114 protein-coding genes, 1 tRNA gene and 3 pseudogenes (1 of these 118 cut by a window edge) are annotated in these 111,676 nt (G+C 61.0%); 41 read left to right on the plus strand and 77 right to left on the minus strand.

Translation table 11 applies throughout. From position 1 onward, the window contains the following. Window positions 1-198 precede the first annotated feature (198 nt). Both BW989_RS06160 and BW989_RS06165 read left to right on the plus strand, forming a co-directional pair. Window positions 199-585 (plus strand): VOC family protein, encoded by a 387-nt coding sequence (locus BW989_RS06160; RefSeq protein WP_242651345.1) that lies wholly within the window; start codon window positions 199-201, stop codon window positions 583-585. An 87-nt stretch (window positions 586-672) separates the two neighbouring features. Continuing rightward, the gene (locus tag BW989_RS06165) at window positions 673-942 is read left to right on the plus strand and encodes a hypothetical protein (RefSeq protein WP_076586534.1); all 270 of its coding nucleotides are present in this window, start codon (window positions 673-675) and stop codon (window positions 940-942) included. Window positions 943-964: 22 nt separating this feature from the next. Here the strand turns inward: BW989_RS06165 and BW989_RS06170 are convergent, their stop codons facing one another. The 8 genes from BW989_RS06170 to ffh all read right to left on the minus strand — a co-directional run bounded on the left by BW989_RS06170 (window position 965) and on the right by ffh (window position 7,232). Next, on the minus strand, window positions 965-1,369 hold the full coding sequence (locus tag BW989_RS06170) for an RNA-binding S4 domain-containing protein (protein ID WP_076586535.1): 405 nt from the start codon (window positions 1,367-1,369) through the stop codon (window positions 965-967). 77 nt (window positions 1,370-1,446) lie between these two features. Further along, window positions 1,447-1,860 carry a 50S ribosomal protein L19 gene (rplS, locus tag BW989_RS06175; protein ID WP_076586537.1) on the minus strand — a complete coding sequence of 138 codons (414 nt, stop codon included), beginning with the start codon at window positions 1,858-1,860 and terminating at the stop codon, window positions 1,447-1,449. 113 nt (window positions 1,861-1,973) lie between these two features. Then, window positions 1,974-2,711, minus strand: coding sequence for a tRNA (guanosine(37)-N1)-methyltransferase TrmD (gene trmD, locus BW989_RS06180; RefSeq protein ID WP_076586538.1), 738 nt, complete (start codon window positions 2,709-2,711; stop codon window positions 1,974-1,976). A gap of 9 nt (window positions 2,712-2,720) precedes the next feature. Then, window positions 2,721-3,245, minus strand: coding sequence for a ribosome maturation factor RimM (gene rimM / locus BW989_RS06185; RefSeq protein WP_076586540.1), 525 nt, complete (start codon window positions 3,243-3,245; stop codon window positions 2,721-2,723). A 45-nt stretch (window positions 3,246-3,290) separates the two neighbouring features. Further along, a complete protein-coding gene (rpsP, locus tag BW989_RS06190) occupies window positions 3,291-3,548 on the minus strand; it encodes a 30S ribosomal protein S16 (RefSeq protein WP_076586542.1) in 258 nt (85 codons plus the stop codon). An 83-nt stretch (window positions 3,549-3,631) separates the two neighbouring features. Further along, window positions 3,632-4,699 (minus strand): M48 family metallopeptidase, encoded by a 1,068-nt coding sequence (locus BW989_RS06195; protein WP_076586543.1) that lies wholly within the window; start codon window positions 4,697-4,699, stop codon window positions 3,632-3,634. Then, window positions 4,665-5,765, minus strand: a complete 1,101-nt coding sequence (locus tag BW989_RS06200; protein WP_083688331.1) for a YjgN family protein — start codon at window positions 5,763-5,765, stop codon at window positions 4,665-4,667. Before BW989_RS06200 ends, BW989_RS06195 begins: the two co-directional genes overlap by 35 nt. Before the next feature lie 96 nt (window positions 5,766-5,861). Next, complete coding sequence (gene ffh / locus BW989_RS06205) at window positions 5,862-7,232, minus strand: signal recognition particle protein (RefSeq protein WP_076586545.1); 1,371 nt, start codon at window positions 7,230-7,232, stop codon at window positions 5,862-5,864. Window positions 7,233-7,310: 78 nt separating this feature from the next. Here ffh and BW989_RS06210 point away from each other — a divergent pair, with 78 nt between their 5' ends. The 6 genes and pseudogenes from BW989_RS06210 (at window position 7,311) to BW989_RS06230 (ending at window position 12,980) form a co-directional block, all read left to right on the plus strand. Next, entirely contained in the window at window positions 7,311-8,099 is a 789-nt protein-coding gene (locus BW989_RS06210; protein WP_076586547.1) for a cytochrome C assembly family protein, read from the plus strand. 85 nt (window positions 8,100-8,184) lie between these two features. Further along, on the plus strand, window positions 8,185-8,652 hold the full coding sequence (locus tag BW989_RS06215; protein WP_076586549.1) for a MarR family winged helix-turn-helix transcriptional regulator: 468 nt from the start codon (window positions 8,185-8,187) through the stop codon (window positions 8,650-8,652). Between the two features lie 4 nt (window positions 8,653-8,656). After that, window positions 8,657-8,875 (plus strand): hypothetical protein, encoded by a 219-nt coding sequence (locus BW989_RS12795; RefSeq protein WP_242651347.1) that lies wholly within the window; start codon window positions 8,657-8,659, stop codon window positions 8,873-8,875. Continuing rightward, on the plus strand, window positions 8,872-10,113 hold the full coding sequence (locus BW989_RS06220; protein WP_242651350.1) for an efflux transporter outer membrane subunit: 1,242 nt from the start codon (window positions 8,872-8,874) through the stop codon (window positions 10,111-10,113). The genes BW989_RS12795 and BW989_RS06220 overlap by 4 nt, the downstream gene beginning before the upstream one ends. 56 nt (window positions 10,114-10,169) lie before the next feature. Next, window positions 10,170-11,381 (plus strand): annotated as a pseudogene (locus BW989_RS06225) (multidrug transporter). A gap of 3 nt (window positions 11,382-11,384) precedes the next feature. Continuing rightward, window positions 11,385-12,980, plus strand: a complete 1,596-nt coding sequence (locus tag BW989_RS06230; protein WP_076586551.1) for a DHA2 family efflux MFS transporter permease subunit — start codon at window positions 11,385-11,387, stop codon at window positions 12,978-12,980. On the opposite strand, the gene BW989_RS06235 is transcribed toward BW989_RS06230, so the two are convergent. The 3 genes from BW989_RS06235 to BW989_RS06245 all read right to left on the minus strand — a co-directional run bounded on the left by BW989_RS06235 (window position 12,981) and on the right by BW989_RS06245 (window position 15,942). Next, window positions 12,981-13,550 (minus strand): hypothetical protein, encoded by a 570-nt coding sequence (locus tag BW989_RS06235; protein WP_076586553.1) that lies wholly within the window; start codon window positions 13,548-13,550, stop codon window positions 12,981-12,983. Window positions 13,551-13,558: 8 nt separating this feature from the next. Continuing rightward, a complete protein-coding gene (gene radA / locus BW989_RS06240; RefSeq protein ID WP_076586555.1) occupies window positions 13,559-14,947 on the minus strand; it encodes a DNA repair protein RadA in 1,389 nt (462 codons plus the stop codon). 89 nt (window positions 14,948-15,036) lie between these two features. Further along, window positions 15,037-15,942 carry a LysR family transcriptional regulator gene (locus BW989_RS06245; protein ID WP_076586557.1) on the minus strand — a complete coding sequence of 302 codons (906 nt, stop codon included), beginning with the start codon at window positions 15,940-15,942 and terminating at the stop codon, window positions 15,037-15,039. A gap of 97 nt (window positions 15,943-16,039) precedes the next feature. On the opposite strand from BW989_RS06245, the gene BW989_RS06250 reads away from it, so the two are divergent. From BW989_RS06250 to BW989_RS06260, 4 genes are all read left to right on the plus strand, one after another. After that, window positions 16,040-17,242, plus strand: a complete 1,203-nt coding sequence (locus BW989_RS06250) for an MFS transporter (RefSeq protein WP_076586559.1) — start codon at window positions 16,040-16,042, stop codon at window positions 17,240-17,242. A gap of 181 nt (window positions 17,243-17,423) precedes the next feature. After that, complete coding sequence (locus BW989_RS06255) at window positions 17,424-18,131, plus strand: AraC family transcriptional regulator (protein ID WP_165688567.1); 708 nt, start codon at window positions 17,424-17,426, stop codon at window positions 18,129-18,131. Next, on the plus strand, window positions 18,106-18,300 hold the full coding sequence (locus BW989_RS12960; protein WP_425476651.1) for a GyrI-like domain-containing protein: 195 nt from the start codon (window positions 18,106-18,108) through the stop codon (window positions 18,298-18,300). Before BW989_RS06255 ends, BW989_RS12960 begins: the two co-directional genes overlap by 26 nt. Then, the gene (locus BW989_RS06260) at window positions 18,297-18,809 is read left to right on the plus strand and encodes a VOC family protein (protein WP_207551630.1); all 513 of its coding nucleotides are present in this window, start codon (window positions 18,297-18,299) and stop codon (window positions 18,807-18,809) included. The genes BW989_RS12960 and BW989_RS06260 overlap by 4 nt, the downstream gene beginning before the upstream one ends. Before the next feature lie 181 nt (window positions 18,810-18,990). Here the strand turns inward: BW989_RS06260 and BW989_RS06265 are convergent. From BW989_RS06265 to murJ, 6 genes are all read right to left on the minus strand, one after another. Beyond that, window positions 18,991-19,066: transfer RNA gene (locus tag BW989_RS06265), tRNA-Thr, on the minus strand. A gap of 36 nt (window positions 19,067-19,102) precedes the next feature. Continuing rightward, window positions 19,103-20,056 carry a 4-hydroxy-3-methylbut-2-enyl diphosphate reductase gene (gene ispH / locus BW989_RS06270; RefSeq protein ID WP_076586561.1) on the minus strand — a complete coding sequence of 318 codons (954 nt, stop codon included), beginning with the start codon at window positions 20,054-20,056 and terminating at the stop codon, window positions 19,103-19,105. A 9-nt stretch (window positions 20,057-20,065) separates the two neighbouring features. After that, the gene (lspA, locus tag BW989_RS06275) at window positions 20,066-20,569 is read right to left on the minus strand and encodes a signal peptidase II (RefSeq protein ID WP_076586563.1); all 504 of its coding nucleotides are present in this window, start codon (window positions 20,567-20,569) and stop codon (window positions 20,066-20,068) included. Continuing rightward, entirely contained in the window at window positions 20,569-23,346 is a 2,778-nt protein-coding gene (gene ileS, locus BW989_RS06280; protein ID WP_242651388.1) for an isoleucine--tRNA ligase, read from the minus strand. The genes lspA and ileS overlap by 1 nt, the downstream gene beginning before the upstream one ends. Window positions 23,347-23,421: 75 nt before the next feature. After that, window positions 23,422-24,372, minus strand: coding sequence for a bifunctional riboflavin kinase/FAD synthetase (locus BW989_RS06285; RefSeq protein WP_076586567.1), 951 nt, complete (start codon window positions 24,370-24,372; stop codon window positions 23,422-23,424). Window positions 24,373-24,408: 36 nt separating this feature from the next. Beyond that, window positions 24,409-26,028 (minus strand): murein biosynthesis integral membrane protein MurJ, encoded by a 1,620-nt coding sequence (gene murJ / locus BW989_RS06290; protein ID WP_242651353.1) that lies wholly within the window; start codon window positions 26,026-26,028, stop codon window positions 24,409-24,411. A 129-nt stretch (window positions 26,029-26,157) separates the two neighbouring features. On the opposite strand from murJ, the gene rpsT reads away from it, so the two are divergent. After that, window positions 26,158-26,427, plus strand: a complete 270-nt coding sequence (gene rpsT, locus BW989_RS06295) for a 30S ribosomal protein S20 (RefSeq protein WP_076586569.1) — start codon at window positions 26,158-26,160, stop codon at window positions 26,425-26,427. Between the two features lie 192 nt (window positions 26,428-26,619). Here the strand turns inward: rpsT and obgE are convergent, their stop codons facing one another. From obgE to rplU, 3 genes are all read right to left on the minus strand, one after another. Next, window positions 26,620-27,660 (minus strand): GTPase ObgE, encoded by a 1,041-nt coding sequence (obgE, locus tag BW989_RS06300; RefSeq protein WP_076586570.1) that lies wholly within the window; start codon window positions 27,658-27,660, stop codon window positions 26,620-26,622. Between the two features lie 111 nt (window positions 27,661-27,771). Beyond that, a complete protein-coding gene (gene rpmA / locus BW989_RS06305) occupies window positions 27,772-28,029 on the minus strand; it encodes a 50S ribosomal protein L27 (protein ID WP_076586572.1) in 258 nt (85 codons plus the stop codon). Between the two features lie 17 nt (window positions 28,030-28,046). After that, entirely contained in the window at window positions 28,047-28,364 is a 318-nt protein-coding gene (gene rplU / locus BW989_RS06310; RefSeq protein ID WP_076587190.1) for a 50S ribosomal protein L21, read from the minus strand. Window positions 28,365-28,536: 172 nt separating this feature from the next. Here rplU and BW989_RS06315 point away from each other — a divergent pair, with 172 nt between their 5' ends. The 7 genes and pseudogenes from BW989_RS06315 (at window position 28,537) to BW989_RS06345 (ending at window position 39,217) form a co-directional block, all read left to right on the plus strand. After that, window positions 28,537-30,057, plus strand: a complete 1,521-nt coding sequence (locus tag BW989_RS06315; RefSeq protein WP_083688333.1) for an OmpA family protein — start codon at window positions 28,537-28,539, stop codon at window positions 30,055-30,057. A gap of 176 nt (window positions 30,058-30,233) precedes the next feature. Next, window positions 30,234-33,089 (plus strand): annotated as a pseudogene (gene uvrA / locus BW989_RS06320) (excinuclease ABC subunit UvrA); the annotation flags it as partial. A 20-nt stretch (window positions 33,090-33,109) separates the two neighbouring features. Continuing rightward, window positions 33,110-33,535 (plus strand): acyl-CoA thioesterase, encoded by a 426-nt coding sequence (locus BW989_RS06325; protein ID WP_076586578.1) that lies wholly within the window; start codon window positions 33,110-33,112, stop codon window positions 33,533-33,535. 82 nt (window positions 33,536-33,617) lie between these two features. Continuing rightward, a complete protein-coding gene (locus BW989_RS06330; protein ID WP_242651355.1) occupies window positions 33,618-35,834 on the plus strand; it encodes a M1 family metallopeptidase in 2,217 nt (738 codons plus the stop codon). Window positions 35,835-35,836: 2 nt separating this feature from the next. Further along, entirely contained in the window at window positions 35,837-36,802 is a 966-nt protein-coding gene (locus BW989_RS06335) for a hypothetical protein (protein ID WP_129582853.1), read from the plus strand. 30 nt (window positions 36,803-36,832) lie between these two features. Then, window positions 36,833-38,650: a DUF885 domain-containing protein gene (locus tag BW989_RS06340; protein WP_076586582.1), complete on the plus strand. Its 1,818-nt coding sequence runs from the start codon at window positions 36,833-36,835 to the stop codon at window positions 38,648-38,650. Window positions 38,651-38,674: 24 nt separating this feature from the next. After that, window positions 38,675-39,217, plus strand: coding sequence for a response regulator (locus BW989_RS06345; protein WP_076586585.1), 543 nt, complete (start codon window positions 38,675-38,677; stop codon window positions 39,215-39,217). Window positions 39,218-39,226: 9 nt separating this feature from the next. On the opposite strand, the gene BW989_RS06350 is transcribed toward BW989_RS06345, so the two are convergent. Genes BW989_RS06350 through BW989_RS06360 form a run of 3 tightly spaced genes read right to left on the minus strand, consistent with a single transcriptional unit; the run spans window position 39,227 to window position 44,569 of the window. Further along, entirely contained in the window at window positions 39,227-40,456 is a 1,230-nt protein-coding gene (locus tag BW989_RS06350) for an HD-GYP domain-containing protein (protein WP_076586587.1), read from the minus strand. A 22-nt stretch (window positions 40,457-40,478) separates the two neighbouring features. Continuing rightward, the gene (locus BW989_RS06355; protein ID WP_076586589.1) at window positions 40,479-42,104 is read right to left on the minus strand and encodes a serine hydrolase; all 1,626 of its coding nucleotides are present in this window, start codon (window positions 42,102-42,104) and stop codon (window positions 40,479-40,481) included. 59 nt (window positions 42,105-42,163) lie between these two features. Then, complete coding sequence (locus BW989_RS06360) at window positions 42,164-44,569, minus strand: putative bifunctional diguanylate cyclase/phosphodiesterase (RefSeq protein WP_076586590.1); 2,406 nt, start codon at window positions 44,567-44,569, stop codon at window positions 42,164-42,166. A 148-nt stretch (window positions 44,570-44,717) separates the two neighbouring features. On the opposite strand from BW989_RS06360, the gene BW989_RS06365 reads away from it, so the two are divergent. Both BW989_RS06365 and BW989_RS06370 read left to right on the plus strand, forming a co-directional pair. After that, on the plus strand, window positions 44,718-45,272 hold the full coding sequence (locus tag BW989_RS06365; RefSeq protein WP_242651357.1) for an ArsR/SmtB family transcription factor: 555 nt from the start codon (window positions 44,718-44,720) through the stop codon (window positions 45,270-45,272). Then, a complete protein-coding gene (locus BW989_RS06370) occupies window positions 45,269-45,814 on the plus strand; it encodes an SRPBCC family protein (RefSeq protein ID WP_076586592.1) in 546 nt (181 codons plus the stop codon). Before BW989_RS06365 ends, BW989_RS06370 begins: the two co-directional genes overlap by 4 nt. A gap of 54 nt (window positions 45,815-45,868) precedes the next feature. Here the strand turns inward: BW989_RS06370 and hutU are convergent, their stop codons facing one another. Together hutU and BW989_RS06380 are read right to left on the minus strand one after the other, a co-directional pair. Next, entirely contained in the window at window positions 45,869-47,539 is a 1,671-nt protein-coding gene (hutU, locus tag BW989_RS06375; RefSeq protein ID WP_076587196.1) for a urocanate hydratase, read from the minus strand. Window positions 47,540-47,640: 101 nt separating this feature from the next. Further along, on the minus strand, window positions 47,641-47,982 hold the full coding sequence (locus BW989_RS06380; protein WP_129582854.1) for a hypothetical protein: 342 nt from the start codon (window positions 47,980-47,982) through the stop codon (window positions 47,641-47,643). A 130-nt stretch (window positions 47,983-48,112) separates the two neighbouring features. Here BW989_RS06380 and BW989_RS06385 point away from each other — a divergent pair, with 130 nt between their 5' ends. The 3 genes from BW989_RS06385 to BW989_RS06395 all read left to right on the plus strand — a co-directional run bounded on the left by BW989_RS06385 (window position 48,113) and on the right by BW989_RS06395 (window position 51,377). Further along, a complete protein-coding gene (locus tag BW989_RS06385) occupies window positions 48,113-49,342 on the plus strand; it encodes an alkaline phosphatase family protein (protein WP_129582855.1) in 1,230 nt (409 codons plus the stop codon). A 65-nt stretch (window positions 49,343-49,407) separates the two neighbouring features. Further along, window positions 49,408-50,877, plus strand: coding sequence for a DNA-3-methyladenine glycosylase 2 family protein (locus BW989_RS06390; RefSeq protein WP_076586597.1), 1,470 nt, complete (start codon window positions 49,408-49,410; stop codon window positions 50,875-50,877). Between the two features lie 5 nt (window positions 50,878-50,882). Beyond that, window positions 50,883-51,377, plus strand: a complete 495-nt coding sequence (locus BW989_RS06395) for a methylated-DNA--[protein]-cysteine S-methyltransferase (protein WP_076587198.1) — start codon at window positions 50,883-50,885, stop codon at window positions 51,375-51,377. Between the two features lie 6 nt (window positions 51,378-51,383). Here the strand turns inward: BW989_RS06395 and BW989_RS06400 are convergent, their stop codons facing one another. Beyond that, window positions 51,384-52,637 (minus strand): formimidoylglutamate deiminase, encoded by a 1,254-nt coding sequence (locus BW989_RS06400; RefSeq protein WP_076586599.1) that lies wholly within the window; start codon window positions 52,635-52,637, stop codon window positions 51,384-51,386. A gap of 20 nt (window positions 52,638-52,657) precedes the next feature. On the opposite strand from BW989_RS06400, the gene hutI reads away from it, so the two are divergent. Both hutI and BW989_RS06410 read left to right on the plus strand, forming a co-directional pair. Then, window positions 52,658-53,866 (plus strand): imidazolonepropionase, encoded by a 1,209-nt coding sequence (hutI, locus tag BW989_RS06405; protein WP_083688401.1) that lies wholly within the window; start codon window positions 52,658-52,660, stop codon window positions 53,864-53,866. A 9-nt stretch (window positions 53,867-53,875) separates the two neighbouring features. Further along, window positions 53,876-55,069: a dipeptidase gene (locus BW989_RS06410; RefSeq protein WP_076586603.1), complete on the plus strand. Its 1,194-nt coding sequence runs from the start codon at window positions 53,876-53,878 to the stop codon at window positions 55,067-55,069. Between the two features lie 76 nt (window positions 55,070-55,145). On the opposite strand, the gene BW989_RS06415 is transcribed toward BW989_RS06410, so the two are convergent. Then, complete coding sequence (locus tag BW989_RS06415; RefSeq protein WP_278245861.1) at window positions 55,146-55,334, minus strand: 30S ribosomal protein THX; 189 nt, start codon at window positions 55,332-55,334, stop codon at window positions 55,146-55,148. Window positions 55,335-55,389: 55 nt separating this feature from the next. Beyond that, window positions 55,390-55,806, minus strand: coding sequence for a MerC domain-containing protein (locus tag BW989_RS06420; RefSeq protein ID WP_076587200.1), 417 nt, complete (start codon window positions 55,804-55,806; stop codon window positions 55,390-55,392). A 78-nt stretch (window positions 55,807-55,884) separates the two neighbouring features. Here BW989_RS06420 and BW989_RS06425 point away from each other — a divergent pair, with 78 nt between their 5' ends. The 3 genes and pseudogenes from BW989_RS06425 (at window position 55,885) to BW989_RS12905 (ending at window position 60,078) form a co-directional block, all read left to right on the plus strand. Next, entirely contained in the window at window positions 55,885-58,128 is a 2,244-nt protein-coding gene (locus BW989_RS06425; protein ID WP_242651359.1) for a TonB-dependent receptor, read from the plus strand. 283 nt (window positions 58,129-58,411) lie between these two features. After that, window positions 58,412-58,849 carry a MarR family winged helix-turn-helix transcriptional regulator gene (locus BW989_RS06430; protein ID WP_076586607.1) on the plus strand — a complete coding sequence of 146 codons (438 nt, stop codon included), beginning with the start codon at window positions 58,412-58,414 and terminating at the stop codon, window positions 58,847-58,849. Beyond that, window positions 58,846-60,078, plus strand: a pseudogene (locus tag BW989_RS12905) (MFS transporter). Before BW989_RS06430 ends, BW989_RS12905 begins: the two are co-directional and overlap by 4 nt. A 4-nt stretch (window positions 60,079-60,082) precedes the next feature. Here BW989_RS12905 and BW989_RS06440 read toward each other — a convergent pair. Both BW989_RS06440 and gltX read right to left on the minus strand, forming a co-directional pair. After that, on the minus strand, window positions 60,083-60,574 hold the full coding sequence (locus BW989_RS06440) for a transcriptional repressor (RefSeq protein WP_076586609.1): 492 nt from the start codon (window positions 60,572-60,574) through the stop codon (window positions 60,083-60,085). Window positions 60,575-60,605: 31 nt separating this feature from the next. Then, the gene (gene gltX, locus BW989_RS06445) at window positions 60,606-62,009 is read right to left on the minus strand and encodes a glutamate--tRNA ligase (protein WP_076586611.1); all 1,404 of its coding nucleotides are present in this window, start codon (window positions 62,007-62,009) and stop codon (window positions 60,606-60,608) included. A 74-nt stretch (window positions 62,010-62,083) separates the two neighbouring features. Here gltX and BW989_RS06450 point away from each other — a divergent pair, with 74 nt between their 5' ends. Beyond that, complete coding sequence (locus BW989_RS06450) at window positions 62,084-62,809, plus strand: UDP-2,3-diacylglucosamine diphosphatase (RefSeq protein WP_076586613.1); 726 nt, start codon at window positions 62,084-62,086, stop codon at window positions 62,807-62,809. On the opposite strand, the gene BW989_RS06455 is transcribed toward BW989_RS06450, so the two are convergent. The 8 genes from BW989_RS06455 to BW989_RS06490 all read right to left on the minus strand — a co-directional run bounded on the left by BW989_RS06455 (window position 62,786) and on the right by BW989_RS06490 (window position 73,252). Beyond that, window positions 62,786-63,277 (minus strand): COG3650 family protein, encoded by a 492-nt coding sequence (locus BW989_RS06455; RefSeq protein WP_076586615.1) that lies wholly within the window; start codon window positions 63,275-63,277, stop codon window positions 62,786-62,788. The two genes, BW989_RS06450 and BW989_RS06455, sit on opposite strands and share 24 nt — an antisense overlap. A 59-nt stretch (window positions 63,278-63,336) precedes the next feature. Further along, a complete protein-coding gene (locus BW989_RS06460) occupies window positions 63,337-64,170 on the minus strand; it encodes a ferritin-like domain-containing protein (RefSeq protein ID WP_076586617.1) in 834 nt (277 codons plus the stop codon). Between the two features lie 13 nt (window positions 64,171-64,183). Then, a complete protein-coding gene (purF, locus tag BW989_RS06465; RefSeq protein WP_076586619.1) occupies window positions 64,184-65,650 on the minus strand; it encodes an amidophosphoribosyltransferase in 1,467 nt (488 codons plus the stop codon). 58 nt (window positions 65,651-65,708) lie between these two features. After that, window positions 65,709-66,734 carry an SPOR domain-containing protein gene (locus BW989_RS06470; protein ID WP_076586621.1) on the minus strand — a complete coding sequence of 342 codons (1,026 nt, stop codon included), beginning with the start codon at window positions 66,732-66,734 and terminating at the stop codon, window positions 65,709-65,711. A 31-nt stretch (window positions 66,735-66,765) separates the two neighbouring features. Next, on the minus strand, window positions 66,766-68,061 hold the full coding sequence (gene folC, locus BW989_RS06475) for a bifunctional tetrahydrofolate synthase/dihydrofolate synthase (RefSeq protein WP_076586623.1): 1,296 nt from the start codon (window positions 68,059-68,061) through the stop codon (window positions 66,766-66,768). A gap of 2 nt (window positions 68,062-68,063) precedes the next feature. Continuing rightward, window positions 68,064-68,708 carry a histidine phosphatase family protein gene (locus BW989_RS06480; RefSeq protein WP_076586625.1) on the minus strand — a complete coding sequence of 215 codons (645 nt, stop codon included), beginning with the start codon at window positions 68,706-68,708 and terminating at the stop codon, window positions 68,064-68,066. A gap of 104 nt (window positions 68,709-68,812) precedes the next feature. After that, window positions 68,813-70,981, minus strand: a complete 2,169-nt coding sequence (locus BW989_RS06485) for a S46 family peptidase (RefSeq protein WP_076586627.1) — start codon at window positions 70,979-70,981, stop codon at window positions 68,813-68,815. A gap of 102 nt (window positions 70,982-71,083) precedes the next feature. Further along, window positions 71,084-73,252, minus strand: coding sequence for a S46 family peptidase (locus BW989_RS06490; protein WP_076586630.1), 2,169 nt, complete (start codon window positions 73,250-73,252; stop codon window positions 71,084-71,086). A gap of 130 nt (window positions 73,253-73,382) precedes the next feature. Here BW989_RS06490 and tdh point away from each other — a divergent pair, with 130 nt between their 5' ends. Together tdh and kbl are read left to right on the plus strand one after the other, a co-directional pair. Beyond that, window positions 73,383-74,405, plus strand: coding sequence for an L-threonine 3-dehydrogenase (gene tdh, locus BW989_RS06495; protein WP_076587205.1), 1,023 nt, complete (start codon window positions 73,383-73,385; stop codon window positions 74,403-74,405). Between the two features lie 145 nt (window positions 74,406-74,550). Continuing rightward, window positions 74,551-75,744 carry a glycine C-acetyltransferase gene (gene kbl / locus BW989_RS06500; RefSeq protein WP_242651365.1) on the plus strand — a complete coding sequence of 398 codons (1,194 nt, stop codon included), beginning with the start codon at window positions 74,551-74,553 and terminating at the stop codon, window positions 75,742-75,744. Here the strand turns inward: kbl and BW989_RS06505 are convergent, their stop codons facing one another. From BW989_RS06505 to BW989_RS06515, 3 genes are all read right to left on the minus strand, one after another. Then, on the minus strand, window positions 75,745-76,470 hold the full coding sequence (locus BW989_RS06505; RefSeq protein ID WP_083688339.1) for a pseudouridine synthase: 726 nt from the start codon (window positions 76,468-76,470) through the stop codon (window positions 75,745-75,747). It abuts the gene before it with no gap. Window positions 76,471-76,498: 28 nt separating this feature from the next. After that, the gene (locus BW989_RS06510) at window positions 76,499-77,014 is read right to left on the minus strand and encodes a hypothetical protein (protein ID WP_425476652.1); all 516 of its coding nucleotides are present in this window, start codon (window positions 77,012-77,014) and stop codon (window positions 76,499-76,501) included. 168 nt (window positions 77,015-77,182) lie between these two features. Then, complete coding sequence (locus tag BW989_RS06515; protein ID WP_076587211.1) at window positions 77,183-78,292, minus strand: OmpA family protein; 1,110 nt, start codon at window positions 78,290-78,292, stop codon at window positions 77,183-77,185. Between the two features lie 591 nt (window positions 78,293-78,883). On the opposite strand from BW989_RS06515, the gene BW989_RS06520 reads away from it, so the two are divergent. Next, on the plus strand, window positions 78,884-79,342 hold the full coding sequence (locus BW989_RS06520) for a cell wall hydrolase (protein ID WP_076586634.1): 459 nt from the start codon (window positions 78,884-78,886) through the stop codon (window positions 79,340-79,342). A gap of 89 nt (window positions 79,343-79,431) precedes the next feature. Continuing rightward, window positions 79,432-80,046 carry a glutathione S-transferase family protein gene (locus tag BW989_RS06525; protein ID WP_076587212.1) on the plus strand — a complete coding sequence of 205 codons (615 nt, stop codon included), beginning with the start codon at window positions 79,432-79,434 and terminating at the stop codon, window positions 80,044-80,046. Between the two features lie 101 nt (window positions 80,047-80,147). Here the strand turns inward: BW989_RS06525 and prpF are convergent, their stop codons facing one another. The 7 genes from prpF to BW989_RS06560 form a co-directional block, all read right to left on the minus strand. Next, window positions 80,148-81,341 (minus strand): 2-methylaconitate cis-trans isomerase PrpF, encoded by a 1,194-nt coding sequence (gene prpF / locus BW989_RS06530; RefSeq protein WP_076587214.1) that lies wholly within the window; start codon window positions 81,339-81,341, stop codon window positions 80,148-80,150. Window positions 81,342-81,372: 31 nt separating this feature from the next. Continuing rightward, window positions 81,373-81,954 carry a 2'-5' RNA ligase family protein gene (locus BW989_RS06535; protein ID WP_076586636.1) on the minus strand — a complete coding sequence of 194 codons (582 nt, stop codon included), beginning with the start codon at window positions 81,952-81,954 and terminating at the stop codon, window positions 81,373-81,375. 5 nt (window positions 81,955-81,959) lie between these two features. After that, on the minus strand, window positions 81,960-84,569 hold the full coding sequence (acnD, locus tag BW989_RS06540; protein WP_076587216.1) for a Fe/S-dependent 2-methylisocitrate dehydratase AcnD: 2,610 nt from the start codon (window positions 84,567-84,569) through the stop codon (window positions 81,960-81,962). Window positions 84,570-84,609: 40 nt separating this feature from the next. Continuing rightward, on the minus strand, window positions 84,610-85,089 hold the full coding sequence (locus BW989_RS06545) for a potassium channel family protein (protein WP_083688342.1): 480 nt from the start codon (window positions 85,087-85,089) through the stop codon (window positions 84,610-84,612). Window positions 85,090-85,097: 8 nt separating this feature from the next. Continuing rightward, entirely contained in the window at window positions 85,098-86,249 is a 1,152-nt protein-coding gene (gene prpC / locus BW989_RS06550) for a bifunctional 2-methylcitrate synthase/citrate synthase (RefSeq protein WP_076587220.1), read from the minus strand. A 13-nt stretch (window positions 86,250-86,262) separates the two neighbouring features. Next, entirely contained in the window at window positions 86,263-87,147 is an 885-nt protein-coding gene (gene prpB, locus BW989_RS06555) for a methylisocitrate lyase (RefSeq protein ID WP_076586638.1), read from the minus strand. A 66-nt stretch (window positions 87,148-87,213) separates the two neighbouring features. Further along, window positions 87,214-87,873 carry an RluA family pseudouridine synthase gene (locus BW989_RS06560; RefSeq protein ID WP_076586640.1) on the minus strand — a complete coding sequence of 220 codons (660 nt, stop codon included), beginning with the start codon at window positions 87,871-87,873 and terminating at the stop codon, window positions 87,214-87,216. A gap of 205 nt (window positions 87,874-88,078) precedes the next feature. Here BW989_RS06560 and BW989_RS06565 point away from each other — a divergent pair, with 205 nt between their 5' ends. Continuing rightward, window positions 88,079-89,377, plus strand: coding sequence for a M14 family zinc carboxypeptidase (locus tag BW989_RS06565; protein ID WP_165688569.1), 1,299 nt, complete (start codon window positions 88,079-88,081; stop codon window positions 89,375-89,377). A 78-nt stretch (window positions 89,378-89,455) separates the two neighbouring features. Here the strand turns inward: BW989_RS06565 and BW989_RS06570 are convergent, their stop codons facing one another. From BW989_RS06570 to BW989_RS06590, 5 genes are all read right to left on the minus strand, one after another. Further along, window positions 89,456-90,439 carry a malate dehydrogenase gene (locus tag BW989_RS06570; protein WP_076586644.1) on the minus strand — a complete coding sequence of 328 codons (984 nt, stop codon included), beginning with the start codon at window positions 90,437-90,439 and terminating at the stop codon, window positions 89,456-89,458. A 36-nt stretch (window positions 90,440-90,475) separates the two neighbouring features. After that, the gene (locus BW989_RS06575) at window positions 90,476-91,675 is read right to left on the minus strand and encodes an aminotransferase class I/II-fold pyridoxal phosphate-dependent enzyme (RefSeq protein ID WP_076586646.1); all 1,200 of its coding nucleotides are present in this window, start codon (window positions 91,673-91,675) and stop codon (window positions 90,476-90,478) included. A gap of 205 nt (window positions 91,676-91,880) precedes the next feature. Next, window positions 91,881-92,609, minus strand: coding sequence for a cytochrome c biogenesis CcdA family protein (locus BW989_RS06580; protein WP_076586648.1), 729 nt, complete (start codon window positions 92,607-92,609; stop codon window positions 91,881-91,883). Next, window positions 92,606-93,052, minus strand: coding sequence for a thioredoxin family protein (locus tag BW989_RS06585; RefSeq protein WP_207551631.1), 447 nt, complete (start codon window positions 93,050-93,052; stop codon window positions 92,606-92,608). Before BW989_RS06585 ends, BW989_RS06580 begins: the two co-directional genes overlap by 4 nt. Window positions 93,053-93,131: 79 nt before the next feature. Beyond that, window positions 93,132-93,677 (minus strand): carboxymuconolactone decarboxylase family protein, encoded by a 546-nt coding sequence (locus tag BW989_RS06590; protein ID WP_076586650.1) that lies wholly within the window; start codon window positions 93,675-93,677, stop codon window positions 93,132-93,134. A gap of 96 nt (window positions 93,678-93,773) precedes the next feature. On the opposite strand from BW989_RS06590, the gene BW989_RS06595 reads away from it, so the two are divergent. Continuing rightward, window positions 93,774-94,604 (plus strand): AraC family transcriptional regulator, encoded by an 831-nt coding sequence (locus BW989_RS06595; RefSeq protein ID WP_076586652.1) that lies wholly within the window; start codon window positions 93,774-93,776, stop codon window positions 94,602-94,604. Between the two features lie 45 nt (window positions 94,605-94,649). Here the strand turns inward: BW989_RS06595 and BW989_RS06600 are convergent, their stop codons facing one another. Then, window positions 94,650-95,144: a peptidylprolyl isomerase gene (locus BW989_RS06600; RefSeq protein WP_076586654.1), complete on the minus strand. Its 495-nt coding sequence runs from the start codon at window positions 95,142-95,144 to the stop codon at window positions 94,650-94,652. Between the two features lie 23 nt (window positions 95,145-95,167). Further along, window positions 95,168-95,395, minus strand: coding sequence for a hypothetical protein (locus BW989_RS12405; protein WP_129582856.1), 228 nt, complete (start codon window positions 95,393-95,395; stop codon window positions 95,168-95,170). 88 nt (window positions 95,396-95,483) lie between these two features. Between BW989_RS12405 and typA the strand changes: the two genes are divergently transcribed. The 3 genes from typA (at window position 95,484) to BW989_RS06615 (ending at window position 99,488) form a co-directional block, all read left to right on the plus strand. Then, window positions 95,484-97,328 (plus strand): translational GTPase TypA, encoded by a 1,845-nt coding sequence (gene typA / locus BW989_RS06605; RefSeq protein WP_076586656.1) that lies wholly within the window; start codon window positions 95,484-95,486, stop codon window positions 97,326-97,328. 38 nt (window positions 97,329-97,366) lie between these two features. Beyond that, window positions 97,367-97,858 (plus strand): DUF2127 domain-containing protein, encoded by a 492-nt coding sequence (locus BW989_RS06610; RefSeq protein WP_076586658.1) that lies wholly within the window; start codon window positions 97,367-97,369, stop codon window positions 97,856-97,858. Window positions 97,859-97,952: 94 nt separating this feature from the next. Further along, window positions 97,953-99,488 carry an amidase gene (locus BW989_RS06615; protein WP_076587224.1) on the plus strand — a complete coding sequence of 512 codons (1,536 nt, stop codon included), beginning with the start codon at window positions 97,953-97,955 and terminating at the stop codon, window positions 99,486-99,488. A 4-nt stretch (window positions 99,489-99,492) separates the two neighbouring features. Here BW989_RS06615 and BW989_RS06620 read toward each other — a convergent pair whose 3' ends face one another. The 3 genes from BW989_RS06620 to rplQ form a co-directional block, all read right to left on the minus strand. Then, on the minus strand, window positions 99,493-100,887 hold the full coding sequence (locus BW989_RS06620; RefSeq protein ID WP_076586660.1) for a class II 3-deoxy-7-phosphoheptulonate synthase: 1,395 nt from the start codon (window positions 100,885-100,887) through the stop codon (window positions 99,493-99,495). Continuing rightward, window positions 100,884-101,390 (minus strand): disulfide bond formation protein B, encoded by a 507-nt coding sequence (locus BW989_RS06625; protein ID WP_076586662.1) that lies wholly within the window; start codon window positions 101,388-101,390, stop codon window positions 100,884-100,886. The genes BW989_RS06620 and BW989_RS06625 overlap by 4 nt, the downstream gene beginning before the upstream one ends. Before the next feature lie 169 nt (window positions 101,391-101,559). Next, window positions 101,560-101,937: a 50S ribosomal protein L17 gene (rplQ, locus tag BW989_RS06630; protein ID WP_076586664.1), complete on the minus strand. Its 378-nt coding sequence runs from the start codon at window positions 101,935-101,937 to the stop codon at window positions 101,560-101,562. 14 nt (window positions 101,938-101,951) lie between these two features. Between rplQ and BW989_RS12880 the strand changes: the two genes are divergently transcribed. After that, complete coding sequence (locus BW989_RS12880) at window positions 101,952-102,083, plus strand: hypothetical protein (RefSeq protein ID WP_278245858.1); 132 nt, start codon at window positions 101,952-101,954, stop codon at window positions 102,081-102,083. A gap of 16 nt (window positions 102,084-102,099) precedes the next feature. On the opposite strand, the gene BW989_RS06635 is transcribed toward BW989_RS12880, so the two are convergent. From BW989_RS06635 to rpsC, 19 genes are all read right to left on the minus strand, one after another. After that, window positions 102,100-103,098, minus strand: a complete 999-nt coding sequence (locus tag BW989_RS06635) for a DNA-directed RNA polymerase subunit alpha (protein ID WP_076586665.1) — start codon at window positions 103,096-103,098, stop codon at window positions 102,100-102,102. 57 nt (window positions 103,099-103,155) lie between these two features. Continuing rightward, window positions 103,156-103,785: a 30S ribosomal protein S4 gene (gene rpsD / locus BW989_RS06640; RefSeq protein WP_076586667.1), complete on the minus strand. Its 630-nt coding sequence runs from the start codon at window positions 103,783-103,785 to the stop codon at window positions 103,156-103,158. Between the two features lie 13 nt (window positions 103,786-103,798). Further along, window positions 103,799-104,191, minus strand: a complete 393-nt coding sequence (gene rpsK / locus BW989_RS06645) for a 30S ribosomal protein S11 (RefSeq protein ID WP_028839572.1) — start codon at window positions 104,189-104,191, stop codon at window positions 103,799-103,801. 9 nt (window positions 104,192-104,200) lie between these two features. Further along, window positions 104,201-104,557, minus strand: a complete 357-nt coding sequence (rpsM, locus tag BW989_RS06650; protein ID WP_076586669.1) for a 30S ribosomal protein S13 — start codon at window positions 104,555-104,557, stop codon at window positions 104,201-104,203. A 364-nt stretch (window positions 104,558-104,921) separates the two neighbouring features. Then, the gene (gene secY / locus BW989_RS06655) at window positions 104,922-106,274 is read right to left on the minus strand and encodes a preprotein translocase subunit SecY (RefSeq protein WP_076586670.1); all 1,353 of its coding nucleotides are present in this window, start codon (window positions 106,272-106,274) and stop codon (window positions 104,922-104,924) included. A gap of 6 nt (window positions 106,275-106,280) precedes the next feature. Then, entirely contained in the window at window positions 106,281-106,718 is a 438-nt protein-coding gene (rplO, locus tag BW989_RS06660) for a 50S ribosomal protein L15 (protein ID WP_076586672.1), read from the minus strand. Between the two features lie 4 nt (window positions 106,719-106,722). Further along, a complete protein-coding gene (gene rpmD / locus BW989_RS06665) occupies window positions 106,723-106,920 on the minus strand; it encodes a 50S ribosomal protein L30 (protein WP_076586673.1) in 198 nt (65 codons plus the stop codon). Next, complete coding sequence (gene rpsE / locus BW989_RS06670; RefSeq protein WP_076586675.1) at window positions 106,907-107,455, minus strand: 30S ribosomal protein S5; 549 nt, start codon at window positions 107,453-107,455, stop codon at window positions 106,907-106,909. The genes rpmD and rpsE overlap by 14 nt, the downstream gene beginning before the upstream one ends. A 103-nt stretch (window positions 107,456-107,558) precedes the next feature. Next, entirely contained in the window at window positions 107,559-107,912 is a 354-nt protein-coding gene (gene rplR, locus BW989_RS06675) for a 50S ribosomal protein L18 (RefSeq protein ID WP_076586677.1), read from the minus strand. Window positions 107,913-107,956: 44 nt separating this feature from the next. Next, a complete protein-coding gene (gene rplF, locus BW989_RS06680; RefSeq protein ID WP_076586678.1) occupies window positions 107,957-108,484 on the minus strand; it encodes a 50S ribosomal protein L6 in 528 nt (175 codons plus the stop codon). A 12-nt stretch (window positions 108,485-108,496) separates the two neighbouring features. Next, window positions 108,497-108,895: a 30S ribosomal protein S8 gene (rpsH, locus tag BW989_RS06685; protein WP_076586680.1), complete on the minus strand. Its 399-nt coding sequence runs from the start codon at window positions 108,893-108,895 to the stop codon at window positions 108,497-108,499. 123 nt (window positions 108,896-109,018) lie between these two features. Continuing rightward, window positions 109,019-109,324 (minus strand): 30S ribosomal protein S14, encoded by a 306-nt coding sequence (rpsN, locus tag BW989_RS06690; RefSeq protein ID WP_076586682.1) that lies wholly within the window; start codon window positions 109,322-109,324, stop codon window positions 109,019-109,021. Window positions 109,325-109,337: 13 nt separating this feature from the next. Beyond that, entirely contained in the window at window positions 109,338-109,877 is a 540-nt protein-coding gene (gene rplE, locus BW989_RS06695) for a 50S ribosomal protein L5 (RefSeq protein ID WP_076586684.1), read from the minus strand. 11 nt (window positions 109,878-109,888) lie between these two features. Continuing rightward, a complete protein-coding gene (gene rplX / locus BW989_RS06700; RefSeq protein WP_076586685.1) occupies window positions 109,889-110,203 on the minus strand; it encodes a 50S ribosomal protein L24 in 315 nt (104 codons plus the stop codon). Window positions 110,204-110,216: 13 nt separating this feature from the next. Next, window positions 110,217-110,585, minus strand: a complete 369-nt coding sequence (gene rplN, locus BW989_RS06705) for a 50S ribosomal protein L14 (RefSeq protein WP_076586687.1) — start codon at window positions 110,583-110,585, stop codon at window positions 110,217-110,219. Window positions 110,586-110,600: 15 nt separating this feature from the next. Next, entirely contained in the window at window positions 110,601-110,870 is a 270-nt protein-coding gene (gene rpsQ / locus BW989_RS06710) for a 30S ribosomal protein S17 (protein ID WP_076586689.1), read from the minus strand. 8 nt (window positions 110,871-110,878) lie between these two features. After that, the gene (rpmC, locus tag BW989_RS06715; RefSeq protein ID WP_076586691.1) at window positions 110,879-111,067 is read right to left on the minus strand and encodes a 50S ribosomal protein L29; all 189 of its coding nucleotides are present in this window, start codon (window positions 111,065-111,067) and stop codon (window positions 110,879-110,881) included. Further along, complete coding sequence (gene rplP, locus BW989_RS06720) at window positions 111,067-111,480, minus strand: 50S ribosomal protein L16 (protein WP_076586693.1); 414 nt, start codon at window positions 111,478-111,480, stop codon at window positions 111,067-111,069. Before rplP ends, rpmC begins: the two co-directional genes overlap by 1 nt. Before the next feature lie 2 nt (window positions 111,481-111,482). Beyond that, window positions 111,483-111,676: the end of a 30S ribosomal protein S3 gene (gene rpsC, locus BW989_RS06725; RefSeq protein ID WP_076586695.1), read on the minus strand. The gene runs 544 nt beyond the window's last position; 194 of the gene's 738 nt are visible here — the last part of the coding sequence; its start codon lies off the right edge, out of view — the gene reads right to left on this strand; the stop codon is at window positions 111,483-111,485.

The following is a 111,676-nucleotide window of genomic DNA, read 5'->3' on the forward strand; positions in this document are numbered from 1 at the left end:
ACACCGGCTGCCTACGCCAAACAGTTGGCAGCCAAAGCCGCTACGATGAACCCCGGACTCTAAACAGCCCCGCTACTGAAAGCGGGGGGACGTCGTGACGTCATTCGTGGGCGGGTCAAACTTTAGTTGCCACGATCAGCACCAGCAGGGCCTGAATCAAACCCACTCCAGCTGGCCCGAATTCACTTCTATGCAGGAATGACAATGGAGCGCGTAACAGGAATTGGGGGGATATTCTTCAAATCATCAAACCCTAAATCACTAGGCGACTGGTACAAAAAGCACCTTGGACTTGATGTGACTGATTGGGGCGGCGCGCTGTTTCGCTGGGGCGGTGATGGAAGTACACGCGGAACCACCGTGTGGAGCCCATTCTCTGAGGACACGACTTATATGGAGCCCGGGAAATCGCCCTTCATGATCAATTTTCGTGTCGCCGACCTAGAAAGCCTGCTTGCTGCCTTGAGGAGTGAAGGCTGCACCGTGATGGAAAAGTCGGAATCATCAGAGCAAGGAAAGTTTGGCTGGGTGATTGATCTGGATGGCAACAAGATTGAGCTGTGGGAACCGGCTCCCGGCTACTGACAGCAATTGTTTGGGCCATGCGCTCACTCAGGCCAGACAATTGACAGATAATTGATCCAGCATCCACTTCATTTCCCAGGTAACGCGATGAATCCAACTTTGGTCATCATCTTTTTTCTTGCAACCGCCCCCATTGCACTCATGCCCAGCATCATTTCGCTTTTCACACGGCACAAGTCGCGCGCAACGATCGTCGGGATCAACCTTGGGCTGTGGGCATTGATTTTTATTGGCGCCTGGAATTTCACGATTGGTACTTCCAGCGCTTTTCAGCTCCCTACCTTACTTGCATTGGCTGCTTGGTTGGTCCTGCTTGGTTACTCGATCCGCAACACGAGCACCAAATCCAAGGCCTGATGTCATTTCGATCAGATTGCCACTAAATCGCGTCTATATCGCCTAGCGCACGAATCAAACGCCGCGCGCGCTTGTCTGGTCTGGATTCCGGCGCGCGGTACCCTGCATTCGCTGCTCGTGCCAATGCGCGTGCGTTTTCACGGGCTACTCGAGAGGCATCACTTTCTTCGTAAAGCGTGCACGCAAAGCTGGGGGGCCCACGCTTTTCTGCCAAGGCCATGACCTGGATGTCGAAAATTTCAGCGGCACGCTCAATTTGCATGCGCAAGCCTGGACGCACCATGCGAGATGGCTTGGCGTCTTGGTTTTCAACCTTGACGCGTCCCAATTCGATCGCCTGTTTTGCAAGACTGCGTGTCTTGAAAAAACGTGCGACCCAGAGCCAAGCGTCCAGTCGCATTCCATCAATGACAACTGGATCGTTCATCAATCAAGCACTTCAGCATTCCCAAAATGCAAACGGCCGCACTAGGCGGCCGCTGCGGTATAACTCGTCGCAAACACTTACTCAGCAGCTGCGGCGGCGGCCTTCGCCTCGTTCTTGGCCTTGGCGACGGCGGCCAGATCCTCGCGGATGCGGGCAGCACGGCCTTCCAGACCACGCAAGTAGTACAGCTTGCCGGCACGGACAGCGCCGCGACGCTTGACCTTGACCGACTCGATGATGGCGCTATGGCTCTGGAACACGCGCTCGACGCCGTAACCATGCGAAATCTTGCGCACGGTGAAGGCGGAGTTCAAACCTGCGTTCTTCTTGGCGATGACCACGCCTTCATAGGCCTGGACACGTTCACGGTTACCTTCCTTCACCTTGACGTTGACGATCACGGTGTCGCCGGGGCCGAATTCGGGCAGCTTGCGCTCGGCCTGGGCCGATTCGAATTCGTTGAGGAGGTTGTTCAAAGACGGCTTGCTCATGGGTATTGCCTGTGTATTTGTGGTTTATAAGCGTGAGTGCGCGTGGACCCACGTCTTGGCTGGTGGAACGAAGCCGCTAAGTATAACGGGCTTTTCTCTACACAGACAAGGGCTTAGCTGTCTTTCTCTATCCTGCTCAGCGCCTTGGATTCGGCTGGGCTTAACCGCGCAGCCTCGAGCAAGTCCGGACGCCGCTCAAAGGTGCGTGAGACGGACTGGGCCCTGCGCCAGCGGGCGATCTCGGCGTGGTTGCCGGAGAGCAGCACCTCGGGGACGCGGCCAAAGGGGTGATCCACTGGACGGGTGTAATGCGGGCAATCGAGCAGGCCATCGCCCTCGAAACTATCCTGGACGGCGGATTCAGCATCGTTCAAGGCGCCTTCCTGCAGCCGAGCTATCGCATCGATCAGGACCGCAGCCCCCAGCTCGCCGCCCGAGATGACGTAATCCCCCAGCGAGATCTCTTCGTCAACCTCGTGCTGGATGAAGCGCTCATCGACACCCTCGTAGCGGCTGCAGACCAGGGCCAGGCGAGGCATGGCAGCCAGCTCGCGTACCCTCGCCTGCGTCAGCGGGCGGCCCTGAGGACTGAGGTGAATGACATGCAGCGGGCGCTCGTCGGCCTTTCGGGCGGCCGCCAGCGCGCGCGACAGCGGGTCGATCATCATGACCATGCCGGGGCCGCCACCGAATGGGCGGTCATCGACACGGCGGTAGCCGCCCTCGGCAAAATCGCGCGGGTTCCACGCCTCGACTTGGACCAATCCCCGCTCGCAGGCGCGACCGAGCACACCGAAGGCCACCGCCTGGCGAATGAAGTCAGGGAACAGGGTGAGGATGTCGATGCGCATGGCGACGCGTCAGAAATCAGGATCCCAGTCGACAGTGATGACGCCGGTATCGAAATCCACCTGGGTCACTACGTCCGGCTGGATGAACGGAATCAAGCGCTCGCGGTCGCCGCGCACGGCGAGCACATCGTTGGCACCGGTCGCGAACACATGATCGAGGATACCGAGTGGCACGCCGCCGACCGTTTCCACCCGCAAGCCTTCCAGATCGACCCAGTAATACTCGCCGGGCTTCGGTGGAGGCAAAGCCTCACGCGGGACGTAGATTTCGGTCCCACGCAGGGCCTCGGACGCATCGCGATCCTCGACACCGGGCAGTTGCGCAACCACCCCCTTGGCGCCGCTGCGACCGCGCACGCCTTCCAGAGCACGTTCGTTGCCACGCGCATCGCGCAGCAGCCACGGCTGATACCGAAAGATCGCGGTTTCAGGCTCGGTGTGGGAGCGGATTTTCACCTCCCCACGCACACCAAACGCACCCATGATCTCGCCGACCAGGATGCGTTTGCCGGAAATTGTGACGGAAGCAGTCATCGGGCTTCCGTCATGTCAGCACTGGGCCGCGTGGCGGCCACGGGCTCAGGCAGCTGCCTGAGCCTTGTTGACGTCCTTGTACAGCGCGCCGACCTTGTCGGTCATCTGGGCACCGTTGCCAATCCAGTGATTGATGCGCTCGAGGTTCATTTCGACACGCTTCTCGTTGCCCTGGGCAACCGGATTGAAGAAACCCACACGCTCGATGTTGCGGCCGTCGCGGGCGCTGCGGCTGTCGGTGACGATGATGTGGTAGAAGGGGCGCTTCTTGGCGCCGCCACGGGTAAGGCGGATCTTGACCATGATTGACTCGGTATTGCCCAGCTGCCGGGATGGCAGGGTAAGCCGGAAATTATAGCGCCCCTGGTCTGGCCGGGCAAACCCCCTCAGCGGCTGGCGTCTGCAGCCTCGGCAGCACGGACACGCTCCTGGCTGGGCGGGTGGGTGGAGAGGTAGCCGATCACACTGCCATCCACATCCTCCATCCCATGCGCCTTCATCAGCCGCGCCATCAGGGTGGCGAAGTCTCTCGGCGACTTGCCATGGCGCTTGAGTAGGGCGAAGGCGTATTGGTCGGCCTCGCGCTCGTGGTCGCGGGAAAAGCCATTGCTGAGCAAGGTGGCCGGGATCGATACCGCGAGAGACGAGCCGGTCGCATCGCCCAACATCAAGCCAGCCAACACAAAGACCGAAGAACCTTCGATCGCCCCGCGGACGCCATGTCGATGCACATGGTGGCCAGCTTCGTGGGCCAACACGGCCAATAGTTCATCATCGGATTCGGCCAATTCGACCAGTTGATCGGTCATGTAGATACGTCCGTCCGGCAGGGCGAAGGCGTTGGGGCCGATGCCCGCTGCATTCACCAAATTCAGGCGCATCTGATCGGCGCGCGGCTCGCCGGCGACCAGTCTTTTGAATTGCGATTGCAATGCTTGCTGCCGTGCGTCAGGCAACTCGGTGGGTTGGAGGTGGAACCTCTCCAGCACCTTCACGACCTGGTTGCTGGCGCTACGCTCGACCGAAGCCGGCAGGCGCTCGGCGATCTTGAGCGCAGCCCAGGGCAAACCGTATTGCAGGAAGCCGACGATCAACGCGACGGTGATCAAAGCCGATGCGGCGATGGCGTATTTGCGTCGTTCCAGCCAATCGGCGAAAGCTTCAACGCGGCTCGGTGGGCGCGGGAACCACTCATCCAACGTTGGGGAGTCGGCCAACTCGATGCACCCGCCATCGGGCAAGGTCAGTGTGCGCGGCGTACGCCCCAAACGAGGGCTGATGCGGATGTAAGCCAAGGGCCAGTCATGGATGCTCTCACCAGCGTCCCCGGTGTCGGCTTGCAGCCAGTCGCCATTGCGCGACACCTTCACCGTGCGCAGGCGACTGCTGCGGCCGTCTGACCACTGCCCTTCCATCACGTCAGATCCCAAAATCGAGGCCGGCATCGAGCGCATCGACCAACTCGGCACCGGTCGCGCCTGCGTGCATCTGCGATGCGGCCGCGAACTCATCCAGATCACCCGTGGCAATCAAGGTGAAATGCTCGGCGCGATAACGAGCCAGCCGAACCATCGCCCACGGCACCGCAAGGCCAAGCGTGAACAGAATCGCGACGATGTTGCTGAGATAGATCCAGGTGACATCACGCACGCGCAGCGTCGATTCGAACCGATGCAACATCAATGAAGTGTTCTGCCACATCAGGTTGGTGTAGCGCACGCGCAGATAGGTCATGACGAAGAACAGGCCTCCATAGAACACGAAGAGGAACATCATCATTCCAAACAACAAGGCTTCCTTGTCTTCGCTGCCGCTGCTCTTGGTGGCCGCCGTGTATGCACCCACCAACATCACGCCGATAATGATGGCGAGGATGCCCAGACCCAACGCAACGAAATACGCGGGGTAGTACTGGCTCGATTCCCCTTTGAAAGCGAACCGCTTGACACCGAAACGATGTCCTTCGACCACGAACTGCTGTTTGGCCGCTGACGCCATCGGGTACAGCAAGGTCAGGGTCATACTGGTGATGATGTTCCACATCAGGAACGGCATGTAAGCATCGCCGGCAGGTTGGTCGAAGCGGAAACTGAGGCCTCGCCACACCGAGTTGCGTGCGCGGAAGCGCAGCGACCAGACGATGATCATCGGCATCAACAAACCCACAGCCATGATCAGCAGGAAGTAGAGCGCTGGCATGAAGTTGGATGTCAGCGCCAAGGTGATCACCACTGCATAGGCGATCAAGCGGCCCTTGAGGATGGCGATGGGATCGGCGGTGTACTCGAAGGCCGAGCCAGCAAGCCGCGTATTCGAATAGAAATAGCGCTCGGTGCGCACCTTTGCCCAGGCCGAATAAATGCCGAGCGTGAGGATGCTGAGCACGACGTTGACGATCCAGATACCGAAATACTCGCCTGCATGCCCGGAGAAGACGGGCTTGTGCCGCCTTTCAGGCAGTGGCGGCGGGTTGTGCGGCGCAGGGCCGGGCTCTGCGTCCGGCCAGATTCGGTACTCCATGTGCTCCCCTTGTCTTCCTTGTCGGTCTCCCCAGACCGTGCGTTGCTACGTTAGCGCATCAACGCAGGTTTCTTTAAGACTGTGATGTGACGCGGGTCAACGGAACGGCATGCCGCCGCCCATCATTCCCTGCATGCCGCGCATCATGCCTTTCATTCCCTTCATGCCGCCGCGCCCCAGCTTGCCCATCATTTTTTCCATCTGCTGATATTGCTTGAGCAGACGGTTGACGTCAGCGGGCTGCACACCAGAACCACGAGCGATGCGCGCGCGGCGCGAACCATTGAGCAGCGTCGGGTTGCGACGTTCTTTGAGCGTCATCGAATTGATGATGGCGATCTGACGCGGGATTTCCTTGCCAGTGACCTGGTTCTTCACCGAGTCCGGGATCTGGCCCATGCCCGGCAGCTTGTCCATGAGGCCCGACAGCCCCCCCATGTTCTGCATCTGCTCCAGCTGGTCGCGCATGTCGTTGAGGTCGAACTTCTTGCCCTTGGCGACCTTCTCCGCCAGCTTCGCCGCCTTGTCCTTGTCGACGCCGGCCTCGACCTGCTCAACCAGTGACAACACATCGCCCATGTCGAGGATGCGGCTGGCAACGCGATCGGGGTGGAACACATCCAGACCATCGGGCTTTTCGCCGACGCCGATGAACTTGATCGGTTTGCCCGTGATGTAGCGCACCGACAGCGCCGCGCCGCCGCGCGCATCGCCATCGGTCTTGGTGAGCACGACGCCCGTGAGCGGCAGCGCTTCGCTGAAGGCCTTCGCCGTGTTGGCGGCGTCCTGGCCGGTCATTGAATCGACCACGAACAGCGTCTCGACCGGATTGACCGCGGCGTGCAGCGCCTTGATCTCGACCATCATCGCCTCATCAATCGCAAGGCGGCCGGCGGTATCGACGATCAAGACATCGGCGAAGGATTTCTTCGCGGCATCAATCGCCGCACGGACGATGGCTTCGGGCTTCTGCGTTTCATCGGAGGGGAAGAACTCCGCACCGGCCTGACCAGCGAGTGTCTTCAATTGTTCGATTGCGGCCGGGCGATACACGTCGGCGGACACCACCATCACCTTCTTCTTGCGCTTCTCTTTGAGATGCTTGGCCAACTTGCCGACCGTTGTCGTCTTACCAGCACCCTGCAAACCCGCCATCAAGATGACAGCAGGCGCTGGCACATTGAGATTCAGATCGCTGGCCTGCGCGCCCATCACGTTGGTCAGTTCGTCGCGCACCACCTTGACCAGCTGCTGGCCTGGGGTCAGCGACTTCATTACCTCCTGCCCCAGCGCGCGCACCTTGATGCGTTGGATCAGCGCCTGCACCACAGGCAAGGCGACATCGGCCTCTAGCAGGGCGATGCGCACTTCGCGCATGGCTTCGGTGATGTTGGATTCGGTCAGGCGGCCACGGCCGCGCAGACGGTTAATGGTGCCGGACAGGCGTTCGGTCAATGATTCGAACATGGCGATAAGTGCCTTGAATGCAGTCCACAAGTATAACGGCCACTGACTTGGTGCCGCCCTGCATGCGACACTGGCGCGATGATCGTCACCTGCCTCGCCGTCGCTTTGTATCTGGCTGCCACCTTGCTGCTGGGCCTGTCTTTGCGACGTCAGGAAGGCACCCGCAATCGCGGCTGGTTGCCGCTAGCGGTGCTGGGCATCGTCTTCCACGGCGAAATCCACGCCACCGCCTGGCGCCAAGCCGGCGCACCCGACATGCATTTCTTCGCGGCCCTGTCGCTATCGGCGTTGGGTATGGCGGCCCTCACCAGCCTCTTCGCGATGCGGGGACGGATGGCGGCGTTGGGCGTGATCGTGTATCCGCTGGCCGCGCTGTTTGCCCTGCTTTACTCGCTGCACGGCCATTCACGCCCGGCGGCGATGGATTGGCAGCTGCAGCTGCATGCTTGGTGCGCACTGCTGGCTTACGCCACGCTGGCGATCGCAGCCCTTTTGGCGGTGCTGCTGTGGCTACAGGAGCGCACGCTTCGCCGTCGCGAGTTCCACCGCTGGCTGCGCATCCTGCCGCCGTTGACGGAACTGGAAACCCTGCTCTTCCGGACCATTGCGGTCGGATTCCTATTGCTGACGGCAACACTCCTGACCGGCGCCCTCTTCGTGCATGACCTGTTCGCCCAGCATTTGGCCCACAAAACCGTGTTGTCGATCCTGTCGTGGCTGGTCTTCGGCATCCTGATGTTCGGCCGCTGGCGTTATGGCTGGCGTGGCCGTACGGCTGCCGCCATGGCCCTTGGCGCCATGCTGTTCCTGTTCCTGGCCTTCTTCGGCAGCCAGTTCGTATATGACTTCATTCTGAAACGCGGTTAGGGGCATCACATCCCCCACCGTGCGGTTATTTGCCGTTGATATATTTGCCTTGACAAATATTGTCTGGGCTATAAAACCGCGCTCCATGAATACGAAGTCCTGCGCCGCCCCTCAGCAAGATGAAGCTGCTTCTTTCGGCATCCTGCTGCGCCAAGTCCGGGATCTCTCACGCACTGCGCTGGAAGCCGAATTGGCTGCCGCCGGGCATGACCTCAGCTTCAGCCAATACATCACCCTCAAAAAGGTGGCGATGGGGTGCGTCAGCCCGGGTGAACTGGCCCGCGCGGCCGAACTCAACCCCGGCGCAATGACGCGAGTCCTGGATCAGCTGGAGGCCAAGGGCTTGCTCCGCCGCACTGCCGATCCCGATGACCGCCGCGCCTTGCGCATCGAACTTGATGCCAGCGGCGAAGCCCTGATCCCCACCATCCGCAGTTGCGGAGCGCGCGTCCTGGCACGCGCGCAGCAAGGGATGAGCCCTGCCGAACAAGCCGAGTTCCAACGCATGCTGGAACTTATCCGCGACAACCTTCTAGACGCCCGCCAAGGCTGACTCCATGACTCCCTCCACTCTCTCTCGCCGCACTACGCCGGCGCTGTTGGCGATCCTGATCGCCGGCTGCGCCAGTACCCACGGCCTCTCTCCGCACTCCACCCTGCGCGATGTTGATCGCCTATCAACCGCTGAATCTTTGTCGAAGGCCGATGTTTCCCCCCCGCCTGGCCAGATGCTGAGTGGTGGGAGTCGCTCGGTGATCCCAACCTCGACGCGTTGATCACCACTGCACTCGAAGGCACCCCCTCACTCGATGCTGCCGATGCGCGCCTGCGCAAGGCACTGGCGCAGGCGGGCTTGGCCGAGGCAGGCCTCAAGCCGACGCTGGGTGCGAGCGCCTCACATACCCACATCAACGTGCCGGAATCGCTGCCCGAGCCCATCGGCGGCACGACGGTCGGTTCGACCATGCTGTCACTACGCTTCGATTGGTCGCCGGACCTGTGGGGCGGCAAGCGCGCACGCTACTACGCTGCACTGGGCGCGGTACGCGCCAGCGAGGCCGAAGCCCAGGCCGCCCGCGTCATGCTGGCAGGCAACATCGCCCACACTTGGGTGGCGTTGTCGCAAGCCTATGCGATGCAGGATGTCGCCGTAGCCGAGTCCCAACGCAACGTGGGCCTGCGCAAGCTGTCCGAGCAACGCGTGCGGGCCGGCATCGACAATCGCATCGCGCTGGTGCAGATCGAAAGTGCCGAGGCCGCCGCACGTGCACAAGCGGGCGCAGCCGCGCAGCAAATTGAAGCGCTGCGCAACGCATTGGCGATGTTGGCCGGGCAAGGCCCCGACTTCGGCCTGACGCTATCGCGCCCGCAGCTGTATGCGCCCTCACTGCGCGTGCCCTCGGTATTGCCGAGCGATCTGGTATCACGCCGCGCCGACATCACCGCTGCACGTTGGAGGGTCGAAGCGGCATCCCAATCGATCAAGGCCTCCAAGGCGGATTTCTATCCGACCATCAACTTGGCCGCGATGGCGGGCGTGGTAGGCAGTTCTCTCTCCAGTCTCTTCAAGAGCGAATCGACCTTCGCCTATGCATCCCCGGCCATCACGCTGCCGATCTTCGATGGCGGTCGCTTGCGCAATCAATTGGCCGGCAGCAATGCCGACTTTGACCTGGCCATCGCCCACTACGACCAGACCGTACTGAACGCGCTGCGCGAAGTGATCGATGCTACGCAATCGGCTCGATCACTCGAATTGCAAATCAGCGATGCTCGCCGCGCGCGTGATGCGGCGGAGAAATCGGCCTCGCTGATGTTGCAGCGTCGCCAGGCTGGGCTGGCCAACCAACTCGACGTGCTCGACGCACAACGACCGTTGCTGCAGTTGAACCAACAGCTCGCTGTACTCGAAGCACGCCGCATCGACAGCGCCGTGAACCTGGATATCGCTCTTGGCGGTGGCCTGCCGGCCGCCACCCTTCCCGAATCAAACGACAAGCCCGCATCGCCATGACCACCGAACCGAACGCCCAATCCGAGTCCAAGGCCCAGCCGCAGGTCTCCACCCCTATGCCGCCGAGTGCACCCACTCCCACGCCCCAACAGCGCAAGCGCAAAAAAGCGCTTTTGGTGCTGACCGCGATCATCACGCTGGCAGCGACAGCATGGATTGCGTGGCATTTCCTCGTCGGCCGCTGGTCGGAAGAAACAGAGGATGCGTACGCGCAAGGCAACGTGGTCACGGTGACGCCGCAGACCGGTGGCACCGTGGTCGCAATCGGCGCGGAAGACGGCCAGAAGGTTGTCGCCGGGCAAGTGCTCGTGCGCTTTGACGCCGCCGATGCCGATGCCGCTTACCAGCAAGCCGAAGCCGGCTTGGCCAATGCGGTGCGCCAAGTGCGCGGCGTGTATCGCGCTGTCGATGCTGGCCAGGCCGAGGTGTAGGCACGCTTTGCCGCCGTTCGCCAGGCACAGGCCGCACTCGCTTCTGCGCAAGCCGATGTCGCACGTCGTAGTGGCTTGGTCGCCAGTGGCGCCGTGTCTGCCGAAGAACTCGCGCATGCACGCACCCAACTTGCCACCGCGCAGGCGACACTCGCTTCGGCGCAGGCTGCGGTATCCGGCGCGCGCGAAAACGTCGAGCGCAACCGCGCGTTGGTCGACAATTCCGGCATCCGCAACAACCCGCAAGTCACTGCCGCCGCCGCGCAATTGCGCCAGGCTTGGCTCAACAAACAGCGCACGCAAATCATCGCCCCCATCGACGGTTTCGTCGCCAAGCGCACTGTGCAGTTAGGCCAACGCATCGCCCCCGGTACGCCGCTGATGGCCGTCATTCCGCTGCAAGACGTGTGGGTGGATGCCAACTTCAAGGAAACGCAGTTGAAGAAGCTGCGCCTGGGCCAGCGCGTGGAACTGACCTCCGAGCTGTATGGCGATGATGTCGTCTACCACGGCAAGCTGCAGAGCCTGGGCCTTGGCACTGGCAGTGCGTTCTCGATCCTGCCGGCGCAAAACGCCAGCGGCAACTGGATCAAGATCGTGCAGCGTGTACCTGTGCGTGTGGAACTGGACCCGAAGCAATTGCAGGAACACCCGCTGCGCCTGGGATTGTCGATGGCGGTCAAAGTCAATCTGCATGACGAAGGTCAGGGCCTGCTACCGACCGCGCCCACCGGCACGCCCACTCATGGCACCGATGCATACGACAAGCACCTGAAGGATGCCGATGCCGCGGTCAATGCTGTGATCGATGCCAACCTCGGCAACGCACGCGACTAAGCCATGGCTTCGACGACCGCCACTTCGGATGATTTGCCGCAAGCGCCGGCACCCACTGAGACTGCGGCCAACATGCCCGGTTTCGCCCCGCCCAATCGCGCACTGACGACGATTGGTCTCGCCCTCGCCAGTTTCATGCAGGTGCTCGACACGACCATCGCCAACGTGTCGCTGCCAACTATCTCCGGCAACCTGGGTGGCAGCGCCAGCCAGGCGACATGGGTGATTACCTCGTTCGCAGTGTCTACGGCGATTGCCTTGCCCTTGACCGGCTGGCTTGCGCGTCGCTTTGGCGAACGCAAGCTGTTCATGTGGTCGACAATGGCATTCGTGATTGCATCGTTCCTGTGCGGCATTGCCAATTCGATGGGTTTATTGGTTACGGCGCGTGCGTTGCAAGGCCTCGTCGCAGGGCCGATGTATCCGATTACCCAGGCCTTGCTGTTGTCGATTTACCCGCCAGCCAAACGCGGGCAAGCCATCGCGCTGCTCGCGATGGTCACCGTAGTCGCACCCATTGCAGGCCCGATCCTCGGCGGCTGGATCACCGACAACTACAGCTGGGAATGGATTTTCTTCATCAACATCCCGCTCGGCATTTTTTCAAGTCTCGTCGTCGGCTCACAGCTCAAGGGCCGTCCGGAGAAGCTAGAAAAGCCAAAGATGGATTACGTCGGCTTGGCCACGCTGGTCTTGGGGGTAGGCGCATTGCAGTTGTTGCTGGACTTGGGCAATGACGAAGACTGGTTCAACTCGTCGCACATGGTGGCGCTAGCAATCATCGCGGTGATCTCGCTGGTGGTGTTCGTGATCTGGGAACTCACCGACGAAGATCCCATCGTCAATCTGCGTTTGTTCCGCCATCGAAACTTCACTGCAGGCACCATCGCAATGGTGCTGGCGTATTCGGCTTTTTTTGCGGTCGGCATCCTGGTTCCATTGTGGTTGCAACGCAACCTGGGCTATTCGGCCATCTGGGCAGGCTTGGCGACGGCGCCCATCGGCATCCTGCCTGTGATGATCGCGCCGATCATCGGCAAACACGGCAATAAAGTGGACCTGCGTATCCTTGCCAGTGGCGCGTTCATCGTGATGGCATTCACCAGCTTCCTGCGATCACACTTCAACCTGGACGTGGACTTCAACCACATCGCCACGATTCAGTTGATGCAGGGTCTGGGGGTCGCGCTGTTCTTCATGCCTGTGCTGCAGATATTGCTGTCCGACTTGGAGCCGCACGAGATTGCGGCAGGCTCCGGCTTGTCGACCTTTCTGCGCACATTGGGCGGCAGTTTCGCGGCATCACTGACCACCTACGCATGGACACAACGCTCTGCCGTGCATCACGCCCAGTTGACCGAGCATATCCCGGCGACCGACCCAGCGATGTTGCAGACCATCGCGCAATACGGCGCGGGCGATGTGCAACGTGGCGCGATGGTATTGAACGGCATGATCACGCAGCAGTCGATGCAGATCGGTTTCAACGAGATCTTCCACCTGCTCGGCATCATCTTTCTCGCGGTGATCGCGGTGGTGTGGATAGCCAAGCCGCCGTTCGGCGCCAAAGGGGGAGCCGCAGCAGCCGGCGGCCACTGATCAACCTAACGACAAGAGGACGATGCCTGCAGCCAAACCCAGCATCGTCCCGCCCAAGACTTCGACCGTCGTGTGGCGCGCCATGCGAAGACGCGCCCAGCCCAGCAACGGCAACAATGCAAACGCAACGACGCTAGCGTTGCGATACAACGACCACAGCACGACCGCGCAGAACGCCAAGCTGGCCATGTGCAACGAGAGCTTTATCCAGCGGTTGGCAACCCCAGCGACACAGAGCATGCCGATGACCACGGCCACGCCGATAGCCAGTGGTGATGAACGTCCCACCCAGGCCGCATAGGCAATCAACAAGACCAGCACCAACGCGTAAAGCGCAGGACGCTCGTGTTTGGATGACGCATCCACCGTGGACCAATGACCCGCACGGTGTCGCTGCCAGACGAAGGCCCACACCACGACCATCACCACCGCCATGCCAAGCATGATGCGAGGAAGTGACGCCGGATCCAGCCGCCACAAAGCCAGCAGGTTGAGCAACGCAAAGACGGCAAACGGATGCAATGCGATCGAAACAATGCGCGCACACTCCGCCTTGATCGAGTGGGTCACGCGTGTCCTCACGCGTGCGCCAAGGCATCCGCCAGACGAGACACGGCGATGACTTCCATCCCCTTGATCGTGCCCGCCTTCGGTGCATTGGCCTTGGGCACGATGGCGCGTTTGAAACCGTGCGTAGCAGCTTCCTTTAATCGCTCTTCGCCATTGGGCACGGGGCGGATCTCGCCGGACAGTCCCACTTCGCCGAAAGCAATTGTCTTGTCGGCGAGCGGCTGATCGCGCAGCGATGACAGCACGGCGAGCAATACGGGCAAATCAGCGGCAGTTTCCTGTACGCGGATGCCACCGACCACGTTCACGAACACGTCCTGGTCGCCGACCATGATCCCGCCATGCCGATGCAGCACGGCGAGCAGCATCGCCAATCGATTGCCTTCAAGGCCGACCGCAACACGACGCGGATTCGACAACGGTGAAGCATCGACCAAGGCCTGCACCTCCACCAACAAGGGGCGCGTGCCTTCGCGCGTCACCATCACGCAGCTGCCTGGTTGGTCGGCGCTGCCGCCCGACAGAAAAATCGCGGAAGGGTTCGGCACTTCACGCAAACCGCGATCACCCATCGCAAACACACCGAGCTCGTTCACCGCGCCGAAGCGATTCTTGAACGCGCGCAGCACGCGGAAGCGGCTGCCGGAATCCCCCTCGAAATAGAGCACCGCATCGACCATGTGCTCCAACACGCGCGGCCCGGCGATGCCGCCTTCCTTGGTCACATGACCGACCAGGAACACGGCCGTGCCGGTTTCTTTTGCATAGCGCACCAGACGTGCGGCCGATTCACGCACTTGGCTCACGGAACCCGGCGCTGCGGTCAGCGTTTCCGTCCACAAGGTTTGGATGGAATCGGCGATGATGAAGCGTGGCTTGGCAACAATAGCTTGCTCAAGGATGCGCTCGACGCAGGTTTCCGCCAGCGCATGCATGCCTTCCAGCGGCAGACCAAGGCGCGATGCACGACCGGCAACCTGGCCGAGTGATTCTTCGCCGGTGACGTAGAGACCATGCAAGCTCCCCGCCATCGACGCGAGGGCTTGTGTCAGCAAAGTGGATTTGCCAATGCCAGGATCACCACCGATCAGCACCACCGCACCTTCGACCAAACCACCACCCAGAACGCGGTCGAATTCGCCGATGCCGGTGGTGACGCGCGCGGTCTCGGTCTGCGCCACATCTTTCAGCGGTGTGATTTTCGGCGCATCCACCTTGCCCGCCCAACCACTGCGACGGCCTGCAGGTGATTTCGCTGCAGCCGCACTCTCCAGCACGATCTCCGCCAATGTGTCCCACGCGCCGCAGGCGCTGCACTGGCCCTGCCACTTCGAATAATCAGCGCCGCATTCGCTGCAAACATAGGCGGTGCGCGCTTTGGATGTTGCTTTGGCCATGGTGTTGGAATCAGGGTCGATGCTGCTTCGGAACCCACACTGTAGCCGTCCGCCATCGCATCCGGCGAGACGACATCGACCATGCCCCCTCATTCCCAGGGTGGCGTATCACGCAACCGCTCGGCCATGAAATCCACAAAGTGACTGACGCGCGGCGGTATCAGCCGACGCTGCGGCATGACCGCCCAAATACCCGTGGGTGCGAGCGGATAATCCGCCAGCACGGTGACCAGACGCCCTGATCTCAGATCATCCGCGATATGCCAGAGCGAATGCGTGGCGATGCCCTCGCCCGCCACCGCCGCATCGCGCAGCAGCTCGCCAAGATTGCTCTCGAGGCGGCCGTGCACACGCACGCGAACTTCGCCGCCCCGCCCATCGCCCAGTACCCACTGATCCTGCCGACCCTGCGCGCCAGTGAGGATCAAACAGTCGTGCTCGGCCAAGTCTTTCGGCGTCTCGGGTGTGCCGCGGCGCGCCAGATACGCCGGCGATGCCACGAGCACACGCTGATTTTCGGCCAACCGCTTCGCCACCAAACTGGAATCGGCCAGCGCACCAATGCGGATACCCAGATCAAACCCGTCACTCACCAGATCCACCATTTGATCGCTGAGATCGACGCTGACCCGCAAGCGCGGGTGCCGCGCCATGAATTCGTTCAACAAGGGTGAGAGATACAGCCGCCCGAACGTGGCCGATGCCGCGATCCTAAGCGTGCCTGCCACGCCGGTATTTGTGGCCTGCAGACTGCCAAACAACGTATCGAGATCATCCACTAGACCCCGACCCTGCTCTGCCAGCGCCAATCCCTCGGCCGTGGGATGCAGGCGACGCGTAGTTCGATGCAGGAGGCGTACGCCAAGGCTCTGTTCCAAGCGGGCCAGGCGCTGGCTGGCGACGGCTGGACTCAGATCCAGCTGGCGCGCGGCGGCGCTGATGGAGCCTTGGTCCAATACACGCAGGAACAAGGCCAGATCATCCAATCGATCCATGATTATCAAATTTTTATTGAAATTGATTGTTGATATTGCCGATTTTTAAATTCAATGCAATGACGGAGCATGTCGGCTTCCCTACACGAGCGTCGCCATGAACACCTCCAACGGCCGCCTACCTTTGGCGCTCTACGCACTCACCGCCGGGGCATTCGGCATCGGCACCACTGAATTCGTGATCATGGGCTTGTTGATGCAGGTGTCCGCCGATCTCGGCGTGACCATTTCCGCAGCAGGCTTGTTGATTTCCGGCTACGCGCTGGGTGTCTTCATCGGCGCGCCGCTGCTGACCGCGGCGACCACCCGCTGGCCGCGCAAGACGGTACTGGTCGCATTGATGATCGTGTTCACTCTGGGCAACCTGGCCTGCGCGCTGGCCCCCAACTACGAGATATTGATGGCCGCACGCGTGCTTACCTCGCTCGCCCATGGCACGTTCTTTGGCGTCGGCGCGGTGGTGGCCACGCAATTGGTTTCGCCGGATCGCAAGGCGACCGCGATCTCCATCATGTTCACTGGCCTCACTGCGGCGACTCTGCTCGGTGTACCCGCAGGGGCTTGGCTGGGCCTGCACTACGGCTGGCGCGCGGCGTTTTGGGCGGTGACAGTGCTGGACCTAGTTGCCACCGCGATCATCGTCTGGCTGGTGCCGGCCGATCGCGACCGCACGCAAGCAACATCCCTGCGCGAAGAAATGAAAGTGCTGTCGCGTCCTCAGGTGCTACTTGGCCTGGCGATGACCGTGCTGGGTTATGCCGGCGTGTTCGCAGTCTTCACCTACATCCAGCCGATCCTGACCCAGATCAGCGGCTTCAGCGATGCAGCGGTATCGCCGATCCTCTTGGTTTTCGGTGTCGGCTTTTTCATCGGCAACCTGCTGGGCGGCCGACTGGCGGACAAACGGCTGGTACCGGCATTGCTTGGGACATTGCTGTTGCTGTCCATTGTGCTCGCCACGATGACCTTCGCCATGCACTACACCTGGAGCGCCATCTTGTTCACAGGCTTGTTGGGCGCTGCCGCCTTTGCGACCGTCGCGCCGCTGCAGATGCGCGTACTGCAAAAGGCCGAAGGCGCGGGACAGAACATGGCCTCCAGCCTCAACATCGCGGCGTTCAACTTGGGCAATGCCATCGGTGCATGGTTGGGGGCGATTGTGATCGGTAGTCGTTTGGGCCTCGGCGCGGTCGGTGCAGTCGCTGCCTTGGTCACATTGCTGGGTCTTGCGATCGCGGTCTACAGCGTGTGGTTGGACCGTCGCGCCGCGCCAGTGCCTGCGGCCGCCTGCAACGCCTGAATTGCAACACGGCCTACCTCTGCGGACGGCTCCAGCAATGGGCCGTCCATTGTCGTGAGTCATGCTGAACGCTCAATTTCAAACATTCCCGCTCCCGAAGCGCTTGGCGTGATTGCGCAACCTTTATCAAAGGCAATGACCGACTATTGCACCGTCATCCATGGAAACAGCGGGGACGCACATGCCAACACCCAGCACGCGCGCACGCTACGCAGCACGCATCGACAAGGTTGTTGATTATCTTGTTGACCATCTTGATGATTCACTACCCCTAGAACGGCTGGCAAGCATCGGTCATTTTTCACCTTGGCATTTCCATCGCATCTATCGCGGGATGATGGGCGAAACCATCCAAACCACTGTACAGCGCCTGCGGTTGCAACGTGCTGCGAATGAATTGGTGCATGGACGTCGCACCTTGGATGACATCGCACGTGATGCCGGCTACGCAAGCCAGGCTGCATTTGCACGCGCGTTTACGCCGGCTTACGGCCTGCCTCCGGGGCGGTTCCGGCAACAAGGCGGCATCCCCACACCTCTATCTACCGCGCCATACAAGCCACCGGCGGATGGCGAAACATACGCCGTCTGTGTGCAACTCCTTGATTCAATCGATGTCGCCGCATTGCGCCATCGTGGCGATTACAAACGCATCGGTGATGCCTTTCAGCGTTTGGCTGCGTGGAGTGCGGGCCAGGGCATCGCAGCAACCGAAGCGCGATCGTTTGGCATTTATGATCAGGATCCGGAAAGTGTCGACGTCAACGCTCTGACCTCCTACGCCTGCATCGAGATTCCCCCCGGCACTCAGGCTGCAACCTCCGTTAGCGCGCTCCACCATTCCTTCGGGCCGGCATGCGGTACTGGTACATACCGGTCCTTACATTGAACTTGAGCACGCCTATCACTGGCTGTACAGCAGCTGGCTGCCAAGCAGCGGCGAGGAAGCCGCTGATCAGCCGATCGTCGAGGAATATCTCAACGACTGCCAATCCCTCCCGCCCATCGCATGGCAGACAGCGATCTGCCTACCCCTGCGTCAGGAGGCATCACGATGAAACTTCCTTTGGCTTTATCGGCGCTGTTGTCGCTTGCAGCCATCTGCCCTGCAAAAGCGCTCGCAACTGATCTACAGGAGTACAGCCCCATGGAAATCCAAACCAGTTATTCCGTTGTCGTGACCGACCACATCACTGACTGTCGTGATTTTTATGTGCGGAACTTCGGCTTCAAGGTCGTGTTCGAGTCAACCTGGTTTATCTATCTAGAATCACCGGGAGAGCGCCACGTCGCGGTGGCCTTCATGACTTGCGATCATCCCTCGCACCCGCCAGGCCCGGAACGTTTCAGCGGCGAAGGTATGTTTCTGACCTTGCAGGTGGCCGATGCGCGCCAGGCACATGATCATCTTGAACAGTCAGGCGCACGCATCGCCTATCCCCTGGCCGATGAGCCCTGGGGCCAACGCCGCTTTGGCCTGCGCGATCCATCTGGCATGTGGGTCGATGTCGTCGAGCAGATCGATCCGGCACCGGGTTTCTGGGATCCTTACATGCCGGCGATGTAAAGTCCTCACCGCGCGTCTTCAGAGATCGTTATGGCCGTCAAACGCAATGCGGATGATCTGCCCCGCACGATCATCCGCCAGCCAGATCGCGCCCACATCAGCCGCCGCTAACCCAACCCGTTGACCTTGCGCTCGCTTGCCAGCTTGCTCCAGCCCGGCTTCAGCGTCGAGACGTATTGAATGGTGCCGGAAATAGGAATCGAACCTACGACCTACGCATTACGAATGCGCCGCTCTACCAACTGAGCTATTCCGGCGTGGATGGCGATTATAGGGCCCGTCCGGGCCCTACTTCAATCAATCAATTGCAGACGCAGTTCTTTGGGAAGGGCAAAGACCATGTTTTCGGGCTCGCCATCGAGCTCTCGGTATTGGGAGCCGGCCCCCAACTCCGAGAGTTTGGCAAGTACGCCCTGCACTAGCACATCGGGCGCAGAGGCCCCGGCAGTCACCCCGACCTGCCGCTTGCCGGTTAGCCAAGTTGGATCAATCTCGTGCGCGCCGTCGATCAGGTGCGATTCGACACCCTCTCGCTCAGCTAATTCACGCAGGCGATTGGAGTTGGAGCTGTTGGGTGAGCCGACTACCAGAATCAAATCGCACTTCTCGGCCAGCTCCCGCACGGCGTCTTGACGGTTCTGGGTGGCGTAGCAGATGTCATCGTTCTTCGGGCCCTGCATCGCCGGGAAGCGCTGCCGCAGGGTGGCAATGATGTCGCGAGTATCGTCAACGGACAGCGTTGTTTGCGTGGTATACGCCAGGTTCTCCGGCTGCCCGACAGCGATCGTCCGCGCCTGCTCAATGTCTTCGACCAAATGGATGCGGCCGGTCGCACCTTCGCGCGCCCACTGCCCCATGGTGCCTTCAACTTCCGGGTGGCCTTCGTGGCCAATCAGGATCATGTCGCGGCCGTGACGGCAGTGACGGACGACTTCCAGATGCACCTTGGTCACCAACGGACAGGTGGCATCAAACACCTTCAGACCACGCCGGTCCGCTTCAATGCGCACGGCCTGCGACACGCCATGCGCGGAAAAGATCACCGTCGCGCCATCCGGCACTTCGTCGAGCTCTTCGACGAAGACTGCGCCGCGTTGCTTCAGGTCATCGACCACGAACTTGTTGTGCACCACTTCATGGCGCACGTAGATCGGCGCGCCCAATGTCTCGATGGCACGCTTGACGATCTCGATGGCGCGGTCGACACCAGCGCAGAATCCACGTGGATTGGCGAGCAGGATTTCCATATGTCGAGCTTAATTCCCCGCTACTGAATCTTTCTTGCCGCTGGTCAAACTGAACAACACCAGCCCGATCGCGCCACCGACGATGGCTGCATCAGCCAGATTGAACGCCGGCCAGACATGGTCGCCGATGTACCACTTGATGAAATCGATGACATGACCGTGGATCAATCGATCGATGACATTGCCCAGTGCGCCACCAATGATCAATGCGTACGGCAGCGCTGTTTTCCAATCGTTGCGCGGCGTTTTGGCCAACCACCAGATCAGCAACCCACTGATGACGAAGGCCAGGATGCTGAAGAACCAGATCTGCCAGCCGCCGCTGTTGGCGAGGAAGCTGAAGGCTGCGCCGGTATTGTAGGTGCGAAACCAGTTCCAGAATCCGGGAATCACGACGATATCGGTGTATTCCGGCAACGCGCGCAGCACCCAGGCCTTGCTCAATTGATCCAGCACGATGACCAGCGCCGACAGGCCCAGCCACGAGAGCGCATTCGGTTTCGGCGCGGCCATCAGAACCACCTCCGGCTTTCGCCCGGGCCATCGATATTGATGATGCAGCGGCCACACAACTCAGGATGTTCGGCATGCGTGCCGATATCACCTCGGTGCTGCCAGCAGCGGACACACTTCGGCTTGGTGGTCGGCGTCGCCATGATCGGCGGCGCAACACCCGCAGGTTGCACGGTGACATCGCCACTGATGAAGAAGAAACGCAATTCATCGGCCAGGGGTTCCAGCCACGCGCGCGTGGGCTCATCCGCAGACACCACGATCTCGGCTTCCAACGCCGCGCCGATCTCGCCAGCGGCGCGCATCGGCTCCAAGATCTTCGCCACGCTCTCGCGCAAATCGAGCAGTTGATCGAAGCGTGCGGCAGATAGCGGCGCATCGTTCGGCAGCTCTGCAAGCCCGTCATACCACTGTGCCAACATCACGTTGTCCTCGCGCTCACCCGGCAGGAAGCGCCAGATTTCATCTGCCGTGAACGACAGGATCGGTGCGATCCAGCGCGCGAACGCCTCGATGATGCGACACATCGCCGATTGCGCACTGCGACGACCGCGAGAATCCTCGCGCATCGTGTAGAGCCGATCCTTCGTCACATCCAGATACAGAGAGCCAAGATCAACGCTGCAGAAATTCATCAGCGCCTGCACGACTTCGGCAAAGTCATAGCGCGCATACGCTTCGGTGATCTGCTTCTGCAGAACTGCTGCGCGGTGCACGATCCAGCGATCCAGCGCGATCATGTCATCGATCGGCAGCAGGTCATGAGACGGATCGAATCCATCCAGATTGGCCAGCAGGAAGCGGGCGGTATTGCGGATGCGGCGATACGCATCGGCATTGCGCTTCAAGATTTCCTGCGACAGCGACATCTCCTGCGAGTAATCGGCCGACGCCACCCACAGGCGCAGGATGTCGGCACCATATTGCTTGATGATTTCCTGCGGCTCGATCCCGTTGCCGAGCGACTTGGAGAACTTGCGGCCCTGCGCATCGACCACGAACCCATGCGTGAGACATTCGCGATACGGCGCAGCCTTGTCGATGGCGACGGCCGTGAGTAAGGACGACTGGAACCAGCCGCGATGCTGGTCCGAGCCTTCCAGGTACAGCTCAGCCGGCAGCTCATAGCCGCGGGCCTTCAGGACGCACTGGTGCGTCACGCCGGAATCAAACCAGACATCCAAAATGTCCTTGACCTTGTCGTAATGCGCAGCTTCATCGCCCAGCAACTCGGTGGCATCGAGCGCGTACCAGGCGTCCACGCCGCCCTGCTCCACGCGCAGCGCGACTTCCTCCAGCAGATCCACCGTGCGCGGATGCGGCTCACCGGTTTCCTTGTGCACGAACAACGCAATCGGCACGCCCCAAGTGCGCTGGCGCGAGATGGTCCAGTCGGGTCGGCCTTCGATCATCCCTGCGATACGCGCCTCGCCCCAACCCGGATACCACTTCACGCCCGGAATCGTCGCCAATGCATCGCGACGCAAGTTGCCCTGCGACATCGAGATGAACCACTGTGGCGTGGCTCGAAAAACAATCGGCGTCTTGTGCCGCCAGCAATGCGGATAGCTATGGCGAATGTCGACATGCGATAGCAACTCACCACTTTCGCGCAGCGCCTCGACGATGAGCGGGTTCGCTTTCCAGATATGCGCGCCGGCCAGCGCCGTATCACCGATCGGTGGCGTCGAAGGCAAGTACACGCCGCGGGCATCGACCGGGTTGATCTGAACCAGCGTGTACTCATCCATCAAACCCGTGCCTTGCACAACGGCGTAATCCTCCTGACCGTGGCCAGGCGCGGTATGCACGATGCCGGTGCCGTCCTCGTCGGAGACGTGATCACCCAGCAGCACCGGGATGTCCCGCTCGGCGTAGAACGGATGCGCGAAGATGGCGCCGGCCAATGCATCACCCTTGGCGTGCGCATGCGCGCGCGTTTCGCCGACGCCGTAACGCGCCAACGCCGACGGAACCAATGACGATGCGATCACCAGCCAGCGACGCTTCTGGTGATGCGGCGGACCTTCGACCAGCGCGTATTCGATGTCCGCGCCCATCGACACCGCCAGCGATGCCGGCAGCGTCCACGGCGTCGTCGTCCAGATGACGGTGGCGATTTCTACATCGCTCGGCAGGTCGATGCCAAAGCGTTGCGCAATGTCGGCGCTGTTGCGTGCGGTGTAGGCGACATCAATTGCAGGCGAGGTCTTGTCGGCGTATTCGATCTCGGCCTCGGCCAGCGCCGATCCACAATCGAAACACCAATGCACCGGCTTCACGCCACGCGCCAAATGCCCGTTGTCGATCACCTTGGCGAGCGAACGCAGTTCATTGGCTTCGTATTTGAAATCGAGCGTCTTGTACGGGTTGCTCCAATCGCCCAGCACACCCAGGCGCTTGAAATCTTCGCGCTGGATGTCGATCTGGCTACTGGCGTATTCGCGGCATTTCTGTCGGAACTGATCCGCGTCGAGTTTCTCGCCGACCTTGCCGAATTTCTTCTCGATGGCGATCTCGATCGGCAGGCCGTGGCAATCCCAGCCCGGGATGTAGGGTGAATCAAAGCCTGCCAACGTCTTGGACTTGACGATGATGTCCTTCAGCACCTTGTTGACCGCATGACCCAGGTGGATCTGCCCGTTCGCATATGGCGGGCCGTCATGCAGCAGGAAGCGCGGGCGATCCGCCGACACTTCGCGGATGCGCGCGTACAGGTTGTCGCGCTCCCAACGCGCCAGGGTTTCCGGCTCGCGCTTGGGCAGGTCCCCGCGCATCGGGAAATCGGTCGCGGGCAGCAACAGAGTGGATTTGTAACGGTGGCTGTCGGCTTCGTTCATCAAAGTGTCGGTTCAGGCGCGGGCGTTGGCCGTGCGCGGGGTAGATAGAAGAGTACGGGCGATCTCGGCATCCTGCCGCATTCGGGCGGTCAGCGCGTCGAGAGAGTCGAATTTTTCCTCGTCACGGATCTTGGCGACGAACTCGACATCGATGTGCTGGCCGTATAGGTCGCCATCGAAATCGAAGACATGCGCTTCCAGCAAAGGCTCGATGCCATCCACAGTCGGACGTGTGCCAAAGCTCGATACCGAATCATGCGGATGCGCACCGATCCCGTGCACGCGCGTCGCATAAATGCCTTGCAGCGCCGACTTGCGCGCAAAACGCAGGTTGGCGGTCGGAAAGCCCAGGGTGCGGCCCAACTGCTTGCCGCGCACCACACGCCCGCAAATCGAGTACGGACGGCCCAAAAGCGTCTCGGCGCGCATGAAATCGCCATCCGACAACGCCGCGCGAATCACCGAGCTGGAGACGCGCTCGCCATTCAATGTGAAGGGCTCGATGGCCTGCGCGGTGAAGTCATGACGCGTGCCTTCGAGCTGCAGCGTCGCCAAATCGCCTTCGCGCTTGTGGCCGAAGCGGAAACCCGGGCCCACCCATACTTCGCGCGCACCCAAACGGTCGACCAATACCTTCTGGATGAAGTCGGCGGCCGACATCGCCACCATCTCGTGGCTGAAACGTAACAGGCCGATGCCGTCGATGCCGGCTTCGCGCATCCCAAACACCTTGCCCCGCGGCAACATCAGGCGCGGCGGCGGATCGTCGGGGGCAAAAAACTCACGCGGCAAGGGCTCGAAGGCCAACGCGACGGTGGGCAAACCCAGTGCGCGCGCGCGCGACACCGCGTGGCGCAACAATGCCTGATGGCCAAGATGCAAGCCATCGAAGGCACCGATGCAGACCACGCTGCCTTGCGGGCACAAGCGCCCGCCTTTAGCGTCGCGGAACAGGAAATCCATGGATGTGGCCAGTATACCGGCCCTGTCTATACCTATTCAGTGTCTTAGATGCCGCGGCCTGACCCCGGCCAGCAACAAAGTAGCGCCGTAAGCCGCGCCGCCTGCAGCAATCACTATCAAGAGCCACGCCCAGCGATGCGACGCCCGCATTACCGTCCAGTCGCCAATCCACTCGCGCAGGCCCACCACCACTACACCCATGACCACCAAAGCCAGCGCCAGACGCAGCAGCCAGCGTCCCCAGCCGGGCTCGGGCTGATAGATGCCATCGCGACGCAGCCAGCGCCAGAGCAACACGGCATTGAAGGTGCCCGCAATCGCCGTGGCCGCCGCAATGCCGGTGTGTGCGTAAGGCAGGCCCATCTTCCACATCGGCGTGACCAAGGCGACGATCAAGATCACGTTGCAGACCACCGTCCACACGGCCGCCTTCATCGGCGTCTTGGTGTCCTTGCGCGAATAGAACGCCGAAAGCAGCACTTTGCTCAGCATGAAAGCCGGCACGCCGATGCACATCGCGGTCAGCGCGTAGCCCACCATCTGACTGTCTTGGCTGGTGAATTCGCCGTAGCGGAACAGCGAGACCGTCAGCGGCTCGGCCAGCAGCGCCAGACCCACGGCCGCCGGCAAGCCGAGTAGCAGCACCATCCGCAAGCCCCAATCGAGCGACTTGGAGTAACCCGCCTCGTCGTCTTGCGCGTGGTGGCGCGAGAGCTGCGGCAGGATCACCGTGCCGATCGCGACGCCAAACAGGCCCAGCGGCATCTCGGTCAGGCGGTCGGAGTAATACAGCCAGGACTGCGCCGCCGGCACCAGAAGCGAGGCAAACATCGTCCCCACCAGCACGTTCACCTGGGCCACCGACGAGGAAAACACCGTCGGCAGCATCAGCTTGAACACCCGTCGCACGCCTTCGTGACGGAAATTGAAGCGAAAGCGCGGGCGAATCCCCAAGCGTCCCAGCGCCGGCCACAGCAAAAGCATTTGCAGGATGCCGGCCGCCAACACGCCCCAGGCCAAGGCCATTTCCGGCACCTTCAGATGCTTGGCCAACAACAGCATCGCGGCGATCAGCGCGAGGTTGTGCAGGATCGGCGCGAACGCGGGCAGACCGAAGTGGCGGAAGCTGTTCAGCGCCGCGCCCGCCAGCGCCGTCATCGAAATGAAGGTGAGATAGGGGAAGGTGATGCGCAGCATCTCCGCGGCCAGCGGCACGGTCCCGGCATCCGGCGATGCAAACAACAGGAACAGCTTGGCGATCCACGGCGCCGCCAGCATGCCGATGCCGCTGATGACGATGACCGCGGCCAGCAAGGCGCCGGCCACGTGGTCCATGAAATCCTGCAAAGCCTGCTTGTCGCCCCGCTCGCGCATTTCGGTCAACACCGGCACGAAGGCCGAGGAGAACGAGCCCTCGGCAAAGATCCGACGCAGATAATTGGGGATGCGATACGCCACGACAAACGCGCTGACCGCCGGGCCGGCGCCGAACATCGTCGCCTGCAGCCAGTCACGCAGGTAGCCGGCGATGCGGGAGAGGAAGGTCATGGCCGTGAAGACGGCCGTGGATCGGAGCATCCCACTGCGCTTGGCCGGGGGCATGTCCGCGGACGGTGCCTCGGGCGTGGCGGCGGCAGGATCGGGGGCTTTATCCACTGGCGGCGCTGGGTGGCCGGGGCTATTCATCGATCCCCTACCCAGTTGACGCAACTTGTTGAATGGGCCATACTTTTGGGTCTCGCTTCTTGCGACCTCATCTCACCAGTTTCCTCGAAAGGTTTCATCGTGGCCAATATCAAGTCCGCCAAAAAGCGCGCCAAGCAGACCATTGTGCGCAATGCGCGCAACAACAGCCAGCGTTCCATGCTGCGCACCTCGGTCAAGAAGGTGCTGAAGGCCCTGAACGCCAACGACGCTGAAGGCGCCGCTGCTGCCATGACCGCTGCCCAGCCGCTGCTGGATCGCTTCGCCGCCCGCGGCCTGATCCACAAGAACAAGGCTGCACGTCATAAGAGCCGTCTGAACGCACGTATCAAGGCGCTCAAGGCCGCTTGATTCCTTCTGTCGCCTTCTTGGCGACGTGGAAACAGCGCAAAGCAAAAAGCCTCGCGATCATCGCGAGGCTTTTTCGTGGGTGGAATTTGTCGATGCATTTCGATCACGTCGAGACGTCACAACATGATCATGCGCGACTTATGTGAAGTCAGAAGGAAGTCGTGCGCCTGATCGATCACCCGCGAAAAGTACTCAGACTTGCTCGGCCGCCTCTTGCTCCAGCAGGCGCTGCTCGTCCAGGAAGGCCTGCACACGCAGCATCACTTCTCGCGTGCCCTCGTGCGCCAGCCCCGAGATGATGAACCACGGACCCGTCCAGCCCAGCTCGGCAACGGTCTTTTCAGCTTGGATTTTTGCGTCCTCCTTGGTCAACAAATCCGCCTTGTTGAACAAGAGCCAGCGCGGCTTTTCCATGAGGCCGGCTTCAAACTTTTCGAGCTCATGCTCGATCGCGCGAACCTGGCCCGCAGCGCTGCTGCCATCCAGAGGCTCAATCTCGACCAAGTGCAGCAACAAGCCCGTGCGTTGGATGTGGCGGAGGAACAGCGCACCCAGGCCCGCGCCATCGGCTGCGCCTTCGATCAAACCCGGAATGTCGGCGATCACGAAGCTGCGATGTGGCTCCACACTGACCACGCCCAGATTCGGGTAGAGCGTGGTGAAGGGATAATCGGCAACCTTGGGCGTCGCTGCCGAAACCGCGCGAATCAAGGTCGACTTGCCTGCATTCGGGAAGCCCAAGAGGCCCACATCGGCCAACAGCTTTAGTTCGAGTCGTAACTCGCGCTCCTCACCTTCCGTACCAGGCGTCGATTGACGCGGCGAGCGGTTGGTCGAGCTCTTGAAGTGCATGTTGCCTAGACCACCCTTGCCACCCTGCGCGACCAGCAAACGATCATCATGACGGGTCAGGTCGCCGATCAATTCATCGGTGGCGATGTTGGTGACCTGGGTGCCAACCGGCACCACGATGGTTAGGTCCTCGCCCGCCTTGCCGTACTTCTGCCGGCCCATGCCGTTCTCGCCGCGTTGCGCGCGGAACAATTTTTCATGGCGAAAATCGACCAGCGTGTTGAGGTTCTCGTCCGCACGCAGCCAGACGCTGCCACCGTTGCCGCCATCGCCACCATCGGGGCCGCCCAACGGGATGAATTTCTCGCGGCGAAAGCCCACGCAGCCATTGCCACCTTTGCCGGCGGTGACGGTGATTTCGACTTCATCGACCAGTTTCATGGGGGCGGAATCCTGCGAGTTTTGATAAGTGTAACGGTGCAACGAAATGTACTTCGCCAGAAATGAAAAGCCCCGCGCGAGGCGGGGCTTTCCGCGTGACGCGATCGGCGATTACTCGGCGACCACGCTCACGGTGCGACGCTTTTGCGGACCCTTGGTGGAGAACTCCACTTTGCCGTCCAGCAGTGCGTACAGGGTATGGTCGCGGCCAAGGCCGACGCCCGGACCCGGGTGGAACTGGGTGCCACGCTGACGCACGATGATGTTGCCGGCGTCGATGGCCTGGCCACCGTAGATCTTGACGCCCAGGTATTTCGGGTTGGAGTCGCGACCGTTGCGCGAGGAGCCTACGCCCTTTTTATGTGCCATGACTGCTTCTCCTTAAATTACTTCTTGCCACCGGCGATGCCGGTGATTTCGATTTCGGTGTAGTACTGACGGTGACCCATCTGCTTGCGGTGGTGCTTGCGGCGACGGAACTTGACGATCTTCACCTTGTCGGCGCGGCCGTGGCCAACCACCTTCGCGGAGACAGTCGCGCCCTTCAGCGCATCGCCCAGCTTCACGCCATCGCTGCCGCCCAGCATCAGGATGTCGTCAAATTTGATCTCGCTGCCGGCTTCGACTTCGAGCTTCTCAACACGCAAGGTTTCACCCTGCATGACGCGGTATTGCTTACCGCCTGTAACCAGAACTGCGTACATCGCCATCTTCCTTTGTAGTTATTGTGGCTCTTCCAGGCGGCAACTGCCGCACTGAACCAGTGATTATAGCGGAAATCAGGCTTGTGGGCAGTGGGCGCGCACTGAATTTCCGATAACCAAACCCTAACGCCCGCCGTGGACGATAGTCAGGCAGTGCACCGTGCGTCTTTGCATGGTAGCTGTCCATTCCAACTATCACCCGGGGATTCCAATGTTTGGCAATCTGCTCAATGAGGTGGCGGCCCGTTTCGGCCTGAACCTCGACAAGGCCAAGCTCCTGCTTGGGTCACTTATCGCATTGATTTTCAACGAAAAACGTGGCGGCGCAGCCGGCTTCGTGGATTTGTTCCGTAGTCGCGGCATGGGCGGCATGATCGATTCGTGGATCGGCAACGGCCCGAACGACCCCATCGATGCCAGCCAACTGGAAAGCGCACTGGGCAGTCAGGAAATCGACGCCATCGCCCGCCAAACAGGGGTCGAACGTGGTGTGGCCGCTTCCGCTTTGGCTGCCCTGCTCCCGGGCACCTTCAATACGTTGACCGAAGACGGCCGCATCCCGACCGGCATTCCGGACCGCATCCGCGGCTTCATGGATAGCCTGGGCGACTTCTTCCGCAACGCCGGCGCTGGTGCATTGGGCCTGGGCGCCGCAGCCGTGGGCGGGGCGGCACACGCTGCAGGCCGGGCCGGGGACGCCATCGGTGATGTTGCCGAAGGCACGGTCGATGCCATCGGCGATGCAGGCCGGGCTACGGTCCGCACCGTCGACAACGCGGTTGATCGTGTAGGCGATGCGGCACGTAGCGGAGGTATCGGCAAATGGCTGCCGTGGTTGCTGTTGGCAGGCCTGCTGATCGCCGCACTATTCTGGTTCAAGGGTTGCAGCAAAAACGAGGCCACCCCGGCACCCTCAACGGCCGAAACGCCAACGGAAGTCGCGGCTACCAGCGTCAACCCGCGCTTCGGCTTCGCCAATGCCGATGGCAAAGTCACGGTGAACGGCCAGGTCGCCAGCGACGCCGACAAGACTAAGCTCTGGGATGCGCTGGTCGCCAACTTCGGTGACGGCAATGTCATGGGCGACATCACTGTCGACCCCGCTACCGGCGCAGCAGGCTGGCTGGACAAGCTGGTCGCCCTGCTGCCGGATTTCAAGGCTAAGGGTTTGAAGTTCGACTTCGACGGCAGCAAGTTGCAGTTCGACACCTCGGCGATGTCCGATGTGGACCGCAATGCCTTGATGGAAAAGCTCAATGGTGCCTTCGATGGCGTGCAGATCTTGGGCTTGGACAAGGGCACCGATGCGCTCGCCGCGCTGCGTGAAGGCTTCTCAGGTGCCGACTTGGTCAAGGCGCTCAGCATGGTCAACATCCAGTTCAAGACCGGTTCGGCGGAAATTTCACCCGCCAGCATGGTTCTGGTGCGCAATGCCGCCGAATACATCAAGAAAGCACCAGCCGGCACGCGTATCGAGGTCGGTGGCCATACGGATAACGTCGGCAATGCCGCCGCCAACATGGGCTTGTCGGGTGCACGCGCCAATGCGGTGATGGCCAAACTGGTCGAGTTCGGTGTGGATGCCGGCACCTTGACCGCCAAGGGCTATGGTCAGGACAAGCCGATCGCCGACAACGCGACGGACGAAGGCAAGGCCCAGAACCGCCGCATCGAGTACACCCTCGCCCAATAACCCCCGGGACGCGGGTAATCGGGGCGCTTCGCCGCCCCTCTTTTTTGCGGCGTCGCATGCCTTGCGATTGTCCTGTGACGACACTATCTATTCAGTCCCTGCATCACCGGTTGCCCGGCCTTGTCAGGCCCTTTACGCTGGGCGATTGCCCTTCTCGCCTCCCCCAAGGAATCCCTGTGGCGTTGGACACCATCCGCATCCGTGGCGCACGGACGCACAATCTCAAGAACTTCGACCTCGACCTGCCGCGCGACAAGCTGATCGTGATCACGGGGCTGTCCGGTTCGGGCAAGTCATCGCTGGCCTTCGACACGATCTATGCCGAAGGCCAGCGTCGTTATGTCGAATCTCTCTCTGCTTACGCACGGCAATTCCTCTCGGTGATGGAAAAGCCCGATGTCGATCACATCGAAGGTCTGTCGCCAGCGATTTCGATCGAACAGAAATCGACATCGCACAACCCGCGCTCGACCGTTGGCACCATCACCGAGGTCTACGACTATCTGCGCCTGTTGTATGCACGCGTCGGTATCCCTCGCTGCCCGGATCATCACTTTCCGTTGGAAGCGCAGACCGTCAGCCAGATGGTCGATCAGGTCATGGCGCTGGGCAAGGATGCCAAGACCGCCGAACAACGCTGGATGCTGCTGGCACCCGTCGTACGCGAACGCAAAGGTGAACATGCGCAGGTATTCGAGCAATTGCGTGCGCAAGGTTATGTGCGCGTGCGCGTCAACGGCGAACTGCATGAAATCGACGATGTGCCGACGCTGGGACTACGCCAGAAGCACACCATCGAAGCAGTGATCGATCGCTTCAAGGTGCGTGACGATGTGCAGCAGCGACTCGCCGAATCCTTCGAGACCGCGCTGAAACTTGGCGAGGGCATGGCGATCGTGCAGTCGCTGGATGACGAAACCGCTGCGCCGCTACTCTTCTCATCGAAATATTCCTGCCCGGTCTGCGACTACTCTCTACCGGAGTTGGAGCCGCGCCTGTTCTCGTTCAATTCGCCGGTCGGTGCTTGCGAGACCTGCGATGGCCTTGGCATGGCGCAGTTCTTCGACCCGGCACGCGTAGTCGTGCATCCAGAATTGTCACTGGCATCGGGCGCAGTGCGCGGCTGGGACCGTCGCAACACCTATTACTTCCAGATGCTGCAATCGTTGGCCAAGCATTACGGATTCAAGGTCGACACGCAGTGGAGCACGCTGCCCGAAGATGTTCAGCAGGCGGTGCTTCAAGGCAGCGGCAAGGAAGCGATCAGCTTCACCTATGTCAACGATGCCGGCAGCCGCACCACGCGCAAGCACCCGTTCGAAGGCATCATCCCCAACCTCGAGCGCCGCTATCGCGATACCGAATCGAGCGCAGTGCGCGAGGAGTTGTCGAAGTACATCAGCGAGCGCCCCTGCCCCGATTGCGGAGGTGCACGCCTGAATCGCGCGGCGCGCAATGTATTCGTCGCCGACCGTCCGGTGTATGAGATCAGCCAGCAACCCATCGACGAAGCGCTGGCTTTTTTTGCATCGCTCAGCCTGCCTGGTTGGCGCGGCGAGATCGCGGCCAAGATCGTCAAGGAGATCGCCGAGCGGCTTGGATTCCTAGTTGATGTCGGTCTCGATTACCTCACGCTGGAACGCAAGGCCGATACGCTCTCGGGTGGTGAAGCGCAACGCATTCGTTTGGCCTCACAGATCGGCGCGGGCCTCGTTGGCGTGATGTATGTGCTCGATGAGCCCTCGATCGGCCTGCATCAGCGCGATAACGAGCGCTTGCTTGGTACCCTGACGCGCTTGCGTGATCTCGGCAATACAGTGATCGTGGTCGAACACGATGAAGATGCGATTCGCTTGGCCGATTACGTCGTCGACATCGGTCCTGGCGCGGGCGTGCATGGTGGCGAAGTGGTCGCCAAGGGCAGCGTGAATGACGTGATGTCATCGAAGCGCTCGCTTACCGGTGATTATTTGTCCGGGCGCAAGGCCATCGAAGTCCCGGCCAAACGCCACGCGCCGAACAAGAAGTTCCTGCTCAAGTTGAAGGGGGCATCCGGCAACAACCTCAAGAACGTCGACCTGGAAATCCCGGCCGGCTTGATGACGGCGATCACCGGTGTTTCCGGCTCCGGCAAATCCACGCTCATCAACGACACCTTGTATGCACTGGCTGCGAACGAGATCAACGGTGCTTCGCATTCGCCCGCGCCGTACAAGGAAATTGTCGGCCTTGACCTGTTCGACAAGGTCGTCGACATCGACCAATCGCCCATCGGCCGCACACCACGCAGCAACCCGGCGACGTACACCGGCTTGTTCACGCCGCTGCGCGAGTTGTACGCGCAGGTGCCCGAGGCGCGTTCACGCGGCTATGCGCCCGGACGTTTCAGCTTCAACGTGCGCGGTGGTCGTTGCGAGGCCTGCCAAGGCGATGGCCTGATCAAGGTGGAAATGCACTTCCTGCCTGACGTCTACGTGCCTTGCGATGTATGCGGAGGAAAACGCTACAACCGCGAGACACTGGAGATACGCTACAAGGGCCACACCATCCACGACGTGCTTGAAATGACAGTCGAGGATGCGGCGGTACTGTTCGAAAACGTGCCGGCGATCAGTCGCAAGCTGGATACCTTGATCGATGTCGGCCTGTCCTATATCAAGCTGGGGCAATCAGCGACAACGCTCTCCGGCGGTGAAGCACAGCGCGTGAAATTGTCCAAGGAACTGTCGCGCCGCGATACCGGGCGAACGCTCTACATTCTGGATGAGCCAACGACCGGCCTGCATTTCGCCGACATTGAGCACTTGCTGATGGTGCTGCATCGCCTACGCGACGACGGCAATACAGTCGTCGTCATCGAACACAATCTGGATGTCATCAAGACCGCGGACTGGGTGGTCGACCTGGGCCCCGAAGGCGGTCACCGCGGCGGCCAGATCATCGCGCAAGGCACACCTGAGGACGTCGCTGGCATGCCGCAATCACATACCGGTCAGTTCCTTGCACAGTTGCTGCAGGCACAGAACCAGCGCGCAGGAAAAAGGAAGAAAGCATGAGCCACGACATCGCCGAAAACGTCTTTCGTTTCCGCATCTCCCCACGCTGGGGTGACCTGGATGCGATGAATCACGTCAATAACGCGACCTACCTGCGTTATCTGGAAGAAGCACGTATCCAGTGGCTGAATGCGCAGGATACTGCGTGGTTCGATGGCGAACGCGCGCCCGTCCTGGCATCGGCGACGGTCAACTACCGGCTGCCGATCGAATACCCAAGCGAGATCGACATCGAGCTCTTCGCGACACGTATCGGCACCAGCAGCCTGACCATTGGACATCGCATGGTCGATGCCGCGAATGCCCGCCTGCATTGCGACGGGCAGGTCGTCGTGGTGTGGATTGACCGCAAGACCGGCAAACCTGCGCCCCTGCCGGATAGCATTCGCAGCGCAGCCGAACGCATCGCTAGCCCCGACTAGGTACGAACACCCCTGCCATCGGTCACCTTGCCCCACTGCCGCGCTTGCGGCAGGCTTGTGTTTTCAGCCTGGGAATTGAGCGATGTCGCATCGTGCGTTGTCTTGGGTCGTGTTGTTGGCGTGCATGGCGCCACTGGCGATGTCGGCGAAAACCACGCCCACCACCACCCAATCTGCATCCCCGCCTGCGGCAACGCTTGCTGATCCGCGCTGCCCTGCCATTCCTTTCGCCGATGCGAATGCCGGTGCGGTAAGCGTACCTAGCGCACCGGATGCCTGGGGTGGGCCGCGCACGGGCAATGAGGCGACCTTGTCCAGTCGTGTCGTCGAATACCGCATCCAGGCGAGCCTCGATCCCGACAAACACACCATTGATGGCAAGCAGCAGCTGAACTGGCGCAATCGCAGTACCCAGCCGGTCTGCACCGTGTACCTGCATCTCTACCTCAATGGCTTCGAATCCAGCGGCAGCACCTTCATGTCGGAGCAGCGCACGCGTGGCTTTCGATTCCGCAGCGACGTGAAAACCAAGGACGGCGACTGGGGCTACACCAAGCTCAAGCGCGTCGTGCAAGGTGGACAGCCCGTTAAGTGGAGTTTCGTACAACCCGATGGCGGCCCGAGCACCGACAAGACCGTGGTGCGCCTGGACTTGGCAACGCCTGTCGCGCCTGGCTCCGCGACCACGCTCGACATCGACTTCTTCAACCAATTGCCGCGGGTGGTGGCGCGCACGGGCTACTTCGGCAGCTTCCATCTGGTCGCGCAGTGGTTCCCCAAGATCGGCGTGCTGGAGTTGCCGGGCGAGCGTGGTGCGACCGCGCCGCGCTGGAACGTCCACGAGTTCCACCTGCATAGCGAGTTCTACGCCGACTTCGGCCTGTACGACGTCAGCCTGACCGTGCCGTCCGACTACACCGTCGGTGCGACGGGCGAGCTGACCGGCACACCTGTCAAGAAAGACGGCAAGACCACCTACCGATATGTGCAGGGCGATGTGCATGATTTCGCCTGGACGGCAGACAAGCGCACCGCAAAACCGCTGGAAGCAACATGGACCTATCCGGGTGGCGATCCGGTCAAGGTGAAAGTGTTGTTCCCACCGGAATACGCCGACAACGCGCCAACGGTGCTCAAGGCTACGATGGATTCGCTGACCTATTTTTCCAAGACGCTCGGACGCTACCCCTACCGCACGGTGACCGCGGTCATTCCGCCTTACAACGCGGGCGAAGCCGGCGGCATGGAGTACCCAACCTTCTTCACCGCCGACAGCATCCCAAACTACAAGCCCGGCGGCATCGAGCAATACGCACTGGAATTCGTCACCATCCACGAATTCGGCCATGGTTATTTCTACGGCATCCTCGCCTCCAACGAGTTCGAAGAGCCTATGCTGGACGAAGGCGTCAATCAGTACTGGGACAGCCGCATGCTGGCTGATCGCAAGCAGCGCATCGTGCCGTTGCCCGCTAAAGTAGCAGCTCGCCTTGGTTTCGCCCCCAGCGTCGACCCACTGGATCTGGATCGCTTGACCGCTGGTTTGGGCGACGCCAAGGACCCGCTTGGCAACAACAGCTGGGATCGCAGCGACACTGGCAGCTACGGCAGCGTGTACGCGCGCACCTCCACCCTGCTCCGCGGCATCGAGAAACAGGTCGGCCGCGAAGCGATGTCTCGCGCGATGAAGCTGTATTACGAGCGCTGGAAGTTCCGTCACCCCTCGCTCGCCGATTTCCGCGAAGCCTTGGCCGAAGGCACCGGCCAGCGCGAAATCATCGAACGTAACTTCGCGCAATCGGTCTACGGCTCCCAAGTGGTCGATGATGGCGTACAGTCCTTCACCAGTGTCGAAGAACTGCCCAAGCTGGGCTATGTCGATGGCAGCGACAAGCCGACCAGCAGCGAAGCGCGCGGCAAAGCCATGTCCAAGACGCGCGAGGCGTGGAAGAAGTCACATCCCAAGGCCAAGCCTGGCAGCGGCCCCTACCCCTATCGCACCAGCGTGGTAGTGAAGCGCAGCGGCGCCGATGTGCCACAGGTGCTCAAGGTGACCTTCGCCGATGGCAGCACTGAGACGGTTCGCTTCGCAGGCCAGCAGAAATGGTTCCGCTGGAACTGGGTGCGGCCTTCGAAGGCCGTGAAAGTGCAGATCGATCCTGACCAGCTGTACATGATGGATCGTTCGATCAATGACAACACTCGTGCATTGGAATCGAACACCGATGCCGGCAAGTACTACGGCAGTCGCGCATTGGCATGGATGCAGATCCTGCTGGCATGGGTGATGGGGGCATGAACATGACGATCAAAACTTCCAACAACCGCAATGCGTTCGCCGCCCTGCTCTCTGCAATGCTCGGCAGCTTCCGCCACTGGCGCCTGATGTTGCTGGCGTGGCTTGCGGGTCTTATCGCGGCTACTTTTTTTGCACGTCCGGTATTTGGCCTATTCAATCAGGCTCTGGGCCAGAACCCGGACGCTGCTCGCATCGTGTCCGCGCAAGACATCGCACCGATCGCCGATAGCGTGATGACCTTAGGCGATGGCGCTGGCAGCCACGGCTTGTTAAATATTGGCCAAGGTCTGATGAGCGCCATCATGATCGCAGTGCTACTTACACCATGGCTCACCGGCATGCTCGTCGCCAGCCTGCGCGAAGGCCGCTCACTGCGTTTCGGCGAACTCTGGGCCGGCGGCTGGCGCGAATATGGCCGCCAGTTCCGGCTCATGCTTGTTGCACTGATCCCGTGGGCCGTCGTCGGGCTGATTGCTGTGTTGGCGAGTTTCTGGGCGCGTCACGGCAATGACACGCGCATCCTCGCATCCATTGGCGAGCAGCGAAACTCCATCGTCATGTGGGTTGTGGGCATTACGTCACTGCTTTGCTGGATCAGCATCGAATCCGCCCGTGCGGCATTCGCAGCAGATACAGGCTTGCGATCGGCGTTCCGCGCGTGGCTGCGTGGGTTGATGTTGATGCTGCGTCGTCCGCTGTCGGTGCTGCTGGTGGTCATCGCAACCGTAGCAATCGGCGTTGGGTTGGCGATGCTGCTACAGCAACCTGCGATGCGCAGCGTGACCAGCTCTGCTGGCTTGGTCTGGATCCTCGCCCAACTAGCTGTTTTCGCTCTGTGGTGGGCACGGATCGCGCGTTTGTCGGCGTTGACATCGATCAGTCCATTGCCGCCAGCCCCGCAAGTTGCTGTGGCAGATGCCATCATCGTCGATGGCACGTCCCCAGCATCGGAGCCCGCCAGCGCGTAATCTAAGCGGATGCCCGGATCTGGAAACCCGATGCGTCCCTCTTTGATTGCCCTCGCCCTCACAAGCCTGATTGCTTCGGGCTGTGCAACCTCACCCGCCAGCACCACGGCGAATGTCGCTGCCTCCGAAGGAGCGACATCGACCACCCCCGTCACCGCCGATGCGGCTTTTGCAGGCTTGTCGAAAGACTGGCTGGAAGGGATGTTGGCACTCTCGCCGATCTCCGCCACGTCCATCGGCGATCATCGCTACGACAGCGAAATCGACGACCTGTCTGCGGAAGGCCGCGCACGCAGCCTGGCTTTCTCGCGCGAGATGCTGGCCCGGCTGGATGCGATCGATGCCTCCGCGCTGTCCCGCCAGAATCAGGTCGATGCACTGATCTTGCGCAATCAATTGCGGTCGGACATCTGGGGCAGCGAAACCTTGCAAAGCTGGGCGTGGGACCCGCAGGCTTACAGCGGCTTGGCTGGCAGTGCGATCTACGGGCTGATGGCACGCGAATTCGCGCCGCTGCCTGATCGCCTCAGGTCGGCAACGCTGCGCATGGAAAAACTGCCACAAATTTATGCGCAGATGCGCGCAAACCTGGACCCCGCACGCGTACCCAAGATCCACGCCGAGACCGTCGCCAAGCAAAATGGCGGCGTGTTGGTGTTGATCGATCAATTCATCACTCCGAATGCCGATCAATTGAACGATGATGATCGCAAGCGACTGGATGCCGCGATTGCAGCACTGCGCGTTGCCGTGGCTGAAAATCAGGAGTGGCTGGACAAGACCTTGGTGCCGAATGCGCGTGGTGATTTCCGTTTGGGCGCATCGATTTACGACCAGAAGCTGGCGTTCTCGCTCAACTCCGCGTTGTCGCGCAGCGAGATCAAGCAACGCGCAGAAGCCGGGCTCAAGCGCACGCGCAGCGAGATGTACAGCATCGCGCAACAGGTATTGAAGGGGCATCGCGGCGCGCCTGTCCTTCCCGCCAAACCCACTGCCACGCAGCAACAGGCGGCTATCGAGGCCGCGCTTGAGCTCGCTTATGCAGAGCGCCCCGCACGTGACCAAGTCGTTCCCTTCGCCAAGCAGACGCTGGCCATCGCCACCGACTTCGTGCGCAAACATGATCTTGTGACGGTGCCAGACGATCCAGTCAAGATCATCTTGATGCCGGAATTCCAGCGCGGCGTGGCCGTCGCCTATTGCGACTCGCCCGGTCCGCTCGACAAGGGGCTCGATACCTACTACGCGATTTCGCCGATCCCGGACGACTGGACTGCGCAGCAAACCGAATCCTTCCTGCGCGAATACAACGACCGCATGATTCACCTGCTGTCGATCCACGAAGCGATGCCTGGTCACTATCTGGAAGGCGCGCATTCCGCAGACTTCAACTCCACTCTGCGCGCGGTACTGCGCTCCGGACTTTTCGCAGAGGGCTGGGGCGTGTACACCGAGCGGATGATGGCCGATGCCGGCTACCTCGATAACGATCCGCTCTTCCGTCTGGTGCAGCTGAAGTTCTACCTGCGCACCATCGGTAATGCCATCCTCGACCAAGGTGTGCATGTGGATGGCTGGACCCGCGCGCAGGCGATGGATTTCATGACCCGGCAGACCTTCCAGCAGGAACGCGAGGCGGCCGGCAAATGGGTGCGCGCCCAGCTGACATCAGCCCAGCTGCCCACCTACTTCGTGGGTGTGCAGGAGCACTTCGACACCCGGCGCGCCGTGGAGGCCAAACAGGGCCCCAACTTCAATCTCAAGGCGTACCATGACCGAGTGCTGTCGTATGGCGCACCGCCGGTTCGTTTTGTGAGGCAGATGATGCTGGACGAGCCCATTCGCTAAGACTGCTGTTCGGGGGGAACACAGATGGCTTTGTTTGACCGGTTACGCAACTGGGGCAAGTCAACGCCCCCATCCATCTCCAGCGACAGTTACCTGGGCGCCGAGCGTCGAGCCAAGCGACGCATCAATGCACGCGCCGGCACACGGATATTGGTAGTCGATGATTCTTCCACGATCATCGCTCTGCTGCGCAAGATGCTGGCCCAAAATGCCTATGAAGTCATCGAGGCCGTGACCGCCGAAGCCGCGCTGGAGGCGGCCAAGACCGGCCCCGAGCTGATCTTCCTGGATATCGTCCTGCCGGATGGGGATGGCTTTAACGTATTGCGTGAACTGCGCAAGCGCGCCGAGACCCGCGATGTTCCGGTGATCATGATGAGTGGCAATGCACAGGCCACCGAGCAGTTCTACGTACAACGCATCGGCGCCGATGATTTCATGAAGAAGCCATTCGCGCGCGCGGAAGTGTTCTCGCGCATCGAAGTCTTGCTCGATAGCGATTACCGACCGCGTCGTACAGCTCAGCGAATCGGGGTCCCGGCCGAATTAGCCGGGATGAGCGCCTAAGCGTCTGGCTTATAAATCTAGTGCCGCCGGGTCCAGTCCGTAGCTGCCCGGAGGCAGGCTGCGCGCGATATGCACCTTGGCCAAGGCAGGTTGCGCTTCGGTATCCATCAAGTTGACCGGGATGAAATGCGCGCGCAGTTGCTTAGTCGGATTGGTCAACATCATCACCCGTGGACGCAGGCGCTGTGAAGGATTCTGCGACATCACCAAGCCCACCTCACCGGTATTGAGCTCGACCAAGGTGCCAACTGGATACACGCCAAGGCAGCGCACGAATTGCTCGACCAAATCCGCATCGCGCTGACCGTTGCGCTGTTTCACCAGCTGCTGGAGCGCTTCAGCACGACTCAAAGCCGGCCGATAGGGGCGCTCACTCGTCATCGCGTCATAAGCATCGACCAATCCCGCGATTCGCCCTGGCAGTGGGATGCTGCCGTCCATCTTTTGCTCCGGGTAGCCGCTCCCATCGAAATGCTCATGGTGGTTGAGCACCATGTCGATAATGGCCGGGTCGTCCAGACCGCTTTGGCGCAAACGCTCCACACCTTCGCTGACATGACGTTCAACGAAGGCGCGCCCGACATCATCCAGCGGCCCTTCGTGGTTGATCATGTCCGGCGGCACCGCACCCATACCGATGTCAAGCAGCAACGCGCCAGTGGCCAGGGCCTTGACCTCCTTGTCATCAAATCCCAGGTGTCGGCCAAACGCCGCAGCCAGCGCGCAGCAATTCACGGCATGGGTATAGGTGTAATGATGACGGCTACGCAGTGACTCCAACCAGAAATAGGCATCAGGATTACGGATGAGGCTTCGGACCACAGGCTCGACCACTTCATCAATTTCGGCCTGACTGACCAACTCGCCACGGCGCAATTTGCCAAGGAAGTCAGTGGTGCGCTCGGACAGTTGATCCAGCAAGCGAGCACTGATCAATATCTCGTCATCGAACAGCGTTGCCTGGGTGCCCAGCTCGGATTCGGCGCCGATTTTTGTCTTTGTCTTGACTCGCGCCTTGGGCGCCAAGGCATGCAGATGAAAAACGGCCGGCCCTGTGCTTTTTTCCAGATCAACCCAAACCCGCCGGGCGTACCTACCGATCTCGTCGATGTCTTCGCGCGTGCGTATCAACACGCCCTGCAACGGGAATGGCGTGCCATTCCAGTCACGATCCAGCCGGCAGACATACATGCCCACGTGCAAGTCCGCGCTATCGATTTCTTGTTCTAATAATTCCATGATTCAGGCGATGTCCATAACCTCAATGGGCGCTGGCGGCTTGCTTTCCGTCCACCGGTCGCAAGCGCAAGTCCTGGAAATCAAAACTGAAATCCGTCAAAGGGGATATTGGCTCCATCCGCATCTCGCGAATCTTGCCGTCTTGGTCCAAGCCGAAATTGACAAAGGCATCCGCATTCAACGACCGATCGTTCCAGCGCACGATGAAAGTATCGTGCTGCCAGTGTTCCATCCGCCCCGCCAGCTCACGCGTACGGGCGAACTGCATCGCCAGGCCTTTGCCGGATTGCGTGATCACCACATCGCCATACCAAGGATCGCGGTACGTCTTGGCATAGCCCGCCATAGGCAATGAGGGTGTTGAGTTCTCAGCGCGCACAGCTTGATGCTTCTTCCAATCCTGATCGGCATCGTTGCTTGCCTTGGCCACTGCCTTGGCATACGCATCCACCCAGTCGTGGGCAGATTCGCCAAGCATCATGTCGAGCGCCGAATAGGTCACGGCGTTGAATGCGGCCCCGACCTCCTGATTGGTGAGCACGACAACGCCAATATTGCTCCCCGGCACCAAGGTGAGTCTCGATACCATGCCCGGCCAACCACCGGTATGCCAGACCACGCGATGGCCGCGGTAGTCGGAGAGCATCCAGCCCTGGCCATAACCCAGAAAGTTGGGGACGGCGGGCTCAAGTTCGGCAATTGAAGGCCTGGACACCGGAATCGGGGTCAACATCGTCCACATCTCGCGCTGGCGCTTTTCGGGGAACAGCCGCCCGCCGTCAGGGAGGGCACCGGACGCCAACTGGGTGTTCATCCACTTCGCCATGTCGTGCACGCTGCTGTACAAGCCACCAGCGCCTGACACGTTGCGCCAGGTCAACGTACCGACCGGCTTGAGATCCTTGAAGTCCTGCTTGGCATGGCCTGTGGCCGTGTTGTCACTGGCGACCAAATCATCGGCGTTGTAACGCGTCTCGCCCATTTTTAGCGGGGTGAAGATGCGCGTCTGCAGGAATTGTTTGAAATCCATACCGCTCGCCGCCTCGATCACCAACTGCGCAACCCCGAACAGGATGTTGTCGTAGGCGTATTGCCCACGGAACTGGCCGGTAAGCGGCACATCCTTGAGTCGCTCGGCGACCTCACGGGTGGTGTAGTCGGTGGTGGGCCAATACAGCAAATCCCCTGCCCCAAGCGATAAGCCGCTGCGATGCGAAAGCAGATCGCGGATGCGCATGTCGTGGGTGACATAGGGATCGGACATGCGAAACCAGGGCAAATGATCGATGACGCGATCATTCATGTCGAGCTTGCCGTCTTCGGCCAACATTTGCAGCGCCGTCGCGGTGAAAGCCTTGGTATTGCTTGCGATGGCGAACATCGTGTGTGCATCGACCTTGTCAGGCTTGCCGACCTCGCGCAGGCCATAGCCGCGCTCCAGCACTACCTGCCCGTCCTTGACGATCGCGACCGCGATGCCCGGGACATCAAATTGCTGGCGAACGGCTTCGACCCGCGCATCGAATGCGGCGAGGTCGTTGGCGGCGGGAAGCGTCTGCGCGGCTTGCGCAGGCGTGTCGGCCAGCGCGGGGTGGCCGAGGATGGAGACCAGCAGCAAGCCAGCCAACAGCGGACGAATCAGGGACATACACACTCCGGGGGAAGCGAGCACATCATAGTACCCGCTTGGGGATTGTGTGACGCCCCTCACGCCTCCGTCGAGGCGCTGTGCTTCTCGCCACGGCGGACCGTGGACAGGAAGGCGGCCAAAGGCTCCGGCCGGTGCAAGCCAAAGCCTTGCATGTAGTCGGCGCCGAGCGCGCTAATGCGCTCTGCATCTTCCGGACGCTCGACCCATTCGATGACGGTATGTTTGCCCAACACGTGGCTCATTTGGCAGATGGAGCGAATCAATACCTCGCTGCTGGCATCGCGGTCGATGTCGCGCACGAAGCTGCCATCGATTTTCACGATGTCCACCGGAAGCACTCGCAGTTGCGAGAAGGAGGACTGACCGGTCCCAAAATCATCCAAGGCCACCTTGCAGCCGCGCTGGCGTGCCATGTCCATGAAGGCGGTGGCCTGCTCAAGATTGGCCATCACGCCACTTTCAGTGATCTCGAAGCAGAACATCGTCGCAAGCTCGGGGGCGTTATCCAGAAGTTGGCGGACATACAGTGCGAAATCCGGATCGCCGACCGAGCTCCCCGACAGGTTCACGTAAAGCACCATTTCACCCCCACCGGAAGCAAGGTGCTCGCGCATTGCATCCATCGCCATCAGCACTACCTGGCGATCAATATCCATCGTAAGCCCATACATTTCCGCCACAGGCAGAAAGCGATCCGGCGCAACCAGCTTGTCTTCACTGTCACGCAAGCGCAGCAGGATTTCTGCTTGCCTGATTGCATCCCCGGCCTTGCAAGGATCGATGCGCTGGGCTTGCAGCTCGAATCGGCCTGCTCCCATTGCTGCACGAATTTCCGTCGCCCATTCCGCGGTACTGCGCCGCCCATCTCCGGTTTCTTCTTCGCGCATGAGCAGGCGCACGCGATTGCGGCCGGCCTGTTTCGCGCGCTCGCAAGCGGCCACTGCCGCGGCCAGCACTTCGCTTGCGCTGGTGTACAGGCGATCCACGGACACCACGCCAATGGAGTTGGTTGGCGTCATCATGCTGTCCGCCAATTCCTGGTCGGGTTGTGAAAGCGCCTCGGCGACGCGCGCGGCAAAGGCCATCGCATCACCCGAGTCCATGCCGGGCAACAACATCACGAATTGGTCGCCACCTAGGCGTCCCGCCTCGCCAATGCGGCCCATGGCGTCATGCAAGCGATGCGCAATGACCTGGAGGATGCGATCGCCCACGCGTAGCCCGACGCTTTCATTGATGTAGCGAAAGTGATCGAGATCGATCAGACACACGGAAAGATGCTTGATCCGGTCTTCCTTGAGTTCGTGCAACGCATGCCCGATGCGTCGCAACAGCTCGCCGCGATTGAGCAAGCCCGTTAGATCGTCGTAACGGGCTTGCCTGGCCAGCTCGGCGCGCATCGCATGTGCTTCGGTGACATCCTCGATCATGGCGAATCGCATGCTGGATGCGTCATCGCCTTCACTGCGCGCCACCGGTGTCATCGTTACCCGCACGACTTCCTGCCGCCCGTCTGCGGTCAACAACAGGTATTGATCGCCGTCGCTGATTGCGGCGTCCGCTTCCTGTCCGTGCATCGCCTTCATGAAACGCGCTTGGTCTCGATAGACGATGAAATCCTGAAGCTTGTGTTCCAGCGATGCCAGCGTGGCCAAACCAAGGATCCGAGACGCGGCGGAATTCGCGTAACGAATACGTCCTTCATTTGTCAGCTGGAGCATCCCGACATTGGCTTGCTCGAAGGAGGCACGCAGCCAGCCCTCGCTGCTACGAATGCGTGAAATGAAGCGGCGCAGTACGTACATGAACAACACGACGAAGCCCGTGAAGAGCAGGACGGAAATCACCACAAGTGCCGCACGCAGCATTCTCAAGCCAGAAATCAATGCGCTGGAAAACTGCCAGAAGGAGTCATCAATGCGTGCCTGAATCTCGGCAATCTCATTGCGATACGCATTTGTCCGGGCACGCGTGAGGCCTTTCGTCTCAACATCCTTCTGGATCTCTTTTCCTATCGCGACCAGCCGGTCCAAGTCGGGCTCGACCTTCAGCCAGACGCCGACGGCATCCCGGATGTTTGACCAATTGCCCATCCGCAGATACACCCAAGCCATGCCGTCGATGTCTCGATCATCGATGCCGACTGCTTTCAACCCATGATGTATGCCTGCCTTGTCAACCGGGTCCTTCTCTGCGGCCAGTCGCGCTTGTCGCGCACCCATCGGCACGCGCATGGCGTACTCAGCTTGCCGCAGGAAGGTTTCATCGCCCGTGCTGGCGTACGCGTCCAGCGCACTGGCCATCTGGCCTTCAGCCTGCACCCAACGATGGTGCGCATACAACCAAAATTGCAGGCTGGTTTGCAAACGGAGCACGCCCAACAGCAAGCCGACCAACAGGACGCCACCACCAATAAGGGCGATGGCCTGCAAGGTCAAACCACGGTCGTAACTGCTGCGCATTCCCTGTCCCGTGCCGGATCATGATGAACGATGGCTGCCAGTGCTACTGATCAGCCCGAGGCGCACGGGGGCTTACGCCATAGGCAATCTTAACCCCAGTCTGCAATGAATACCTGTCTGCAATTTGTGACTGACATCGGCGTCGTCCATGACGCGAGCGTTGAGGTTTTTTGCATTAGAAACCGGTGCCTCTACCGGCTTCTGCAATGCCACTGCGAAGGCCAACGATGCCGGAATTGGCATGCAAGCCGTAGCAGATCATAAATATTCAATAAAACGGTTGACAATTACCTCGATCAACCATATGTTCAACCATATGGTTGAATTAAATCCCGCCGTACTCAACGATCTATTCCGTGCCCTGGCTGATCCGACACGGCGAGCCATGCTGCAGGACATGGCCAATGGGCCGCGTACCGTGGGCGAGCTAGCGGCGCCATACGCGATTTCACTGGCAGCCGCCTCAAAACACATTCAGACACTCGAGCACGCTGGCCTCGTCCGCCGCCAGATCAACGGGCGCGTGCACACTTGTCGGCTGGATGCTGGCCCGCTGCATCTGGGTGCCGAATGGCTCGCTCATTACGAACGTTTCTGGACTGACAGGCTTGATGTCCTGGAAGCCATTCTCCAGGCCGAAGACAGCACCAAAGCTGCACCGAAGGCTTCCCGCAAATCCCGCACCCCACGGAGGAACCCATGAGCACTGATATCCGACGCTCACGCAGCGAAAGCGATTACGCCACGGTCATCGCGCCACGCGACGTGCGCCTGCAACGCCTGTTGCTAGGCCCGATCGAACGCATCTGGACCTATCTGACCGAAAGCGAATTGCGTCGCCAATGGCTGGCTTCGGGCGATATGCAAGCCGAAGCAGGCACGATGTTCACCCTGACTTGGCGCAACGATGAGCTCACCGACCCGCCTGGCACCCGACCGGATGGTTTCAGCGGCGGCGCGCAAAGCATGGACAGCACGATGGTCGAGTACGACCCGCCACATCGGCTCGCTTTCACCTGGGGTGATGGCGGCGTTGCCTTTGACCTCGAAAGCAAGGGCGATCAGGTCCTACTGACCGTGACCCATCGCGGCATCTCCGATCGCACCAACATGCTGATGATTGGTGCCGGCTGGCATCAACATCTGGACACGCTGGTCGCACACACTAACGGCACCCGGCCCCTGCCCTTTTGGGATGGCTGGACGCAATTGCGAGCCGAATATGACGAGGTGATCCCGGCCTAAGGTCCGAAGAAGCAGCAGATTGGCGGAACCCACGGCGCAGGTTCCGCCGCAACATCACAACATCGGCAGCTTTAGGCCCTGTTCCTTGGCGCAGGCTTTGGCGATGTCGTATCCCGCATCGGCATGACGCATCACGCCCGTACCCGGGTCGTTCCACAACACACGAGCGATGCGCTTGTCGGCCTCGATGCTGCCATCGCAAACAATCACGACGCCGCTGTGCTGCGAATACCCCATACCCACGCCGCCGCCATGGTGAAGGCTGACCCAGGTCGCGCCGCCAGCCACGTTCAGCATCGCGTTGAGCAGCGGCCAATCAGAGACCGCATCGCTGCCGTCCTGCATCGCTTCGGTCTCGCGGTTGGGCGATGCAACCGAGCCGCTGTCCAGATGATCGCGACCGATCACCACCGGCGCCTTCAGCTCGCCATTGCGCACCATCTCGTTGAAGGCGAGGCCAAGCTTGTGGCGCAACCCGAGACCTACCCAGCAGATGCGCGCTGGCAAGCCTTGGAAGCTGATGCGATCGCGCGCCATGTCCAGCCAGTTGTGCAGGTGCTCATCATCCGGAATCAGCTCCTTCACCTTGGCATCGGTCTTGTAGATGTCTTCCGGATCACCACTGAGCGCGACCCAGCGGAACGGCCCGATGCCGCGACAAAACAGCGGACGCACATAGGCCGGCACGAAACCGGGGAAATCGAAGGCGTTTTCGCAGCCGACATCGAACGCCATCTGGCGGATGTTGTTGCCGTAATCGACGGTCGGGATGCCTTGTGCGTGGAAGGCCAGCATCGCCTCGACATGCACGCGCATCGATTGCTTGGACGCGTCGCGCACCTTTTCGGGATTCGTTTTTTGTTCCTCCAGCCACTGATCGACGGTCCAGCCGATCGGCAGGTAACCATGCACGGGATCATGCGCGCTGGTCTGGTCGGTCACGCAATCCGGGCGCACGCCGCGCCTGACCAGCTCCGGCAGGAGCTCCGCCGCGTTGCCGAGCAGTGCGATGGATTTGGCTTCGCCTGCCGCCGTGTATTTGGCGATACGTGCCAAAGCGTCGTCCAGATCGGTGGCCTGCTCGTCGACATAACGCGTCTTCAGGCGGAAGTCGATGCTGCTCTGGCGGCATTCGATATTCAGGCTGCATGCACCGGCTAGCGAAGCGGCCAGCGGCTGCGCGCCACCCATGCCACCCAGGCCGGCGGTCAGGATCCACTTGCCTTTCAAGCTGCCGCCGTAATGTTGGCGGCCCATCTCGACGAACGTCTCGTAGGTACCCTGCACGATGCCCTGGCTACCGATGTAGATCCAGCTGCCGGCGGTCATCTGGCCGTACATCATCAGGCCTTTCTTATCGAGCTCGTTGAAGTGCTCCCAAGTCGCCCAATGCGGCACCAGGTTGGAGTTGGCGATGAGAACACGCGGCGCATCGGCATGGGTGGGAAAAACTCCAACCGGCTTGCCCGACTGCACCAAGAGGGTTTCGTCATCGCCCAAGGTCTTGAGCGTTTCAAGGATCTTGTCGTAGCTGGCCCAATCACGTGCCGCGCGACCGATGCCGCCATACACCACCAACGATGTCGGATCTTCCGCGACCTCTGCATCCAGATTGTTCTGCAGCATGCGGAACGGCGCTTCGGTCAGCCAGCTGCGACAATTGAGCGTGTTGCCGCGCGGCGCGCGGATGCTGCGGGAAGGGTCATGGCGGGACTGCTGCGACATCGTGAAGGCATCCATAACGAATACAAGCCACCATTATCGCAGCTTGGCCAGCTTCCCCCCATTCGAGCCCGTGCGGTTTTCGTATCGCCACAAACCAATGATCAGAACACGCTCGGATCCAGCATCCGCAAGGCATCCAGCGCACTACTCGCACCCGTGCGTTCGAGATCATCCCTCGACCATGCCCGCCCGGACGCTGGTGCGCAGCCGGGCTTCTTGGGTGCCTTGGACGGGCGGGATAGCTCCCGCTGGTTGCGAGACGCCGTGACCAGCGAGCCCGTGTAACGCAGGCAGTGGTGATCACTCAGGGGCGATTCGGCCGGAAGCTCGGCAGCCTGTACTGCTTTCGGCTCCTGAATCGCCACCTTTTTATCCGGCTGCTGCGCCAGTGCGCTGCCGGCCATCAACATGCCGGCAAAGATCATCAGGTAGCAAGCTTTCATGCGCATTCTCCTGACCGGGAGTTCCAATCTACGCCGGCGATCTCACTCCGTCCAAGCGCAGGGAATGTGATTCAGCGATGATTGAAATAGACCTGTCTCGCATACCGCCTAAAATCCTTGAATGGTTTCGATGCGCTCACTTCAAATCTTGCTGGTCGCGGGGCTGACGCTGGTCCTGTGCGCCTGCGCTAGCAGGCCCGTCACTGCGTCACGAGCGCCGCTGCTCTTGATCTCGGTTGATGGCCTACGCCCTGGCGACATCACCCCCAACTCCATGCCAAACCTCTCGCAGCTGGCTACAACCGGGGTTCGCGCCGAGGGCATGCGGCCTTCTTACCCTTCGCTCACGTTCCCGAATCACTACACGCTCGTCACCGGTCTGCGTCCAGATCATCACGGCGTCACCCACAACAGCATGTGGGATGTCGAATTGGGCGAGTTCAGCGTTTCCAATCGCAACGCCGTCGGTGATGGGCGCTGGTGGGGAGGTGAACCGGTATGGATTGGTGCCGATAAGGCTGGCCTGCGTACCGCAGTGCTGTATTGGCCCGGAAGCGAAGCGGAAATTGGCGGCGTGCGCCCACATCGCTGGCAACCGTACGACGAAAGCACCAGCGATGCCTGGCGCGCCAACACAGTGGCCAAGTGGCTGACCGAAGCCACATCGACCCGCCCCGATTTCGTCGCGATGTATTTCAACCGCGTCGACAGCGCATCGCATGACCATGGCCCAAACTCCGCCCAAGCGGATACTGCACGCCGCGAAATCGATAGCGCCATCGGTCAATTAGTCGGCCAACTGCAAGCCCGCAACATGTTCGAGCGCACCAACATCGTCATCGTCTCCGATCATGGATTTGCCGATGTGTCACCCGGCCACGCCATCGCGGTGGAGGACATGATCAGCATTCAAGCTGCGCGCGCCGACTCCACCGGTCAGGTGGTGACATTCGCGCCCAATGCCGGATTTGAAGCCGAAGCCCGACGGCGTCTGTTGGGGCGACACCATCATTACCAATGCTGGAACAAAACCGAACTGCCGGCAGACTGGCACTACGGCACTCACCCCCGTGTTCCACCCATCGTGTGTCAGATGGATATGGGCTGGGACGCATTGCCACGCGATCAAGTCGCCCGTCGCATGACGGCCGGGCCGCGTGGCTCACATGGCTTCGACCCGGGCCTGCCACAGATGCGCGCCAGCTTCATTGCGCATGGCCCGGCGTTCAAGTCGGGCATGCAGTTACCTGTCTTTGACAATGTGGATGTCTATCCCTTGTTGATGAAACTGCTTCGCCTGAAACCCGCACCCAATGACGGCAGCGCGCGGACATTCGATGCCGTGTTGAGCGGGCACTGAACCAACGCAACATCCATGTCCGAAAATGGCGAGTCACAAGCCTTGGGTAGTGCTAGCCTGCGTACATGTCCTTGCTGCCCTCCATCGCCATTTGCGAGCAAGCGCGTCTGTCGCGGGATGCGCGCTTCGATGGCCGTTTTTTTACCGCGGTGAAGACGACCGGTATCTATTGCCGCCCGGTTTGCCCAGCACCGGCGCCGAAAAGCCGCAACGTCGAATATTTCCCGAACGCCGCCGGTGCGGAGGCCGCCGGTTACCGGCCTTGCCTGCGCTGCCGTCCTGAACTATCACCAGCCGATGGCCTTTGGCGTCGTAGCGATAGCGTAGTCGCGCGCGCGACCCGCTTGATCGAAGACGGCACGCTGGATGACGCGCCGATGTCTGCTCTGGCACAGCGCCTGCATGTTGGTGAACGGCATCTCCGTCGCTTGTTCGTCGATACCTTGGGCGTGACACCGCAGCAGGTACAGAGCACTCGCCGTTTGCTGTTTGCAAAGCAGCTGCTCAGCGAAACCGCGCTACCCATCACCGACATCGCGCTGGCTGCCGGTTTTCGCAGCTTGCGGCGCTTCAACGATGCATTCGTTGGTGCCTACGGCCTGCCGCCCACGCGCCTACGCAAGCATGCCGATGCATCTCAGATCGAAGCGGGCCCGATGCAATTGAAACTGGCTTATCGGCCTCCGTTCGATTTTGGCGCCAGTCTGGATTTCCTGCGTTTGCGCACGCTGCCTGGGATCGAGCGCGTCGGCATCGACCATTACGCACGCGTCATCAATGCCGATGGTGCCTGGCTTGAAGTGCGCGAATGGGGAAAGGGCGAATCTGCCTTGCGTCTGTCCTTGCACGGCGTCAATGCAATCAATTTGCCCGACATTGTCCAACGCGTTCGACGCATGTTCGATCTAGAAGCCGACCCATCCGCCATCCATGCGCAGCTGGCTGGAGACGCCTTGCTCACGCCTCTCATTGATGCACAGCCAGGCTTGCGCCTGCCCGGTGGTTGGGATGGTTTCGAAGTGGCGATGCGCGCGGTGTTGGGACAACAGGTCAGTGTCTTAGCAGCTACAACATTGGCGCGCCGTTTGGTCGCGATGCATGGTCGCCCAGTCGCCACACCTGTCGATGACGATTTGCACAGCCTGTTCCCGACGCCGGAGCAATTGGCCGATGTCGACTTGATCAGCATTGGCTTGCCGGCAAAGCGCGCGGCCACCTTGAATGTCGTGGCCAGAGCCTTGCGCGATGGGCAAGTCAGCTTTTTACCCGAGCAATCACTAGATGAATTCATCGCCAGATGGACGGCCCTGCCCGGCATCGGTGACTGGACTGCGCAGTACATCGCAATGCGCGGACTGCGTCACCCTGATGCATTCCCGGCAGGCGACCTGGTGCTGCGTAAGCAGGTGGGCGGCACCGATGCCATCACCGAGAAACAATTGCGCGAGCGTGCCGAAGCATGGCGTCCGTGGCGCAGTTATGCCGTCATCCAACTGTGGCGCGCTGCATCAACACCGGAATCGAACAGGGAGTGAAGCCCGTGACCGTCTATTACAAGCACATCGAAAGCCCGATCGGCTCATTGTTCATCGCCGCCGATGACACGGGCCTGCGCGCAATCGAGTTTCCGGAGAACCGGCATCCTGTGAAGCGCCATGGCGAATGGCGCGAAGGCGATCATCCCTTGCTGGAGAAAACCGCTCGCCAACTCGGCGAGTACTTCGCTGGTACACGCCAATCATTCGACCTGCCGCTTGCACCGTACGGCACCGACTTCCAGCTGGGTGTTTGGCAAGCACTTCGCTTGATTCCATTCGGTGAAACCTGGAGCTATGCGCAACTGGCGGCGAAGATCGGCAAGACTTCGGCGATGCGCGCCGTGGGCGCTGCAAATGGGCGCAATCCGCTGCCGATCATCGTGCCCTGCCATCGCGTGATCGGCGCAGATGGCTCGCTGACCGGTTTTGGTGGCGGCTTGCCCACCAAGGAATTTCTACTGCGACTCGAAGGTGCTTTGCCCAGCGCCTTGCTCTGATCGAGATCAGTCCGCAAGCAAACGGGTTATCGCGCTGCGGTAATCAGCCAACACCGTGTCGCGTTTCACATGTCGTCCCTCGCCGACAACTTGGCGTCCCGCGACAATGACCTCCTTCACCACGTTGCGATTACCCGCAAACAGCCAGCGATCCGCGATGTCGGATGATGTGGCACCGATTAACGCAGGCGCATCGGCATCCAGCACGATGACATCGGTCACATCAAAACCTGTCGAGGCAGCAGCGCTTCGCCACACGCCTTGCAGCAAGGTATCGCCGACACTGGGCAATGCTTCACTACTGGCGATGTTGCGTCTCTGCGCGCGCAGGCGCTGTCCGTATTCCAGCCAACGTAATTCTTCGACAGGCGATACGGAGGCATGCGAATCCGAGCCGACGCCCCAACGCCCTGCAGCATCCAGATAGTCGCGCATCGGGAAAAACCCGTCGCCCAGATTGCCTTCGGTCGTGGTGCAGATAGCCACCGTCGCACCGCTCTTGGCGATGCCTTGCACTTCACCCTCCTCCAGATGCGTCGCGTGCACCAAAGTCCAGCGCGCATCGACATCGGCATGGTCCAGCAACCAGCGCACCGGTCTTGCACCGCGCACCTGGATGCTGTCTTCGACTTCGGCCATTTGCTCGGCGATATGGATATGGATGCGGCTGTTCGACGGCAACGCGACCAGCACGTCGCGCATGGCATCTTCCGGCACCGCGCGCAGACTGTGAAGCGCGCAACCGATCTTCAGCAACTCGTTTTCGTGCCCACGCAGGCTATCCAGCAGCAACAGATAGTCATCGACCGAATGACCGAAGCGCTGCTGTCGCTCGGACAGCGCACGACCATCGAAGCCACCGGTCATGTACAGCACGGGCAGCAAGGTGAGGCGAATACCGGTGTCGCGCGCTGCATCAATCAAGGCCTGCGACATCACTGCACGGTCATCGTAGAAACCGCCATCCGGGCGGTGATGCAGATAGTGGAATTCGCAAACGCTCGTATAGCCGGCTTCCAGCATCTCCACATAAAGCTGCGCGGCGACGGCGCGCAATTGCTCGGGCGTGAACCGTGCGGCCATCGCATACATGGTCTCGCGCCAGGTCCAGAATGAATCGTTGGGATCACCCTGACGCTCGGCCATGCCGGCCATCGCGCGCTGAAAGGCATGCGAATGAAGGTTGGCGATGCCCGGAAGCTGCCATCCGCGATCAGTGTGTTGGATCCTGTGCATCCGGACATTCTCGCGCAAAGCCATAGAATGCGGGAATGAAGAGCATGGATAACAGCGGATTGATCCTGGGCCCGACGCTGGCCACACTCGAAGGCGACGCCGGCTATGGCTTGATTGCGGACGGCGCTCTGGCCTGGCGTGATGGCCTCATCGCCTACGCCGGACCGCGCAGCGGCTTGCCGAAGCATCTCACTGGCGATGGCATCGAAACGACTGGCCTCATTACCCCTGGCCTCGTCGATTGTCATACCCATGTCGTATTCGCGGGCAATCGTGCCGGCGAGTTCGAGCAGCGCCTGCAGGGCGTCAGTTACGAAGAGATCGCCCGTAGCGGCGGCGGCATCGTCTCCAGCGTCAATGCGGTGCGCTCGGCGAGCGAAGACGAGCTGCTCGCCCAGTCGCTGCCGCGCGTGCATGCCCTCGTCAGCGACGGCGTGACCACGCTGGAAATCAAATCCGGCTACGGCCTGGACCTGGCCAACGAGCGAAAAATGCTGCGGGTCGCGCGCCGCATCGGCGAGAGCTGTGGCATCACCGTGCACACCACGTATCTGGCCGCGCATGCATTGCCTCCGGAATACGCGAATCGCGCCGACGACTACATCGATCAAGTGATCGCTTGGCTTCCCGTGCTGCATGAAGAAGGTCTGGTCGATGCGGTGGATGCGTATTGCGAACGCATCGGCTTTAACCCTGCGCAGACCCGCCGCGTCTTCGAGGCTGCTCGTGCCCTGGGCCTGCCGGTGAAACTGCATGCCGACCAGCTCAGCGATCTGGATGGCGCAGCGCTTGCTGCGGAGTTCGGCGGCCTTTCCGCGGATCACATCGAATACACCAACGACCATGGTGTCCAGGCAATGCGCGATGCCGGCACGGTCGCGGTACTGTTGCCTGGCGCGTTCCATGTGCTGCGCGAGACCAAGTTGCCACCGATCGATGCCCTGCGCAAAGCTGGCGTGCCCATGGCCGTCGCCACCGACTGCAACCCGGGCACCTCACCGTTGTTGTCGCAGCGGCAAGCGATGCAACTGGCTTGCACCCACTTCCGTCTGACGCCCGAAGAAGCCGTCCGCGGTGCGACTCAACACGCAGCACGTGCCTTGGCTGTGCATGGTGATCGCGGCGTATTACGTGCTGGCATGCGCGCAGATTTCGTCCTGTGGTCGGTAGCGCAACCTGCAGCGCTTTGCTATTGGCTGGGCGGCGACCTGGCCCAATCGGTCTATGCTGGGGGCCTGCGCATCAACCGATAAGGAGCCACCATGCATCGATTCACTCTTGCCCTTGCCTGCTGCCTTGCCACCGGCGGTGCGCACGCCCAGGCCACCGATGCCTCGCGCAAACTGGCGCAGGAGGCCGTCATCGTGGATACGCATATCGATGCACCGGGTGAACTACGCGATGCATGGCGTGACCTGGTCGTCGATACCGACCGCGAATTCGATTGGCCCAAGTCGCAAGTCGGCGGCCTGGACATCGCCTTCATGTCTATCTACACCTCGCCCAAGCAAGACGCCGACAACACCGCCTATCACGCGGCTAACCAGCAGATCGATGCGGTTTTGGCTCTGGCCGCACGCGCGCCGGACAAATTCGCGTTACTAACTTCACCCCGCGATGTTGCAAGGCTTGCGCGTCCTGGTCGCGTGTTGTTGCCGCTTGGGATGGAGAACGGCGCACCGATTGGCGATGACCTCGCAAAACTTTCTTTCTTCTTCAATCGCGGCATCCGTTACATCACCCTGGCCCATAGCGCGGCCAATCGGATCTCCGATTCGTCTTACGGCGCCGAGCGCAAATGGAACGGCCTGTCACCTTTCGGTCGCGAGGTGGTCGCCGAAATGAATCGGCTCGGCATCATGGTCGATGTCTCACATCTGTCCGATATTGCCGCGCTCGAAGCCGTAAAACTGAGCCGCGTTCCAGTGGTCGCGACGCATTCGGGCATGCGCCACTTCACCCCGGGTTTCGAGCGCAACGCCAGCGACGCAGTCGCCAAAGCCATCGCTGCGAAGGGCGGCGTTGTGCAAATCACCTTCGGCACGGGCTTCGTCAACCCGAAAGCCGCAGCCGACATGCAAGCAAAATTTCGTGAGCGTGCAGCGCTGCAAACGCGCAACGCAGAAGCCAAGGCAGCGGGCCGTGATGTCGAAGACGAAGCAGCCTGGAGCGCTGCCTGGGACAACTCGCATCCGACCCCACCCACCGAGATACAAGCCGTGGTCGATCAGATCGTCTATGCCGTCAAATTATTAGGCGCGGACCATGTCGGCATCGGTTCGGATTTCGATGGCGTGGGTGGCGCATTGCCCAACGACCTGCGCACCGTGGCCGACTACCCCAACCTGATCGCCGGCCTGCAACAAGCCGGCATGTCGGATGGTGATATCCGCAAGGTACTTGGCACCAACTTGCTGCGGGTATGGACGGCCGTCGAGGACGGCGCAGAACACTGATCGATGCATCACTGGTGCCATGCAATAAAAAACCCCGCCGAATGGCGGGGTTTTCGTGTGATGCATGCAAGCCGTATCAGGCGGCCTTGGTCGCCTTCTTGGCCACGACCTTTTTGGTCGTCTTGGCAGCCTTCTTCGCCACCGGCGCGCTGGCGCTGCCGGCAGCCTTGGTCACGGCCTTCGGGCGCGCGATGCCATAGCTGCTGTTGTAACGCTTGCCCTTGGCGGTCCTGCGGTCACCCTTGCCCATCGTCTTGCTCCTGATTTCATTCGCCACGGCGCATGCCACGGCACTGGTTAAACCCGCATTTTAGCAGATATCAGGCGGATTCAGTCGCCGACAAATGGGTCAGCCGCATGTTGGTCAGGTGCGCTGCAGCCAGCAACAGGCCGCCCGCGATCATCATCCCGGCGTGCAGCCACGCCTCCCACCCTCCGTCATGCGAGTGGATGGGCCCGAATGTAGCGAACCAGAGCAGGCTCAGGGCGGGCAGCAACAAACCCCACGCCCGGTAGCCCCGATGGCGACGCCAGCCGATGGTCAAGGTCATACCCGCCAAAAGGGTGGCGAAGACGACGACGGCCTGGTCAATGTCTACCCAACCGCCAATACCCAGCCCGAAGGTCGGCAGGATGGCCAGCAACAAAGGCATCGCCGCGCAGTGGATCGCGCAGAGCATGGACGCAGCAAAGCCCATGCGGTCGGCCTGCTGCAATCGGGAGATGGGTCTGGACATGTCGTCGTCGGGCGGCTGGCGCATTGAATTGAAATAATATAACGTAAAGAAATACTCACTGCTTACTTTACTCCACGCATGATGGCTTTCGTTCACATCCCCCACCCTTCCCACCATCCTTTGGCCCGCGCACTTTGGCTGGCGCTGGCACTGCCGACGGTCACTCTGGCGCAGGAAAGCCCGCAGGATCCGCATCGACAGGACCCCCATCAGCTCGATAGCGTGGTGGTGACGGCATCCCCCCTGCACCAGACTGCGGACACGCTGGTCCGTCCGGTCGAGGTCCTTGCAGGCGAAAAACTGGACGAAGCCAAGACCAACACGCTGGGCCAGACGCTGGAACGCAGCCCGGGCATCCAAAGCTCCTCGTTTGGGCCTGGCGTTGGTCGTCCGGTGATTCGCGGCCTGAATGGCGCACGCGTGCAGGTGGTCAGCGATGGCATGGGCAGTGGCGATGTCTCGACGCTCAGCGCTGACCACGCCGTCAGCATCGAACCATTCCTCGCCGACCGGATCGAAGTGATGAAAGGCCCGGCCACTCTGCTCTATGGCAGCGGCGCGATTGGCGGCGCGGTGAATGTGGTCGATGGCCGCACGCCTGATGCGCTGCCCGAAGAACCCTTCGGCGGCCGGATGGAGCTGCGGACAGGCAGTAATGGCGATGAACGCACCGGGATGTTCCGTGTGGAAGGCAGCACGCAAACCACAGGCTCAGGGTTTGTGTTCCATGCCGATGGCTTGTTGCGAGAAAGCAATGACATCGACATCCCGGGCTTTGCAGAAAGCCAGGCACGACTCGATGCGGAAGGTGAAACGCCAGACCCCGCCACCCGTGGCAAATTGCCGAATAGTGCAGTCAGCACGGCCACGGGTGCGTTCGGTGTGACTTGGGTGGGTGAACGCGGCCATGTGGGTGTTTCCAGCAGCCTGTTCGAAACGCGATATGGCGTGCCGGGCCACGAGCACGACGACGGCGATCATGCCCATGATCACGATGATGATCACGGCGAAGACGAGGCGGAGGATGAGGGCGGCGTGCGCATCGGCCTGGATCAACGACGTCATACCTTGCATGGCGGCATGAACGATATCGGCATCTTCAAGACCTTGCGCTTCAAATACGCACAAACCGATTACACGCACACCGAATACGAGAACGGCGTGGTTGGCACCGTGTTCGACAACCGCACTGACGAAGCGCGGCTGGAGCTAGTGCATGGCGATGTCGCTGGCTGGCAAGGCGCATTTGGCCTGCAGGGCGGCAAGCGTGATTTCGATGCGAAGGGCGACGAGGCTTTCGTTCCACCCACACGCAGTCGGGATGTTGGCGTGTTCTGGATCGGACAACGAGAGATCGGGCCTGTGCAGATCGAAGTGGGCGCGCGGCACGACCAATCGAGTATCGACAGTGATGCCATCGATGTATTGCCTGATCGCCTAACCTCACGCGACTTCAAGACCAATCATTTCTCTGGCGGATTGCGTTGGAACCTTAGTGATCAGTTGCATCTAAAGCTGGGCATCGATCGTTCGCAACGCGCACCCTCGGCCGAAGAGTTGTATTCGAATGGCTTGCACGTCGCCACATCCAATATCGAAATTGGTGATGACGCGCTGTCACCGGAGACAGCGCAGCGTGCCGAGCTCGGCATCGGCTGGCGCAATGAACGCGTGCGTGTCGAGGCATCGGCATGGGTCGCACGTTACGCCGACTACATGCACCTCAGCCCGTTGCTGGAGCTCGAGGATGATGGGCATCTGCATCCGATCAGCGAAGACGGCATGCCTATCCAGGTCTGGAATCAGGGCGATGCGCGCTTCCATGGCGTCGAAATCGAAAGCGAGCTGACCTTGTTCGACACGGATCGCGGGCATCTGGATGTACGCGTGTTTGGCGACAGCGTGCGCGGAAAATTGAACGGCGGCGACCTGCAGGAACGAGCTGTGGCCGTGCTGCACGGCGACCACACCCATCACTACGAAGGCGTGCTTGCAACGGGCGGTAACCTGCCGCGCATTGCACCCAGTCGTGTGGGCGGCGAGTTGCGCTGGGAGGCCACTGATTGGCGTGCATCGCTCGGAGCGATTCGCACCCTCAAGCAATCGCGTACCGCTGTGGGCGAAACCCCGACGCCTGGCTACACCTTGGTAGATGCGCACTTCGCTTGGCACGGCGATACTGCAGCTGGCAACGGCTGGGAAGTGTTCGTCGATGGCCACAACTTGCTGGACGAAGAAGCGCGTCCGCACACCTCGTTCCTGAAGGATCTGGCCCCATTGCCAGGCCGCGGATTCATAGGCGGGGTCAGGCTGTTCTTTTGAAGATGATGCTGCAATCCCCGCCAAAGGTTTGAAAGACATTACAGACGCAGCGCTGCGCTATGTCCGAGGCGCGCCGAGATCCTGCCGCCATCGATTTCACTTTCAAAGAACCCACCCAAGCCTTTCCGCTCTTACATTTGGCTTTGTCCGTGGATCGCGGACAACGGCCATATCCTGTTGCACCGCATCACCAGCACGAACAAACCTAGCCCATTCCCATGCATCCATGTACTGATGCATCATGCATCTTTCATTTATGTGTATATACACATATTACGTCGCGATGAATCCCATCACCCCTCGATGTACTTGCTTTGCCCTGCGCCGTGCGTCTCGCCGCGCCAGCCAGATTTATGATCGGGAGCTGGCCCACGTCGATCTTAGCCTTAATGGCTACTCGATCCTGCGACGTGTACGCGAAGCCAAATCGCTCACGCAACTGGCCGATGAACTGGGCATGGATCGCACCACGGTGACGCGCAATCTGAAGCCCTTATTACACGCCGGCCTGATTTCCGAACAGCGCAGCAGGGACGATGCACGCAAAAAATGGTTTGCGATCACCGCGGCAGGCCGACGTCTATTGGTACGTGCGGAGCCTCATTGGCAACAGGCGGAAGATCGTATCGATGCGTTGTTCGGCGCTACCAAGGCACATGCATTGCGTATCGATTTGGCGGAGTTCGACCAGGCACTACGCCAAGCCGGCGATCCCGCATGAATACCAGCATTTCGCTACGCCGCGCCTGGGGTCTGGTACTGGCGGCCACACTGACCTTGATGGTGACGATGGGAATTCGGCAATCCTTGGGGTTGTTCGTACAGCCCATCCACACGGATACGGGCCTATCCATCGTCCAGATCAGTTTTGCATTGGCGATCGCGCAATTGGTCTGGGGCATTGCGCAGCCCGTTTTTGGCATGTGGGCTGACAAACGTGGCCCTGGTCGCGTGCTGGTATTTGGCGGCCTGTTGCTGGTGGTCGGGATGGCACTGGCTCCGCTTTTGACTTCTTCTTGGGGCTTGGTACTGACCCTGGGCGTACTGGGCGCAGCAGGCGCGGGTGCCGGCAGTTTCTCGGTGCTGATCGGCGCTGTCGCGCAACGCATCTCCGAGCGTGAGCGCTCGATGGCTGCGGGCGTCATCAATGCCGGCGGATCCTTCGGCCAGTTCTTGTTCGCACCATTTGCGCAGGCGGTGATTTCTGCCGCGGGCTGGGCGGCGGGCATGTGGGCGATGGCTGCCACAGCATTGGCCGCATTACCGTTGGCGTGGCCACTACGCGGACGCAAACAGGCCGCTATCACGGAGCTGTCCACACAGATTGAAGTCACCCCCGGAATGACCCTATCCCAGCAATTGCGCATCGCGTTCCGCGATCGCAGTTACTAGCTATTGCATGCAGGCTTCTTTACCTGCGGTTTTCATATCGCATTCCTGGTGACACATTTGCCGACGGAAATCGCACTCTGCGGGCTGTCCGATAAAGTATCGGCCACTGCGCTCGCGTTGATCGGCCTGTTCAATGTGGGCGGTAGCCTTGCGGTGGGTTGGTTAGGCCAACGCTACAGGATGAAGTCACTCCTGGCATTGATGTACGCAAGCCGCGCGCTGTTGATTGGCCTGTATCTGGTACTGCCGCCCACACCGATGGTGTTCTACGGCTTTGCAGCGGGGCTGGGCCTGACCTGGCTTGCCACCGTGCCGCCCACAGCCGGGATCATCGGCAAGCTGTTCGGCGCGCGCTATCTCGCCACGCTGTTCGGCTTCACCCTGCTCTCGCATCAAGTGGGCGGCTTCTTCGGTGCATGGCTCGGCGGCCTGGTATTGCAACATCTCGGTGATTATTCGTGGATGTGGTACGCGGACATCGTGCTGGCACTTGTTGCCGCTGCCGCCAATTTACCAATCCGCGAAACGCGGCCTCAAACTGCACTTGCAACCGCGTAATGCTTCAACGCGAGGCGCACTTCGCACACAGGCCATGCACCTCCAGCGTCTGCGCTTGCGGGACAAAGCCCAACTCGCGCGCGCGCGCATCGAGTGCAGCCACCACGCCTTCGTCTTCCAATTCGACGGCCGCATGGCAGCGATTGCAGATGAGGAACGGCACTGAATGCTGATCAGCATTCGGGTGGTGGCAGGCCACGAACGAATTGACCGATTCCAATTTGTGCACGAAACCATTCGCCATCAGGAAGTCGAGCGCACGGTACACGGTGGGTGGGGCTGCGGCACCAGGGCCATCACCACTGCGCACGCGATCCAGCAAGTCGTAGGCCTTGATTGGTTGACCAGCATCGGCAATCAATTGCAGGACGCGCGCACGGATCGGCGTCAGCCGCAGGCCACGCTCGCGGCAAGCACGCTCTACCGCGGCCACGAAAGCCGCTGCATCATCGACATGATGCTCCGGGTTAGTGCAGTGACTGGCATGCTGGCTCATGACTAGATGATGTGGGCGATATAGCTTCGACTCAAGCCTGCGGAATCCGCGCCAGGGCGGCATCAATGCGCTTGAGCGCCTCATCGCGCCCTGCAAGATAAACGGTGTGCGAGATATCCGGGCTGACCTGCGTACCGGTGATCGCCACGCGCATCGGTTGCGCCAACTTGCCCATGCCGATCCCCTGCGCTTCTACCGTCGCCTTCATCGCTTCGCCAATCGCATCCGGCGACCAATCCGCAAGCGCCGCCAGCTTTTCGCGTGCATCTGCCAAGGGCGCGCGCGCTGCGTCAGTCAAATGCTTGGCAACTGCAGCATCGTCATAAATCGTAAGTGGGCTGAACCAGACCGCGGACTTCTCCGCCATTTCCTTCAAGGTCTGCACGCGGTCACGCAAGGCGATGACGATATCTGCGGGGTTCGGGCCTTTCGACAAGTCGTAACCTGCCTGCTGCAGGTGCCAGACCAAGTGTTTGGCGACATCCTCTGGCGCATCGCTCTTCAGGTACTGCTGGTTGAGCCAGCCGAGCTTGGCGGAATCCAGACGCGATGCCTTCGCGTTGACATCCTTCAGATCAAACAGCGCGATCATTTCGGGGATAGAGAAAATTTCCTGATCGCCATGCGACCAGCCCAATCGCACAAGATAGTTGAGCAGTGCATGCGGAAGATAGCCGGCATCGCGATACTGCATAACATCCGCTGCGCCCGTGCGCTTGGACAGCTTGGCGCCCTGCTCGTCCAGGATCATCGGCAAATGCGCGAATAAGGGCGGCGTCTTGCCGAGCGCCTGATAGAGATTGATCTGGCGCGGCGTGTTGTTGACGTGGTCATCGCCGCGCACCACGTGGGTGATGCCCATGTCGATGTCATCGACCACCACCGCGAAGTTGTAGGTGGCGTAGCCATCGGGGCGGAAGATCACCAGATCATCCAGCTCGCCGTTCTGCCATTCGATGCGTCCCTTGACCAAATCCTCGAAGACCACGCTGCCCTCGTCCGGATTGCGGAATCGGATCACGCGGTTGGGATCATCCCGCCATTCGGCGTTCTCGCTGCGGTATTTGCCGCGATAACGCGGCTTGTCGCCGGCGGCCATCGCAGCTTCGCGCATGGCGTCGAGCTCTTCGCGGGTCTCGTAGGCGTAGTAGGCCTTGCCTTCGGCCACCAGCTGCTCGGCCACTTCCTTGTAACGATCAAGGCGGTCGGTTTGGTAGATCGGGCCTTCGTCGTAGGACAGGCCTAGCCAATCCATCGCTTCCAGGATCGCGTCGATCGCGGCCTGCGTGCTGCGCTCGCGATCGGTGTCCTCGATGCGCAGGACGAACTCGCCTCCCGCGCGACGTGATGCCAACCAGCAATACAGCGCGGTGCGGGCGCCACCGATATGAAGGTAGCCGGTTGGGCTGGGAGCGAAGCGGGTGCGGACGGTCATGTTCAGGCGGATGTCGAAAACGCGTATTTTAGTCCAGCGGGCACTGGCTGCCGTATCCACTCTAAAATAGGCAGATGACCACGCTCTTCATCGCCGACCTGCACCTTGAGGACGCGCGTCCCGACACGAACGACGAATTCCTGCGCTTTCTGGACCAGGAAGCGCGTGGTGCGGACCGATTATTCATCCTCGGCGATCTCTTTGAAGCCTGGGTGGGCGATGACGATCCGTCAGCGACGGGTGTGAAGGTGGCGGATGGTTTGGCGGATCTCGCCAAATCAGGCACCCAGATCGCCTTCATCCACGGCAATCGCGATTTTCTGCTGGGTCACGACTACGCGAAGCGTGCCTGCATGCGCTTGTTACCGGACCCTTCGCTTATCGTGCTGGAAGGGGAGCCGACCTTGATCGGCCATGGCGACCTTTACTGCACCAGTGATGTCGGCTATCAGCAATTTCGCTCGATGACGCGCAACCCGCAATGGCAGTCGCAATTCCTGTCACAACCGCTTGCTGCACGATTGGCCTTCGCGCAGCAAGCGCGCGAAGCGAGCAAGGCACGCTACGGCGAGCTGCAGGCCGCAGGCACCGCCGAAACCATCACCGATGTCACCCCGGAAGCCGTCGACTCGGCTTTTGATCGCTACGGCGTCCGTCGCATCATCCACGGACACACCCATCGCCCCGCCGTGCACGAGGAAGATGGGCGAACTCGCATAGTTGTTGGCGATTGGTATGGCGAGACGCCCCGCTATCTGCGCGCAGACGCCGAAGGATCAAGGTTGCTGGCCTTCGCCTGAGAATTTCTCCGGATCGTCGGCGCAACCACGGTATTCCTTCTGGTCGATGCTGAACTGTGCGGTATAGGCGTAAACGCGGTCCGACATACCGTCACTGCATTGATCGCGCACGATATCCAACGAGAACTTGCCGCCATCACCCACCTTGCCCGACCACTGCCAACGGCCATCGTCCGTAGCGCCAGACACCGCCTCTAGCCAACGACCGACCTGGTCATCCATCGTGGTGAAGTGCAGACGATCACCATCGATATCGATACCCCAGAATGGTTCGGTGCCAATGATTTTCAGCTTGGCTGGTGCGAGCACGGGAGACTGGTCGGCAACAGGCTCGAGCTTCGTGTCCGCTTCGACTGCAGGGTTGTTGGCCCCAGGCTCAGACGCCGGTATCGGGGCTGTTTCTGACGAGCGCGTGCAGCCAACGCTCAACAGTAACGAAATGGCGACGGGCACAAAGATGGCGCGCATCGACAAACTCCCAAGTGTGAAATGTGCTGCAGGTTAACGCGCAATGGGTAATTGAAATGTCATGCGCGTGCCGCCTCTGCTGCATCGCACAGGCTTTGCAATTCGTCTGCATCAAACCCGGCCATCAAGCGGGCTTCCATATTGAAGGGGCCGTGCAATGCGCCGCCTGCGTATTCGTGCAGCAGTTCGCGGAAGCGTGAGCGTGGCTCTAGCCCGGCGCGTTCGCAATACCAGCGATACCAACGCGAACCTGCTGCCACGTGAGCAATTTCTTCGCGCAGGATGATCTCCAGAATGGCGGCGGTCTCTTCATCACCCAAGTCTTTCAGTTTGGTGATCATGCCGGGCGTCACGTCCAGACCGCGCGCCTCCAGAACGCGGGGCACCAGCGCCATGCGGGCCAGGCCGTCGTGAGCGGTTTTTTCCGCCATCTCCCATAAACCGTTATGCGCGTTGAAGTCGCCATAGTCGTGGCCAAGCGTCTGCAGCCTTGCGCGCAACATGATGAAGTGCCGCGCTTCGTCATCGGCCACTTGCACCCAGTCAGCGTAAAACTCAGGCGGCATCTCTCGGAAGCGGTAGATGGCATCGCAGGCCAAATCGATGGCATTGAACTCGATGTGTGCGACGGCATGGATGAATGCAGCGCGTCCCGACGTGCTGCCAAAGCCGCGACGTGGCAGTTCGCGAGGATGCACGAGCTTGGGCTCGGCGGGACGGCCCGGCATGATGATGGGGCTGGGGGGTGCCTGTTCATCGAGGCTCAACTCACCCCGCGCGAAGGCAGCCGCCATCTCGCGAGCGGCAGCAGGTTTATCAGTGATGCCGCCCGCCGTGAGCACGTCACGGGCAACATCGAACAAAGACCGGGATGCAGCGTTGTTTAGGCTCATGACGCGGCGAACATCACGCGCGACGCTTGGCCTTTGCTTCGTCTGAACGCTGGGCCTTGAGAGCCTCGAAATAGCCTTCATTTACACCGGTGACGTATTCGCCAGAGAAGCAGGACGTATCGAACTTCATGCCCGGGTGCTTGGGCCCAGCGACAGCGACTTCGAGATCATCCAGGTCCTGATAGACCAGCCAATCGCAACCGATCAACTTCTCGATGTCTTCCACGCTGCGGTCATGCGCGATCAATTCGGTCGGCGTCGGCATATCGATGCCGTAGATGTTGGGGTAACGCACCGGCGGCGCAGCGGAGGCGAGGTACACCTTCTTGGCACCTGCGTCGCGTGCCATCTGCACGATCTGCTGGCTGGTGGTGCCGCGCACGATGGAATCGTCCACCAATAGCACCACACGATTCTTGAACTCCAGCGGGATCGGGTTCAATTTTCGGCGTACGGATTTCGCACGCTCGCCCTGCCCCGGCATGATGAAGGTACGGCCGACATAACGGTTCTTGATGAAGCCCTCTCGGTACTTCACGTTGAGCACGTTGGCGATCTCCAATGCGGAATCACGGCTGGTATCGGGGATCGGGATCACCACGTCGATGCCGTGATCGGGGCGCTCGCGCAGGATTTTTTCACCCAACGACACACCCATGCGCATACGCGCCTTGTGCACCGAGATATTGTCCATCATCGAATCGGGACGCGCGAAGTACACGTACTCGAATACGCAAGGCCGCGGCTCGACCTTGGCTGCGGTGATGCGATGGTAAAGCTGGCCATCCTGGGTCACCACGATGGTTTCACCCGGTTCGACATCGCGCACCCGCTCGAAACCAATCAAGTCCAACGCCACCGATTCGGACGCCAGCGCATATTCATCGCCTTGCAAGGTGCTGCGCTTCCCCAGCACCAACGGACGGATCGCGTTCGGGTCACGGAAGGCGACCAAGCCCAATCCCATCACCATGCACAACACGGCGTAGCCGCCTTGCGCCCGACGCATCACGCCTTCGACGGCACTAAACGCAGCTTCCGCGTTAAAGCCGTCTTGCTGCGCCAGCTCATGCGCGAAGACGTTCAGCAGCACTTCGGAGTCCGATTGCGTATTGACGCTACGACGGTCTTGTTCGAAGACCTCGCGACGCAGTGCATCAGTGTTGATTAGGTTGCCGTTGTGCGCCAACGCGATGCCGTACGGCGAATTCACATAAAACGGCTGAGCTTCATCGCTGCCTTCGCTGCCGGCGGTCGGATAACGACAGTGGCCGATGCCAACATTGCCCTGCAGCAGCGACATCATCCCTGCATCGAATACATCACTGACAAGCCCGTTGCCCTTCTCCACGCGGATTTGCTGACCATTGCTGGTGGCGATACCCGCCGCATCCTGTCCACGGTGCTGCAGGATGGTCAGGCCGTCGTAAAGACGGGCCGCCACTTCGGTGTGGCTGACGATGCCAACGATGCCGCACATGGTTTAGCTCCGGAGAATTAGCGGTGATATGGGTACGAAACGATGTGCAAACAATTGATCACGGATGCGGGCGCACCATGCCCGAGACACCCAGCTTCGATTGGGCCTGCGCACGCAGTTTGTCGGCATCCGCCCGGTCCGCGACCGGGCCCACGCGCACCCGGGTCCGCTTGCCATCTGGCGTGTTGACGGTTTCGGTGAACGCAGAGAGTCCAGCGGCACGGGCCTTGTCACGCAGCGCCGTCGCTGCGCCGGCGTCTGCGAACGCACCCAACTGCACGGCAAACCCGACATTCGACGCAGCCGGCTTGGGCGCAGGTTTCGGTGCAGGCTCAGCCGGTTTCTCTACCTGCTTGGGTGCCGCAGCCACCTGAGCGGGCTTGGTGTCGACAGGCTTGACCTCGATCGGCTTCTTCGGCGCCTCGACCGGGGCAGGCTTGGGCACGGGTGCCGTGGCGACTGACGTCGATGGCAGCGGTTTGGTGATAACGGTCGATGACGCGACCGGTGCAGTCGTGCTGGTGCTGGCGGACGTCGTTTTGGCGATCGGCGTCGAAGTTTCCGCACCGGCATTCAATGCCACGACATTCGCCTTCACTTTGTCACTCACCTGCTGCGCGCGCAGACGTGCAGCTTCGGCCTCTGCGCGGGTGGCGAATGGGCCGATGCGTACGCGCCAGGCACTGCGACCCGCCAGCGTGGCCGGCTCGGCATAGGCCTGCAATTGCGATTGGTTCAACGCCGCGACCATGCGGTCGGCATCAGTCGGGGTGCCGTAGTGGCCAAAGTTGACGGCGTAATCGCCAGCTGCAACTGAGGGGCTGGAAATCGAGGTATCTGGAGAGGTGGTTACCGGAGTCGGCTCGGTCATGCCGGCCACCCCGCCTGCTGGCACTTCACCCGGTGCGCCCAAGGGCAATTCGCGGGTTTCGAAGCCATCCTTGGGCGCCGCCGGCACGTCCAGCGACACATCCGCCGCGCCGCTGACAGGTGCGGGACCCTTGACCAGCATGGGCAGGAAGATGACCGCGATGGCGATCAGCACGGCAGCACCAATGAGGCGCTGTTTGAGGGCTTTGTCCATCAGTAGGCGCGCAACGCGTGGGGGACGGTGATTATAGCGCGCCGTCCGTGCCAGCCCCGCCTTCGGTGAAGTGCTTCAGCCCCTGTTCGGCCGCATGGAAGCCACCGAAGACCAGCAATCGATCGCCCCTGCCCGCAGATTCCAGCGCCGCGTCGATCGCCTGTTCAACCGTGTCAAAGTGTCCACCCACCGGTAATTTCGCAGCCAGACGATCCATCAAATCCGCGCGGGAGATGCCGCGAGCGCCTGCATCTTCACTACCTGCCAGAAACCAGGCATCGACCACATCACGCATGGCATCCACCACACCAGCGACGTCTTTATCCACCAACGCGGCATACACCGCATGCGTGCAGCCTTGAATTCGCTGTAGCCGAAGTGCTTCTGCCAACGCGCGCGCCGCCTGCGGGTTATGAGCGACGTCGATCAGGATGTCGATGCCATCACGTTCAAATCGCTGCAACCGCGCGCCGATGCTGGCTTGTTCGATGCCGCGTGCGTATAGCGCAGTATCGGCTTCGAAGCCGATACTGCGCAGCGCGGCGATAGCACATGCCGCATTGCGCAGTTGCACTGGCGCGGCGAGCGCAGGCATGGGAAGCATCAACTCGAAGCCCACTTCGCGCCAACGCCAATGCTGCGCGTCGATGGGTTCGGCGAAGAAGTCATTCGCGATGCGCCAACTCGATGCCCCGATTGCATAGGCATGGCGCAACACGCTGGAGGGCGGGTCATCGTCACCCAAGATCAGCGGCTTCCACGCGCGTGCGATGCCTGCCTTCTCGAAGCCAATTTTTTCGATGTCATCGCCCAGCCAGTCCTGATGGTCCAGATCCACCGTGGTGATAACGGCGCAATCCGAATCGACGATGTTCACCGCATCCAGCCGACCACCCAACCCCACTTCCAGCACCGCAAGATCAAGATCGGCCTGCTCGAACAACCACAATGCAGCGAGGGTGCCCGCTTCGAAATAGGTGAGCGATGTCTCGCCTCGGGCGTCCTCGACAACGTTGAAGGCATGCACCAGGTCCGCATCACTCGCATCCACACCATCGATGCGAACCCGCTCGTTGTAGCGAAGCAAATGCGGCGACGTATAGCTGGCGACTTTCATCCCGGCGGCGCGCGCGATGGATTCAATGAAGGCCACGGTCGAGCCCTTGCCATTGGTGCCGCCCACCGTGATCACCTGGCGCGCTGGCTTGCCCAGTGACATGCGCACCGCCACTTCGCGCACGCGCTCGAGCCCAAGATCGATGGTGTTGGGATGTTGCTTCTCCAGCCGGGCCAGCCAGCCTTCGAGCGTGTCGGGATTCGATGCCATCGTCACAGCGCGCGATGCACGGCTTCACCGAACAAGGCGGTGTGGTGGTTGGCATCGTTCAAGCGCACCACGTCCAGATGATCGACATCGCCCCCTTCCAGCAGGTTCAGGGTGGTGGGTGCTTGTCGGAAGCGCCAGAAATTCGACATCGGCATGCCCAGCACATGACACAGCAAGGCGCGATTCACTGCATCGTGTGCCACGACGAGCACGGTGGCGCCTGCATCCAGTCCTTCGCAAGCGCGCGCGAACGCCGGCCACGCGCGATCAAACACCTGCTGCAGCGATTCGCCGCCCGGCATCTGCACGGTCTGTGGTGCTTCACGCCACGCCTGCATGCGCTCGGCATCGCGCGCATGGATCTCGCTGGCCAGCAGGCCTTCCCATTCGCCGTGCGCGATCTCTGCCAAGCCTTCATCCAGGGTCAGCATTGAGGCACGCGATTCACCTAGTGCCAACTCGGCGGTACGACGCGCGCGTGACAATGGCGAGGCTACCGCACGGTCGATGCGAACATCCTTCAACCGCTCGCCCAGCGCGCGCGCCTGGGATTCGCCGACCGGCGACAGCGGAATGTCCGCCTGCCCTTGGTAACGGCCTTCGGCATTCCAGGGGGTTTCGCCATGACGGGCAAGCAGGATGCGCATGATGAAGTCGAGCGATGAGGGGACGGCAGATTACCACCGGGGCTGCATCAGCCAAAAAGAAAAGGCCGGGCAAGCCGGCCTTTTCCATGTATCACGATGCGCGATCAGCGTTGGGCTGCGACACCCATTTCCTTGAGCAGCTGCGGCGCTGGGTAAACCTCTTGCATGATCCAGCGCATGTAACGCTGGTCAACCGAGATCATGCGGGTCATCTTCGGGTCGAACACCCAATTGGAGCTGACCGATTCCCAGTTGCCGTCGAAGGCCAGGCCCACCAGCTTGCCTTCGCCATCGAGCACCGGCGAACCGGAGTTGCCACCGGTGATGTCGAGGTCGGAGAGGAAGTTGACCGGCACCGTCTTCAGGCGCTTGTCTTCCAAGCCGCTGTAGCGCTTCGCTGCGACCGCATCGATCAAGGCTTTCGGTGCATCGAAGGGTTCCTTGCCGGTGGCCTTGGCTGGGACTTGCTCCAGCAGCGTGAACGGTGCCTGCTTGCTGCCATCGGTCTTGGTGTAGCCGGTGACATTGCCGAAGGTGATGCGCAACGAGGAATTCGCATCCGGATACACCGCACCGCCCTGCGACTTGCGGTAATCCATCACGGCCTGCAGGTAGGTCGGACGCGCCACCAGCACTTCGCCGGCGCGGGTCTTGCCCTGTTCTTCCAACTGCATCAGGGTCGGCATCACGGCCACCGCGTACTGGATGGCCGGATCATCACTCTTTTCGAACGCGGCGCGATCGGCGTTGAACCACTTCATGCGCGCCTCAGCGCCCTTCAGCTGGCTCTTGGCCATGCGGTCGAGCGCGCGGTCCACGGCGGCTGCATCATTCCCACCCAACCAGGTGTCGATGGCGGCGACGCGCTGGTTGCTCGGCAACTTCAGGTATTCCATCAGCCAATAACGCTGCAGCTCGCGATCCATCGACGCTTCGTAGCGGCGCTCCATCTGCTTCAGGCTGCCTTCGATGCCCGGCAGGTCGCGTTGCTGGTAACCGGACTCACGCTGAGCGTCAGGCTTGGCACGTTCAATCGACAGGCGATACAGCGACACCGCGGTGTTGCCCAACGCGCCACCGGTCTGGCGCATGACCAGGTCACGCTCGCGCGTGGCGCGCGTGGTTTCGTTCAATGCGAGCAGTTGCGCATGCGCAGCCAATGCGGCTTCACCCTTGCTGCCTTGCTTGCGCAGCCATGCCAGCACGGCAGCCTCTTCGCGCTGCTTGGTCTCGGCAGCACCGATCCGCTTGAAGCCTTCCAGCTGGCCGTCATAGTTCTTCAGCACGTTTTCCCAGCCGCGCATCGTGCTGGCGTACTTCACTTCGATGTCCGGGTTCTTTTCGCCCGCGGCCTCCACCATCGACGTCAGCTTCTTGTAGTGTGCGGCGATGGTCGGATAGGCCCATTGCGAGGTGTTGTCGAATTCATCCGCCAGTGCATAGCGGCTGGTGCTGCCCGGGTAACCGGCGACCATCACGAAGTCACCGACGCCCAGCGGCTTGTCGGCAAACTTCAGCCAATGCTTGGGCTGGAACGGCACGTTGTCCTTGCTGAAGGCGGCGGGCTTGCCGTCCTTGCCGACATAAGCGCGGTAGAACGAGAAATCGCCGGTGTGGCGCGGCCACATCCAGTTGTCGATCTCGCCACCGTAGTTGCCGATCGACGACGGCGGTGCGTAGACCAAGCGCACGTCCTTGATCTCGATGTTCTTGAACAGGCGATAGGTGTTGCCACCGAAGAAGCTGTAGAGACGGCAGCGATAGCCACCACCCGCCTCGCATTGCGAGATCAGCTGCTTTTCGAGGGTGTCGACGGCATTCGTGCGCTCGATCGGGCTGGGCGCGGCGGCAATGGCCTGCTTCACCTGCGCGGTGACATCGGTGATGTCGTCCAGCACATACACGCGGGCATTCGGGCCGGCGGAGAGCTCATCGGCAAAATTGGCGGCGTTGAAGCCGTCGGCCATCAGGTTGCGCTCGGGGGTGGAATTCAACTGGATCGCGCCGTACGCGCAATGGTGGTTGGTAGCGACCAGGCCCTGCGGCGAAACGAAGCTCGCCGTGCAACCGCCCAACGACACCACGGCACCCAACGGATCGCCCGTCAAATTAGCCAGCTGCTTGGCATCCAGCTTCAAGCCGGCCTTCTTCAGCGACTTGGAGATCTCGGGCAATTGCTGCGGCACCCACATGCCCTCGCCCGCCTGGGCAGTGGTGGTGGTGAGGCCGACAGTGGCCACGGCGACGGCCGCGGCGAGTACGGTGATGCGCATATTGTCTTCCGGTGTAGTGACCCCCGGAGTGTAGCCCGCAGCGACATCCGGCCCGTGTGACAAAGGTCATGGCCGGATGTCGCATTCAGCGCAATTGTGTTGTCAGCGCGGCAATTTCATCTCGTTCAGCAACCAATGCGCGGGGTAGACCTTGTCCATCAACCAGCGCATATAGCGCGCATCGACATGCACCGCGCGCTTGTAACGCGGGTCGAACATCCAGCTGGCGCTGACGGATTCCCAGTTGCTGTCGAAGTTGATGCCGATCAGCTTGCCCTGCGCATCCATCACCGGTGAACCGGAATTGCCACCGGTGGTGTCGAGGTTGGTGAGGAAGTTGACCGTCTGCGTCTTCAGCGCCGGATCGGCCGTGTTGCCGAAGTCGCCCTTCGCGATCGCATCACGCAGCGCTTGCGGGGCATTGAACGGATCCACGCCCGTGTGCTTTTCCATGATGCCGCCGACCGTCGTGACTGGCGTGTACGCAACCGCATCGCGCGGCTGCAATGATTGCACGCGGCCGAAGCTGACACGCAAGGTGGAATTGGCATCCGGATATACCGCACGGCCTTGGCTTTCGCGGAAGCCGATCAGCGCGCGCATGTACGCCGGACGCAGGCGCATCAACTCGCCGGATTCCTGCTTGCCCGCCTCTTCCAGCCGCAAGATCGCCGGCATCAAGGTGTGAGCTGCCTTCAACATCGGATCATCCGCGGTCGCCAGCGCTGCGCCATCGGTCTGCATCCAGCGCAGACGCTCGGCTTCATCGCCCAGCTTCGTACCCGCGTACAACGCATCGAGCGCCTTGGTCGAAGCTACGGCATCCGCACCGAACACCTGATCCACTTCATCGATGCGCTGATCAGCCGGCAACGCGTAATAGCGCTTGAGCAGATCCGCCAACATCGCCTTCTCGACTTCAGGCGCGTAACGGCGCTGCACCTGCTTCAACATCCCTTCGATCAGCGCCTCATCGCGCTGCTGGTAACCGGATTCACGCACTGCATCGGGCTTGCCGCGTTCAATTGCCAAGCGCTGCAAGGTGATCGCCGCACGCAGCAGCTGCGGTGTGCTGCGCATCATCGAGAATAACTGGTCGCGCTCGCGCGTCGCCTGACTTTCGGCAAGGATGCGCTGCATCGCATCGATATCCGCACGCGTGGCTTCGGCGCCTGCCTGTTTGTCTAGCCAAGCCATCATCGCGGCTTCATCGGCATTGCGCACATGTACGGCGTCACTGCGCTTCAAGCCTTCCAGCTCACCCTGCGCACGCTTGAGCGTGTTCTTGAACGACTGCACTTGCGATGCATATTTCACCGCCGCATCCGACCCGTCCGGTGCACTGGCCGCGATGTCCTTCAGCAAGCTGTCGAATAGCGCGATGCGCGAGGGCAGCTGCCATTCGATCTGGTTGGCGAACTCGGACGCACTACGATGGCGATACGTCGTGCCGGGATAACCGGCCAGCATCGCGTAATCGCCGTCCTTCACTGCCGCCGTGCTCACTTGCAGATGGGCGGGCGGCGCATAGGGCACGTTGTCCTTGCTGTACGCCGCGGGCTTGCCGTCCTTGCCCACGTAGGCGCGCAAGAACGTGAAGTCCCCGCTGTGGCGCGGCCACATGAAGTTGTCGATCTCGTCGCCGTAATTGCCGATGTCGCGCGGCGGCGCGTAGACCAGGCGAACATCCTTCAACTCGAGCTGCTTCACCCGATAGAAATCCGTGCCGTAATACATGTTGACGATGCTGCAGCGGTAGCCGACATCAGCTTCGCAGGCCTTCACTTCGGCCTTGGAGGCGGCGTCGATGGCATCGAAGTAAGCGCGCCCCGTCTTGCTGCGGGCATCTTTCAGGATCTGGTCGGTGATCTTGTCGAAGCCGGTCGTCACCAGCACGCGGAAATCGGGATTGGCTGGCAGCTCGCCCGCTTTGTCCGGCGCCACGAAACCGTTCACGATCAGGTCGCGCTCCTTCGAGCTGTTGTACTGAATGACGCCAAAGGCGACGTGGTGATTGGTCACGATGAGGCCTTGGTCGGAGACGAAGGCGCCGGTCGCGCCGCCCACCTTCACCACCGCAGAGAGAGGCGGCTGGGTGACATCCGCCAATTTGGCCGGGTCGCCCTTGTAGCCCGCGGCCTTCATGCGCTGGGCAATATCGGGCAACTGCATGGGTAGCCACATGCCCTCGTCGGCCCGTACGGGACCGTTTGCGGCCAGGCCGCCCATCATCGCCACACCCGTGGCCATTGCCAACATCGTCTTGCGCATCCGCCTGCTCCGTCATTCGATCCGGCCATTATCCGGATGGCGGCGCGCACGGGATGTGCAAGCCGTCACGGGCGGCACGGTAAAATGGCGCATTGCACTGCACAACGGACCCCACATGACGCAGCAAACGATGAAAGCGCTGGTGAAGCGCGAAGCCGGCAAAGGCATCTGGATGGAGGAAGTGCCCGTCCCGGTCGCCGGCCCCAACGAGGTGCTGATCAAGCTCGAGAAGACCGCCATTTGCGGCACCGACCTGCACATTTATCTGTGGGATGAGTGGAGCCAACGCACGATCAAGCCGGGCTTGGTCATTGGCCATGAGTTCGTCGGCCGGATCGCGGCAATTGGCCCGGGCGTCACCGGCTACAGCATCGGTCAGCGCGTGTCGGCCGAAGGCCACATCGTCTGCGGGCATTGCCGCAACTGCCGCGCGGGCAAGCAACACCTGTGCCCGAACACCGTCGGCATCGGCGTGAATCGCAATGGCGCGTTCGCCGAATACATCGTGATGCCAGCCACCAACCTGTGGCCGATCCCCGATCAGATTCCGAGCGAACTGGCTGCCTTCTTCGACCCTTACGGCAACGCTGCGCACTGCGCGCTGGAGTTCGATGTGGTCGGCGAAGACGTGTTGATCACCGGTGCCGGCCCCATCGGCATCATCGCGGCCGGCATATGCAAGCACATCGGCGCGCGCAACGTGGTCGTCACCGACGTCAACGATTACCGCTTGAAGCTGGCTGCCGACATGGGCGCGACGCGCGTGGTCAACGTGTCCAACACCAAGCTGAAAGACGTGATGGCCGACCTGCACATGGAAGGCTTCGACGTGGGCCTGGAAATGAGCGGCAACCCACGCGCGTTCAACGACATGCTCGACTGCATGTACAACGGCGGCAAGATCGCGATGCTCGGTATCATGCCGAACGGCGCGGGCATCGACTGGGACAAGGTGATCTTCAAGGGCCTGACTTTGCAGGGCATCTACGGGCGTCGCATGTACGAGACCTGGTACAAGATGACGCAGCTGATCCTGTCCGGTTTTCCGCTGGGCAAGGTGTTGACCCATCAACTGCCCATCGATGATTTCCAGAAAGGCTTCGAGCTGATGGAATCTGGCAAGTCCGGCAAGGTCGTGTTGAGCTGGAATTGATGGTGGATTCACGCGCATGGCAGGTGACCGCTGCCAATTCGCGCCACGCCGTAAATACATCCATGTAGGTTCATCGGCGGCGTCCATGCCGCCGATGGTCGCGAACCGGCAGCGGTCACCTGCCACCGACACCCTCGGAGCCCCCATGTCCTTGACCGAACGCTACACCTCAACCCTCGACGAAATCCGCGACGCCGGCTTGTTCAAGTCCGAGCGCATCATCGCCAGCCCGCAGTCGGCCGAAATCGAACTGGCCGACGGCCGCCGCGTACTCAACTTCTGCGCCAACAACTATCTGGGCCTGGCCGACCATCCGGACATCATCGCTTCGGCCAAGGAGGCCCTCGATACCCACGGTTTCGGCATGGCCTCCGTGCGCTTCATCTGCGGCACGCAAGACCTGCACAAGCAGCTGGAAAAAACCATCGCCGATTTCTTCGGCACCGAGGACACCATCCTCTACGCCGCGTGCTTCGATGCGAACGGCGGCTTGTTCGAACCGCTGCTGGACGAAAACGACGCGATCATCAGCGACGCGCTCAACCATGCCTCGATCATCGACGGCGTGCGCCTGTGCAAAGCCAAGCGCTATCGCTACGCCAACTGCGACATGGCAGATCTCGAGAAGCAGCTGCAGCAGGCGAAAGCCGACGGCGCGCGCACCATCATGATCACCACCGACGGCGTGTTCTCGATGGACGGCTTCATCGCCCCGCTCGACGAAATCACCGCACTGGCGCAAAAGTACGGTGCACTGGTCCACATCGACGAATGCCACGCCACCGGTTTCCTGGGCGCGAGCGGCCGCGGCAGCGCCGAGGTCAAGGGTGTGATGGACAAGATCGACATCTTCACCGGCACACTGGGCAAGGCGATGGGCGGCGCACTGGGCGGATTCACCACCGCCAAGCGCGAGGTGATCGAACTGCTGCGTCAGCGTTCGCGCCCCTACCTCTTCTCCAATTCGTTGCCGCCGCATGTCGTCGCGGCGGGCATCAAGGCGTTCGAGATGCTGTCGTCCGCCGGCGACTTGCGCGAGCAACTGGTCGAGAACACGGCGTATTTCCGCAAGGAAATGACCGCCCGCGGATTCGACATCAAACCCGGCGTGCACCCGATAAGCCCAGTGATGCTGTACGACGCGCCCCTGGCACAGAAGTTTGCCGAGCGCTTGCTTGAAGAAGGCATCTACGCCATCGGATTCTTCTTCCCGGTCGTGCCCAAGGGTCAGGCGCGGATTCGCACCCAGATCAGCGCCGCGCACACGCGCGAGCATTTGGATCGCGCGATCGATGCGTTCACCCGCATCGGCAAGGAACTCGGCGTCATCAAGGGCTGATCATTCGCCGCGCAATGCGGCGGTCTCAGCTTCCGTCAAATCTCGCCAAGCCCCCTTGGCGAGATCGCCCAAGGCAAGCGGGCCGATTGCGACACGCACCAGCCGCAGCACTTCGATATCGAGTGCCGAGAGGATGCGACGGATCTGTCGGTTACGTCCTTCATCCAACTCAATTTCGAGCCACGCATTGCGCTCGCCTGAGCGCAGCAGCCGTGCCTGCGAAACCGACAGCCGCTCGCCTTCGCCATCGACGCCCTCTTTCATCCGATCCAGCACAGCCGGATTGGGAATTCCTACTACTTGCACGTGGTAGGTCTTGGTAGGGCCCGAATCGGGTGATGTGATCGACGCAGCCCATGCCGGATCATTCGAGAATAGCAACAAGCCTTCGCTGGCCTTATCCAACCGGCCTACCGGCGCGATCCACCCAAGTTCGGCGCCATCGAAACATTGATACACGGTATCGCGTGCATGCTCGTCCTTCGCGGTGGTGACCAAGCCGCGCGGCTTGTTGAGCATCAGATAACGACGCCGTGGCGCTTGCGGGGACAGATCATCGAGCCGAATCTGCGTTTCGGATTCCAGCGTCGGTGTCTCGGGGTCAAGGATGATGCGTCCGCGCACCGCAACACGGCCTTCGCGAATCATTTTCTCGGCAGCACTGCGTGAGCACCAGCCACGCTTCGATATGACGCGGGCCAAGCCGATTCTTCGCGATGTCCGCATGGCTGTGCCGTCGGCTAATCGACTCGAATCAGAGCGGCTTGGTCGCTGGAGGCGTCGCTGGCGTCGTGGCCTGGACCTCGGCCTTCTTCGGCACGACACGTACGCCGCGCGCTTTCATCCATGCATCAAACTCATCGGCGGTCATCCGCTTGCCGTTTTCTGTCATGTTGAAGCGCCACGGCGTGTTATCGAATTCGGTCTTGGGTTTGTAGGCAGCTGGATCGTTCGGGTTCACCGGACTGGGCGCGGGAATGACACTGGCAAAACTGCGACATGTCTCAATCTTCAACCGCAATAGCACTTGGTCGGCCGATATCGCCTGGTCAAACGCCCGCGACAGCACACCCGTCGGAGCACCCAGGTCGTAATACGGCGATGAGAGTTCGCTGGAGACGGCCGGCAGGACATCCGGCGATGAAGGCAATGCTTGTGGAACGCCTGCGCAATTTGGTGCTTGTGCTTGCGCCCAACCGGCGGCGAGCAGAAGGGGAAGCGTGAGCAGGCGTGGCGACATCATGTACTCCAGATTTGTTGGGCGCTGCATCATCGAAACAATGCGTAGATATCCAGAGAATGTAGGCGAAAACACTCGGCGTTGAAACCCCAAGCTGCATTTCCGACTGAACATTCAGCACGTACGGCACTGGGATTGCAGGCAAAAAGAAACCCGGCACAAGGCCGGGTTTCTTGGTCTTGCAACTGACCGCCAGAATTAGTTCTGGACGTTCAGCTCGGTGCGGCGGTTCGTCTCGCTCTTGCAGCCCGGCAGGGTCTGAGCGGTCGGTTCCAGCGGACGGCTTTCGCCGTAACCCACCGGGCCCGACAGACGGCCGGCATCGATGCCGTTGCTGGTCAGGTAGTCGTACACGGCGCGGGCGCGACGCTCGGACAGCGACTGGTTGTACGCATCGCTACCGCAGAGGTCGGTGTGACCGGCCACTTCAGCGCGGATGTCGGGGTAACGCTTCAGGATCTCGATGCCTTCGTTCAGGATGGCGATCGCGTCCGGACGCAGGGTCGACTTGTCGAAGTCGAAGTTCACGCCCTTCAGATCGAAGGTCACCGGAACCGGGCAGCCGTCCGGACCGATGGTCTGGCCAGCCTGCGAACCCGGGCACTTGTCGTTACAGTCGTTGACGCCGTCACCATCGCTGTCCATGTCGGCACAGGTCGGGGTCGCCGGCGGCGGAGCAACCGGTGCCATCGGCTCCGGGCCCAGGGCCACGGTCAGGCCGACCGAAGCGAGCAGATCGACGAACTGGTCTTCCTGCATGTTGGCAGCGCGAGCCTGCACTTCGTCGAAGTCGACGCGGGCAGCCAGCTCGGTGCGCAGGTCAACGCGGCCGAAGTCAGCCTGCAGACCAACGCCGGCCTTGGCGGCGACGTTGTTGTCTTCGTGCTGAGCCGGGCAGGACGACTGCATCGGGAAGCCAGAAGCCGGGCCGCAGATCGCTGCGAACTCTTCTTCGTGACGCTGCATGCCGACACCGAACAGCAGGTACGGCCACCACTTACGATCCGCATTGCGGAAGTGGTAACGGGCATCGACCGAGGCGCCGTACTGGCTCCACCACAGGTTCGGGTTCGAGGTCTTGTCCGGGTTCTGGTAGTTCAGCTCCAGATCCACCGACCAGTTCGGGGTCCAGAACTTACCGAAGCCGAGGGTGCCGAACACGGCATCTTCGGTGCCACGGTCGCTATCCTGGAAGTTCACACCGGTCGAAGCGGAAACGTACCAGCGGTCGTCAAACTCCTGAGCGACAGCGGTATGCGCTACGCCCATGCCGCACAACAACGCGGCGCAGAGGAGTTTCTTGTTCATGTCGAGCTCCTTGATCAAAGGTCTAGCAGGGATGGGTAAAACGTGTAACGGAATTTCTTGTCATGACGGCCATGATGCGCGCCACCGGGGTGAAGCCTACGGTCGCGCATGTGAAAGCCGCGTTAACAATAGCATAACAGTTCCCTGACCACGGATCGCGTTCAGCAAACAGTCGAAATTGTACCTGAACCGGGGGCGAATTGACATCGACAACCAGGACCCGGTCCAAACCGACTACGTCATGTCGGGAAACGCATGCGCTAGTACCGTTTTGTCATGGCCGGTCATCTGCCAGGCCGGCAGCCCACGGCGATAGTTGTTTAGTTCTAAAGAACCCGCACGCGATACAACCATAATTAGCGGGTCGAGTTGTAAATCCCCATTCAGGCTTCATTAGGTATCTGGTTCGTACCTTGCGCCCACCTCAACCAAGGCCGCTATTCATCTTTAAGCGGTCACAGGCGGAAATCCCGCCTGGGGCAAAAGGTGTGCCATAGAGCCGCCGCCCTCCCCGGACGCCATGTCGCTACATCGTCGCCTACCGCACGCCGGTGACGCCGATGCACGACGCAACGAGCAAGGAGTACGACGATGAAACTGGCCTGGATCTTGTGGTTGGCCTCGATTCTCCCGCCGCAGGCAGCGGATTCGCTGTGCCTGTCGGCCACGTTATATCTGGAAGCGCGCGACCAATCGACTCAGGGCCAGCAGGCCGTGGCCGAGGTCGCACTCCGCCGCGAAGACAGCGGCCTATGGGGCGACTCGATGTGCCAGGTCGTCACCGCACGCAAGCAGTTCGCGCCGACGATCGTGTCGCCGCAGACCCGCCTCAGCAACACCGAAGCCTGGGCGCAGGCCGTGACCATCGCCATCGAGGCCGAACAGAACTGGGCCTTGCCGGACGGCCAGCGCAAGGAAATCGTGCCGGGCGCCAGCCACTTCCTGGCCCACAATATCGCAAGCCCGAGCTGGCGCAACGCCTATCAAGTCGCCCAGATCGGCGACCATACCTTCTTGAAGGTCCAATCGCTGCGCTCCAAGCGCAACTGAGGCAAATCCGGCAACACAGCGTTGCCGGGTCATCATCGACTGTTAGCGAAGTCACCTCCAAAATGGCAGCCCCTCATCAGGAAGCTGCCATGAAGCTCTACAGCAAACCCGGCGCGTGCTCGACCGCCGACCACATCGCACTGCAATGGACCGGCCAGCCCTTCGAAGTCGAAGTGGTCACCCAGCAGCAGATCAAGGAACCCGCCTTCCTCGCCCTCAACCCGGCCGGCTCGGTGCCGGTGATCGTCGATGGCGACTTCGTCCTGACCCAGAACGCCGCGATCATGGGCTATATCGCCGACACCTACCCGCAAGCTGGACTGGCTGGAGACGGCAGCACCCAGCAGCGCGCCGAGGCCACCCGATGGCTGGCCTTCTGCAACTCGGACTTGCATCCGGCATTCACGCCCCTGTTCGCCCCCGGCCTGTTCATGGAAGGCGCGGAGAATTACGACACGGTCAAGGCGCTCGCTGCCAAACGCGTTCGCCGCTATTACGAGACCGCCGACAAGCGTCTGGGCGAAACCGGCAACTGGCTGGCCGGCTTCCGCAGCTTTGCAGACCCTTATCTGTTCATCACCATGGGCTGGGCGAAGAAGCTGGGCGTCGATTTGTCCGACCTGACCCACCTGCAGGACTTCCACAAGCGCATGTTGGCCGATGCCGGCGTGCAAGCGGCATTGAAGGCCGAAGGCTTGATGTAAGCACTGCCCCTTGCGAGCTTGATGACGCACACCCGTCTGCTAGCAGCAGGCGGGTGTTCTTATATATAGAGTCGATGTGGCTTCATCGCGGCACTCGGCGATCAAATATCCGTGTGATCCGGCACTCGCACCGCGCCTTCCATCAACACGCGCGCACTGCGGCTCATCACTGCCTTTTTCACCGTCCACAGCCCATCGACCTGCTCTGCCGCCGCGCCAACACGCAGCGTGCCCGAGGGATGACCGAAGCGAACCGCTTCACGTGACCCGCCGCCCGCCGCCAGATTCACCAGGGTGCCCGGCACGGCCGCGGCCGAAGCGATGGCGACGGAGGCCGTACCCATCATCGCGTGATGCAGTTTGCCCATCGACATCGCCCGCACACGCAGGTCGATGTCATCGCCCCCAATCACCTTGCCGCTTGATGCGGTGTAGGTTGCGGCCGGCGCAACAAAAGCGACCTTCGGCGAATGCTGGCGCTTGGGCGCATCCTCGACGCTGTCGATCAGGCCCATACGCACAGCCGCATGCGCGCGGATCGACTCCAACATCGCCAGCGCCTTGGCATCGCCATTGATCGCTTCCTGCAACTCACTGCCGGTGTAGCCGATGTCGGCGGCGTTGACGAACACGGTCGGGATGCCCGCATTGATCATCGTCACCTTGAGCGTTCCTAGTTCAGGCACTTCAAGATCATCGACAAGCTGGCCCGTCGGGAACATGGCGCCACCGCCCTCACCTTCGCCCTCATCGGCCGGGTCGATGAATTCCAGCACGATCTCCGCCGCCGGGAAGGTCACCCCATCCAACTCAAAATCGCCGGTTTCCTGCACCTGCCCGTTGATGATCGGCACATGGACAATGATGGTCTTGCCGATATTGGCCTGCCACACGCGCACCGCGAGCGTACCGTTCTCAGGCAGGCGCGATGGATCGATGAAGCCCTGACTGATCGCGAACGGGCCCACCGCCGTCGACAGGTTGCCGCAGTTGCCGCTCCAGTCGACGAAGGCATCACCGATGGCCACTTGTCCGTACAAATAATCGACATCGTGATCGGGCTGCGTGCTGGGCGCGATGATCACGCACTTGCTGGTGCTGGAAGTTGCACCGCCCATGCCATCAGTGTGCTTACCGTAAGGATCGGGCGAGCCGATCACGCGCATCAGCAACGCATCACGCGCGGCACCTGGCACTTGTGCTTCGAGCGGCAAGTCCTGCAAGCGGAAAAACACACCCTTGGACGTGCCGCCGCGCATGTAGGTGGCGGGAATGCGGATTTGCGGCTTGTGCATGGTGCGCTCTCGTTCGTCGATGCGCGGGCAATCAGCCCAGCGCGAATAAATCATTCTGATGTTGCGGGCTGGCCGGCGGCAGCAATGGCCAGCGCCCGATTACATCGTAACGGTACGGACTTCCGTGGCCTTTCAGCAGCAGGATTTCGTCAATGGTCCACTCAATCGGGATCAGCTGAACGGTGGGGTGCAATTCGCCCGCATCGTAACTGAGGGTGATATGGGGACGATGCCCTTCCGAATCATCCAAACCAACATCCTTAAGCGCAACTTGCACGGCGCTGAGCAAGGCATCGAACTCAACCGGACGGCCATGTGTGAACAGCGTGCAATGGTTGCGTCGTTCGGGCTCGCCTTGCGTCCAGATGACGCGATTGAATCGAAGCGTCACCGCATGTGCAGTGATCCGACTGCCTGCTTCGAGCAAACCTGCGATGGTTGCTTCATCGGCATCGAAATGGCGACCCGACAAGGTCTGATGCCAATTTTCCATGGCAAACATGCGCCGACCCAGCTTCGACGCCACACCTGCTGCTGCCAATCGCGTCAGCCATCGCTCCGACTCATATAGCCCGGGCAACGCACCAAAGAAATAGCGCGGGGTGGTCGACACGGAATTCAGGCAGCCTCGTTCGTTGCGAGGAAGTCCTGCGCGAAACGCTGCAACACGCCGCCTGCCTGATAAATCAGCACTTCTTCGTCCGAATCAAGACGACACAGCACCGGCACCTCAATTTGACTGCCATCCTTGCGGCTGATGATCAGGTTCAACATGGTGCCCGGTGTCAGCTCACCCACCACATCGAAGGTCTCGCTGCCATCTATCTCCAGCGTGTTGCGATTCACGCCCATCTGGAATTGCAAGGGCAGCACGCCCATGCCGATCAGATTAGTGCGATGGATGCGCTCAAACCCTTCCGCGGCAATCGCCTCCACACCAGCGAGTCGCACGCCCTTTGCCGCCCAGTCACGCGAACTGCCCTGACCGTAGTCCGCACCCGCGATGATGATGAGCGGCTGCTTGCGCTCCATGTAGGTCTCGATCGCTTCCCACATCCGCATCACTTTGCCCTCCGGCTCGACGCGCGCCAATGAGCCCTGCTTAACTTCGCCATCCACCACGGCCATTTCATTGACGAGTTTGGGGTTGGCGAAAGTGGCGCGCTGCGCGGTCAGGTGATCGCCGCGATGCGTCGCATAGGAATTGAAGTCTTCCTCAGGCAAGCCCATCTTCGCGAGATATTCGCCTGCCGCACTGGAGGCGAGAATCGCGTTTGACGGCGAAAGATGATCGGTGGTGATGTTGTCGCCCAGTACCGCCAGCGGGCGCATGCCCTTGAGCAGACGCTCACCGGCCAGTGCGCCCTCCCAATACGGCGGGCGGCGGATGTAGGTACTCATCTCTCGCCAGTCATACAGCGGGCTGACTGGCTCACCCTGCTCGACGTGCAATTTGAACATCGGCTCATACACCTGGCGGAAGAACTCCGGCTTGACGCTCGCCTTCACCACCGCATCGATCTCGGCATCCGTCGGCCAGATGTCCTTTAGACGCACTTCATTACCTTCGCCATCTACGCCCAGCACGTCTTTTTCGATGTCGAAACGCATGGTGCCGGCGATGGCATACGCAATCACCAGCGGCGGCGATGCAAGAAAGGCCTGCTTCGCGTAAGGATGGATGCGGCCATCGAAGTTGCGATTGCCCGACAGCACCGCCGTCGCATACAGATCTCGGTCGATGATCTCCTGCTGGATCGCTGGATCCAACGCACCGGACATGCCGTTGCAGGTGGTGCAGGCAAACCCGACGATGCCGAAACCGAGCTGTTCCAGGTCGTCCAGCAATCCAGCTTCACGCAGGTAAAGCTCAACAGCCTTCGAGCCGGGTGCCAACGAGGTCTTCACCCACGGCTTGCGCGACAAGCCACGCTGAAGTGCATTGCGCGCAATCAAACCCGCGGCAATGACATTGCGCGGATTCGACGTATTTGTGCAAGAAGTGATGGCGGCGATGATCACCGCACCATCCGGCATCTTGCCTTCGCGCTCTTCGGCGCGCGCACCGTCGAGGTTCACCGCGATGCCGCGCTCGGCCAACTCGCTCACCGGCAAACGGCGATGCGGATTGGACGGCCCCGCCATATTGCGCGTCACACTCGACAGGTCGAAATGCAGCACGCGCTCGTACTCAGCATCGACCATGGCATCGGCCCACAGACCTGCGGCCTTTGCGTAGGTTTCGACCAACTGCAACTGCGATTCTTCACGCCCGGTCAAACGCAGGTAATCAATGGTTTGCTGGTCGATGTAGAACAGCGCCGCGGTCGCTCCATATTCCGGCGTCATGTTGGAAATGGTCGCGCGGTCACCAATGGTGAGATGCGCAGCGCCCTCACCAAAAAATTCGATATAGGCACCCACCACTTTTTGTTGACGCAAGAACTCGGTTAGCGCCAACACGATGTCAGTCGCGGTGATGCCCGGCTGCGGCTTGCCGGCAAGTTCGACACCGATGATGTCCGGCGTGCGCATCCACGAGGCGCGCCCCAGCATCACGTTTTCGGCTTCCAGGCCGCCCACGCCCACCGCGATCACGCCGAGTGCATCGACATGCGGCGTGTGACTGTCGGTGCCGACGCAAGTGTCCGGGAAGGCGACGCCGTCATCGACAAAGATCACCGGCGACATCTTCTCCAGATTGATCTGGTGCATGATGCCGTTGCCCGGCGGAATCACGTCGACGTTCTTGAATGCTTTCTTGGTCCACTCGATGAAGTGGAAGCGATCAGCATTGCGACGATCCTCGATCTCGCGATTCTTTGCGAAGGCGTCCGGATCGAAGCCGCCGCATTCCACCGCCAGCGAGTGGTCGACGATGAGCTGTGTTGGCACCACCGGATTGATCTGCGCAGGGTCGCCACCCTGGTCCGCAATCGCATCACGCAAGCCTGCCAGATCGACCAGTGCAGTCTGGCCGAGGATGTCGTGGCAGACCACGCGCGCGGGGAACCACGGGAAATCCAAGTCACTGCGGCGCTCGATCAACTGGCCGAGATAGGCATTGAGCTTGGCCGGATCGGCGCGACGCACCAGATTCTCGGCATGAATCTTCAACGTATAAGGCAGCTTCGCCCATGCGCCCGGTTGAATGACATCAACAGCTTCCTGCGCATCAAACCAATCCAGCTTGGTGCCAGCCAAAGGCTTGCGATATACGGTATTCAAATTCGTCATCTCAAACTCCTGCGGGTGGTTATGCGAACGCTCAGGCGTCCGGATCTGACCACAACCGCGACATTTCCAAATATGTGAAGCTGGCGGACCAGGTGATCAAGATCAGACCCACCAAAGACTCCAGCCCTGAAATGAAACGGATCGCACCGACGGGCGACACATCACCGAAACCAACCGTGGTGTAGGTGGTCGCCGAAAGATAGATGGCATCGAACAAGGTATCGGTACTGTGTTCGCCATGCATGTATCCGGTGCCGGGAATGGCAGACAGCCCCCAAAAAGCCAGACCAAAACACCAAATCTCGACTACGTGCAGCACAAGCAGGGAGAAGATGATCTTCAGCATGGTGCGACGATCCTGCCCACGCATCACTACACGCTTGGAAGATCGGCGCACCAATGCATGCATGCCTTCGTAATGGATCAGCACCGTCAAAGCGGTGACAGCCAAAGCCACCACCGCCACCAGCGCGTGTTCGGCCAACCGCCCGTCGGGGATGAGCCAGTCCATGCAAATACTTACCGAGTGGAAAGCTCCACGTAATCGCGGTCTTCCGGCCCGGTGTAGTTCGCACTCGGGCGGATGATCTTGCCGTCCTCGCGCTGCTCAATCACATGCGCCGACCAGCCGCTGGTGCGCGCGATCACGAATAGCGGCGTGAACATCGGGGTCGGGATGCCCATCATGTGATAGGCCGATGCGCTATACCAATCCAGGTTCGGGAACATCTTTTTGGTATCCATCATCAGGTTCTCGATGCGCTCGCTGACATCGAACATCGTCTGGTTGCCGCCGTCTTTGCACAGCGTGCGCGAGATCTCCTTGATGATCGGGTTGCGCGGATCGCCGATGGTGTAGACCGGGTGACCAAAGCCGATGATAATTTCCTTGCGCTCCATGCGCGCCTTGATGTCGGCTTCGGCCTCATCGGCGCTGCCGTAGCGGCTGATGATGTCCATCGCCACTTCGTTCGCGCCGCCATGCTTCGGACCACGCAGCGCGCCGATGGCACCGGTGATGCACGAATACATGTCGGAACCGGTACCTGCGATCACGCGCGCGGTGAAGGTCGAGGCATTGAACTCGTGCTCGGCGTAGAGAATGAGCGACTTGTCCAGTGCATCCGCGTGCATCGCGCTCGGCGGCTCGCCGTGCAACAGGTGCAGGAAGTGTGCAGCGACCGAATCATCATCGGTTTCGCAATCGATGCGGCGGCCGTTACGGGTGAAGTGCCACCAGTACAGCAGCATCGAGCCAAAGCTTGCGATCAGGCGATCCGCGATATCGCGCGCCTCGGCCGCCGGGTGACCTTCGCGCTCCGGCAGCACCGTGCCCAGCACCGAGCAGCCCGTACGCATCACGTCCATCGGATGGGCATTGGCCGGCACCAGCTCCAGTGCTTCCTGCACGATGGCAGGCAGGCCGCGCAGGCGCTTGAGCTTGGCCTTATAGGCTTTCAGCTGCGACACGGTTGGCAGGCTGCCGTGCACCAGCAAATAAGCGACTTCTTCAAACGTGGATTGGGTCGCCAAATCCTTGATGTCGTAACCGCGGTAGTGCAGGTCGTTGCCACTACGTCCGACGGTGCAAAGTTCTGTATTGCCGGCGGCGGTGCCGGACAGCGCGACGGATTTCTTCGGCTTCGGCAGGGTGCTGGTGTTTTCGCTCATCGTCATCTCCTCTTTATTTCTTGTCGGCGAACAGCGCATCAAGCTTGTCTTCGTAGGCGTGATAGCCCAGGAAGTCGTACAGCTCAGCGCGCGTCTGCAATTGGTCGATGGTGCTTTTCTGCGTGCCTTCGCGACGCACCGTTTCGTAGAAACCGAGCGCTGCCTTGTTCATCGCGCGATACGCGCCGCAGCAATACAGCGCGATGTCGACGTTCGCATCGCGCAGTTCGTCGGTAGTGAAGAACGGGGTGGAACCGAACTCGGTCAGGTTGGCGAGGATCGGCACACGCACCGCTGCCTTGAACTTGCGGTAGTCGTCCAGCGTCTTCATCGCCTCGGGGAAGATCATGTCCGCGCCGGCTTCGACATAGGCCACGGCGCGTTCGATCGCACTGTCGATGCCTTCGACGGCCGCGGCATCGGTACGCGCCATGATCACGAAATCACGATCAACTCGCCCATCGACCGCAGCCTTGACGCGATCCACCATCTCGTCCTTGCTCACCACTTCCTTGCCCGGGCGGTGGCCACAACGCTTCTGTCCGACCTGGTCTTCCATGTGCACGGCGGCTACGCCGATGCGCTCGAAATTGCGGATGGTACGACCGATGTTGAACGCGCCGCCCCAACCGGTATCGATATCGACCAGGAGCGGCATGCCAGTCGCATCCACAATCCGGCGCGCATCGGTCAGTACGTCTTCCATCGTCGAGATGCCGAGGTCCGGCATGCCGAGTGAGTTGGCGGCGACACCGCCACCAGACAGGTACAGCGCCTTGTAGCCTGTGCGCTTGGCCATGAGGCCGGCGTAGGCGGTGATGGCGCCCATCACCTGCAACGGAGATTCTTCGGTCAAGGCGGCGCGAAAGCGCGCGCCAGCGGAGGCGGGGGGCGTCATGCGGGCTCCGGGCAAAGATGGGATTTTAAGGCACTGGGCGATTTCGCGCTCTGGCCAAAGGGCCTGTCAGAACGGCGGCGGCGAGCTGAACTCGACGGGCTGACCCGTTGCCGGATGATTCAGGCCCAACCAAGCGGCGTGCAGGCAGACCCTGGCCGCCGGGGTGGCCCCGTAGAAGGTATCCCCCACGATCGGGTGGCCGGTCTCAGCCAGATGCACACGCAGCTGATGGCTGCGTCCAGTGACCGGCTCCAGCGCTAGCCGGGTTTGCGATGTCGCTTCGTCGCGCAACATCACCCGCCAAAGGGTTCGTGAAGGCTTGCCGATCTCGTGATCCACCTTCTGCCGCGGGCGATTAGGCCAGTCGGCGATCAAGGGCAGATCGATATCGCCCGACTCCCCATCGACAAAGCCTTCGACCAACGCTTCGTAACGCTTGTCAATGTTGCGTGCAGCGAAGGCTACGCTGAGCGCGCGATGCGTCGCGACATCACGCGCCATCAACATCAAACCGCTGGTGACTTGGTCAAGACGATGGACGATTAATGCCTCCGGGTATCGCAGTTGAACGCGCGAGGCAACGCTGTCGCGATTCTCCGGCAGACGACCGGGCACGGAAAGCATGCCTTCCGGCTTTTCGACGACCAGAAGCCAAGCATCCTCATGCAGCACCCGAACGGCGTCAGCGTTTGGTGGTGGCTTTACTTTTTCATCCAGCACATTCATTGCTCAATGATCGAGGTATCACGAAGCCCTGCCAAGTCACTCAGTCAAGAACGCAGTGTTTACACCTGCGCAGGCACACTACCCCCACCGCCCATGCAAAGATTCCCGCATGAAGCTGAATTCCCGAATCGTTTCTGCACTGCTGCTTGCCTCACTGCTGCTGTCGGGCTGCAATAGCATGCCGTTTGAATCTGACTCCCCAACCATGTCGAGACCGATGCAGATGAAGCCGACATCGCCATTGCCATCAGCACCGGCTTGGGCAGATGAGATAGCCGGCCTGTATGAAGGCCAGCTGCGTGTGAAAGGCTTGGATCCACGCACTTTCCCGCCCGAACTTTGGTGGGAAGTCGCTACGCCATTGCTTACCCAGGAACGTCGTTTCCACGTGCGCGAAATCGGACAAAGTGCCGAAGGCAGGCCATTGCGTCATGTCACATGGGGTAACGGACCGATACCTGTCTTGCTATGGTCGCAAATGCATGGCGATGAAAGCACGGCGACGATGGCGCTCGCGGATTTATTTCGCCTCCTTGGTGAGCATCCCGACCATCCGCTGGTGGCTCGCTTGCGCCAGAACACCACGCTGCACTTCTTCCCATTGGTGAATCCCGATGGCGCAGCACGTTTCCAGCGAACGAATGCACAGGGCATCGACATCAACCGTGATGCACGCGCGTTGGCATCACCCGAAGCACGCGCACTGAAATCACTGCATGATGAACTCGGTCCACGCTTCGGCTTCAACCTGCACGACCAACGCCCCGGATATCGTGCGGGAAATAGCGACCGGCAAGTGGCGATTTCACTCCTATCGCCGCCGTTCGATGAAAATCGCGCCATCAACGACGTGCGCAAGCGCGCGATGGAAGTTGCCGTGGCCATCCGCGCGATATTGGAGCCGCAGCTCGCTGGTCACATCGCACGCTGGGACGATACCTTCAGCCCGCGCGCATTCGGAGACCTGACCACACAATGGGGCACCAGCACGGTATTGATCGAAGCCGGCGGCATTGATGGCGATCCGCAGAAGCAACTACTGCGGCGTCATTACTTCATGGGGATGCTGGCTGCGCTGGATACCATCGCCTCAGGGAGTCACGCGGGCCTGGACATCGGTCACTACTTCGCACTTCCGCAGAACGGCGAAGTCTGGCCTGACTTACTGATTCGTGGCGGCACCGTCGTAGTAAACGGGCTACCTTCGCTACGCGCTGATGTTTTGATCGACTTCAAACATCCTTTGTCCGAAGAAGGCGGCAAGATCAAAGAAGTCGGCGATCTTTCCGGGATGCAGGCGCGTCGGAGCATCGATGCCACCAACATGTTCATCCAAGCGCTGCCCTGCCCTGTGCGCGGTGAAGAACACACGACCCAAACTGTGTCCATCACGCCCGGCAAGGCGGCTTGCCTGCAGATAAGTCGAGACCCCGAAGGCCATGACATCGTCTGGACACTGGTGCGCGACGTGAATCCAAGGCATCGACCCCCATCGGAACACTGACGCCCGGCGATACAGCATCCAGCAAGCAAAAGGGAAGCCGAAGCTTCCCTTTTGTTTCTTCAACTCAACATCAAACCATTAGAGCAAATGGGCAACACCCGCGCGCTCTTCTTCCAGCTCGGCCAACGTCTTGTCCATCGCAGCGCGGCTGAAATCATCAACCGGCAGATCCTTGATCACGGTGTATTCGCCGTTGGCGCAGGTCACCGGCACGCCGTAGATCACGCCTTCCGGCACACCGTAGCTGCCGTCAGACGGCACGCCCATCGTCACCCACTCGCCATCGGTGCCCAGCGCCCAGTCGCGCATGTGGTCGATGGCGGCGTTGGCCGCCGATGCCGCGGACGACAGGCCGCGTGCTTCGATGATCGCCGCGCCACGCTTGCCGACGGTCGGGATGAAAGTGTTGGCATTCCAGTCAGCGTCGTTGATCTTGTCCTTCAGCGATGCGCCATCGACGGTGGCGAAGCGATAGTCGGGATACATCGTCGGGCTGTGGTTGCCCCACACGACCAGCTTCTTGATGTCGGCGACCGGCACGTCGGCCTTGTTGGCCAGCTGCGACAGCGCGCGGTTGTGGTCCAGACGCAACATCGCGGTGAAGTTGCCGGGCTTGAGGTCCGGCGCCGACTTCATCGCAATGTAGGCATTGGTGTTGGCGGGGTTGCCGACCACCAGCACCTTCACGTCACGGCTGGCGACCTTGTTGAGCGCCTTGCCCTGCACGGTGAAGATCTCGGCGTTCTTGAGCAGCAGGTCCTTGCGCTCCATGCCCGGACCGCGCGGCATCGCGCCAACGAGCAGCGCGTAGTCCGCATCCTTGAAGGCGACTTCCGGATCGTCAGTGCCGACCATGCCGGCCAGCAGCGGGAACGCGCAATCTTCCAGCTCCATCATCACGCCCTTCAGCGCGGCCTGGGCTTTTTCCATCGGCAGCTCCAGCATCTGCAGGATCACCGGCTGGTCCTTGCCCAGCATCTCGCCCGAGGCGATGCGGAACAACAGGGCGTAGCCAATCTGGCCAGCAGCGCCGGTAACGGCGACACGAACGGGTTGCTTCATGGGGGTCTCCAATCTCAAGGGGTCAGCGAGCAGCGCTCACTGCATTTCGTTGAAAAATTCGCGGATGCGTTCCAGGCCAGGTGCCAACTGCGGCGTCGGGCAGGTGTAGCTGATGCGCAGGCTGCGCGGCTCGCCAAAGGCAGAGCCCGGCACGCAGGCCACACCCTTGCTATCCAGCAGCGCATTGCACAGATCGATGTCGTTGCCGATCACCTTGCCGTCGTGCGACTTGCCGTAATACGCGCTGACATCGGGGAACACGTAGAACGCGCCTTGCGGACGCGGGCAGACGAGGTTCGGGATGCTTTCCATCACCGCCATCACCTGGTCGCGCTTGGCCTGGAATTCGCGGCACTTTTCTTCCGGCACGTCCTGCGGGCCACTGAGCGCGGCAACCGAGGCGGCCACCACGATCTCGGGCAGGTTGGTGATGTGGTTGGAGTTCATCGTCGTCACGGCGTTGGCCACCACTTCGGGGCCCGCCATGAAGCCGACGCGCCAACCCGGCATGCCGTAGGTCTTGGACAGCGAATCCACGAAGATCACGCGATCACGCAGCTCCGGACGCGCCTGCACGAAGTTGTGGTAACCCACGCCATCAAACACCATGCGGTTGTAGATGTCGTCGGTGATGATCCACGTATCCGGGTGCTTGGCGATGACATCGGCCAGCGCGCTGATCTCGTCCTTGGTGTAGACCATGCCGGTCGGGTTGGACGGATTGTTGAACAGGAACACGCGCGGCTTCTTCGCCAGCGCAGCATCCAATTGCGCCGGGGTCAGCTTGTAATCCTGCTCTGGCGGGCACGGCAGCAGGTCGATCTTCGCGTTGACGATCTCCGCGATGTCCATGTAGCTGGTCCAGTACGGGATCGCAAAGGCGATCGCATCGCCTTCGTCCAACAGGGCCTCGGCCAGGTTGTACAGGATGTGCTTGGCACCGATGCCGGTCGAGCAATTGGCCCGCGTGTAACCGGTCAAACCGATGCCTTCCATGTGCTTGAGGAAGGCATCCAACAACGCATCCGCGCCGCGGTTGCTGCCGTACTGACCGCTGTCTTTGGCGAGCGCTTCACGCGCGGCCTCGTACACGTGGGAACCGGGCAAAAAGTTGGGGACGCCGATCGAGAAACTGATGATGTCGCGGCCTTCTGCCTTCAGTTTCTTGGCTTTGTCGGCGACCTGCATGATGGCGCTGGGCTTGGCGCGGCCGATGCGCTTGGCGAGCTGGGGCATGGGGAGGAATCTCCGGAATTGCCTGTCGGACAAGGGCCATGAAACCAGCCCCGTGAGCCCGAAATATTAACACAGCCCCCGATTCAGACTGACCGGATACCTCTGCAGAAACAGAGTATTTAAGACCCCCGCCTTGCCCTAGCCGCCTACTGGCAGCGCTGCGCCGGCGTTCATCCAGCACGCCAGCGCAGCGGTCATCGAACAACTAGAACAGCGTGGTCAGTCGCAGCCACGCCTCGGGCAGCCCATCATTCACGCGCGCCTCCAGCCACTTGTCACCACCGGTGAGGATCAGGGCTGCCATTGCAGCCAGCACCACGGCGAACACGCGCTTGAACATGCCGACATAGGGCATGAGTCGATGCTGGAACTTCGAGAAGCCGGTGCGCGACAAATACGCAGCGAAGGTCAGCGGTATCGCCGCGCCCACGCCGAATACACCCAGGATCAAGCCGCCGCGCGCCGCGCCACCCTCGCTCGCCACCATCGTCAATGCCGATGCCAGCAACGGCCCGGAACACGGGCTCCAAACCAGACCGAGCAGGGCACCCAGCCCAAAGGCGCCACGCAAAGAGCCCCCGTCCAGCCGGCCTGCCATCTGATTGGCAGACCCGGCGAGCGGCGACAACCAGCCGGACACACGCTGCTCAAGCGCCGGCCAGAACATCACCACGGCCCACGCCAAGAGCAGCCACGCACCCGCGTAACGCACCGCATCCACATCCAGACCTATCGAATCGCCAATGACGCCCAACGCGATGCCAGCGACGGTGAAGCTGGTGACCATGCCTGCGCCGATGGCCAATGGCGCCCAACGACCGGACTGCACACTGCCACCCAAGACCAAGGGCAGCAGCGGCAGTACGCAAGGCGAAAGCGTGGTCAGGCTGCCTGCAACCAGGCTTAGGCCCAGTTCTGCGGAACCCGCGATCATTTCATCATGTACGCGCTATCAAGCGCAGTGGTGATCGCCGCCGCCGAGGTCTCGCCCGCCATGCGACTGGTTTCCTTGGCCCCGCGGTACACAATCAAGGTGGATTGCCCGCGGACTTTCTTCATCTTGCGCAATTCCTTCTCTTTGTCGTAATTGACGAAGAACACCACGATGTCGCGTTGCGAACTTTTTTCCAGCGCTTTCAGCGTCTTCTCCTGCGCCCTGCAGGTCGGGCACCAGTCTGCGTGGAAAAGCAGGGCGGTCGCCGCGCCTTTGGCTTGCGCCTCGGCAACGGCTTTCTCCGAGTACGGCTTGATCGTCAGTGCCGATGTAAGGCCCGAGAACGCGAAACCGACCAACAAGACGGCGACAGACAGCATGCGCGTCAGGTGTGTGGCACGGCGATTCGCGCGAAGACCAGCGAAATGGGAGGATGAGGTCATGGATGGCTCCTTTGGATGCTGCGGTGTGGATATGGTCGATGTGGCACGGCCCGACCACCGTGCACACATCGCAGGGGAATCAAAGCGTGACTGCCGGGAAATCGATGTCGGTCTTGGCCACGTGATTGGCGTAATTGGTCAGCGTGTTGAGCGCGACGTGTGCGATGACTTCCAGCACCGCGCCATCATCAAAACCGGCTTGTTTGAAAGCAGCCAATTCTTCGTCTTCGACCACGCCGCGATGACTCGCAACCAAGTGGGCAAAGGCAGCCAAGGCAGCATCGGCCGGCACCGAGCCGGTGCCACGACGAGCAGCTTCGATCGCAGCTTCGCTTAGGCCGGCGCCCTTCCCGATCAGCGTGTGCGCCGACAGGCAGTACGCGCAGCGATTCACCTGACCTACAGCCAAGGCGACGATTTCACGTTGCGCTGCGGTCAGGCTGCCTTTGCCCAAGGTGGCCGACAGGCCCAGATAGCCATCCAGCGCAGCAGGCGATTGGGCCAACGTCTTGAACAGATTCGGCACCATGCCGATTTCGGCCTTGACCGCATCCAGAGTGGCGCGGACGTCGGGCTGTGCGGTGGCAACATCAATCGGGGAAATACGAGGGGAGTTGGAAGACATGGATCAGCGCCTATGGGCTTGGGAGGAGCCGTCATATTGGCGACGAATAAAGTACGATTAGCATCGTCCAGTATCTAATCCAATACATTTAGTCCAGTGTCCCAAGATCGCTTTTCAACCCTGCTTGGCCGCTACCCGTTGCGGGCCCGCGTTTTCTATAGCGGGGCGCTCTGCGGTACATCGCTGTTTGACGACAGCGACGGTGTCGGGCATCTGCACGTCGTACGCAACGGCGTGATGCGTACGCGCGAAAGCAATGGCGACACGCAAACCCATGTCGGGCCATGCCTCATCTATTACTCGCGCCCTACCCAGCATTGGATCGAGTCCGATGCCGCCGACCTTGTCTGCGCGTCCATCGGTTTTGGTGCGAGTCAAGGCAACCCACTCACCCGCGGATTACCAGATGTACTGACCATCCCGCTGGATTCGATGTCGTCGCTCTCACCTACCGTGGAGTTGCTGTTTGATGAAGCCTTCGACCAACGCATCGGCCGCCAGGCTGCACTCGATCGCCTGAGCGAAATCGTCATCCTGCAATTGCTCCGCCACGCAATGGAAGCCTCGCTTATCGATCAAGGCGTGCTGGCAGGCTTAGGCGATGCGAAATTGTCCAAGGCGTTGGATGCCATCCACCAGCAACCCGGCGAGGCATGGTCACTGCAAACTTTGGCAGATGTCAGCGGGATGTCGCGTTCGCGTTTTTCCTCGAAGTTCCTAGAGGTAGTGGGCGTTACGCCAGGCGAATATTTGGCTGAGTGGCGGCTGGGCATTGCCAAGACGCTGCTGCTGAAAGGCCGGCCAGTAAAACAGGTCGCACATCAGGTGGGCTACGCCGACGCCTCAGCATTGGCGCGGGCCTTCGCGGCACGCCACGACGGAATGTCGCCGACCAAATGGTTGAAGGGCCAGGCATTGTCTGCCTGACCCTTCGTTCATCACATCGAGTTGAATTGAATCTGCTGGCTTGAATCAGGCCGACAAGATCTTGTTCCACTCCTCGACGCGATCGGCCTTCGCGGCCAATGCCGCATCGACATCACCTTCAATGCGGATCGACTTGATGCCGTCACCTTGTTGCACCTTGTCCACCACGTCCAAACCTTCCAGCACCTTGCCGAACACGGTGTGCTTGCCATCCAGCCAATCGGTCTTAATGTGGGTGATGAAGAACTGGCTGCCGTTCGTGTTGGGGCCCGCATTCGCCATCGAGATCACACCTCGGTCATGACGCACGCCGTTGTTGGTCTCGTCCTCGAACTTGTAGCCCGGGCCACCCGTGCCACGGCCCTGCGGGCAACCGCCCTGGATCATGAAGTCGTCGATGACGCGGTGGAAGTTGAGGCCATCGTAGAAACCGCGCTTGGCGAGGTTGACGAAGTTGGCAACGGTCAGCGGTGCCTTGTCGGCATACAGCTCCAGTTTGATCGGGCCGCGGTCGGTGTCGATGGTAGCGATGAGGGACATGAAAACTCCTTTGAGAAAATGGGTCAGCCAGTGCGCTGGGCGCGAAGCTGGCGGAGAAACATCAATATCGCAGCCAATGTGGCGACGCCCCCGATCACGATCAAGGGCCAGCCCAAGGCGGCGGGAATGCCGACATCGGCGGCCTGCTCCGGCGCGAACACCGAAAATGCGCCAAGCATTAGGGCCGCAGTCCCCAATAAATCAAGAATTAACCAGTTCCATTTTCGCGGCGCGGATACAGTCGTGTTCATTCCAGCACTCCGGGTGGTCTAGACCGCTATAATAACGCCCCTCCCTCCACTACCTCCTGCGCCCAGTCACGCCGGGCGCGACGTACGCATGTCCATCCAGAACCTTCGCAACATCGCCATCGTCGCCCACGTCGACCATGGCAAGACCACCCTCGTCGACCAACTGCTCAAGCAATCCGACACCTTCGACGAGCGCACGGTGCTGGCTGACCGCGTCATGGACAGCGGCGACATCGAAAAAGAACGCGGCATCACCATTCTGTCGAAGAACACCGCGATCAAGTGGAAGTCGCCCGATGGCGAGGAATACCGCATCAACATCGTCGATACCCCGGGCCACGCCGACTTCGGCGGCGAGGTGGAGCGTGTGCTGTCGATGGTGGACTCGGTGCTGATCCTGGTCGATGCGATGGACGGCCCGATGCCGCAGACCCGCTTCGTGACGCAAAAAGCCTTCGCGATGGGCTTCAAGCCGATCGTCGTCGTCAACAAGGTGGACCGCCCCGGTGCGCGTCCGTCGTGGGTGCTGGACCAGACCTTCGACCTGTTCGATCGCCTCGGCGCAACCGACGAGCAACTCGATTTCCCGGTCGTCTATGCGTCCGGCTTGAATGGCTATGCCGGCATGGATGAATCCGTGCGCGAAGGCGACATGACGCCGCTGTTCCAAGCCATCATCAATCACGTGCCCGTCCCGCCGGTCAGCGAGGAGGGTCCGTTCCAGATGCGCGTGACCAGCCTTGACTACAACAACTACGTCGGCGTGATCGGCGTCGGCCGCATCCAGCGCGGCAAGGTCAAGACCAACCAGCAGGTCACCGTGATCGGCACCGATGGCAAGACCCGCAACGGCAAGGTGCTGCAGGTGCTGGGCTTCATGGGCCTGGACCGCGTCGAAGTACCGGTGGCGCAGGCGGGCGACATCATCGCGTTCTCGGGCATCGAAGGACTCGGCATCAGCGAAACCTTGTGCGACCCGTCCACACTGGAACAGTTGGAGGTGTTGTCGGTCGACGAGCCGACTATCTCGATGACCTTCCAGGTCAACGACTCGCCCTTCGCCGGCGTGAAGGATCGCAGCGGCGGCAAGTTCCTCACCAGCCGTCAGTTGCGTGACCGCCTGACCCGCGAAACCGCGCACAACGTCGCACTGAAGGTCGAGGACACGGCCGATGCCGACAAGTTCAAGGTCAGCGGCCGCGGCGAGCTGCATCTGTCGATCCTGATCGAAACGATGCGCCGCGAAGGCTATGAACTCGCCGTGTCGCGTCCGGAAGTGATCATGCGCGAGATGGACGGCGTGATGCAGGAGCCGTACGAGCAGCTCGTCGTCGATCTGGAAGAACAATTCCAGGGCGGCGTGATGGGGCGCCTGGGCGAGCGCAAGGCGCTCTTGCAGAACATGGAACCCGACGGCAAGGGCCGCGTGCGCATGGAATTCATCATCCCGGCGCGTGGCTTGATCGGCTTCCAGACCGAGTTCCGCACCCTCACGGCCGGTACCGGTCTTCTGTTCCACGTCTTCGACCACTACGGCCCGAAGGCCGATGGTGCGATCGGCCAGCGCCAGAACGGCGTGCTGATCTCCAACGGCACCGGCCCGTCGCCAGCCTACGCGCAGATCGCGATGCAGGAACGTGGCCGTCTCTTCATCGAGCCGGGTGAGGAAATTTACGAAGGCCAGATCGTCGGCATCAACGCCAAGGACAACGACCTCACCGTCAATGCCCTGCGCGGCAAGCAGCTGACCAACTTCCGCGCCTCCGGCACCGACAAGGACGAAGGCCTGATCCCCGCCATCAAATTCTCGCTGGAGCAGGCGCTGGAATTCATCGACGACGATGAGTTGGTCGAAGTCACGCCCAAGCAAATCCGCCTGCGCAAGAAGTTCCGCACCGAAAACGACCGCAAGCGCGCCAGCCGCGGCGGCTAAGGCTTGATTGGCGCTCTCAGCGGCGCCATCTCGTCGGCATGACCACGGACGACGACAAGAAAGCCCCTTACAACCCGGATCCACATGCGCATCCGGGCTTGCATGTCATCGCCATGGTCGAGATGGCGAAAGGCGCACTCGCGCTCATCGCCGCCAGCGGTCTGGAGATCATGGGCCCTGCCCCGCTGCAGCGCGCCTTGCATGCGCTCATCCAGCACTTCCAGCTGGATCCGTCTTCCGGCATCACCGCGTGGTTGGCAGGCGTATTGAACCCCACCGGCATCCATATCGCTGCAGCGATCGCGGCGGCTTACGGCCTGCTGCATCTCATCGAGGGCTGGGGTCTGTGGCGTGCAAAAGCCTGGGCCTCATGGCTGGGCTGCTTGTCTGCCGCAGCATATCTACCCTTCGACATCACCGCCTTCCTGCATCATCGGCATTGGCTTGAGGCGGTGGCCGTGGCGATCAACCTGCTGGTGGTATGGGTGCTGGCGCGCGACTTGTTCAAGCGACGACATAGCCAAGGTTGATTTGCCTCGCGTCGTGATTGCGGCGATGCTGCGGTTTCACCTGCCTGGGATGTCCGCCATGCGTCGTTTCGCCTTCGCCGCGCTTGCCCTGTTGATGTTGCCGCCTGCCCTTGCGCAAACACCGCATCCGGACCTCGCCGAAGCCGACATCACCACCCTGCAGCAACAGTTGCGCCGTGGAAGTACCAGCAGCGTTGCACTGACGCAAGGCTATCTCGACCGCATCGCCGCCATCGACGATGCCGGCCCGCGACTCGACGCCGTCATCGAACTCAATCCCGATGCCTTGGCTGATGCCAAAAAGCTGGATGAAGAGCGCAAGACCGGAAAGTTGCGCGGCCCGTTGCACGGCATCCCTGTGCTATTGAAAGACAATATCGACGCCTTGCCGATGGTCAATTCCGCGGGCTCGCTCGCCCTCGCCTCGCATCGCCCCAAGACCGATGCATTTCTCGTGCAACGGTTGCGCGATGCGGGCGCCGTGATTTTGGGCAAGACCAACCTGAGCGAATGGGCCAACTTCCGCTCGACGCGCTCAAGCTCCGGCTGGAGTTCGCGCGGCGGACAGACGCGCAATCCGTATGCGCTCGATCGCTCACCTTGCGGTTCCAGCGCAGGTACCGGCAGCGCGATTGCGGCGGGGCTGGCCGTCGTCGGCATCGGCACCGAAACCGATGGCAGCATCATCTGCCCCTCTGCGGTCGCGGGGTTGGTGGGTCTGAAACCCACGGTAGGATTGGTGAGTCGAAGCGGCATCATTCCGATCTCCGCCTCTCAAGACACCGCAGGTCCGATGACGCGCAGCGTGCGTGACGCAGCCATTCTGCTTTCGGCCATCAGTGCGCGCGACGCCGACGACCAGGCCGACGCCCTGCCCGGCCGCCCCACGACATCACCCGACTACATCAAGGCACTGCGTCACGGTGCGCTCAAAGGCGCGCGTGTCGGCGTGCTGCGTGATGCCGAAGGCAAACAGCCTGCGGTCGATACGGCCTACACGCGTGCGCTCGCTGCACTCAAGGCCCAAGGCGCGACCTTGGTGAATGTCGACATCGCCACGGCTGGCCAGTGGGACGCCGATGAATATTCGGTCCTGCTCTACGAGTTCAAGGACGGCTTGAACCGCTATCTCGCTGCCAGCGATGCACCGGTGTCGTCGCTGGCCGGATTGATCGACTGGAACCTGGCGAATGCCTACGAGGCGATGCCATGGTTTGGGCAGGAGATCTTCGAAGCCGCCCAAGCCAAAGGCCCGTTGACGGAGCGCGAGTATCTGGAGGCGAAGAAAAAGATTCGCCGGCTGGCAGGTGCCGACGGCATCGATGCGGTGCTCAAGAAGCACAAACTGGATGCACTGGTCGCACCCGCGATGTCACCTGCCTGGTTGATCGACCCGATCAATGGTGATCACTTCACGTTTGCAGGTTATGGCACGGCCGCCGTCGCAGGCACGCCCAGCCTCACCGTGCCAATGGGTGACGCACAAGGCTTGCCACTCGGCATCGTGTTCATGGGCCCCGCGTGGAGCGAGGCGCGTTTACTCGGCTTCGGTTACGCCTTCGAGCAGGCGACCAAGGCGCGCAAGCCTCCGCCATTTGCACCGACAGTGACGCCAACCAACGCGCGGTGATCTTTCAACGCGCGCTGGGTTGGCCTAGCTGCTGATATTTGCGACCAATCAGCATCGCGGTTTCCAGCGCTTGCTCATAGTTGAGTCGCGGATCGACCGTGGAGTGATACGCCCGCTCCAGATCGACATCGGTGAGATCGCGCGCGCCGCCCGTACACTCGGTGACATCTTCACCGGTCAGCTCCAAATGGATGCCGCCCAGGCGCGTACCCGCAGCTGCGTGCAGATCGAACGCATCTTCAATCTCGCCGCGGATATTGCCGAAACGCCGCGTTTTGTATCCGTTGCTACTGTTCTCGGTATTCCCATGCATCGGATCGCAGATCCACAACACGCGCGCACCTTCGCGCTTCACCGCCTCCAGCAGCGGCGGCAATTTCTCCGCGATGGATTGTGCGCCCATGCGATGTATCAAGGTCAGTCGGCCCGCTTCATTGTCCGGGTTCAATACCTCAAGCAAGCGAAGCAGATGATCCACCGACATCGTCGGCCCCACTTTCACTGCAATCGGATTGCGGATACCGCGGAAGTATTCGACGTGCGCTCCGTCCAACGCAGCGGTGCGCATGCCGATCCACGGGAAATGCGTACCCAGATTGAACCAGCCCCATTGCCTCGGCACCTGCCGCGTCAGCGCCTGCTCGTAAGGCAACAGGAGCGCTTCGTGCGAAGTAAAGAAATCGACTCGGTCCAGGTTGTGCGCGGGTTCACCCGATAGCGTCTCCATGAAACGCATCGCATCGGCTATACCGCCCACGATGCGATGATATTCATCTGCCAGCGGCGAATGCGTCACCCAAGACAGATCCCAGTTTTCGGGATGATGCAAATCGGCAAAGCCGCCATCGATGAGCGAACGAACGAAGTTGATCGTCAGACCCGAGCGCGAATGCGCACTGATCATTCGCTCCGGATCGGGAATGCGCGCTTCCGAATTAAACTCCGGCCCGTTGACGATGTCACCGCGATAGCTCGGCAACTCGATCCCGCCGCGCACCTCCATGTCGGACGAACGCGGCTTGGCATATTGCCCGGCAAAACGGCCTACCCGCACCACCGGCATACGCAGCGCATGGACGAGCACCAAGCTCATCTGCAATAACACCTTGAGACGATTGGTGATGATGTCGGGGCGGCAATAGGCGAAGTTCTCGCAGCAATCACCGCCCTGGAGCAAAAAGCGCTTACCTTCGGCGGCCTCGGCCAGTTGCTGACGCAACGAGAGGATTTCCCACGACGTCACCAACGGCGGCAACGAATGCAGTTCATCCAGCGTGCGAGAAAGCGCATCCGCATCCGGATAAACCGGCTGCTGCGCTGCATTGAACGCGCGCCACGAATCGGGCTGCCAGTTCTGCGGCAACTTCACCACCTGCGGTGTTGGTTGTGGACGGCTCATCGCACGCGCTCCTTGCCAAAAGCAGTCCAGAGGGCCCAGGCCCCCAGCAAAACGAACAGCGCCAGCGCCCAAACGGGGATGCTGATACCCAGGAAGTATTCGACATCACTGCAATCGCCACTGGCGGTCAGCACCTTGCGGATCGCACCGGACCAGCCATTCACCGCAGCCAGGAATTCAAGCCCGCCGCCGCAGGTGGAGACTTCGGGCGGAAATACCTGCACCCACACATGACGACCCGCGATGCCAACGCCCACCAGCGCCGCGATGCCAGCTAAGGCGCCGTACACCCTGCGGGCACCGATTGAACGCGGTGAGTGCAGGCCGCCAATCAAGAACACCACGCCCAGTACCGCGAAAGCCACGCGCTGCAGGATGCAGAACGAGCACGGCATCAAGCCGCGCGCTTCCTGTAGATACACCGCAAAGCCGATCACGCCAAATGAGGCCAGGAAGCCCAGCAAGTAACGCGTACGGAAAGACCAATTAGAGGGGGATGTCATCGGCATTCAAACAACGAAACGATCATGCAGTGCAACATAACAGATGGCGCGTGGTCCGGCATGCGCTTTGCATGGCGATAACGCATCCTGTCATGTCGCACTGGGTTAAACGAAAAACCCCGGCATCGCCGGGGTTTCATGCTTCGAGCATTCAGTGAATGCGATCGAATTATTCGGCGCTCGGCGCACCCGGGCGATCCATCAGCTCGACATATGCCATCGGTGCGTTGTCGCCGGCACGGAAGCCGCACTTGAGGATGCGCAGGTAGCCACCCGGACGGCTGACGTAACGCGGACCCAGTACGGTGAACAAGGTGCCGACGGCTTCCTTGTCGCGCAGACGGGCGAAGGCCAGGCGGCGATTGGCGACCGAGTCGACCTTGGCCAGGGTGATCAGCGGCTCGGCGATGCGGCGCAGTTCCTTGGCTTTCGGCAGGGTGGTCTTGATGAGCTCGTGCTTGATGAGCGACGAGGTCATGTTCTTGAACATGGCTTCGTGGTGCGAGCTGGTGCGGCTGAACTTGCGGCCTGCATTGCGATGACGCATGGCGATGATTCCTGTTGAATGATGTGACTGTGGATTTCGATGTCGCCATCCTGGCGTTCACGCTGTGGACTGCGGGTGGTCCGTTGTCATCCGTCCTGGACGACAGCGCCGCGGGCCTTAGGCCCGTCGGCGCGATGTGTAGCTAGCGATGCGCGACCTGAATCAGCCGAGCATGCCGTGTTGCGAAACACCGGTCGGCGGCCAGTTTTCCAGCTTCATGCCGAGCGAAAGGCCGCGCTGGGCGAGGACTTCCTTGATCTCGGTGAGCGACTTCTTGCCGAGGTTCGGGGTCTTCAGCAGCTCGACTTCGGTCTTCTGGATCAGATCACCGATGTAGTAGATGCTCTCGGCCTTCAGGCAGTTGGCCGAACGCACCGTCAGCTCGAGGTCGTCGATCGGACGCAACAGCGTCGGATCCACACCGCTCACCTGCTGCTTGGCGGCGCCGCGCTCACGCTGGGTGAAGTCACCGAACACCGACAGCTGATCGGTGAGGATGTCGGCGGCGGTGCGCACGGCTTCCTCGGCATCGATCGTGCCATTGGTTTCGATGTCCAACACCAGCTTGTCGAGGTCGGTGCGCTGCTCGACGCGAGCGGCTTCGACCGCATACGCCACGCGGCGAACCGGCGAGAACGAGGCATCCAGCATCAGGCGACCGATGGTGCGGGTCTCTTCGTCCGGACGACGACGAGCCGCTGCCGGCTGGTAGCCGAAGCCACGCTCGATCTTCAACTGCATGTCGATCGATGCGTCCTTGGTCAGGTTGCAGATCACGTGATCCAGATTGAGGATCTCGACGTTGTGGTCGACCTTGATGTCCGCAGCGGTGACGACACCCGGGCCCTGCTTCGACAGGGACAAGGTGGCGCTTTCGCCGCTGGCCATGCGAATGGCCACGTCCTTCAGGTTCAACAGGACTTCAAGCACGTCCTCCTGCAGGCCGTCGATGGTGCTGTACTCGTGCAACACGCCGTCGATGCTGACTTCGGTGATCGCGAAGCCGGGGATCGACGACAGCAGCACGCGGCGCAGCGCGTTGCCGAGGGTGTGGCCATAACCGCGTTCCAGCGGCTCGATCACGACCTTGGCACGGTTTGCGGTGATCTGTTCGATCTGCGGACCGCGCGGACGCAGTACTTGGTTGGCGGTAACCGTCATTTAGGGCGTCTCCTGAGACATCCGGTTCATGACGCCGGATGTCTTTCGATGGGGGGATTACTTCGAGTACAACTCGATGATCAACGCTTCGTTGATATCAGCCGGCAACTCGGCGCGATCAGGCACAGCCTTGAACACACCCGTGAACTTGCCAGCATCGACATCGACCCACGACGGCGACAAGTCCATCTGCTGCGACACGGCCAGGGATTCCTGGACGCGCAGCTGCTTCTGGGCCTTCTCGGACAGGGCGATGGCGTCGCCCGCCTTGACTGCGTAGGACGGCAGGTTCACCGGCTTGCCATTGACCGTCACACCACGGTGCGAGACCAACTGACGGGCCGAAGCGCGGGTAACCGCGAAACCCATGCGATAAACGACGTTGTCGAGGCGCGTTTCAAGGAGCTGCAGCAGGTTTTCACCCGTGTTGCCCTTCTTGTTCGAAGCCTTCTTGTAGTAGTTGCGGAACTGACGCTCCAGCAAGCCGTAGATGCGCTTCACCTTCTGCTTTTCACGCAGCTGGGTGGCGTAATCCGACAACTTGCCGCGGCGGGCGGTCGGGCCGTGCTGACCGGGCTTCTGCTCCAGTTTGCACTTGGAATCCAGCGCGCGGGCCGGGGACTTCAGCGAAAGGTCGGCGCCTTCACGACGCGCGAGCTTGCAGGTAGGACCAATATAGCGTGCCATGTCTGTGAGCTCCTTAGACGCGACGCTTCTTCGGCGGACGGCACCCGTTGTGCGGGATAGGCGTCACGTCGATGATGTTGAGGATTTTGTAGCCGACGTTGTTCAGCGAACGAACGGCCGATTCACGACCCGGACCCGGGCCCTTGATGCGGACTTCGAGTGCCTTCACGCCGTAATCGAGGGCAGCTTTACCGGCCTTTTCGGCGGCAACCTGCGCCGCGAACGGGGTCGACTTGCGCGAACCACGGAAACCGGCGCCGCCGGACGTGGCCCACGACAGCGCGTTGCCCTGGCGGTCGGTGATCGTGATGATGGTGTTATTGAACGAAGCATGGACGTGCGCGATGCCGTCGGTGACGACGCGCTTGATCTTCTTCTTCGTTTTGGTAGCGGCAGGCTTGGCCATGTCGGTTCCTTACTTCTTGATCGCTTTGCGCGGACCCTTGCGGGTACGGGCATTGGTCTTGGTACGCTGGCCACGCAGCGGCAGGCCACGACGATGACGCAGGCCGCGATAGCTGCCCAGGTCCATCAGACGCTTGATGGCCATGCCGACTTCACGACGCAGGTCGCCTTCGACGATGAATTTGCCGATCTCCGCGCGCAGGCGCTCGACTTCCGGCTCCGACAGGTCACGAATCTTGGTCGTCGATTCCACGCCAGCGGAATCACAGACCTTCTTCGAACGGGTACGGCCAATGCCGTAGATGCTTTGCAGCCCCACCCAGACGTGTTTCTGGGCAGGCAGGTTGACACCTGCAATACGCGCCATGACGCGATCTCCAAACGGTTGATGGGCCAAAAATGACAGCTTGGCCGCGGGTAACTGGTAATTTTAACAACAATCCCGGGTCTTTGGGAAGCTGAGCCCGAAAGCTCTGCTCCGGCATGGGGAGTGTGCCCATGCTCCGGCGAACGGTCCGACGACTGATAACCCTTTCAGGTCACCGGCACGCGCTACTCTGGCGCGCGCATCTCGTCGATCCACCCGTGTGCGGGATGCCACCCGGGTCGCCCATCGAGGCCGACGCGAGAGGCGTCGGCTATGAATTTTTCATCCAGGCGATGCTGCTACCCAGTATTTACGCACAACGGACCGAAATCCGTTGCCAGTGCTTACGTGAGTCGGCAACCGCTCAGCGACCGCGCGACCCACCCTTCAGGTTCGCCTTCTTGAGCAGGCTTTCGTACTGATGCGACATCAAATGCGCTTGCAACTGCGCGATGAAGTCCATCACGACCACCACCACGATCAAGAGCGAGGTGCCACCAAAATAGAACTGCGTGCCCAGCTGGGTGCGCATCACTTCCGGCAGCAGGCAGACCAGCACTAGGTAGATGGAGCCAGCCAGCGTCAACCGGGTCAGTACGCCATCGATGTAATCGGCGGTCGCCTTGCCCGGACGGATACCCGGAATCAACGCGCCCGACTTCTTCAGGTTGTCTGCAGTCTCTTGCGAATTGAACACCAACGCCGTGTAGAAGAACGCGAAACCCATGATCAATGCGGCAAACAGGATCATGTGCAGCGGCTGGCCCGGGGCCAAGGCGGCGGCAACACGCTGCATCCATTGGGTCGTGCCAGTGCCCGAATTGCCGAACCACTGGGCAGCCGTTGCCGGGAACATGATGATCGACGACGCGAAGATCGGCGGAATCACGCCCGCCATATTGAGCTTCAACGGCAGGAACGATGTCTGGTTCTGGTAGGCACTGCGCCCACCCTGCCGACGCGCGTAGTTCACCGTGATGCGGCGCTGGCCGCGCTCGACGAAGATAACGAAGTAGGTGAAGCCAAACACGATCAACGCGATCAGGATCGCCTGGATCGCCGTCATGTCACCGTTGCGCAACTGCGTAACTGTGCTGACCACGGCCGACGGCAGGCCAGCCACGATGCCCGCGAAGATGATCAGTGACACGCCGTTGCCGATGCCGCGCTCGGTGATCTGCTCACCCAGCCACATCAGGAACATAGTGCCTGCGGTCAGTGCAACGACCGCCGTAAACACAAACGCCATACCGGGATTGGTCACGACAGGCGTGCCGTCCGGGGCAATCTGGTTTTGCAACGCGGTGGCAATGCCGATCGCCTGGAACACGGCCAATGGCACGGCGCCGAGACGCGACCACTGGTTGATCTTGCGACGGCCCGACTCGCCTTCCTTCTGGATGGCCTTCAGGCTCGGGAAGATTTGCGCGCACAACTGCATGATGATCGACGACGAGATATACGGCATCACGTTCAGCGCCAGCAGCGACAAGCGCTCCAACGCGCCGCCCGAGAACATGTTGAGCATGTTCACGATGCCTTGCTGCTGTTGCATGAATGCCGTCATCGCGATCGGATTCACGCCCGGCACCGGGATGTGGCAACCGATGCGGTAAACGATCAGTGCGCCGACCACGAACAGAAGACGCTGGCGCAGTTCAGTGAACTTGCCAGCGCCAGCCGCCATGCCGGCCAGGGCGTTGCCGCTTCGCGACATCCGGCCTTACTCCTCGACCTTGCCGCCGGCGGCTTCAATCGCCGCCTTGGCACCGGCCGTGGCCAACAGACCCTTCAGCACGAACTTCTTGGTCACGTCGCCCTTCATCACGATCTTCGCCTTCTTGGCGGTCGACGGCACCAACTTGGCAGCGCGCAGCGCCGCAAAATCGATATCGCCGGCATCCAGCTTGTCCAGCTGATACAGCAGCACTTGCGCGGTATCTGCCTTCAGCTTGGAGCGGAAGCCGACCTTCGGCAGGCGCATGTACATGGGCATCTGGCCGCCTTCGAAACCGGCCTTGATCTTGCCCTTGCCGGCGCGTGCGAACGAGCCTTTGTGACCACGACCAGCGGTCTTGCCCAGACCCGAACCGATACCACGACCAACGCGGGTGCGCTCCTTGCGGGCGCCGTCGGCGGGCTTCAATGTATTGAGTTTCATCTGATTACTCCTCGACCTGCACCAGGTAGTGGACCTTGTTGATCAGGCCACGAACCTGCGGGCTGTCCTTCAATTCGCGCACGCTGTTGAGCTTGTTGAGGCCCAGAGCGCGCACCGACAGGCGATGCTTGGCCTGCGAACCACGCAGACCCTTGACCAGACGCACCTTGACGGTACCGGTGGTGTTCTTAGTGCTGGACATGGATGATCTCCTCGACCTTCTTGCCGCGCTTGGCAGCGATGTTGGAAGGCGAATGCATCGCGGTCAGGCCCTTCAAGGTGGCGCGCACCAGATTGATCGGGTTGCGCGAACCGACAGCCTTGGCCAGCACGTTCTTGATGCCGACCGCTTCGAGCACGGCGCGCATTGCACCGCCGGCGATCACGCCGGTACCCTCGGATGCAGGCTGCATGAAGACTTTGGCCGCGCCATGGTTGGCCTTCACCTGATGCCACAGGGTGCCGTTGTTGAGGTCGACGACCTTCATGCCCTTACGGGCCTGTTCCATCGACTTCTGGATCGCGACCGGCACTTCGCGCGCCTTGCCGTAGCCGAAGCCGACCTTGCCGTTGCCGTCGCCCACCACCGTCAGCGCGGTGAAGGTGAACTGACGACCGCCCTTGACGGTCTTGCTGACGCGGTTGACCGCGACCAGCTTTTCGATCATCCCGTCATCGATTTCCTCGCGGGGAGCGCGATCACGATCACGGCCACGCGGTTGACGTTCTTCTGCCATTGTTTGGACTCTCTATGGTTGAGTTACTTACGGCTTAGCCGCTTATCGTTGTGGTGTGCATCGGTGCAACAAAGCCGGATGACAAAGCCATCCGGCCATTGAATCAGAACTGCAGGCCAGCCTCGCGGGCGGCATCAGCCAGGGCCTTGATGCGCCCGTGGTAGCGATAGCCCGAGCGGTCGAAGGCGACGGCGTCGATGCCGGCAGCCTTGGCGCGCTCGCCAATCAGGCGGCCGACCTTGGTCGCCGCTTCCATGTTCTTGCCGCTCGAGAGGCCTTCGCGCACGTCGGCCTGGGTGGTGGAGGCCGAAGCCAACACCTTCGAGCCATCGGCCGAGAACAGCTGCGCGTACAGGTGCTGACCGGTGCGCAGCACCGACAAACGCGGCACACCAAGTTTGCGGATGTGCGAACGGGTGCTCTTGGCACGACGCAGGCGGGCGATTTTCTTTTCCATTTCTTTTCTCCAGAAGCTGAAAGCGTTGGGAATCCTTTTCAGGATCAGGCCTTCTTGGCTTCCTTGCGGATGATGACTTCGTCGGAGTACTTCACACCCTTGCCCTTGTAGGGCTCCGGCGGACGGTAACCACGGATCTTGGCAGCGACCTCACCCACCAGCTGCTTGTCGGCGCCGCTGACCAGGATCTCGGTCTGCGTCGGCGTGGCAATGGTGATGCCGTCCGGGGTCTTGAACAGCACCGGGTGCGAGAAACCCAGCGACAGGTTCAGGTCCTTGCCCTGCATCGCGGCGCGGTAACCCACGCCGACCAGCTCGAGCTTGCGCTCGAAGCCTTCCGACACACCCTTCACCATGTTGGCGAGGATGGCGCGCAGGGTGCCGGTCATCGCGGTGCGCTCCGGACGGGCCGGGCTCAGCAGGATCTCGTTGTTCTCGACCGTGATCTCGACGCCTTCAGGCTGGGCGATGGACAGATTGCCCTTGCCACCCTTGACGTTGAGCTGGCCGTTTTCGTTCTTGAATTCAACACCCTTCGGCAGGGCGATCGGCTTCTTGGCTACGCGGGACATGCTGCTCTCCTGTTAGGCCACGAAGCACAGGACCTCGCCGCCAACGCCTTCAGTGCGCGCTTGCGAATCGGTCATGATGCCCTTGGAGGTGGAAACGATGGCGATGCCGAGGCCGCCGAGAACCTTCGGCAGGTCGTTCTTGCCGCGGTATTGGCGCAGGCCCGAGCGCGACACACGCTTCAGGGTCTCGATCACCGGCTTGCCTTCGAAATATTTCAGTTCGATCTCGAGTTCGGCCTTGCCGCCGCCCAGATCATTGACGCGATGGCTGCCGATGTAGCCCTCGCCCTTGAGGACGTTGGCAATGGCAACCTTGGTCTTCGACGACGGCATCTTTACCGTCGGCTTGCCAACCGCGGCCGCATTCTTGATGCGGACCAGCATGTCGGCGATGGGATCAGTCATGCTCATGATGAGTACCTTGAGTTAGCACCGATATCCGCTTTCGCGAAAATCTTTGGATTGTGGGCCTGACCATCAGAATGAATGGCCAAGCCGCCTATTGTGGCCCAAGGAGACCTTGGGCCGCAAGTCTTACCAGGAAGCCTTGCGCAGGCCCGGGACATCACCCTTCATGGTGTGCTCACGCAACTTGTTACGGCCCAGGCCGAACTTGCTGTACACACCCTTCGGGCGACCGGTCAGGACGCAACGCGTGACCTGACGCGAGGCCGACGAATCACGCGGCAGCTTCTGCAGCTTCACCACGGCATCCATCTTCTCTTCGTAAGAAGCGGTTTCGCTGCTGATGATCTTCTTCAGCGCTTCACGCTTGTCAGCGTACTTCTTAACGAGTTTGGTCCGCTTCAGATCGCGGTTGATCATGCTGGTCTTTGCCATGTGTCTCTCTCGATCAGCGGAAGGGGAAGCGGAAAGCCTCGAGCAAAGCCTTGGCTTCCTCGTTGGTCTTCGCAGTGGTGGTGATGGCGATATCCATACCGCGGATCGCGTCGACGGCGTCGAAGTCGATTTCCGGGAAGATGATCTGTTCCTTCACGCCCATGTTGTAGTTGCCGCGGCCGTCAAACGAACGCGCCGATACGCCGCGGAAATCGCGGGTACGTGGCAGCGAGATGTTGATCAAACGGTCCAGGAACTCATACATGTGGGCGCGACGCAGGGTCACCTTGGCACCGATCGGCCAACCGTCACGGATCTTGAACGAAGCCACCGACACGCGTGACTTGGTCGTGACCGGCTTCTGGCCGGCGATCTTGGTCATGTCGGCCAGTGCGTTCTCGAGCACCTTCTTGTTAGCGGCCGCCTCACCCACACCCATGTTCAGGGTGATCTTGGTGATCTTCGGCACCTGCATCGGATTGGTGTAACCAAAGCGCTTGATCAGCGCCGGCGCCACTTCTTCCTTGTAAATTTTTTCCAGTCGCGTGGTCATTTCTTCATTCCTCAGGCGTCAACCGCCTCGTCGCCAGAGCGGAACACGCGAATCTTGCGTCCATTCTCCAGCACCTTGGTCTTGATGCGATCACCCTTGCCGGTGGCCGGGTTGAACAGCATCACGTTGGAAATGTGGATCGAGGCTTCGCGCTCGACCACGCCGCCAGCCTGGCCGACCTGCGGGTTCGGCTTGGTGTGGCGCTTGATCATGTTGATGTTGGAAACAACGACACGGTCGCCAAGGACGCGAACAACGTCGCCCTTCTTGCCCTTGTCCTTGCCGGTGGTAACGACGACCTGGTCGCCTTTCTTGATGCGATTCATGGTGTCCTCCGGCTCACAGCACTTCAGGTGCGAGAGAAACGATCTTCATGAACTTCTCGGAGCGCAGCTCGCGAGTGACCGGCCCGAAGATACGGGTGCCGATCGGCTCATGCTTGTTGTTCAGCAACACGGCAGCGTTGCCGTCGAAGCGGATCAGGGAACCGTCGGCGCGACGCACACCCTTGCGGGTACGCACGACAACAGCGTTGTAAACCTCGCCCTTCTTCACCTTGCCGCGCGGAATGGCATCCTTCACCGACACCTTGATGATGTCGCCGATGCCGGCATAACGGCGCTTGGAACCGCCAAGCACCTTGATGCACATGACTTCCTTGGCACCGGAGTTGTCGGCAACGTCGAGGTGGCTCTGCATCTGGATCATGGTCTGGCCTCCTCGTTATTCAGCGGCGTGGGCGAGGACTTCGACCACGCGCCAGTTCTTGGTTTTGGACATCGGCGCGCACTCGACGATGCGAACGAGGTCGCCCATCTGGCAGGCGTTCTCGCCGTCATGTGCATGCAACTTGGTGGAGCGACGAATGTACTTGCCGTACAGCGCGTGCTTGACGTGACGCTCAACGAGCACCGTCACCGTCTTGTCCATCTTGTTGCTGACCACGCGGCCTTCGACCGTGTGCTGCTTTTTATCAGTGTTATTCATGGTCATTCCTGGGTTCACTGAGCGGCGGTGCCGATCAGCATCTTGACGCGTGCGATTTCGCGGCGAACGCGACGCACGTCGTGGGTCTTGGCAAGCTGGCCGGTGGCCTTCTGCATACGCAGCGAGAACTGCTCTTTCTGCAGATCAAGCAAGTGTGCCTTGAGGTCAGCGGCCGACTTGTGGCGGAGTTCTTTCAGTTCCATCAGCGCACCGTCCGGGTCACGAATTGGGTGGTGACCGAAAGCTTGGCGGCGGCCAGACGGAACGCTTCGCGTGCCGTGGCTTCATCCACGCCTTCGATCTCGTAGATCATGCGGCCGGGCTGGATCTGCGCGACCCAGTACTCGACGTTACCCTTACCCGAGCCCATGCGGACTTCGATCGGCTTCTGGGTGATCGGCTTGTCCGGGAATACGCGGATCCACATCTTGCCGCCACGCTTGACGTAACGGCTGACCGCACGACGCGCGGCCTCGATCTGACGGGCGGTCAGGCGGCCGGTCTGCGTTGCACGCAGGCCGAACTCACCGAACGACACCGCATTGGCGCTCCACGACAGACCTTCGTTACGGCCCTTGTGCTGCTTGCGGTACTTGGTACGTTTGGGTTGCAACATGATTAACCCCTCGCTTCACGCTCGCCGCGCGGCGGACGCGGGCCACGAGCAGGACGCTCGCCGCCACGCTCATTGCGCGGCTCTTCATTCTTTTCCTGGCCCACTTGAGCGAAATCGAAGATTTCACCCTTGTAGATCCAGACCTTGATGCCGATGATGCCGTAGGTCGTCTTGGCTTCAGCGAAGCCGTAGTCGA

The organism is Solilutibacter tolerans (genome assembly GCF_900155935.1).
GTDB lineage: Bacteria > Pseudomonadota > Gammaproteobacteria > Xanthomonadales > Xanthomonadaceae > Solilutibacter > Solilutibacter tolerans.

Bases quoted from the DNA above. Each gene is read 5' to 3' on its own strand.
- BW989_RS06160 (WP_242651345.1), top strand. From the start codon at position 199: ATGACAATGGAGCGCGTAACAGGAATTGGGGGGATATTCTTCAAATCA.
- BW989_RS06165 (WP_076586534.1), top strand. From the start codon at position 673: ATGAATCCAACTTTGGTCATCATCTTTTTTCTTGCAACCGCCCCCATT.
- BW989_RS06170 (WP_076586535.1), bottom strand. From the start codon at position 1,369: ATGAACGATCCAGTTGTCATTGATGGAATGCGACTGGACGCTTGGCTC.
- rplS (WP_076586537.1), bottom strand. From the start codon at position 1,860: ATGAGCAAGCCGTCTTTGAACAACCTCCTCAACGAATTCGAATCGGCC.
- trmD (WP_076586538.1), bottom strand. From the start codon at position 2,711: ATGCGCATCGACATCCTCACCCTGTTCCCTGACTTCATTCGCCAGGCG.
- rimM (WP_076586540.1), bottom strand. From the start codon at position 3,245: ATGACTGCTTCCGTCACAATTTCCGGCAAACGCATCCTGGTCGGCGAG.
- rpsP (WP_076586542.1), bottom strand. From the start codon at position 3,548: ATGGTCAAGATCCGCCTTACCCGTGGCGGCGCCAAGAAGCGCCCCTTC.
- BW989_RS06195 (WP_076586543.1), bottom strand. From the start codon at position 4,699: ATGCGCTCGATGCCGGCCTCGATTTTGGGATCTGACGTGATGGAAGGG.
- BW989_RS06200 (WP_083688331.1), bottom strand. From the start codon at position 5,765: ATGGAGTACCGAATCTGGCCGGACGCAGAGCCCGGCCCTGCGCCGCAC.
- ffh (WP_076586545.1), bottom strand. From the start codon at position 7,232: ATGTTCGAATCATTGACCGAACGCCTGTCCGGCACCATTAACCGTCTG.
- BW989_RS06210 (WP_076586547.1), top strand. From the start codon at position 7,311: ATGATCGTCACCTGCCTCGCCGTCGCTTTGTATCTGGCTGCCACCTTG.
- BW989_RS06215 (WP_076586549.1), top strand. From the start codon at position 8,185: ATGAATACGAAGTCCTGCGCCGCCCCTCAGCAAGATGAAGCTGCTTCT.
- BW989_RS12795 (WP_242651347.1), top strand. From the start codon at position 8,657: ATGACTCCCTCCACTCTCTCTCGCCGCACTACGCCGGCGCTGTTGGCG.
- BW989_RS06230 (WP_076586551.1), top strand. From the start codon at position 11,385: ATGGCTTCGACGACCGCCACTTCGGATGATTTGCCGCAAGCGCCGGCA.
- radA (WP_076586555.1), bottom strand. From the start codon at position 14,947: ATGGCCAAAGCAACATCCAAAGCGCGCACCGCCTATGTTTGCAGCGAA.
- BW989_RS06245 (WP_076586557.1), bottom strand. From the start codon at position 15,942: ATGGATCGATTGGATGATCTGGCCTTGTTCCTGCGTGTATTGGACCAA.
- BW989_RS06250 (WP_076586559.1), top strand. From the start codon at position 16,040: ATGAACACCTCCAACGGCCGCCTACCTTTGGCGCTCTACGCACTCACC.
- BW989_RS06255 (WP_165688567.1), top strand. From the start codon at position 17,424: ATGCCAACACCCAGCACGCGCGCACGCTACGCAGCACGCATCGACAAG.
- BW989_RS06260 (WP_207551630.1), top strand. From the start codon at position 18,297: ATGAAACTTCCTTTGGCTTTATCGGCGCTGTTGTCGCTTGCAGCCATC.
- ispH (WP_076586561.1), bottom strand. From the start codon at position 20,056: ATGGAAATCCTGCTCGCCAATCCACGTGGATTCTGCGCTGGTGTCGAC.
- lspA (WP_076586563.1), bottom strand. From the start codon at position 20,569: ATGGCCGCGCCGAAACCGAATGCGCTCTCGTGGCTGGGCCTGTCGGCG.
- ileS (WP_242651388.1), bottom strand. From the start codon at position 23,346: ATGCGCGGGGACCTGCCCAAGCGCGAGCCGGAAACCCTGGCGCGTTGG.
- BW989_RS06285 (WP_076586567.1), bottom strand. From the start codon at position 24,372: ATGGATTTCCTGTTCCGCGACGCTAAAGGCGGGCGCTTGTGCCCGCAA.
- obgE (WP_076586570.1), bottom strand. From the start codon at position 27,660: ATGAAACTGGTCGATGAAGTCGAAATCACCGTCACCGCCGGCAAAGGT.
- rpmA (WP_076586572.1), bottom strand. From the start codon at position 28,029: ATGGCACATAAAAAGGGCGTAGGCTCCTCGCGCAACGGTCGCGACTCC.
- rplU (WP_076587190.1), bottom strand. From the start codon at position 28,364: ATGTACGCAGTTCTGGTTACAGGCGGTAAGCAATACCGCGTCATGCAG.
- BW989_RS06315 (WP_083688333.1), top strand. From the start codon at position 28,537: ATGGTAGCTGTCCATTCCAACTATCACCCGGGGATTCCAATGTTTGGC.
- BW989_RS06325 (WP_076586578.1), top strand. From the start codon at position 33,110: ATGAGCCACGACATCGCCGAAAACGTCTTTCGTTTCCGCATCTCCCCA.
- BW989_RS06330 (WP_242651355.1), top strand. From the start codon at position 33,618: ATGTCGCATCGTGCGTTGTCTTGGGTCGTGTTGTTGGCGTGCATGGCG.
- BW989_RS06335 (WP_129582853.1), top strand. From the start codon at position 35,837: ATGACGATCAAAACTTCCAACAACCGCAATGCGTTCGCCGCCCTGCTC.
- BW989_RS06340 (WP_076586582.1), top strand. From the start codon at position 36,833: ATGCGTCCCTCTTTGATTGCCCTCGCCCTCACAAGCCTGATTGCTTCG.
- BW989_RS06345 (WP_076586585.1), top strand. From the start codon at position 38,675: ATGGCTTTGTTTGACCGGTTACGCAACTGGGGCAAGTCAACGCCCCCA.
- BW989_RS06350 (WP_076586587.1), bottom strand. From the start codon at position 40,456: ATGGAATTATTAGAACAAGAAATCGATAGCGCGGACTTGCACGTGGGC.
- BW989_RS06355 (WP_076586589.1), bottom strand. From the start codon at position 42,104: ATGTCCCTGATTCGTCCGCTGTTGGCTGGCTTGCTGCTGGTCTCCATC.
- BW989_RS06360 (WP_076586590.1), bottom strand. From the start codon at position 44,569: ATGCGCAGCAGTTACGACCGTGGTTTGACCTTGCAGGCCATCGCCCTT.
- BW989_RS06365 (WP_242651357.1), top strand. From the start codon at position 44,718: ATGACGCGAGCGTTGAGGTTTTTTGCATTAGAAACCGGTGCCTCTACC.
- BW989_RS06370 (WP_076586592.1), top strand. From the start codon at position 45,269: ATGAGCACTGATATCCGACGCTCACGCAGCGAAAGCGATTACGCCACG.
- hutU (WP_076587196.1), bottom strand. From the start codon at position 47,539: ATGTCGCAGCAGTCCCGCCATGACCCTTCCCGCAGCATCCGCGCGCCG.
- BW989_RS06380 (WP_129582854.1), bottom strand. From the start codon at position 47,982: ATGAAAGCTTGCTACCTGATGATCTTTGCCGGCATGTTGATGGCCGGC.
- BW989_RS06385 (WP_129582855.1), top strand. From the start codon at position 48,113: ATGCGCTCACTTCAAATCTTGCTGGTCGCGGGGCTGACGCTGGTCCTG.
- BW989_RS06390 (WP_076586597.1), top strand. From the start codon at position 49,408: ATGTCCTTGCTGCCCTCCATCGCCATTTGCGAGCAAGCGCGTCTGTCG.
- BW989_RS06400 (WP_076586599.1), bottom strand. From the start codon at position 52,637: ATGGCTTTGCGCGAGAATGTCCGGATGCACAGGATCCAACACACTGAT.
- hutI (WP_083688401.1), top strand. From the start codon at position 52,658: ATGGATAACAGCGGATTGATCCTGGGCCCGACGCTGGCCACACTCGAA.
- BW989_RS06410 (WP_076586603.1), top strand. From the start codon at position 53,876: ATGCATCGATTCACTCTTGCCCTTGCCTGCTGCCTTGCCACCGGCGGT.
- BW989_RS06420 (WP_076587200.1), bottom strand. From the start codon at position 55,806: ATGTCCAGACCCATCTCCCGATTGCAGCAGGCCGACCGCATGGGCTTT.
- BW989_RS06425 (WP_242651359.1), top strand. From the start codon at position 55,885: ATGATGGCTTTCGTTCACATCCCCCACCCTTCCCACCATCCTTTGGCC.
- BW989_RS06430 (WP_076586607.1), top strand. From the start codon at position 58,412: ATGAATCCCATCACCCCTCGATGTACTTGCTTTGCCCTGCGCCGTGCG.
- BW989_RS06440 (WP_076586609.1), bottom strand. From the start codon at position 60,574: ATGAGCCAGCATGCCAGTCACTGCACTAACCCGGAGCATCATGTCGAT.
- gltX (WP_076586611.1), bottom strand. From the start codon at position 62,009: ATGACCGTCCGCACCCGCTTCGCTCCCAGCCCAACCGGCTACCTTCAT.
- BW989_RS06450 (WP_076586613.1), top strand. From the start codon at position 62,084: ATGACCACGCTCTTCATCGCCGACCTGCACCTTGAGGACGCGCGTCCC.
- BW989_RS06455 (WP_076586615.1), bottom strand. From the start codon at position 63,277: ATGCGCGCCATCTTTGTGCCCGTCGCCATTTCGTTACTGTTGAGCGTT.
- BW989_RS06460 (WP_076586617.1), bottom strand. From the start codon at position 64,170: ATGAGCCTAAACAACGCTGCATCCCGGTCTTTGTTCGATGTTGCCCGT.
- purF (WP_076586619.1), bottom strand. From the start codon at position 65,650: ATGTGCGGCATCGTTGGCATCGTCAGCCACACCGAAGTGGCGGCCCGT.
- BW989_RS06470 (WP_076586621.1), bottom strand. From the start codon at position 66,734: ATGGACAAAGCCCTCAAACAGCGCCTCATTGGTGCTGCCGTGCTGATC.
- folC (WP_076586623.1), bottom strand. From the start codon at position 68,061: ATGGCATCGAATCCCGACACGCTCGAAGGCTGGCTGGCCCGGCTGGAG.
- BW989_RS06480 (WP_076586625.1), bottom strand. From the start codon at position 68,708: ATGCGCATCCTGCTTGCCCGTCATGGCGAAACCCCCTGGAATGCCGAA.
- BW989_RS06485 (WP_076586627.1), bottom strand. From the start codon at position 70,981: ATGCGCATCACCGTACTCGCCGCGGCCGTCGCCGTGGCCACTGTCGGC.
- BW989_RS06490 (WP_076586630.1), bottom strand. From the start codon at position 73,252: ATGCGCAAGACGATGTTGGCAATGGCCACGGGTGTGGCGATGATGGGC.
- tdh (WP_076587205.1), top strand. From the start codon at position 73,383: ATGAAAGCGCTGGTGAAGCGCGAAGCCGGCAAAGGCATCTGGATGGAG.
- kbl (WP_242651365.1), top strand. From the start codon at position 74,551: ATGTCCTTGACCGAACGCTACACCTCAACCCTCGACGAAATCCGCGAC.
- BW989_RS06505 (WP_083688339.1), bottom strand. From the start codon at position 76,470: ATGCGGACATCGCGAAGAATCGGCTTGGCCCGCGTCATATCGAAGCGT.
- BW989_RS06510 (WP_425476652.1), bottom strand. From the start codon at position 77,014: ATGCAGCGCCCAACAAATCTGGAGTACATGATGTCGCCACGCCTGCTC.
- BW989_RS06515 (WP_076587211.1), bottom strand. From the start codon at position 78,292: ATGAACAAGAAACTCCTCTGCGCCGCGTTGTTGTGCGGCATGGGCGTA.
- BW989_RS06520 (WP_076586634.1), top strand. From the start codon at position 78,884: ATGAAACTGGCCTGGATCTTGTGGTTGGCCTCGATTCTCCCGCCGCAG.
- BW989_RS06525 (WP_076587212.1), top strand. From the start codon at position 79,432: ATGAAGCTCTACAGCAAACCCGGCGCGTGCTCGACCGCCGACCACATC.
- prpF (WP_076587214.1), bottom strand. From the start codon at position 81,341: ATGCACAAGCCGCAAATCCGCATTCCCGCCACCTACATGCGCGGCGGC.
- BW989_RS06545 (WP_083688342.1), bottom strand. From the start codon at position 85,089: ATGGACTGGCTCATCCCCGACGGGCGGTTGGCCGAACACGCGCTGGTG.
- prpC (WP_076587220.1), bottom strand. From the start codon at position 86,249: ATGAGCGAAAACACCAGCACCCTGCCGAAGCCGAAGAAATCCGTCGCG.
- prpB (WP_076586638.1), bottom strand. From the start codon at position 87,147: ATGACGCCCCCCGCCTCCGCTGGCGCGCGCTTTCGCGCCGCCTTGACC.
- BW989_RS06560 (WP_076586640.1), bottom strand. From the start codon at position 87,873: ATGAATGTGCTGGATGAAAAAGTAAAGCCACCACCAAACGCTGACGCC.
- BW989_RS06565 (WP_165688569.1), top strand. From the start codon at position 88,079: ATGTCGAGACCGATGCAGATGAAGCCGACATCGCCATTGCCATCAGCA.
- BW989_RS06570 (WP_076586644.1), bottom strand. From the start codon at position 90,439: ATGAAGCAACCCGTTCGTGTCGCCGTTACCGGCGCTGCTGGCCAGATT.
- BW989_RS06575 (WP_076586646.1), bottom strand. From the start codon at position 91,675: ATGCCCCAGCTCGCCAAGCGCATCGGCCGCGCCAAGCCCAGCGCCATC.
- BW989_RS06580 (WP_076586648.1), bottom strand. From the start codon at position 92,609: ATGATCGCGGGTTCCGCAGAACTGGGCCTAAGCCTGGTTGCAGGCAGC.
- BW989_RS06585 (WP_207551631.1), bottom strand. From the start codon at position 93,052: ATGACCTCATCCTCCCATTTCGCTGGTCTTCGCGCGAATCGCCGTGCC.
- BW989_RS06590 (WP_076586650.1), bottom strand. From the start codon at position 93,677: ATGTCTTCCAACTCCCCTCGTATTTCCCCGATTGATGTTGCCACCGCA.
- BW989_RS06600 (WP_076586654.1), bottom strand. From the start codon at position 95,144: ATGTCCCTCATCGCTACCATCGACACCGACCGCGGCCCGATCAAACTG.
- BW989_RS12405 (WP_129582856.1), bottom strand. From the start codon at position 95,395: ATGAACACGACTGTATCCGCGCCGCGAAAATGGAACTGGTTAATTCTT.
- typA (WP_076586656.1), top strand. From the start codon at position 95,484: ATGTCCATCCAGAACCTTCGCAACATCGCCATCGTCGCCCACGTCGAC.
- BW989_RS06610 (WP_076586658.1), top strand. From the start codon at position 97,367: ATGACCACGGACGACGACAAGAAAGCCCCTTACAACCCGGATCCACAT.
- BW989_RS06615 (WP_076587224.1), top strand. From the start codon at position 97,953: ATGTTGCCGCCTGCCCTTGCGCAAACACCGCATCCGGACCTCGCCGAA.
- BW989_RS06620 (WP_076586660.1), bottom strand. From the start codon at position 100,887: ATGAGCCGTCCACAACCAACACCGCAGGTGGTGAAGTTGCCGCAGAAC.
- BW989_RS06625 (WP_076586662.1), bottom strand. From the start codon at position 101,390: ATGACATCCCCCTCTAATTGGTCTTTCCGTACGCGTTACTTGCTGGGC.
- rplQ (WP_076586664.1), bottom strand. From the start codon at position 101,937: ATGCGTCATCGCAATGCAGGCCGCAAGTTCAGCCGCACCAGCTCGCAC.
- BW989_RS06635 (WP_076586665.1), bottom strand. From the start codon at position 103,098: ATGACGGTTACCGCCAACCAAGTACTGCGTCCGCGCGGTCCGCAGATC.
- rpsD (WP_076586667.1), bottom strand. From the start codon at position 103,785: ATGGCACGCTATATTGGTCCTACCTGCAAGCTCGCGCGTCGTGAAGGC.
- rpsK (WP_028839572.1), bottom strand. From the start codon at position 104,191: ATGGCCAAGCCTGCCGCTACCAAAACGAAGAAGAAGATCAAGCGCGTC.
- rpsM (WP_076586669.1), bottom strand. From the start codon at position 104,557: ATGGCGCGTATTGCAGGTGTCAACCTGCCTGCCCAGAAACACGTCTGG.
- secY (WP_076586670.1), bottom strand. From the start codon at position 106,274: ATGTCGCGAAGCGGCAACGCCCTGGCCGGCATGGCGGCTGGCGCTGGC.
- rplO (WP_076586672.1), bottom strand. From the start codon at position 106,718: ATGAAACTCAATACATTGAAGCCCGCCGACGGCGCCCGCAAGGAGCGC.
- rpmD (WP_076586673.1), bottom strand. From the start codon at position 106,920: ATGTCCAGCACTAAGAACACCACCGGTACCGTCAAGGTGCGTCTGGTC.
- rpsE (WP_076586675.1), bottom strand. From the start codon at position 107,455: ATGGCAGAAGAACGTCAACCGCGTGGCCGTGATCGTGATCGCGCTCCC.
- rplR (WP_076586677.1), bottom strand. From the start codon at position 107,912: ATGGAAAAGAAAATCGCCCGCCTGCGTCGTGCCAAGAGCACCCGTTCG.
- rplF (WP_076586678.1), bottom strand. From the start codon at position 108,484: ATGTCCCGCGTAGCCAAGAAGCCGATCGCCCTGCCGAAGGGTGTTGAA.
- rpsH (WP_076586680.1), bottom strand. From the start codon at position 108,895: ATGAGCATGACTGATCCCATCGCCGACATGCTGGTCCGCATCAAGAAT.
- rpsN (WP_076586682.1), bottom strand. From the start codon at position 109,324: ATGGCAAAGACCAGCATGATCAACCGCGATCTGAAGCGGACCAAACTC.
- rplE (WP_076586684.1), bottom strand. From the start codon at position 109,877: ATGACCACGCGACTGGAAAAAATTTACAAGGAAGAAGTGGCGCCGGCG.
- rplX (WP_076586685.1), bottom strand. From the start codon at position 110,203: ATGAATCGCATCAAGAAAGGCGACCAGGTCGTCGTTACCACCGGCAAG.
- rplN (WP_076586687.1), bottom strand. From the start codon at position 110,585: ATGATCCAGATGCAGAGCCACCTCGACGTTGCCGACAACTCCGGTGCC.
- rpsQ (WP_076586689.1), bottom strand. From the start codon at position 110,870: ATGACCATGAATAACACTGATAAAAAGCAGCACACGGTCGAAGGCCGC.
- rpmC (WP_076586691.1), bottom strand. From the start codon at position 111,067: ATGGAACTGAAAGAACTCCGCCACAAGTCGGCCGCTGACCTCAAGGCA.
- rplP (WP_076586693.1), bottom strand. From the start codon at position 111,480: ATGTTGCAACCCAAACGTACCAAGTACCGCAAGCAGCACAAGGGCCGT.